Source organism: Paenibacillus typhae, assembly GCF_900099765.1.
Taxonomy (GTDB): Bacteria; Bacillota; Bacilli; order Paenibacillales; family Paenibacillaceae; genus Paenibacillus_AQ; species Paenibacillus_AQ typhae.
The window spans coordinates 230,686-346,028 of sequence record NZ_FNDX01000002.1 but is presented as its reverse complement, the minus strand read 5'-3'; the positions used below and the strand labels follow the sequence as shown (position 1 = coordinate 346,028).

General features: G+C 51.4%; 111 protein-coding genes and 2 riboswitches (1 of these 113 running past the window's edge). Of the genes, 86 read left to right on the top strand and 25 right to left on the bottom strand.

Annotated features, from left to right (window positions below):
- The 14 genes from metH to BLR64_RS03145 all read left to right on the top strand — a co-directional run.
- Positions 1-168, top strand: partial view of a methionine synthase gene (gene metH / locus BLR64_RS03210; RefSeq protein ID WP_415840982.1) — the end only. 3,210 nt of this gene lie to the left of the window's left edge; 168 of the gene's 3,378 nt are visible here — the last part of the coding sequence; its start codon lies off the left edge, out of view; it ends in the stop codon at positions 166-168.
- A 206-nt stretch (positions 169-374) separates the two neighbouring features.
- Positions 375-1,304 carry a ribonuclease Z gene (gene rnz, locus BLR64_RS03205; RefSeq protein ID WP_090712127.1) on the top strand — a complete coding sequence of 310 codons (930 nt, stop codon included), beginning with the start codon at positions 375-377 and terminating at the stop codon, positions 1,302-1,304.
- A gap of 331 nt (positions 1,305-1,635) precedes the next feature.
- Positions 1,636-2,424, top strand: coding sequence for an HAD-IIA family hydrolase (locus tag BLR64_RS03200; RefSeq protein WP_090712125.1), 789 nt, complete (start codon positions 1,636-1,638; stop codon positions 2,422-2,424).
- 46 nt (positions 2,425-2,470) lie between these two features.
- Positions 2,471-3,286 carry an Fpg/Nei family DNA glycosylase gene (locus BLR64_RS03195; RefSeq protein ID WP_090712123.1) on the top strand — a complete coding sequence of 272 codons (816 nt, stop codon included), beginning with the start codon at positions 2,471-2,473 and terminating at the stop codon, positions 3,284-3,286.
- Complete coding sequence (locus tag BLR64_RS03190; RefSeq protein WP_090712121.1) at positions 3,276-4,133, top strand: deoxyribonuclease IV; 858 nt, start codon at positions 3,276-3,278, stop codon at positions 4,131-4,133. The genes BLR64_RS03195 and BLR64_RS03190 overlap by 11 nt, the downstream gene beginning before the upstream one ends.
- 2 nt (positions 4,134-4,135) lie before the next feature.
- Entirely contained in the window at positions 4,136-4,480 is a 345-nt protein-coding gene (locus BLR64_RS03185) for a cyclic-phosphate processing receiver domain-containing protein (RefSeq protein ID WP_090712119.1), read from the top strand.
- Positions 4,477-4,809 (top strand): thioredoxin family protein, encoded by a 333-nt coding sequence (locus tag BLR64_RS03180; RefSeq protein WP_090712117.1) that lies wholly within the window; start codon positions 4,477-4,479, stop codon positions 4,807-4,809. Before BLR64_RS03185 ends, BLR64_RS03180 begins: the two co-directional genes overlap by 4 nt.
- On the top strand, positions 4,810-5,586 hold the full coding sequence (locus BLR64_RS03175) for an ABC transporter ATP-binding protein (RefSeq protein WP_090712115.1): 777 nt from the start codon (positions 4,810-4,812) through the stop codon (positions 5,584-5,586).
- Position 5,587: 1 nt separating this feature from the next.
- Complete coding sequence (locus BLR64_RS03170) at positions 5,588-6,655, top strand: SAM-dependent methyltransferase (RefSeq protein ID WP_090712113.1); 1,068 nt, start codon at positions 5,588-5,590, stop codon at positions 6,653-6,655.
- A gap of 124 nt (positions 6,656-6,779) precedes the next feature.
- Positions 6,780-8,306 (top strand): serine/threonine protein kinase, encoded by a 1,527-nt coding sequence (locus BLR64_RS03165; protein ID WP_090712111.1) that lies wholly within the window; start codon positions 6,780-6,782, stop codon positions 8,304-8,306.
- A gap of 102 nt (positions 8,307-8,408) precedes the next feature.
- Positions 8,409-9,962 (top strand): ABC-F family ATP-binding cassette domain-containing protein, encoded by a 1,554-nt coding sequence (locus BLR64_RS03160; RefSeq protein WP_090712109.1) that lies wholly within the window; start codon positions 8,409-8,411, stop codon positions 9,960-9,962.
- A 77-nt stretch (positions 9,963-10,039) separates the two neighbouring features.
- Complete coding sequence (locus BLR64_RS03155) at positions 10,040-11,095, top strand: ThiF family adenylyltransferase (RefSeq protein ID WP_090712107.1); 1,056 nt, start codon at positions 10,040-10,042, stop codon at positions 11,093-11,095.
- 17 nt (positions 11,096-11,112) lie between these two features.
- Positions 11,113-11,415 (top strand): Dabb family protein, encoded by a 303-nt coding sequence (locus BLR64_RS03150; RefSeq protein ID WP_090712105.1) that lies wholly within the window; start codon positions 11,113-11,115, stop codon positions 11,413-11,415.
- A 140-nt stretch (positions 11,416-11,555) separates the two neighbouring features.
- Entirely contained in the window at positions 11,556-12,263 is a 708-nt protein-coding gene (locus tag BLR64_RS03145) for a response regulator transcription factor (protein WP_090712103.1), read from the top strand.
- Positions 12,264-12,301: 38 nt separating this feature from the next.
- Here BLR64_RS03145 and BLR64_RS03140 read toward each other — a convergent pair whose 3' ends face one another.
- Complete coding sequence (locus BLR64_RS03140) at positions 12,302-12,808, bottom strand: C40 family peptidase (RefSeq protein ID WP_090712101.1); 507 nt, start codon at positions 12,806-12,808, stop codon at positions 12,302-12,304.
- 276 nt (positions 12,809-13,084) lie between these two features.
- The gene (locus tag BLR64_RS03135; RefSeq protein WP_090712099.1) at positions 13,085-13,726 is read right to left on the bottom strand and encodes a thiamine diphosphokinase; all 642 of its coding nucleotides are present in this window, start codon (positions 13,724-13,726) and stop codon (positions 13,085-13,087) included.
- A gap of 180 nt (positions 13,727-13,906) precedes the next feature.
- Here BLR64_RS03135 and BLR64_RS03130 point away from each other — a divergent pair, with 180 nt between their 5' ends.
- Positions 13,907-14,371, top strand: coding sequence for a low molecular weight protein-tyrosine-phosphatase (locus tag BLR64_RS03130; RefSeq protein WP_090712244.1), 465 nt, complete (start codon positions 13,907-13,909; stop codon positions 14,369-14,371).
- Positions 14,372-14,541: 170 nt separating this feature from the next.
- On the opposite strand, the gene BLR64_RS03125 is transcribed toward BLR64_RS03130, so the two are convergent.
- Entirely contained in the window at positions 14,542-15,273 is a 732-nt protein-coding gene (locus BLR64_RS03125; RefSeq protein WP_090712098.1) for an alpha/beta hydrolase, read from the bottom strand.
- Between the two features lie 265 nt (positions 15,274-15,538).
- Between BLR64_RS03125 and pdhA the strand changes: the two genes are divergently transcribed.
- The 8 genes from pdhA (at position 15,539) to BLR64_RS03085 (ending at position 25,283) form a co-directional block, all read left to right on the top strand.
- Positions 15,539-16,606, top strand: coding sequence for a pyruvate dehydrogenase (acetyl-transferring) E1 component subunit alpha (gene pdhA / locus BLR64_RS03120; RefSeq protein WP_090712096.1), 1,068 nt, complete (start codon positions 15,539-15,541; stop codon positions 16,604-16,606).
- A gap of 15 nt (positions 16,607-16,621) precedes the next feature.
- Positions 16,622-17,599 carry an alpha-ketoacid dehydrogenase subunit beta gene (locus BLR64_RS03115; protein ID WP_068725039.1) on the top strand — a complete coding sequence of 326 codons (978 nt, stop codon included), beginning with the start codon at positions 16,622-16,624 and terminating at the stop codon, positions 17,597-17,599.
- A gap of 229 nt (positions 17,600-17,828) precedes the next feature.
- Complete coding sequence (locus BLR64_RS03110; protein WP_090712093.1) at positions 17,829-19,484, top strand: 2-oxo acid dehydrogenase subunit E2; 1,656 nt, start codon at positions 17,829-17,831, stop codon at positions 19,482-19,484.
- 3 nt (positions 19,485-19,487) lie between these two features.
- On the top strand, positions 19,488-20,900 hold the full coding sequence (lpdA, locus tag BLR64_RS03105) for a dihydrolipoyl dehydrogenase (RefSeq protein ID WP_090712092.1): 1,413 nt from the start codon (positions 19,488-19,490) through the stop codon (positions 20,898-20,900).
- 155 nt (positions 20,901-21,055) lie between these two features.
- Complete coding sequence (locus BLR64_RS03100) at positions 21,056-22,030, top strand: S66 peptidase family protein (RefSeq protein ID WP_090712242.1); 975 nt, start codon at positions 21,056-21,058, stop codon at positions 22,028-22,030.
- Positions 22,031-22,232: 202 nt separating this feature from the next.
- The gene (gene thyA / locus BLR64_RS03095; RefSeq protein WP_090712090.1) at positions 22,233-23,027 is read left to right on the top strand and encodes a thymidylate synthase; all 795 of its coding nucleotides are present in this window, start codon (positions 22,233-22,235) and stop codon (positions 23,025-23,027) included.
- A 43-nt stretch (positions 23,028-23,070) separates the two neighbouring features.
- Positions 23,071-23,562: a dihydrofolate reductase gene (locus BLR64_RS03090; protein WP_090712088.1), complete on the top strand. Its 492-nt coding sequence runs from the start codon at positions 23,071-23,073 to the stop codon at positions 23,560-23,562.
- A 233-nt stretch (positions 23,563-23,795) separates the two neighbouring features.
- Positions 23,796-25,283 (top strand): glutamate synthase subunit beta, encoded by a 1,488-nt coding sequence (locus BLR64_RS03085; protein WP_090712086.1) that lies wholly within the window; start codon positions 23,796-23,798, stop codon positions 25,281-25,283.
- A gap of 115 nt (positions 25,284-25,398) precedes the next feature.
- Here the strand turns inward: BLR64_RS03085 and BLR64_RS03080 are convergent, their stop codons facing one another.
- Complete coding sequence (locus BLR64_RS03080; RefSeq protein ID WP_090712084.1) at positions 25,399-27,399, bottom strand: methyl-accepting chemotaxis protein; 2,001 nt, start codon at positions 27,397-27,399, stop codon at positions 25,399-25,401.
- 538 nt (positions 27,400-27,937) lie between these two features.
- Here BLR64_RS03080 and BLR64_RS03075 point away from each other — a divergent pair.
- The 3 genes from BLR64_RS03075 (at position 27,938) to BLR64_RS03065 (ending at position 32,836) form a co-directional block, all read left to right on the top strand.
- Positions 27,938-29,647, top strand: coding sequence for a proline--tRNA ligase (locus tag BLR64_RS03075; protein ID WP_090712082.1), 1,710 nt, complete (start codon positions 27,938-27,940; stop codon positions 29,645-29,647).
- A gap of 115 nt (positions 29,648-29,762) precedes the next feature.
- Positions 29,763-30,338, top strand: coding sequence for a GNAT family N-acetyltransferase (locus BLR64_RS03070; protein ID WP_090712080.1), 576 nt, complete (start codon positions 29,763-29,765; stop codon positions 30,336-30,338).
- 203 nt (positions 30,339-30,541) lie between these two features.
- Positions 30,542-32,836 carry a type IA DNA topoisomerase gene (locus BLR64_RS03065; RefSeq protein ID WP_090712077.1) on the top strand — a complete coding sequence of 765 codons (2,295 nt, stop codon included), beginning with the start codon at positions 30,542-30,544 and terminating at the stop codon, positions 32,834-32,836.
- A 94-nt stretch (positions 32,837-32,930) separates the two neighbouring features.
- On the opposite strand, the gene BLR64_RS03060 is transcribed toward BLR64_RS03065, so the two are convergent.
- The 3 genes from BLR64_RS03060 to BLR64_RS03050 form a co-directional block, all read right to left on the bottom strand.
- On the bottom strand, positions 32,931-33,692 hold the full coding sequence (locus BLR64_RS03060) for a DsbA family protein (RefSeq protein WP_090712075.1): 762 nt from the start codon (positions 33,690-33,692) through the stop codon (positions 32,931-32,933).
- Between the two features lie 100 nt (positions 33,693-33,792).
- Entirely contained in the window at positions 33,793-34,545 is a 753-nt protein-coding gene (locus BLR64_RS03055; RefSeq protein ID WP_090712073.1) for an HAD family hydrolase, read from the bottom strand.
- 55 nt (positions 34,546-34,600) lie between these two features.
- Positions 34,601-35,524 (bottom strand): ArsR/SmtB family transcription factor, encoded by a 924-nt coding sequence (locus BLR64_RS03050; protein WP_090712071.1) that lies wholly within the window; start codon positions 35,522-35,524, stop codon positions 34,601-34,603.
- Positions 35,525-35,667: 143 nt separating this feature from the next.
- On the opposite strand from BLR64_RS03050, the gene BLR64_RS03045 reads away from it, so the two are divergent.
- From BLR64_RS03045 to BLR64_RS03025, 5 genes are all read left to right on the top strand, one after another.
- Complete coding sequence (locus tag BLR64_RS03045; RefSeq protein WP_090712069.1) at positions 35,668-36,843, top strand: MFS transporter; 1,176 nt, start codon at positions 35,668-35,670, stop codon at positions 36,841-36,843.
- Positions 36,844-36,933: 90 nt separating this feature from the next.
- Entirely contained in the window at positions 36,934-37,659 is a 726-nt protein-coding gene (locus BLR64_RS03040; protein WP_090712067.1) for a phosphonate ABC transporter ATP-binding protein, read from the top strand.
- A 30-nt stretch (positions 37,660-37,689) separates the two neighbouring features.
- A complete protein-coding gene (locus BLR64_RS03035) occupies positions 37,690-38,979 on the top strand; it encodes a hypothetical protein (RefSeq protein WP_090712065.1) in 1,290 nt (429 codons plus the stop codon).
- Positions 38,972-39,670, top strand: a complete 699-nt coding sequence (locus tag BLR64_RS03030) for a response regulator transcription factor (RefSeq protein WP_068725065.1) — start codon at positions 38,972-38,974, stop codon at positions 39,668-39,670. The genes BLR64_RS03035 and BLR64_RS03030 overlap by 8 nt, the downstream gene beginning before the upstream one ends.
- Positions 39,667-41,112, top strand: coding sequence for a sensor histidine kinase (locus tag BLR64_RS03025; RefSeq protein WP_090712063.1), 1,446 nt, complete (start codon positions 39,667-39,669; stop codon positions 41,110-41,112). The genes BLR64_RS03030 and BLR64_RS03025 overlap by 4 nt, the downstream gene beginning before the upstream one ends.
- 87 nt (positions 41,113-41,199) lie before the next feature.
- Here the strand turns inward: BLR64_RS03025 and BLR64_RS03020 are convergent, their stop codons facing one another.
- On the bottom strand, positions 41,200-42,423 hold the full coding sequence (locus tag BLR64_RS03020) for a glucose-1-phosphate adenylyltransferase (RefSeq protein WP_090712061.1): 1,224 nt from the start codon (positions 42,421-42,423) through the stop codon (positions 41,200-41,202).
- A gap of 218 nt (positions 42,424-42,641) precedes the next feature.
- Here BLR64_RS03020 and glgB point away from each other — a divergent pair, with 218 nt between their 5' ends.
- Positions 42,642-44,570, top strand: coding sequence for a 1,4-alpha-glucan branching protein GlgB (gene glgB, locus BLR64_RS03015; RefSeq protein WP_090712059.1), 1,929 nt, complete (start codon positions 42,642-42,644; stop codon positions 44,568-44,570).
- Between the two features lie 30 nt (positions 44,571-44,600).
- Entirely contained in the window at positions 44,601-46,025 is a 1,425-nt protein-coding gene (gene glgA, locus BLR64_RS03010; protein ID WP_090712057.1) for a glycogen synthase GlgA, read from the top strand.
- A gap of 229 nt (positions 46,026-46,254) precedes the next feature.
- Here glgA and BLR64_RS03005 read toward each other — a convergent pair whose 3' ends face one another.
- Both BLR64_RS03005 and BLR64_RS03000 read right to left on the bottom strand, forming a co-directional pair.
- A complete protein-coding gene (locus BLR64_RS03005; RefSeq protein WP_244157596.1) occupies positions 46,255-46,806 on the bottom strand; it encodes a DUF4334 domain-containing protein in 552 nt (183 codons plus the stop codon).
- Positions 46,807-46,854: 48 nt separating this feature from the next.
- Positions 46,855-48,612, bottom strand: coding sequence for an alpha-glycosidase (locus BLR64_RS03000; protein ID WP_090712055.1), 1,758 nt, complete (start codon positions 48,610-48,612; stop codon positions 46,855-46,857).
- Between the two features lie 456 nt (positions 48,613-49,068).
- On the opposite strand from BLR64_RS03000, the gene BLR64_RS02995 reads away from it, so the two are divergent.
- The 4 genes from BLR64_RS02995 to BLR64_RS02980 all read left to right on the top strand — a co-directional run bounded on the left by BLR64_RS02995 (position 49,069) and on the right by BLR64_RS02980 (position 53,067).
- Positions 49,069-49,887: a transporter substrate-binding domain-containing protein gene (locus BLR64_RS02995; protein ID WP_090712054.1), complete on the top strand. Its 819-nt coding sequence runs from the start codon at positions 49,069-49,071 to the stop codon at positions 49,885-49,887.
- A gap of 152 nt (positions 49,888-50,039) precedes the next feature.
- A complete protein-coding gene (locus BLR64_RS02990) occupies positions 50,040-50,699 on the top strand; it encodes an amino acid ABC transporter permease (RefSeq protein WP_090712052.1) in 660 nt (219 codons plus the stop codon).
- On the top strand, positions 50,686-51,408 hold the full coding sequence (locus tag BLR64_RS02985) for an amino acid ABC transporter ATP-binding protein (protein ID WP_090712050.1): 723 nt from the start codon (positions 50,686-50,688) through the stop codon (positions 51,406-51,408). Before BLR64_RS02990 ends, BLR64_RS02985 begins: the two co-directional genes overlap by 14 nt.
- A gap of 129 nt (positions 51,409-51,537) precedes the next feature.
- A complete protein-coding gene (locus BLR64_RS02980; RefSeq protein WP_167360584.1) occupies positions 51,538-53,067 on the top strand; it encodes a Ppx/GppA phosphatase family protein in 1,530 nt (509 codons plus the stop codon).
- Here BLR64_RS02980 and ppk1 read toward each other — a convergent pair.
- Positions 53,015-55,129 carry a polyphosphate kinase 1 gene (gene ppk1, locus BLR64_RS02975; protein WP_090712046.1) on the bottom strand — a complete coding sequence of 705 codons (2,115 nt, stop codon included), beginning with the start codon at positions 55,127-55,129 and terminating at the stop codon, positions 53,015-53,017. The two genes, BLR64_RS02980 and ppk1, sit on opposite strands and share 53 nt — an antisense overlap.
- Before the next feature lie 337 nt (positions 55,130-55,466).
- On the opposite strand from ppk1, the gene BLR64_RS02970 reads away from it, so the two are divergent.
- On the top strand, positions 55,467-56,141 hold the full coding sequence (locus tag BLR64_RS02970; RefSeq protein WP_090712044.1) for a 3D domain-containing protein: 675 nt from the start codon (positions 55,467-55,469) through the stop codon (positions 56,139-56,141).
- Between the two features lie 66 nt (positions 56,142-56,207).
- Here BLR64_RS02970 and BLR64_RS02965 read toward each other — a convergent pair whose 3' ends face one another.
- On the bottom strand, positions 56,208-57,092 hold the full coding sequence (locus BLR64_RS02965) for a polysaccharide deacetylase family protein (RefSeq protein WP_090712042.1): 885 nt from the start codon (positions 57,090-57,092) through the stop codon (positions 56,208-56,210).
- 194 nt (positions 57,093-57,286) lie between these two features.
- Between BLR64_RS02965 and BLR64_RS02960 the strand changes: the two genes are divergently transcribed.
- The 11 genes from BLR64_RS02960 (at position 57,287) to BLR64_RS02910 (ending at position 65,164) form a co-directional block, all read left to right on the top strand.
- Positions 57,287-58,327, top strand: a complete 1,041-nt coding sequence (locus BLR64_RS02960) for an NADH:flavin oxidoreductase/NADH oxidase (protein ID WP_090712040.1) — start codon at positions 57,287-57,289, stop codon at positions 58,325-58,327.
- Positions 58,328-58,413: 86 nt separating this feature from the next.
- Entirely contained in the window at positions 58,414-59,118 is a 705-nt protein-coding gene (locus BLR64_RS02955; protein WP_090712038.1) for a dihydroorotate dehydrogenase electron transfer subunit, read from the top strand.
- A gap of 4 nt (positions 59,119-59,122) precedes the next feature.
- Positions 59,123-60,055, top strand: a complete 933-nt coding sequence (locus BLR64_RS02950) for a dihydroorotate dehydrogenase (protein WP_090712238.1) — start codon at positions 59,123-59,125, stop codon at positions 60,053-60,055.
- A 63-nt stretch (positions 60,056-60,118) separates the two neighbouring features.
- Positions 60,119-60,457, top strand: coding sequence for a prenylated flavin chaperone LpdD (gene lpdD, locus BLR64_RS02945; protein ID WP_090712036.1), 339 nt, complete (start codon positions 60,119-60,121; stop codon positions 60,455-60,457).
- A 70-nt stretch (positions 60,458-60,527) separates the two neighbouring features.
- On the top strand, positions 60,528-61,196 hold the full coding sequence (locus BLR64_RS02940) for a PspA/IM30 family protein (protein ID WP_090712035.1): 669 nt from the start codon (positions 60,528-60,530) through the stop codon (positions 61,194-61,196).
- A 126-nt stretch (positions 61,197-61,322) separates the two neighbouring features.
- Positions 61,323-61,733, top strand: a complete 411-nt coding sequence (locus BLR64_RS02935; protein ID WP_068725298.1) for a DUF350 domain-containing protein — start codon at positions 61,323-61,325, stop codon at positions 61,731-61,733.
- Between the two features lie 57 nt (positions 61,734-61,790).
- Positions 61,791-62,297: a DUF4178 domain-containing protein gene (locus BLR64_RS02930; protein ID WP_090712033.1), complete on the top strand. Its 507-nt coding sequence runs from the start codon at positions 61,791-61,793 to the stop codon at positions 62,295-62,297.
- A gap of 32 nt (positions 62,298-62,329) precedes the next feature.
- Positions 62,330-62,551 (top strand): hypothetical protein, encoded by a 222-nt coding sequence (locus tag BLR64_RS02925; protein WP_090712031.1) that lies wholly within the window; start codon positions 62,330-62,332, stop codon positions 62,549-62,551.
- Between the two features lie 142 nt (positions 62,552-62,693).
- A complete protein-coding gene (locus tag BLR64_RS02920) occupies positions 62,694-63,980 on the top strand; it encodes a molybdopterin molybdotransferase MoeA (RefSeq protein WP_090712029.1) in 1,287 nt (428 codons plus the stop codon).
- A gap of 14 nt (positions 63,981-63,994) precedes the next feature.
- The gene (gene mobB / locus BLR64_RS02915) at positions 63,995-64,660 is read left to right on the top strand and encodes a molybdopterin-guanine dinucleotide biosynthesis protein B (protein ID WP_244157595.1); all 666 of its coding nucleotides are present in this window, start codon (positions 63,995-63,997) and stop codon (positions 64,658-64,660) included.
- A 156-nt stretch (positions 64,661-64,816) separates the two neighbouring features.
- Positions 64,817-65,164, top strand: a complete 348-nt coding sequence (locus tag BLR64_RS02910; protein WP_090712025.1) for a cupin domain-containing protein — start codon at positions 64,817-64,819, stop codon at positions 65,162-65,164.
- Positions 65,165-65,198: 34 nt separating this feature from the next.
- Here BLR64_RS02910 and BLR64_RS02905 read toward each other — a convergent pair whose 3' ends face one another.
- Both BLR64_RS02905 and xerS read right to left on the bottom strand, forming a co-directional pair.
- Complete coding sequence (locus BLR64_RS02905; protein WP_090712023.1) at positions 65,199-66,071, bottom strand: pentapeptide repeat-containing protein; 873 nt, start codon at positions 66,069-66,071, stop codon at positions 65,199-65,201.
- A gap of 59 nt (positions 66,072-66,130) precedes the next feature.
- The gene (gene xerS / locus BLR64_RS02900) at positions 66,131-67,213 is read right to left on the bottom strand and encodes a tyrosine recombinase XerS (RefSeq protein ID WP_090712021.1); all 1,083 of its coding nucleotides are present in this window, start codon (positions 67,211-67,213) and stop codon (positions 66,131-66,133) included.
- A 124-nt stretch (positions 67,214-67,337) separates the two neighbouring features.
- Between xerS and BLR64_RS02895 the strand changes: the two genes are divergently transcribed.
- Complete coding sequence (locus BLR64_RS02895; RefSeq protein WP_068725105.1) at positions 67,338-67,847, top strand: GNAT family N-acetyltransferase; 510 nt, start codon at positions 67,338-67,340, stop codon at positions 67,845-67,847.
- Positions 67,848-67,869: 22 nt separating this feature from the next.
- Positions 67,870-68,973 (top strand): AbrB family transcriptional regulator, encoded by a 1,104-nt coding sequence (locus tag BLR64_RS02890; RefSeq protein ID WP_090712019.1) that lies wholly within the window; start codon positions 67,870-67,872, stop codon positions 68,971-68,973.
- Between the two features lie 386 nt (positions 68,974-69,359).
- Here BLR64_RS02890 and BLR64_RS02885 read toward each other — a convergent pair whose 3' ends face one another.
- Positions 69,360-70,307, bottom strand: a complete 948-nt coding sequence (locus BLR64_RS02885) for a Gfo/Idh/MocA family protein (protein WP_090712016.1) — start codon at positions 70,305-70,307, stop codon at positions 69,360-69,362.
- Positions 70,308-70,592: 285 nt separating this feature from the next.
- Between BLR64_RS02885 and BLR64_RS02880 the strand changes: the two genes are divergently transcribed.
- A complete protein-coding gene (locus tag BLR64_RS02880; protein WP_208607121.1) occupies positions 70,593-71,555 on the top strand; it encodes a helix-turn-helix transcriptional regulator in 963 nt (320 codons plus the stop codon).
- 748 nt (positions 71,556-72,303) lie between these two features.
- On the opposite strand, the gene BLR64_RS02870 is transcribed toward BLR64_RS02880, so the two are convergent.
- Positions 72,304-73,533 (bottom strand): MDR family MFS transporter, encoded by a 1,230-nt coding sequence (locus BLR64_RS02870; protein WP_090712012.1) that lies wholly within the window; start codon positions 73,531-73,533, stop codon positions 72,304-72,306.
- Between the two features lie 147 nt (positions 73,534-73,680).
- Here BLR64_RS02870 and BLR64_RS02865 point away from each other — a divergent pair, with 147 nt between their 5' ends.
- The 3 genes from BLR64_RS02865 (at position 73,681) to BLR64_RS02855 (ending at position 77,655) form a co-directional block, all read left to right on the top strand.
- Positions 73,681-75,477, top strand: coding sequence for an ABC transporter substrate-binding protein (locus tag BLR64_RS02865; RefSeq protein ID WP_090712009.1), 1,797 nt, complete (start codon positions 73,681-73,683; stop codon positions 75,475-75,477).
- A gap of 104 nt (positions 75,478-75,581) precedes the next feature.
- Positions 75,582-76,469: an aldo/keto reductase gene (locus tag BLR64_RS02860; protein WP_090712007.1), complete on the top strand. Its 888-nt coding sequence runs from the start codon at positions 75,582-75,584 to the stop codon at positions 76,467-76,469.
- A gap of 190 nt (positions 76,470-76,659) precedes the next feature.
- Positions 76,660-77,655 carry a cation diffusion facilitator family transporter gene (locus BLR64_RS02855; protein WP_090712005.1) on the top strand — a complete coding sequence of 332 codons (996 nt, stop codon included), beginning with the start codon at positions 76,660-76,662 and terminating at the stop codon, positions 77,653-77,655.
- Positions 77,656-77,747: 92 nt separating this feature from the next.
- Here the strand turns inward: BLR64_RS02855 and BLR64_RS30195 are convergent, their stop codons facing one another.
- Positions 77,748-77,915 (bottom strand): hypothetical protein, encoded by a 168-nt coding sequence (locus BLR64_RS30195; protein ID WP_167360583.1) that lies wholly within the window; start codon positions 77,913-77,915, stop codon positions 77,748-77,750.
- A gap of 150 nt (positions 77,916-78,065) precedes the next feature.
- On the opposite strand from BLR64_RS30195, the gene BLR64_RS02850 reads away from it, so the two are divergent.
- Positions 78,066-78,641 carry a histidine phosphatase family protein gene (locus BLR64_RS02850; protein WP_090712003.1) on the top strand — a complete coding sequence of 192 codons (576 nt, stop codon included), beginning with the start codon at positions 78,066-78,068 and terminating at the stop codon, positions 78,639-78,641.
- Here BLR64_RS02850 and BLR64_RS29950 read toward each other — a convergent pair.
- Both BLR64_RS29950 and BLR64_RS02845 read right to left on the bottom strand, forming a co-directional pair.
- Entirely contained in the window at positions 78,530-79,039 is a 510-nt protein-coding gene (locus BLR64_RS29950; protein ID WP_139171900.1) for a hypothetical protein, read from the bottom strand. The two genes, BLR64_RS02850 and BLR64_RS29950, sit on opposite strands and share 112 nt — an antisense overlap.
- Positions 79,036-79,206, bottom strand: a complete 171-nt coding sequence (locus tag BLR64_RS02845; RefSeq protein WP_415840980.1) for a helix-turn-helix transcriptional regulator — start codon at positions 79,204-79,206, stop codon at positions 79,036-79,038. Before BLR64_RS02845 ends, BLR64_RS29950 begins: the two co-directional genes overlap by 4 nt.
- A 225-nt stretch (positions 79,207-79,431) precedes the next feature.
- Between BLR64_RS02845 and BLR64_RS02840 the strand changes: the two genes are divergently transcribed.
- Positions 79,432-80,655 carry an aminotransferase class I/II-fold pyridoxal phosphate-dependent enzyme gene (locus BLR64_RS02840; RefSeq protein WP_090712002.1) on the top strand — a complete coding sequence of 408 codons (1,224 nt, stop codon included), beginning with the start codon at positions 79,432-79,434 and terminating at the stop codon, positions 80,653-80,655.
- A gap of 50 nt (positions 80,656-80,705) precedes the next feature.
- On the opposite strand, the gene BLR64_RS02835 is transcribed toward BLR64_RS02840, so the two are convergent.
- Entirely contained in the window at positions 80,706-81,455 is a 750-nt protein-coding gene (locus tag BLR64_RS02835; protein ID WP_090711999.1) for a DUF4184 family protein, read from the bottom strand.
- A gap of 27 nt (positions 81,456-81,482) precedes the next feature.
- Positions 81,483-82,838: an outer membrane protein assembly factor BamB family protein gene (locus tag BLR64_RS02830; RefSeq protein WP_090711997.1), complete on the bottom strand. Its 1,356-nt coding sequence runs from the start codon at positions 82,836-82,838 to the stop codon at positions 81,483-81,485.
- A gap of 250 nt (positions 82,839-83,088) precedes the next feature.
- On the opposite strand from BLR64_RS02830, the gene BLR64_RS02825 reads away from it, so the two are divergent.
- Positions 83,089-83,445 (top strand): hypothetical protein, encoded by a 357-nt coding sequence (locus BLR64_RS02825; RefSeq protein WP_090711995.1) that lies wholly within the window; start codon positions 83,089-83,091, stop codon positions 83,443-83,445.
- A gap of 173 nt (positions 83,446-83,618) precedes the next feature.
- On the opposite strand, the gene BLR64_RS02820 is transcribed toward BLR64_RS02825, so the two are convergent.
- Positions 83,619-84,569: an alpha/beta hydrolase gene (locus BLR64_RS02820; RefSeq protein ID WP_090711993.1), complete on the bottom strand. Its 951-nt coding sequence runs from the start codon at positions 84,567-84,569 to the stop codon at positions 83,619-83,621.
- Between the two features lie 175 nt (positions 84,570-84,744).
- Between BLR64_RS02820 and BLR64_RS02815 the strand changes: the two genes are divergently transcribed.
- On the top strand, positions 84,745-85,359 hold the full coding sequence (locus BLR64_RS02815) for a hypothetical protein (protein WP_090711991.1): 615 nt from the start codon (positions 84,745-84,747) through the stop codon (positions 85,357-85,359).
- 92 nt (positions 85,360-85,451) lie between these two features.
- Here the strand turns inward: BLR64_RS02815 and BLR64_RS02810 are convergent, their stop codons facing one another.
- The gene (locus BLR64_RS02810; RefSeq protein ID WP_090711989.1) at positions 85,452-86,765 is read right to left on the bottom strand and encodes an amino acid permease; all 1,314 of its coding nucleotides are present in this window, start codon (positions 86,763-86,765) and stop codon (positions 85,452-85,454) included.
- Between the two features lie 119 nt (positions 86,766-86,884).
- On the opposite strand from BLR64_RS02810, the gene BLR64_RS02805 reads away from it, so the two are divergent.
- The 3 genes from BLR64_RS02805 (at position 86,885) to BLR64_RS02795 (ending at position 89,952) form a co-directional block, all read left to right on the top strand.
- Positions 86,885-87,799: a LysR family transcriptional regulator gene (locus BLR64_RS02805; RefSeq protein WP_090711987.1), complete on the top strand. Its 915-nt coding sequence runs from the start codon at positions 86,885-86,887 to the stop codon at positions 87,797-87,799.
- A complete protein-coding gene (locus BLR64_RS02800) occupies positions 87,796-88,710 on the top strand; it encodes a tyrosine-type recombinase/integrase (RefSeq protein ID WP_090711985.1) in 915 nt (304 codons plus the stop codon). The genes BLR64_RS02805 and BLR64_RS02800 overlap by 4 nt, the downstream gene beginning before the upstream one ends.
- Positions 88,711-88,980: 270 nt before the next feature.
- Complete coding sequence (locus BLR64_RS02795) at positions 88,981-89,952, top strand: glycoside hydrolase family 113 (RefSeq protein ID WP_244157594.1); 972 nt, start codon at positions 88,981-88,983, stop codon at positions 89,950-89,952.
- Between the two features lie 228 nt (positions 89,953-90,180).
- On the opposite strand, the gene BLR64_RS02790 is transcribed toward BLR64_RS02795, so the two are convergent.
- On the bottom strand, positions 90,181-91,107 hold the full coding sequence (locus BLR64_RS02790) for an L-lactate dehydrogenase (protein WP_068725145.1): 927 nt from the start codon (positions 91,105-91,107) through the stop codon (positions 90,181-90,183).
- 231 nt (positions 91,108-91,338) lie between these two features.
- On the opposite strand from BLR64_RS02790, the gene bcaP reads away from it, so the two are divergent.
- The 16 genes from bcaP to murB all read left to right on the top strand — a co-directional run bounded on the left by bcaP (position 91,339) and on the right by murB (position 108,495).
- Positions 91,339-92,721: a branched-chain amino acid transporter BcaP gene (bcaP, locus tag BLR64_RS02785; RefSeq protein ID WP_090711983.1), complete on the top strand. Its 1,383-nt coding sequence runs from the start codon at positions 91,339-91,341 to the stop codon at positions 92,719-92,721.
- 23 nt (positions 92,722-92,744) lie between these two features.
- Positions 92,745-94,040 (top strand): VPS10 domain-containing protein, encoded by a 1,296-nt coding sequence (locus BLR64_RS02780; RefSeq protein WP_090711981.1) that lies wholly within the window; start codon positions 92,745-92,747, stop codon positions 94,038-94,040.
- 138 nt (positions 94,041-94,178) lie between these two features.
- Positions 94,179-94,805, top strand: coding sequence for a pyridoxamine 5'-phosphate oxidase family protein (locus BLR64_RS02775; protein WP_090711979.1), 627 nt, complete (start codon positions 94,179-94,181; stop codon positions 94,803-94,805).
- Between the two features lie 162 nt (positions 94,806-94,967).
- Positions 94,968-95,144, top strand: a complete 177-nt coding sequence (locus BLR64_RS30190; RefSeq protein WP_167360582.1) for a hypothetical protein — start codon at positions 94,968-94,970, stop codon at positions 95,142-95,144.
- A gap of 206 nt (positions 95,145-95,350) precedes the next feature.
- Positions 95,351-95,743 (top strand): DUF2500 domain-containing protein, encoded by a 393-nt coding sequence (locus BLR64_RS02770; protein ID WP_208607125.1) that lies wholly within the window; start codon positions 95,351-95,353, stop codon positions 95,741-95,743.
- Between the two features lie 155 nt (positions 95,744-95,898).
- Positions 95,899-96,654: an SDR family NAD(P)-dependent oxidoreductase gene (locus BLR64_RS02765; protein WP_090711975.1), complete on the top strand. Its 756-nt coding sequence runs from the start codon at positions 95,899-95,901 to the stop codon at positions 96,652-96,654.
- Positions 96,655-96,843: 189 nt separating this feature from the next.
- Positions 96,844-97,266 carry a cell wall hydrolase gene (locus BLR64_RS02760; RefSeq protein ID WP_090711973.1) on the top strand — a complete coding sequence of 141 codons (423 nt, stop codon included), beginning with the start codon at positions 96,844-96,846 and terminating at the stop codon, positions 97,264-97,266.
- Between the two features lie 94 nt (positions 97,267-97,360).
- On the top strand, positions 97,361-97,852 hold the full coding sequence (gerQ, locus tag BLR64_RS02755; RefSeq protein WP_090711971.1) for a spore coat protein GerQ: 492 nt from the start codon (positions 97,361-97,363) through the stop codon (positions 97,850-97,852).
- 684 nt (positions 97,853-98,536) lie between these two features.
- On the top strand, positions 98,537-99,853 hold the full coding sequence (locus tag BLR64_RS02750; protein ID WP_090711969.1) for a hemolysin family protein: 1,317 nt from the start codon (positions 98,537-98,539) through the stop codon (positions 99,851-99,853).
- Positions 99,854-100,020: 167 nt separating this feature from the next.
- Entirely contained in the window at positions 100,021-101,937 is a 1,917-nt protein-coding gene (locus tag BLR64_RS02745; protein ID WP_090711967.1) for an ATP-binding protein, read from the top strand.
- A gap of 92 nt (positions 101,938-102,029) precedes the next feature.
- Positions 102,030-102,785: a DsbA family protein gene (locus BLR64_RS02740; protein ID WP_244157593.1), complete on the top strand. Its 756-nt coding sequence runs from the start codon at positions 102,030-102,032 to the stop codon at positions 102,783-102,785.
- Positions 102,785-103,216: a disulfide oxidoreductase gene (locus BLR64_RS02735; RefSeq protein ID WP_090711964.1), complete on the top strand. Its 432-nt coding sequence runs from the start codon at positions 102,785-102,787 to the stop codon at positions 103,214-103,216. Before BLR64_RS02740 ends, BLR64_RS02735 begins: the two co-directional genes overlap by 1 nt.
- A gap of 227 nt (positions 103,217-103,443) precedes the next feature.
- A riboswitch (cyclic di-AMP (ydaO/yuaA leader) is annotated at positions 103,444-103,603 on the top strand.
- A gap of 135 nt (positions 103,604-103,738) precedes the next feature.
- A complete protein-coding gene (locus tag BLR64_RS02730; protein ID WP_090711962.1) occupies positions 103,739-105,556 on the top strand; it encodes an APC family permease in 1,818 nt (605 codons plus the stop codon).
- Between the two features lie 212 nt (positions 105,557-105,768).
- Positions 105,769-106,575, top strand: a complete 807-nt coding sequence (locus tag BLR64_RS02725; protein WP_090711960.1) for an ABC transporter ATP-binding protein — start codon at positions 105,769-105,771, stop codon at positions 106,573-106,575.
- A gap of 36 nt (positions 106,576-106,611) precedes the next feature.
- Positions 106,612-107,427, top strand: a complete 816-nt coding sequence (locus BLR64_RS02720) for a (2Fe-2S)-binding protein (RefSeq protein WP_090711958.1) — start codon at positions 106,612-106,614, stop codon at positions 107,425-107,427.
- 156 nt (positions 107,428-107,583) lie between these two features.
- Positions 107,584-108,495 (top strand): UDP-N-acetylmuramate dehydrogenase, encoded by a 912-nt coding sequence (gene murB / locus BLR64_RS02715; RefSeq protein ID WP_090711956.1) that lies wholly within the window; start codon positions 107,584-107,586, stop codon positions 108,493-108,495.
- Positions 108,496-108,582: 87 nt separating this feature from the next.
- Here the strand turns inward: murB and ymzB are convergent, their stop codons facing one another.
- Entirely contained in the window at positions 108,583-108,924 is a 342-nt protein-coding gene (ymzB, locus tag BLR64_RS02710; protein ID WP_090711954.1) for a protein YmzB, read from the bottom strand.
- Positions 108,925-109,105: 181 nt separating this feature from the next.
- Between ymzB and BLR64_RS02705 the strand changes: the two genes are divergently transcribed.
- From BLR64_RS02705 to BLR64_RS02670, 8 genes are all read left to right on the top strand, one after another.
- A complete protein-coding gene (locus BLR64_RS02705; protein ID WP_090711952.1) occupies positions 109,106-109,846 on the top strand; it encodes a ZIP family metal transporter in 741 nt (246 codons plus the stop codon).
- Positions 109,847-109,922: 76 nt separating this feature from the next.
- Positions 109,923-109,966: riboswitch (PreQ1 riboswitch) on the top strand.
- A 78-nt stretch (positions 109,967-110,044) separates the two neighbouring features.
- Positions 110,045-110,545, top strand: coding sequence for a preQ(1) synthase (queF, locus tag BLR64_RS02700; RefSeq protein WP_039873634.1), 501 nt, complete (start codon positions 110,045-110,047; stop codon positions 110,543-110,545).
- Between the two features lie 31 nt (positions 110,546-110,576).
- Complete coding sequence (gene queC / locus BLR64_RS02695; protein WP_068725175.1) at positions 110,577-111,239, top strand: 7-cyano-7-deazaguanine synthase QueC; 663 nt, start codon at positions 110,577-110,579, stop codon at positions 111,237-111,239.
- Complete coding sequence (locus BLR64_RS02690) at positions 111,239-111,721, top strand: 6-pyruvoyl trahydropterin synthase family protein (RefSeq protein ID WP_090711950.1); 483 nt, start codon at positions 111,239-111,241, stop codon at positions 111,719-111,721. Before queC ends, BLR64_RS02690 begins: the two co-directional genes overlap by 1 nt.
- Positions 111,714-112,436, top strand: a complete 723-nt coding sequence (gene queE, locus BLR64_RS02685; RefSeq protein ID WP_090711948.1) for a 7-carboxy-7-deazaguanine synthase QueE — start codon at positions 111,714-111,716, stop codon at positions 112,434-112,436. The genes BLR64_RS02690 and queE overlap by 8 nt, the downstream gene beginning before the upstream one ends.
- Positions 112,437-112,651: 215 nt before the next feature.
- Complete coding sequence (locus tag BLR64_RS02680; protein ID WP_090711946.1) at positions 112,652-113,170, top strand: cysteine hydrolase family protein; 519 nt, start codon at positions 112,652-112,654, stop codon at positions 113,168-113,170.
- A complete protein-coding gene (locus BLR64_RS02675; protein WP_415840981.1) occupies positions 113,170-114,012 on the top strand; it encodes a VanW family protein in 843 nt (280 codons plus the stop codon). The genes BLR64_RS02680 and BLR64_RS02675 overlap by 1 nt, the downstream gene beginning before the upstream one ends.
- Before the next feature lie 102 nt (positions 114,013-114,114).
- Positions 114,115-115,251 carry a zinc-dependent alcohol dehydrogenase gene (locus BLR64_RS02670; RefSeq protein ID WP_090711944.1) on the top strand — a complete coding sequence of 379 codons (1,137 nt, stop codon included), beginning with the start codon at positions 114,115-114,117 and terminating at the stop codon, positions 115,249-115,251.
- The last annotated feature ends 92 nt before the right edge of the window (positions 115,252-115,343 follow it).

The window sequence follows — 115,343 nt, the reverse complement described above, 5'->3', positions numbered from 1 at the left end:
CCGGCCTGCCCGGACCTGGAAGATCAGGGGCCGTTGTTCAAGCTGATGAAGCCGGAGGACATTGGCGTCCAGCTTACAGAAGGCTTCATGATGGAGCCGGAAGCCTCTGTTTCGGCGATGGTCTTTGCCCATCCGGAAGCACAGTATTTCAATGTGGAGAAGCAATAGTCTCCCTTACTGAACCTCAACTTAGCGAAGGAGAAGTAATCGTTCTTCTTCAGCGGACCTCCCGTAACCGGGAGGTTTTTTGCTGGTGAAAAAAAGCTTCAGAAAGAAAATGTGCTTTCAGCGCCTAAAAAGGGTAAAATTCAGTTCAGAGACTAAGCGGCTACGGCTGCTGTGCATATTAAAGAGTGAAGAAGGGAGGATCTGGAATGGAAATCTATTTTCTTGGCACCAATGCCGGAGTGCCTACAATACAGCGCAATGTAACCTCAGTGGCCCTCAGGCTGATGGAGGAACGGCGCAGCTTCTGGATGTTCGATTGCGGGGAAGGGACACAGCATCAGGTGCTGCGTTCGCCGCTGCGGCTCGGCAAGCTGGAGAAGCTGTTCATCACCCATCTGCATGGTGACCACCTGTTCGGCCTGCCCGGACTGCTGTCCAGCCGCGGCTATCAGGGAGGTACGGCCCCGCTGACGGTGTACGGGCCGCCGGGGCTGAAGGCTTTTCTGGATGTGTCCCTGTCAGTAAGCCAGTCCCGGGTTCCTTACAAGCTGGAGATTGTAGAGCATACGGGCGGACTGATCTTCGAGGATGACACCTTTAAGGTAGAGGCGGGTCTGCTGGAGCACCGGATTGACAGCTATGGATACCGGGTAACAGAGAAGGACAGTCCCGGCAGCCTGAATACAGAGCTGCTTCTGAGTTACGGGCTGAAGCCCGGCCCGTTGTACGGAAGACTGAAGAAGGGCGAGGATATCACGACTGAGGACGGAACAGTCGTCCGGGCGGCTGAGGTGATCTGTGAGCCGAAGAAGGGGCGTATTGTAACTGTGCTGGGTGATACACGTCCGTGCCCGGGCAGTCTGCCGCTGGCCCGGGGGGCGGATCTGATTATCCATGAGGCAACCTTCGCCCATGATCTGGCGGATATGGCTTACCAGTATCATCACAGCACGGCAGCCCAGGCTGCAGAGCTGGCTAGGCAGGCGGGCGGGCGTGAGCTGCTGCTGACCCACTTCAGCTCACGTTATGTAACCCAGGAGGAGCTTGCTCCGCTGCTGGCAGAGGCGCAGGCCATTTTCCCGCAGACTCTGCTGGCCGAAGAGTTCTGCACATTTCCGGTATACCGGAGAAAGTAAGCGGACCAAAGGTCCGGAAAATAACCGGGGAAATCAAAATTATTTTCCGGGAAAGCGCAGGAAATGACAGGGAGCTGTCAAAAAACCACCGTCACTGCAGCTGTTCGCTATCGTTCGACCGGGTGCGTTAAATTTTAAGTAAAGAGGTGCCGTTTACTCTACGAAGCAGTGTAGATTATGACGAAACCGGGACGGCGCTGAGGGGCGGGCGGTACATTGTGACTAGTGTTATCATCGGGCAAAAGCAGAGATTCTAAGCTGTATAGCCTAATTTAATTGTATTAATAGTTAATGATGTTAATAGAAAATCAAGGAAGAAGGAGGCTGCTGTATGAAGAATATCGGAGGCTTGCTGATAGATCTGGACGGAACGCTGTTTCACGGCGGGCGGATGATACCCGGAGCGGATAAGCTGATCGAAGGGCTGCGGACGGCAGGAATTCCTTTTTTATTCGTAACGAATAATTCGTCACGGACAGCGGCCGGTGTGGCTGCGCATTTGCAGGGAATGGGGATTGCAGCAAAGCCGGAGGAAGTGTGTACCTCGTCGCTTGCGGCTGCGCGTTATATCGCCGGGGAATTACCGGAGGCACGGGTGGCGATACTGGGGGAAGAGGGGCTGATTGATGCCTGTATGGCAGCAGGCCTGAAGATTGTTGAGGATGATCCGCAGTATGTCGTTCAGGGTATTTATAGAGCTTTTACATATGATTCACTTGCGAGGGCATCCCGCTGGATTATGGGCGGGGCAAAGTTCGTGCTGACCAATCCGGATTTAATGCTCCCGTCTGATGACGGAGTTATGCCCGGAGCAGGGACGATTGGCGCTGCAATTGAGGCCGCAAGCGGTGTTGCACCGGTGGTGATCGGCAAGCCGGAAGCGCACCTGATTACCTTTGCGGCGTCTATACTTGGTATCAAACCGGAAGAAGCGGTAGTAGTCGGAGATAATATGCGGACAGATATTACAGCAGGAGTGAATGCCGGCTGCAGGACGGTGCTTGTGCTGACAGGCCTGACTACAGCGGAGAATCTGGAGCATTATAAAACGGTCACAGGTGTGACCCCTGATGAAATTTGCCGTGATTTAGCTGAACTTATGGCGATGCTCGGTGTATAATGGCAAAGGTGCGATTTTTTTACCAACCTTGAAGGGACGATGAACAATGCCGGAATTGCCGGAAATGGAGAATTACAGAAGGCTGCTCAGCCAGCATCTTATAAATGTGCCGATTACGGGTGTGACCGTAAACCGCGAGAAGACGATTAACATAGAAGCCGATGCCTTCAAAAAAGCCCTGCTTGGTGCGCGTATTGTATTTGTGGAGCGCCGGGCGAAGCATATTCTGTTCCATCTGCATGACGGGCGCAGGCTGCTGCTGCATCTGATGCTGGGCGGGCTGCTGTATTACGGCACCGAGGAAGAGCGTCCGGACCGCACTACCCAGGTAGAGCTGGCTTTCGGTGACAAGATCCTGTATTTCATGGGCCTGCGCCTCGGCTATCTGCATCTGCTGTCGGTGAAGGAGAGCGAAGCGGCGATGGGCAAGCTGGGACCGGAGCTGCTGGACCGCCGGATGACGCCGGAGCGGTTCGCCGCACTGCTGAAGGGCCGCAGGGGAGCTCTAAAAAGCCTGCTTGTGAATCAGCAGGTAATGGCGGGTATCGGTAATTGCTACGCGGATGAAATTGCTTTTGAAGCTAGGCTGCTGCCGTCAGTCCTGGTGCAGAATCTGTCCCCGGAGGCCGTTACGCGCCTGTATGACAGTGTGCGTAAGGTACTGACGGAAGCGACCGAAATCGGCGGATATATGGAAATGCCGTTTATGGCCGGCGACAACGTAACCGGCTCGTATAATGACCAGTGCAAGGTGTATGACCGTGAAGGCGAACCGTGCCTGCGCGGCGGGGGAAACATTGTTAAAGTTGAGCTGTCCGGCCGCAAGGTGTTCTACTGCCCGGACTGCCAGCATGAAGTCTAGCCCCAAGATCGGGGCGCATGTCAGCATCCGCGGCGGATACGGCCGTGCGGCCCGGTTCGCCTGGGAGAGCGGTGCGGCATGCTTTCAGTATTTTCCAAAGAATCCGCGCAGCCTGAAGCTGAAGCCGCTCGATGTGCGGGATGCTGAGGATTGTGCGGACTTTTGCCGCAAGCATCAGATGGTGTCCATTGCCCATACCCCTTATCCAACCAATATGGCCGCCGGGGCTGCCGGAGCTTCCCCGAGAAAGGTTATGGTGGAGTCACTGTGCAACGATCTGGAGATCGCCGAAGCCTGCGGCTCGCTGGGCATTGTTGTGCATTTCGGAACCTTCGGCGCGCTTGAACCGTTACAAGGCTATCAAAATATTATACAATGTATGAATGAAACGCTCGATTCTTGGGAGGGCCGGGCCAAGCTGCTGATTGAGAACCAGGCCGGCAATCACGGGCGTGAAGGCATGACGCTGGAAGAGCTGGTCAAGGTCCGTGAGCTTAGCCGGTATCCCGGTAAGATCGGCTTCTGCTTCGATACCTGTCATGCCTTTGCCGCAGGGATCTGGAACCCTGAACAGACAGAAGATCTGCTGGGGCGGGGAACAGAGCTGGGGTACTGGCCGCATCTTGTGGCGGTTCACCTGAATGATTCCGTGTTTCCTTACGGGCTGCGCAGGGACAGGCATGCTGGTATCGGGCAGGGGCATATTGGTGAAAAAAAGCTGCGGGAGCTGATGCTCACGGAACCGTTCCGCCGGACCGCAGTTGCCATGGAGACCGCCAAAGGACCTGACGGCACCCACCGCGGGGAAATCGCAGCTGTACGCAAATGGTATGAAGCGGAGGATTAGCCGTGATTAATATTTTTATGGATGATTGCCGCAAGCGGCCTGAGGGCTTTACACTGGCAAGAACGACAGAGGAATGCTTGCTGCTCCTGCGGGAGTGTGAGGTCAATATCCTGTCGCTGGATTATGACATGGGACCGGAAGATTACAGCGGGGATGAGGTGGCAAGGCGGATTGTGCTCGAAGGGCTGTATCCGCGCGAAATCTATCTGCATACCTCAAGTTCCGCGGGCCGCAAAGCTATGTATGAACTGCTCTATTCCGCAGTGCCTGCAGGGACTGTGCTGCATAATGGCCCGCCGGGCAATGAGCTGTTGGCAGAGATTGCTGCAGGAGTGACCGCGATATGAAGGTATTTAAGCAAATGAATGAACAGGAGCTGGCGTTAGCGCTGGAGCAGCCGGGCGAACCGCTGGTCGTCTTTTTGCATACACCGCTGTGCGGAACCTGCAAAGCCGCCCGGCGGATGCTTGAGGTGGCAGCGCATCTGCTGCCTCCCGGCCTCGTAATTGCTGAAGCGAATGTTAACATGCTTCCGGGGATCGTCAGCCGCTACCGCATATCAAGTGTGCCGGCGCTGATGACCGCCGGGGCGGACCGGACGGGCGGGCCGGAAATTTTGTATTCGATGGGCTCTGTAGAGCAGATGCTGGATTACATAAGGAGAGTGTCCTCATAAATGATATCATTACAACATCTTACCCTGCGGAGAGAGCAAAGCCTGATTCTTGATGATGTATCCCTGGAGATGAAGCCGGGTGAAAACTGGGTGATCCTGGGACGGAACGGCTCCGGCAAAACAACAATTCTCGAAATGATGACGGGTTATCTGTTTCCGAGCAGCGGATCGGTGGAAGTGCTCGGATACAAGTTCGGACAATGCGATGTCCGTGAAGTGCGCAAGGAAATCGGTTATATCGGGCCATCCCTGATGGAAAAGCTGTCACTAAGTGATCCCGTCTGGGAAGTGGTGGCTACGGGTGCCTATGCTTACCTCCGCTTCTATCAGGCGATTCCGCAGCAGGTGAAGGAGCAGGCGATCAAATTGCTTGAAGATATGAATCTGGGCGGGCTGGCCTATCATCCGTTCGGCACGCTGTCCCAGGGTGAGCGCAAGAAGGCGATGCTGGCCAGATGCCTGATGGCTGAACCGAAGCTGCTCATTATGGACGAGCCCTGCGCCGGTCTTGACCTGTATGAACGGGAGAAAATGCTTGCGGAGGTTGACAAGCTGAAGCAGCGCAATGTTTCGGTCGTCTATGTTACCCATCATGTTGAAGAGATCGTACCGCTCTTTACCCATGTGGCGCTGATCCGTGACGGCAAGCTGGCCGGCTCCGGGCCCAAGGAAGAAGTATTAACGAAGGAAATGATCCTGGCTACATTTGATATTCCTGTGGATGTTGAATGGGATGGCGGTCGTCCCTGGATAAAAATCAGACCTGGAGGCAATTGATTTGAACGATTTAACACAAGAAACCGGAGCGCAGGCTGCTGCTCCTGAAGACAAAATCCTGTCCCGCTATATCTGCACCGCCAATCACGGCTTTGCCCCTTATGCCCAGGAGGAGCTTCGCCGCCTGTTCGGGGCGGTGAAGAGCACGCTGCTGCTGCCGGGCGAGATTTTTCTTGCTACGCTGGAGGGCGAACCTGCTGAGATAGCAGGGAAGCTCAGCAGTAATCCGCCGATCTTCCTGCGGCATATCCAGCCGGTCCAATTTCAGGACCAGGGGGATATGTCTGCTCTGGAGCGGCTGGCGGTTTATCTGAGCCGGCGCAGTGAGCTGGAAGGCGAAAAGGTGTCCCTGCATGTCCGTAAGGGAACCTCATCCTTCTGGCCGCACAGCCCTGGTGAGTTGCGCGAATGGCTGCAGGAACGGCTGGCGGATCTGGAAGCAGACTTTACTGTACAGGAGCCCGCCTGGATTATTTCCGTCTATGCGGACGGGGATGCGCTGTATGCCGGGGTTTCCCGGCCGGAGGATAACCTGTCCAGCTGGAACGGCGGAATGATCCGCTTCCGCAAGGAGGACGGGCAAATCTCGCGGGCCAAGTTCAAGCTGATGGAAGCCGAAAAGGAATTTGCCATTCCGTTCTCAAGCTTCAGTAATGCTGTGGATATCGGCGCTTCGCCCGGCGGCTGGACTTCGTTCCTGCTGGAGCGCGGCCTGAAGGTTACAGCAATTGATCCGGCGCTGATGCATGAATCGCTCCGCAATCAGCCGAACCTGAAGATTCTGCGCAAGAATGCCGGCGAAGTCAAATTCAGTGACAGTGAATTTGATCTGCTCGTATGTGACATGAGCTGGAGCCCCAAGCTGATGGCCAAGCTCGTTACCGGTCTTATGCACAGCCTCGCACCGGGCGGAACGGCCGTAGTTACCGTGAAGCTGATGCACAAGAAGCCTATGGCAGTGATCAAGGAGATCATCGCCATGTTTGAAGGGGAACGGATGCAGCTCCAGCGGGCAAAGCAGCTGTTCCATAACCGGGATGAAATAACACTTTATATGATTAAATATTAATCAGACCAAATATCTGGAAGAACCGGGAAAGCCTCCCGTTGTCTGCGCCTCCGGCCTTGAGCCGGTCCGGGCGCAGCACGGGAGGCTTTCTTTTTTTATAATCCAATTGAAGGGGAGACGACTAATGCTTTTTGAATCAAAACTTGCTGAAGGATTCTTTCTTGGCGGGCGGTACCGGATTATACGGAAGCTTGCCTCAGGGGGGATGAGTCATGTATATCTTGCTGAGGATATGCGCCTGCCGGGCCAGTGCTGGGCTGTTAAAGAGAGCATTACCCAGCGTGAGACATCGGGGAACGTAGCGGCTGAAGCAGAATTGTTAATCTCATTAAATCATAGGTTGCTTCCGCGTATTGTTGATTTCTTTCCGCCGGATGAGCAAAATTACTGCTATCTGGTAATGGATTATATAGGAGGGGTTACCCTGTCGGATTATATAAAAGAGCAGGCTGCCCCGCTTGATGGAGAGCAGATCGCCTCCTATGCGCGCCAGCTGCTTGGGGTCCTTCATTATCTCCATAGCCATCATCCCCCGATTATCTACCGCGACCTGAAGCCCTCCAATATTATGCTGACCGGAACCGGTGAACTTAGGCTGATTGATTTCGGTATTGCCCGCAGCTACAGGCAGGGAGCTGCGGAAGATACCGAAAAGTTCGGCACTGCCGGCTTTGCTGCGCCCGAGCAATACGGCAGCGGGCAGAGCAGTCCGGCCTCCGATCTATATGGTCTGGGAGCACTTATGCTGTACATGGCTTCCGGAGGGCTGTACAGCCGCTGGGAGCGGGGGATGGAGGCCAGGCTGGACCGCAGAAACATGTCATTGCTGATCCCGGTCATTCGCCGGCTGCTGCGTTACCATCCGGAGGAGCGATATCAGAGCGCGCAGCAAGTGCTGCTGGCGCTTGAGCCGGCAGGGGAGTCCGGAAGCAGGCCTGATAAACGGGATACCCGCAACAGACTGGAGACAACTTCGAACATCTCCGTGAGCTCCCAGGCCACGATCGTCGCCTTGCTGGGCATAGCTGCAGGTCTCGGTACAACACATACCTCCTTTGCAGCTGCCAGCTGTCTTGCCAGGAGAGGGAAAACAGCGTGGGTTGGCTTCAGTCCTGATTCTGCCGTGTACGGGCGGATATGCAGCCTGCTGGACTATCCTGCCGGTTCAGAAACAGCGGATTCTCAAGATAACCCGGTCAGCTGGAAAGGAATAGATTACTGGCCGCGTCCTGCCGCCGGTAATTTAAGCCGGCTCCTTGAAAAACATTACAGCTATATCGTCGTAGACCTTGGCACAGGCAGTTTTGACGGGGCTCAAGAGGTATTTGTTAACAGCGGTATTCCGCTGCTGCTGTCTTCCGGGGCTGACTGGCGGCTGGAGGATACCCTGCATTGGCTGCGGCGGAGCCGCCTCACACCCACTGCGGATTGGCGCATTTGCCTGCCGCTGGCCAGCCATTCAGCAGCCGGACTGCTGGCAGCTGCACTGCACGGACGGGTTAAAGTTTGCAGTCTGCCGCTGCAGCAGAATCCTTTTCAGCGTAAAGGCAAGCTGATCCATATGCTAGACCGCCTGCTGACGGAGACGGGGAAGCTCCATTTGCCTGTAAAACGCAGTGGAATATTTCAGAAAAAGGCGCAAAACCGCTAAATTCCTGTTTCAGCGGGGCAGGCTCCTGTGCTAAAATGGTCGTTATATGCAGAGACAGATAGGTCGTCATGTTATAAATAGATAGGAGCTTAACGAGAATTCATGAGTTTACTTACTGTAGAAGATGTTTCACATCATTTTGGTGACCGGCAGCTGTTCAAGAATGTGTCCTTCCGCCTGCTGGAAGGCGAGCATGTCGGATTTGTTGGGGCGAACGGTGCGGGCAAATCGACGCTGATGAATATTTTAACCGGAACCCTGCTTAAGGACAGCGGAAGAGTGGAATGGACGCCGCGGGTACGTTACGGCTATCTGGATCAGCATACCAATCTTGCACCGGGCAAAACTGTGCGGGATGTGCTTAAAGATGCCTTTCTGCCGCTGCTGGAGCTGGAGAAGGAAATGATGGCGATTACGGATAGAATGGGCAATGCTTCACCGGAGGAGCTTGAACTGCTGCTGGAGCAGATGGGTGAAATCCAGGAACAGCTCGATATCGGTGATTTCTATCTGATCGATGTTAAAGTGGAGGAAATGGGCAACGGCCTTGGACTCTCAGCGATCGGGCTGGACCGTGATGTAGCTTCACTGAGCGGGGGACAGCGGACTAAGGTGCTGCTGGCGAAGCTGCTTCTGGAGAAACCGAATGTACTGCTGCTCGATGAGCCTACCAACTATCTGGATGTTGAGCATATCGACTGGCTGACGAACTACCTGAAGCAATATCCGTATGCTTTTATGCTGATTTCCCATGATACCGAATTTATGAATAAGGTCGTTAATGTCGTGTATCATCTGGAATTCGGCAAGCTTACACGTTACACGGCTAACTATGAGAAGTTCCTGGATATGGCCGAAATGAACAAGAATCAGCATATTGAAGCCTATGAGAAGCAGCGTGAATTCATTAAGAAGCAAGAGGATTTTATCCAGAAAAATAAAGCGCGCGCCTCTACTTCGGGCCGGGCGAAGAGCAGAGAAAAGCAGCTCGACCGCATCGAGCGAATCGACCGTCCGGAGGAAGCGGCCAAGCCGAGCTTCTCGTTCAAGGAGAGCCGCTCCAGCGGTAAAACTGTGTTTGAAGGGATTGACTTTGAAATCGGCTATGACCGCCCGCTGCTGCCGAAGCTGAATATGATGATTGAGCGTGGTGACAAAATTGCGATCGTCGGCAGCAACGGAGTGGGGAAATCTACACTGCTGAAGACCATTCTGGGTGTGATTCCGCCAATCAGCGGAAAAACCTATCAGGGAGATTACCTGAATACTGCTTATTTCCAGCAGGAGGTGAAGGCTGCCAACGTAACACCGATTGATGATGTCTGGAATGAATTCTCGGGTCTTACCCAGAATGAGGTGCGCGGCCATCTGGCCCGCTGCGGGCTGAAAAACGAGCATATTACCCGCCCGCTTAGCATGCTCAGCGGGGGCGAACAGGCTAAAGTGCGCCTGTGCAAGCTGATGATGCGCGAGAGCAACTGGATTCTGTTTGATGAACCGACCAATCACCTGGATATTATTGCCAAGGCTGAGCTTAAGCGGGCATTACAGGAGTACAAAGGTACTGTGCTGCTCGTCTCCCATGAACCGGAGTTTTACGAGGATTGGATAACGAAGACCTGGAATGTTGAGCAGTGGTCTGCACAGAGGGTATAAAATAATTTCATAGATCCGGGTAAAAGCGGCATGAAAGCTGCTGGTTCCCGGATTTTAGTATAGGAGGTTGTTCAGGAATGAATGACAGCAATCAAACCCAAGTTACCGGGGAGAACGGCCGCTATTCCAGGCAGGTCCGTTTCACGCCGTTTGGCGCCGGAGGACAAGCAGGACTAGCTCGGGCTAATGTATTGATTGTAGGTACAGGTGCGCTGGGAACAGGCATTGCTGAAACTCTTGCCCGCTGCGGTGTCGGAAGGCTGATTCTGGCTGACCGGGATTATGTGGAGTGGAGCAATCTTCAGCGCCAGCAGCTCTATACGGAAGAGGATGCCCGTCTGCGCACCCCAAAAGCAGAGGCGGCCAAAGTGAGGCTGCAGCAGATTAATTCGGAGATTCAGATAGAAGCCCACGTGATGGATGTGCGTGCGGAAGAGCTGGAGAGCCTGTTGTCCCGGGTAGATCTGATCATGGATGGCACTGACAATTTCGACACCCGCCTGATCATCAACGATATGGCTCAAAAACACGGCATTCCCTGGATATACGGGGCCTGTGTCGGCAGCTACGGCGTTACATACACCATTCTTCCGGGAGAGACACCGTGCCTGAACTGCCTGCTGGGAACCGTTCCCCTGGGAGGAGATACCTGCGATACTGCGGGCATTCTGCCGCAGGCGGCGCAGCTTGTAACGGCCAATGCAACCGCGGAGGCGCTCAAGCTGCTGGGCGGCCGGCGCGAACAGCTGCGGGGAAGACTGCTGAGCTTTGACGTGTGGCGTAATGAACACCAGGAAATAGGAGTGACGGCTGCCAAAAAAGCAGACTGTCCGTCATGCGGCAGCCATGCGGTCTACCCTTATCTGACCGCAGCCAATACGGAGCGCAGCGATGTTCTCTGCGGCAGGGATACCGTACAGATCCGGCCGGCGCAACGCAGGGAGCTTAATCTGCAGGAGACGGCTGCCAGGCTGGCCAAGCTGGGAACCGGAAAGGTGGACAGCAATCCGTATTTAGTCTCGTTTACTGAGGAACCGTACCGTCTGGTTATCTTTGCCGACGGGCGGGCCTTGATTCATGGAACCAGTGATATTGCCGCAGCGCGCAGCGTATATCACCGGTATTTTGGCTGACGAAGGGAGAAGATAGGATGGGGACAGGAACGATCCGGCACATGGCGCTGTTTACGCTGAAGGTTCCGGCAGATTCCAGGGAGGCACAGGCCTTCCTCAAAGACGGCAAAGAGATTCTTAGCGGCATTCCGGTTGTACGCCAGTTTGAGGCTCTGCGCCAGGTAAGTGCCAAGTGTGAATTTGACTTCTGCTTTTCTATGGAGTTTGCAAATCAGGAGGACTACGACAGCTATAATAATCATCCGGACCATCAAGCCTTTGTAAGCGAGAGGTGGGAAACGGAGGTCGCAAAATTTCAGGAAATTGATCTTTTGAAATAAATTTTTGCGGCAGGCCGCAGGCATATACAGAGCAGCAAAGACCCTTCCTTCCGGAATGGTCTTTTTGCTTTGTGGGGATTCTAAGGTTTATCTGCGGCGGATTACCGCTCTGCAAGGCTGAGGGATGCGGGGTAAAAAAGATGAATGAAACAATCGTTTGGTTCAGGGCTGGCGAAGAAGATAGCGGGCTGACAGAATCGCTGCTGAGTGAACTGGGGCTTCAGACGGCAATAAGCGAAGATCCCGAGGATCTTCGCTTATTGTTAACCAGGATGCAACCTGTCCTGCTGCTTGCTGAAATTAGGGATGCCGGGGCATGGGCGGGGTGGAATATTATCTCGGAGCACCGGTCGCAGGGGGCTTTTATTCCGGTAATGGTAATAGCAAGCGGGGGGAGCAGCGAGGAGGCGGTTGCCGTATTTGAAGCAGGCGGAAATGAGTATATGAAAAGCCCGTTCCATGACGGAGAATTCAGGTGCCGGGTGATGAACCTGCTCTGGCTCACCGGACGCCGGCGCGGTCCCGAAGCATTAATCAAAATCGACGGCCTCATGCTGGATGCAAGCCGCAGGCTGGTCAGCCGGGACGGGATCAGGCTCAGCCTGACCCCCAAAGAATTTGACCTGCTGTATTATCTCGCTGTTAATCAGGGAGAAGTCTGCCCGCGGGACGAAATCCTTCGTCACGTATGGGGATACCACTTCCATGCAGATACCAATGTGGTCGATGTGTACATCAGGCATATCCGGATCAAAGTGGATAAAGGTCACCGGAACAAGCTGATTCATACGGTGCGCGGCACCGGATATGTGCTGAGGGCGCCTGGCGGCAGCCCTTCAGTTGTATAACAGTATTTTCAATACACGTAGCAGATATAAACAGCTTCCTATAGTACCCGGCGTGCTTTCAGATACGTTCTTTTCCAGTTGCCGGAATTCAGATCTGAAACGGTTACGCCAGGGGAACCGTAAGTATGCAGGATTTTGCCGTTGCCGGCGTATACCGCCACGTGTGTAACGTTCTTGCCATTAGCCCGGCTGCCGCTGGAGAAGAACACAAGGTCGCCGACACGGAGATTCGCTTTGGAGACCGCTTTTCCGGCCTTGGATTGGGCTACAGAGGTACGCGGCAGGTTTACACCGTATTTTGCAAAGATATATTTAGTAAAAGAGGAGCAGTCAAAATATTTAGTAGTGGACGTGGAAGCGCCGAATTGATAGCGGGTTCCCAAATATTTTTTACCGAAGGTTACGATGCTTTGTCCGGTAGAGGCTGTCACAGATGCGGCAGCAACGGGTGCTGTGCCGGCTCCTGTAGCCATCAGAGTACTCAGTCCGATTGTAGTGCACATTCCCACGACAACCGCTTGTTTGAACCATTGGTGCTTTTTCATGTTGTAAAACCTCCCAGGTTTATATCTTTCTTGTATGTTTCTTTCTCTGTTTCGTAGTATAGCAGTTTATAACCAGCCTATATTTTTCCATAAATGTCTCAAAATCAAGCCAGGCCTGAGTTGGAAACGTTTTATTAAAAAAACATTAAAAGTTACAAAAAATTAATATTTATAAGAAAATGCACAACAAAAAAACCGGAAAACCCTTATGTATCAAGGGGACTCCCGGTTTTACACTTTTGAAACAAAGGTTACAACGATGTCTCCGGATATGTATTAATCCTTGCTCTGGATAATAAGCAGCAGGCCGCTTTCGATGGTAACCGTTCCAGTCTCTTCCAGCAGGCGGTTGCTGACAGCGAGGGACTGGCCCAGCTTGAGCGTTGCATTGTCCAGCGGATACAGGAAGCCCTGCAGGGTAATCCCGGTAACTTCAGGGGTCAGCGGGAGCAGGGAGACATAGGTGAAGCCCTGTTCATGAACTTGTACCTGAGATCCGGTAAGCGTGATAAAATTATTGGCATCCATTACAGAACAGCTCACCTGGCGCTGCAGCGCCCTTGTCATCATCTGGATGCTGGCCAGCGTATGGTCCATTCTTGTGCCTGTTACGCCCATCATGAGAATGGATTCTGGCTGGGTATTCAGCGCAAGATCAAGCGCCAGCTCGCTGTCAGTAAGGTCCTTGTCAACAGGATCACAGGTAAGAGTCTCTTTACTGCCTGCTCTGATCTGCTCCAGCGCCTCAGGGCTTACCGAATCAAAATCCCCGACGGCGATGTCCGGCGTAATCCCGTGGCTGACAAGAAATAATGCGCCGCTGTCCGCCCCGATAATAAAATCCTCTTCATCTATATGGTGTAAGAAGTCCTCGGAAAGCACACCTCCGGCAAAAATAACAACGCGTTTGGATGGCAAATTAATTTCCCTCCCTCTATTGGTGTTATAGTTTGTCATCCTTCACAAAGTATAATGCAGGATCCAAAAGTTGTACAATTAGAGCTGATAACGCTAAAATAAAGATAGCGGATTTTTTCTACTATAGAATAAATCCTTCTATCTTCAGAATAGAATCAGGAGCTGCAGGAGGTGAGAGAAATCGTAAACGTATTATTCGTATGCCTGGGCAATATTTGCCGTTCGCCAATGGCGGAAGCGGTTCTCCGCAGCAAAATAGCCAAGCGCCGCCTGACGGAATCCATCAAGGTGGATTCAGCTGGAACAGGAGACTGGCATATTGGAAAAGTGCCGCATGAAGGAACCCGGCGCATTCTCGATCAAAAGGGGATCAGCTATGCCGATATGACTGCCCGGCTGGTGAGCAGCAGCGATTTTGACAGCTTTCAATACATAATCTGTATGGATAACTCCAACGCTGAGAATGTCCGCAAGCTGCCCGGAGGGGATAAGGCGGAGCTGCTGTTCTTCATGGATCTGCTTCCCGACGAGGAGCTGCGTGAGGTGCCTGATCCTTATTTCACCGGCAATTTCGAACAAGTGTATGACCTTATTGATGCGGGCTGTGATGTGCTGCTGGACAAGATCATTCAAGAAAAGCTATAGCAGCCTGGAGGAGTAATAGGTTGGAATTTGTGTTCAAAACTAGCCGGCCCGGTAACCGTCCTTAAAAAAGAGGACGGGCACCGTGTGCCCGTCTAAGAATGGAAGCGCAAACAAACTGCATCTATACATAAGTTGACAGATCGTTCACCGTTTCGTCATTTTAAGCTGTTTCATGGGGTTAAGAAATAGAGTAATGATTCTGGGAGCTCCTTTTGCCAAAATCCCCAAAGATGCTTGCCGTCCTTCTCCCGGTAGGAGACGGTGGCTCCGCGGGCTTCAAGCAGCGCCTTCGTATCGCGGTTCATCTGGACGAAATCGTATACGCCGGTATCTGTCTGATAATCGGTCTCCTGCAGGCCTACTACCATATTGATATTCAGCCAGGACAAGTCATCCTCCCGGGCGATCAGCTCACGGGATTCGGGATAATAAGCTCCGGACAGGCTTAACACACGGCTGAACAGGCCGGGATAGGCAAGGGCAAGATGCAGTGAGACGCTGCCGCCCAGCGAGTCTCCGGCGATGATCCGCTGATCAGGGGTGCGGCGGACCGGATAATTATGTTCTATGAAGGGAATAATCTCTTCGGCGAAGCAGGCAAGGTATTGCTTGAAGCGGCTGCCGAAGGGGGCATACTCCTGTGTCCGGACGGCCACGTTCACCTCGACGCCTACAATAATGAACGGCTCGATGTCTTCTTCTATAATGAGCTGTCCGGCAAGGGTGGCGATCCGCCCGAAATTGAAAAATTCTTCACCGTCCTGGCAATAAATTACGGGATAGCTGAGTACTTCGTTGTAGCCCGGGGGAAGATAAATGCGGAGCTTGCGTTCCTCCTGCAGCTGCTCACTCCAAAGGGTTTGCTTAACGATTGTACGTTTCAGAAAAACAGGTTCGCTCATGAATGAATCGTCGCCTTTCTTGTCGAATTTTGCATTACACATGCGGTTACGTTAAAATTACCCAAGCGGTAAATGTGTGAAAAATCATTTACTTGCTTGAAAAAAACAAATCTGTTATAGGATATTCTATTTCCTGTTATACATACAAAATTTATGAGAACATAAATTTTATGCGTATTTCTTTGACGAAACAGATAAAACAGGTGTATAATAATTCTATAACAGATACCACTGATGTTCAAATTTTTTTATTGAGGTGAAAATGATGACTAGAGTTCCTTATGAAGTTTATACAGAGGACGTGGAGGCCCTTTCGGTGCTTTCTCCGGATGGAGAGGTTATCAACAAAGAGAAGATGCCTGCACTTACCGATGATCAGCTGAAAGAAATTATGTACCGTATGGTCTTTACCCGCACTTGGGATGACCGTGCAGTTAATCTTGGCCGTCAGGGCCGCCTCGGCTTCTATGCTCCGGTATCCGGACAGGAAGCAACCATGATCGGCAGTGAGTTTGCACTGCAGAAAGAAGATTTCGTATGCCCGGGCTACCGCGATATTCCTCAGCTGGTATGGCACGGACTTCCATTATATCAGGCTTTCCTGTATTCCCGCGGTCACCAGCACGGCGGACAGATTCCGGACGGCGTTAATGTACTGATGCCGCAGATCATCATCGGCGCGCAGATTCTGCATGCTACCGGGATTGCAATGGGCTTCAAACTGAAGAAACAGCAGAATGTTGCAATCACCTATACAGGTGACGGCGGTTCTTCCGAAGGCGACTTCTATGAAGGCCTGAACTTTGCCGGACGCTTCAAGCTGCCGGTGATCTTCTTCGTACAGAACAACGGTTATGCGATTACGACTCCGTTCTCCAAGCAGACGGCTTCCAAATCCATTGCCCACAAAGCAGTAGCAGTTGGTATTCCGGGAATCAAAGTAGACGGCATGGATGTCTTTGCTGTAATCGCTGCGGTTCAGGAAGCTGCAGAACGTGCACGCAGAGGCGAAGGTGCTACGCTGATTGAAGCTGTTACTTACCGTTTCCGTCCGCACTCCCTCTCCGATGACGCCAGCAAATACCGTTCCAAGGATGAAGAAGGTCAGTGGAACGAGAAGGATCCTATCGCCCGTCTTGCCAAGTACTTGGAGAAGAAAGGCCTGTGGACCGAAGAAGATACGGCTCGCGTAAGAGAAGAAGCGAAAGCGACTGTAAACGAGCAGATCAAAAAAGCAGAGCAAACCGAAAAAATGACCGTTCCAGGCTTGATCGACAGCATGTTCGAGGTAACTCCGAAACATCTGGAAGAGCAAAAAGCCGATTTTGAATAAGGGGGATATCAGGCAATGGCACAAATGAATATGAAAGAAGCAATTCGTGACGCACTGCGCGTTGAACTGAATCGCGACCCTAATGTTATGATCTTTGGGGAAGACGTTGGTAATGTAGGCGGCGTTTTCCGTGTAACTGAAGGACTGCAGAAAGAATTTGGCGAAGACCGTGTGTTCGATACACCGCTTGCTGAATCTGCCATCGGCGGTCTGGCTTTTGGTCTCGGGGTACAAGGCTTCCGTCCAATCGCTGAAATCCAGTTTATCGGCTTCATCTATGAAGCCCTTGACCAGATCGTTATCCAGGCTGCACGCCTGCGCTACCGTTCCGGCGGTAAATATAATGCACCAATCGTATTCCGTACGCCATTCGGCGGCGGCGTTAAGGCAGCAGAGCTTCACACGGATTCCCTTGAGGGTCTGATCGCTCAAAGCCCGGGGATCAAGGTGGTTATTCCTTCTAACCCTTATGATGCCAAAGGTCTGATGATCGCATCGATCCGCGACAATGACCCTGTATTCTTCATGGAGCACCTTAACCTGTATCATGCATTCCGTGATGAAGTGCCTGAAGGTGAATACACTGTTGAACTGGGTAAGGCTAATGTTGTACGCGAAGGTTCGGATGTAACCATCATCGCTTACGGTCTGATGGTACATACTGCAACCAAGGCGGCTGACCAGCTGGAGAAGGAAGGCATCAAGGCTGAAATTATCGATCTGCGGACCGTTAGCCCAATTGATATCGATACCATTGTAGCTTCCGTTAAGAAGACTAACCGTGCAATTGTAGTTCAGGAAGCACAGAAGAGCTCCGGCGTTGCAGCAGAAGTTATTGCGCAAATCAACGAAAAAGCGATTCTGCACCTTGAAGCGCCTGTACTTCGTGTAGCGGGTCCGGATACTATCTATCCGTTCGCACAAATCGAAGATAGCTGGATTCCTACACCGGCACGCGTAGTGGCGGCTGTTAAGAAAGTTCTGGAATTCTAATAAAGATTTTATCTGCCGTCCTTGCACAGAGGGCGGCACCACTTTCTGCATTATATCTATATCTAAAATTTAAGCAGATGCTGACAAACTAAGCTGATGCTTTCGATGTGAGTTTGCGAAGTTAACTCAAGGAAGCGGATGCTAACAAACTAAGCTGATGCTTTCGATGCGAGTTTGCGAAGTTAACTCAAGGAAGCGGATGCTAACAAACTTTTAGGAGGTTATCAAGGTGGCAAAATTTGAGTACCGGTTCCCTGAGCTGGGCGAAGGTTTGCATGAAGGCGAAATTATCAAAATGCACATCAAAGCCGGCGATAAAGTAACCGATGACGATATCGTAATGGAAGTACAGAATGACAAGGCAGTAGTAGAGGTTCCTTGTCCGGTTAACGGCACAGTGCTTGAAGTATTCACCAAAGACGGCCAGGTATGCCGCGTTGGTGAAGTTGTAGCAATCATTGATGCAGAAGGCGATGTTCCTGAGCAGGAAGGCGGCCATCCGGCAGAAGTGGCTTCCCAGGAAGCAGATGCAGCTAAAGGCGGAGCAGACACTACTTCTTCCCCGGCAACCAGTGCTCCTTCAGCAGGCGGCGCTGTAAACTTCGAATACCGTTTCCCTGAGCTGGGCGAAGGCCTGCATGAAGGTGAAATCATCAAGATGCACATCAAAGTCGGCGACAAGGTAACCGACGATGATATCATCATGGAAGTACAGAACGACAAGGCAGTAGTAGAAGTACCTTGCCCGGTTAACGGAACTGTAACTGAAGTTCGTGTTAAAGACGGACAGGTATGCCGCGTTGGCGAAGTTGTGGCGATTATCGCTGCAGAAGGTGAAGTTCCACAGCAGGAAGGCGGCCACGCTGAAGCTCCTGCTGCACAGGAAGCGGCAGCACCGGCAGCTGCACAGGCTGCTGCTCCGGCGCCTAACCGTGACATTCTGGCTACTCCAAGCGTCCGCAAAGCGGCACGTGAGCAAGGTGTTGATCTTGCGAAGGTGAACGGCAGCGGCAAGAACGGCAAGATTACCCATGACGATATCGCAGCCTTCCTGAAGGGCGGCTCCGCAGCTCCTGCTTCAGCAGCGCCTGCAGCGGCGGCATCCGCACCTGCAGCAGCTCCGGCTGCTGAAGCCAAAGCACCTGCAGCGGCACCGGCTGCAGCAGCATCCGGTAATGTGAGCCTGGAAGAAGAGCGCGTGCCATTCAAGGGTATCCGCAAAGCGATCTCCAATGCTATGGTTAAATCTGCCTACACAGCGCCGCATGTTACCATCATGGACGAAGTGGATGTTACCGAGCTGGTTGCTTTCCGCACCCGTATGAAGCCTGTAGCCGAGAAGAAGGGCGTGAAGGTTACTTACCTGCCATTCATCGTTAAGGCTCTGGTTGCAGCATCCCGTCAGTTCCCTGCGCTTAACGCAATGATTGACGAAACCACTAACGAAATTGTGTACAAAAAGTACTACAACATCGGTATCGCTACAGATACAGACAACGGTCTGATCGTACCGGTAATTAAGGATGCTGACCGTAAGAGCATCTGGATGATCGCAAGTGCGATCACTGATCTGGCTGTGCGCGGACGCGACGGCAAGCTGACTGCTAACGAAATGAAGGGCAGCACGATCTCCATCTCCAACATCGGCTCCGCCGGCGGTATGTTCTTTACTCCAATCATCAACTTCCCTGAAGTTGCGATTCTGGGTACAGGCCGCATCACTGAGAAGCCTGTTGTGAAGAACGGTGAAATCGTAGCGGCTCCAGTAATGGCGCTGTCCCTGAGCTTTGACCACCGTATCATTGACGGTGCGACTGCACAGAACTTCATGAATTACATTAAGACCCTGCTTGCAAATCCTGATATGTTAGTTATGGAGGTGTAATAAATGGTAGTCGGAGACGCTTCAATCGAAATCGACACATTGGTTATTGGTGCAGGTCCCGGCGGGTATGTGGCGGCAATTCGTGCCGCCCAGCTCGGCCAAAAAGTCCTTATTGTAGATAAATCGGAACTCGGCGGTGTCTGCCTGAACCGCGGCTGTATTCCTTCCAAAGCACTGATCTCTGCAGCCCACAGCTATGAAGCTGCACAGCACGGCGATGTTTTCGGTGTCACTGCCGAGAACGTAAAGGTAGACTGGGCCAAAACCCAGGAATTCAAAAACGGCGTTGTCAAAAGAATGACAACCGGCGTGACCAGCCTGATGAAGGGCAACAAAATTGAAGTATTCAGCGGCGAAGCAATGTTCATCAGTACAAACGAAGCCCGTTTGTTCAATGACCATGAATCCCCGCGTTACAAATTCAATAACTGCATCATCGCCACTGGCTCCCGTCCGATTGAACTGAAGCCATTCCCGTTCGGCGGACGCATCCTGTCCTCTACAGAAGCTCTGGAGCTGCCAGAGATTCCTAAGAGCATGATCGTAATCGGCGGCGGCTACATCGGTGCTGAGCTTGGCCAGATGTACTCCAAATTCGGCACTAAAGTAACGATCATTGAAGGTCTGGATACTGTACTGCCAGGCTTCGATAAAGATATGACCCGTCTGGTTGCCAAGAACATGGCGAAGACAGGCATCGAGATCGTAACCAATGCCAAAGCGGAAAGTGCTGTTCAGAACGACAAGGAAGTAACCGTTAAGTACTCTGTCGGCGGCGAAACCAAAGAAATTACTGCAGATTACCTGCTGGTAACTGTAGGTCGCCGTCCAAATACTGACGGTGAGCTGGGTCTTGATCTGATCGGCGTTGAGCTTGACGAACGCGGCCTGATCAAGGTTGACCACCAGGGCCGCACCAACATCCCTAACATCTATGCTATCGGGGATATTGTTCCTGGTCTTGCACTGGCACACAAAGCATCCTATGAAGGCAAGATTGCTGCTGAAGCGATCTCCGGCCACAAATCCGTGGTTGACTACAAAGTCATTCCGGCCGTTGTGTTCACAGATCCTGAATGCTCCAGCGTAGGCTTGACCGAGAAGGAAGCAAAAGACAAGGGCTACAAGGTAAAAGCAGGCAAGTTCCCGTTCGCAGGCAACGGCCGTGCAGTTTCCCTGAATGCTCCGGAAGGCTTCATCAAGATTGTGGCTAACAGCGAGAACAACCTCGTACTGGGCGCACAAATCGTTGGTCTGGAAGCCTCCAACCTGATTGCCGAGCTGGGTCTGGCGATTGAAATGGGCGCAACGCTCGAGGATATCGCACTGACGATCCACGCGCATCCAACCCTTGGCGAAATCGTCATGGAAGCGGCTGAGCTGGTAGAAGGCCACCCAATTCACGTAGTGAAGTAATACATTACCGTCTGCGCAAGGCAGAATCATCATAGAAGAGACTCCCAATGTCATGGTAATGGCTGAGGGAGTCTTTTCTTTTATTAAGCAGCATAATTTGCGTTATAACACTTGGAGGCTAGAAAATGCAGGAAGCAATGAAAGGGAGTCATCCCATGAAAGCACCTAAACTGCAGGCCGGCGACGGAATCCGGATCATCTCGCCGTCAAACAGTCTCGGCATTATCGCACCTGAGCAGATAGAGGCTTCTACAAGGCTGCTGGAGAGCTACGGCTTCAAGGTTTCTTTTGCAGCACATGCTTATGAAATGGACCGGTTCTCCTCGTCTTCTGTCCGCTCCAGGGTGGAGGATATTCATGAGGCTTTCCGCGATCCTGATGTCAAAGGTATTCTGACTACACTGGGAGGCCATAACTGCAACCAACTGCTGCGTGAGCTCGATTACAGGCTGATTGCTGACAACCCCAAACGTCTTTGCGGGTACTCCGATATAACGGCGCTCAGCAGTGCAATTTACCGGAAGACTGGACTGATTACATACTCAGGCCCTCATTTCTCCACCTTGTCCATGCGGCTTGGCAATGAATATACGGTCCGGCATTTTATCCGGATGATGATGGAGGATGAACCGGTCCTGGTACAGCCCTCGGCGGAGTGGAGTGATGATGCGTGGTTTCTTGATCAGGAGAATCGAAGCTTTGAAGCTAATGAAGGGCCTTATACAATCGGTTCCGGATCAGCAGAAGGCACAATAATCGGCGGTAATCTGTGCACACTGAACCTGCTGCAGGGTACGGAGTACATGCCAAGCCTGAAGGATGCTATTCTGTTTCTGGAGGATGATTTTGAATCGGGGCCGGAAGTCTTTGACCGTGATCTCCAGTCACTGATTCATCAGCCGGATTTTGAGCAGGTGAAAGGTCTTGTAATCGGCAGATTTCAGCGGGCATCAAGGATAACAAGGGATATGCTGGAAACCATCATCCGCAGCAAGAAGGAACTGCTGCATCTTCCAGTCGTGGCTGACGTGAACTTCGGCCATACCTCGCCGCTGATTACTTTCCCGGTTGGAGGCCGGGCCAAGCTGATAGCAACTGCAAATACTGTGGAGCTGAGGATGTGGGAATAGCAGGAGAACCAGGTGCAATCAGGATCACGGAGTAAACCTTAGTACAGCCGGTCCTCCCACTATTTTCGTGCAAAGGAAATCACTGTGGGCAGCAGGGATGGTGAACGACAGGAAATTGCATTTTCTGCGCTTAATTAAGTTACAAGGGTGGTCAGGTCATGGTAAACTGGGATAAGAAAAAAAGGGGAGAGGAGTTTAAACTTTGCGCAACTACTTAGATTTACTTCAAGATGTACTGGATCACGGCACGCCCAAAAGCGACCGCACCGGAACAGGCACCATTTCCGTGTTCGGGCGTCAGCTCCGCTTCGATCTGTCCCAAGGCTTTCCGCTGGTTACGACCAAGCGCATTCATCTGAAATCGGTTGTTCATGAGCTCCTGTGGTTTTTGAAGGGAGATACCAATATCTCTTATCTTAAAGAAAACGGTGTGTCGATCTGGGATGAATGGGCTGATGAGAATGGTGAACTGGGCCCGGTATACGGCTCGCAGTGGCGTGCCTGGGAGAGCAGTGACGGCCGGCATATTGACCAGATCGCTGCGGTCATTGATTCCATCAGGAACAATCCGGATTCCCGCCGTCATATTGTAAGCGCGTGGAATGTAGGAGAGATTGAGCAGATGAAGCTACCTCCGTGCCACTTTGTGTTTCAGTTTTATGTAGCTGACGGCAAGCTGAGCTGTATGCTGACCATGCGTTCTGTGGATACGTTCCTCGGCCTGCCTTTTAACATTGCAAGCTATGCCCTGCTCACCCATATGGTCGCCCAGCAGACAGGTTACGAGGTGGGGGACTTCATTTGGTCCGGAGGCGATGTGCACATTTATACAAATCATCTGGAGCAGGTTGCCACCCAGCTGTCCAGAGAGCCGCATCCGCTGCCGAAGCTGAATATCCTCAGAAAGCCGGATAGCATTTTTGACTATAGATTTGAAGATTTCGAGTTTGAAGGGTATGTCTATCACCCGGGGATCAAAGCGCCGGTTGCCATTTAATCTTTCCGGGACATGATGATTCTTGGAGAAGGAGGGCATAGATATGAGTATCAGCATGATTTGGGCGATGGCGGAGAACGGTGTAATCGGTAAGGATAATGATATGCCGTGGCATTTGCCGCTGGATTTTGCCTATTTTAAAGAACAGACGCTGGGCAAAAGAATGCTTATGGGCCGCAAAACCTGGGAATCGCTAGGCGGGAAGCCGCTTAAGGGCAGAACAAGCATCGTTATTACGAGAGATACCGGATTTCAGGCGGAGGGCGCACAGGTCATCCATACGCTGGAGGAAGCGCTGGCTGAAGGACGTAAGGACGATGAGCTAATGATTATCGGCGGAGCTGAAATCTACGGGATGATGCTGCCGTACGCCGACAAGCTGCTTGTGACCCGGATTCATGAGGATTTTGAAGGCGAAACGAAGTTTCCGGATGTCCCTTGGGAAGAATGGAAAGAGGTCTCCAGTGTTCAGGGGATCCGCAATGAGCAGAACCCGTATGATTACCGTTTTTACGTTTATGAACGTACGGTTTAAGGAAAAAGCGTTTTCTCTGACACAACATGTGAAATAGTACAAATAATCAGCAGATTAATCCATTACAGTGCGAAAGTATAGAATGCTACTATAGTTAAAATTACAATTGCTAAACTTAAAAATAGTATAGAATGTGCAGGTACTTCATTGCGCTGAATCGACACGAATCTGCCGCAGTATGCTACAATGTACTATACATCAACACGAAGAGAACGGATGGGGGAAACGTAAATATGTCTACACCTACTGGATTTATGGAGTATAAGCGCCAGCTCCCAGGTGACCGGGATCCTGAGCAGCGCGTTAAAGACTGGGAAGAATTCCATCATCACCTTACCGAGGACGAGCTCCGCACGCAGGGCGCGCGCTGCATGGACTGCGGAACCCCCTATTGCCATACCGGCATTGATATGACCGGAGGCACATCTGGGTGCCCGGTTCACAACCTGATTCCTGAATGGAACAATCTGGTCTACCGCGGCCTGTGGAAGGAAGCGCTGGAGCGTCTGCACAAGACGAATAATTTCCCTGAATTTACAGGCAGCATCTGTCCTGCGCCTTGCGAAGGCTCCTGTACCGTCGGTCTGATCGGCCAGCCGGTTACGATCAAGACCATCGAGCTTGCCATCGTGGATAAAGGCTTTGAGGAAGGCTGGGTTGTTCCTAGTCCGCCCGAGAAGCGTACCGGCAAGAGAGTAGCTATCGTCGGCTCCGGACCGGCCGGACTTGCTGCAGCAGCCCAGCTGAACAAAGCAGGACATACTGTGACAGTATATGAACGCAGTGACCGCGTCGGCGGTTTGTTGACATATGGCATACCTACAATGAAGCTGGATAAACGCGTCGTTCAGCGCCGGGTGGATCTGCTGGCCGCTGAAGGCATCACTTTTGTTGTGAACACCGAGATCGGCAAGGATATTCCGACCCAGCAGCTCGTCGATGACTATGATGCGGTCGTACTGTGCGGGGGGGCAACCAAAGCACGCCAGTTCAATGTCGAAGGCAGTGAGCTGAACGGTGTCATGTATGCAATGGATTACCTGACCGGCACGATCAAGAGCTACCTGAACTCCAATCTGGAAGACGGCAACTTCGTATCGGCCGCCGGTAAAGATGTAGTCGTACTGGGCGGCGGGGATACCGGTTCCGACTGTGTAGCAACCTCTCTGCGTCATGGCTGCAAGAGCATTACCCAATTCGGCACGCATGATAAAGCACCGCTTGAACGTGATCCGATTGCCAATCCGTGGCCGCAGTTCCCGAACGTATATACACTCGACTATGCACAGCAGGAAGCCAAAGCCATCTTCGGCGACGATCCGCGTGAATTCTCCATCATGACCACCAAGTTTGTTGGTGATGATGAGGGCAACCTGAAAGAGGTGCACACCGTGCAAATCCGCCGTATGGTGGATGAGACAGGCCGCAAGATCTACCAGCCTGTACCGGGTACAGAAGCTGTCTATCCGGCTCAGCTAGCGCTGATTGCGATCGGCTTCGACGGACCGGAGCAGGATATCATTCAGGAGCTGAACCTGGAAACGGACCGCCGCAGCAATGTGAAGGCCCGTTATGGCAAGTTCAACACCAATGTGGATAAAGTTTTTGCTGCAGGTGACATGCGCCGCGGGCAAAGTCTGGTGGTATGGGCGATTAATGAAGGCCGCGCAGCCGCACGTGAAGTTGACAAATATCTGATGGGATCTACTGTTCTCGTCTAAGTTATAGCCTGTAAAAGTACAAAGAGCCGCCCCTCCAGCAATTGCCGGAAGGGCGGCTCTTGTTATATACAACAAGAGATGCCGTGTGTTAGTACGGCATCTCTTTAGGCGTTCTCTAATCCTCCAGCTTAAAGCGCTCGATCTTCACCTGCAGGTCCGAGGCCATCTTAGACAGCTCACCGGAGGAAGCGGTAATTTCGTCCATGGAGGCAAGCTGCTCCTGGGTCGCTGCTGTTACGCTCTGGAAGGCATCAGAGGTGGACCGTGCGATATTGGAAATTTCAACAACGGAGGCTGCGACCTGCTCTGCTCCGGCAGACATTTGCTCGGTAACGGCGGAAATATCATGGATCTGGCCGTTGATTCTGGCGGTGGACTGTTCAATATTGGCGAACGCCGCTTTGGCCTCATCTGTCACTTGAATCCCCAGCTCCACATCAGCCGATACCCGGTTATGGATCGTCTCATAGGTCTGGTCAATAAGGATGGTCATCTGCTCAATCGTCTCCTGGATATTACCGGCAGTCGTCTTGGACTGGTCTGCCAGCTTGCGTACTTCAGTGGCAACTACAGCGAAGCCACGGCCATGCTCACCGGCGCGGGCGGCCTCAATTCCGGCGTTCAGCGACAGCAGATTGGTCTGTACAGCAATATTGGAGATCGCACTGCTCATCGCTGACACCTGGGAGTTCAGGCCATTTAGTTGGCCGATCAGCTCAGAGGACAGGTGAGTTGACTCGCGGATTGCATCCATCTGCCGGCTAACCTGGCTGATTTTCTCGCTGCCGCTATGCACATCAGCTTCGGTGTCTGCCGATGAGCTGACAATGGAAGAAGCGGCTTCAGCAATTTTTGTAATGCCGGCGGACATTTCCTCCATTGCCCGGGACGTCTCGGCCATGGCGGCGGTCTGGGTCTCGGCTCCGGTTGACGAATCCTGGACCATCTCGGCCACATAGGCCGTAGCTTTGGCATTTTCTTCGGTAGTAGCGGTAAGCTGCTCGCTGGAGGCTGCCAGCAGGCCCGAGGTCTCGGAGATGTCAGTCACGATATTCCGCAGTGATTCCACCATGAGATTATAGTTTTTGGCCAGCTCACCGATCTCGTCGGCACGGTCAATTGTAATCTGTTCGTTCAGATGCCCTTCGCTTACACGGCGTGCAGACTGGTTAAGCCGGGTAATTGGCCGTGAGATAGCTCTTACGATGAAGTACATCAGAATGAGTGCGATCACCAGCGCACAGCCCAGCACGATTAGGCCGTTATACAATACAGGTAGTGAAGCGTCTGAAAATTCCTTGGTTTTGATTACACCCACGACAGTAAAGCCTGTTGCTGGATCTGTCGTATAATAGCCGCTCATGTCCAGTCCGGTATCAGGATTGGTGTAGGCCAGATTGCCTTTGTCTCCAACCAGCAGTTCAGCGACATAAGGGGCAATATCTTCTCCGGCCTTTTTCACCGGATGGGACACGAACTTGTTATTCCGGTCAACAACATAGTAGTAGCCTTCTTGACCGAGCTTATTCTTGTTGATCCTGTCACTCATTGCTTTAAGATTAAAAGTGGTGGCAATAGCGCCTTTGCCGTCCTTAAGGGTTTCAGATATGAACAGTGTGTAGTTGCCGGTGGTCATAGAAACTGCCGGATCTGTAAGGGTAACCTCACCGGGATTGCCCAGTGCGGCAGTATACCAGTCACGGGTACGCGGATCATAATCCTGCGGGCCGGGATCGGGGGCTTTCATCCAGGCACCATTCTGATTGCCGGCAACAAAAAGTTCAAGCTCGGGGTGCTCTTTTATAAACAGTTCAATCAGTGTACGTGTAGCCGCACTTTTGTTGTCGATATCGGCAGAGGTCAGCTGCTGGCTGAGCTGTGATACATTCTGTTTGGCTGCAGTAACCGATTCATTAATATTCGTTGCCAGCAGGTCTACGCTTGTGTGAATGGATTCCTGCATTGTGAGTTCCAGCTGTTTGCTGGAGCTGGTGTAGGAAAAGTAGCTTACCAGCACTACCGGAATTACCAGCATGACGGTAAAAATCAGAAGCATTTTCCTCTGCAGCGAACGGGATGTAAGATGATAAGCGGCACTTTTGATTTTTGTGAACATAGCGATGACTCCCCCTTGAATACATTTGCACAGAGGCATTGACAGGCGTTTCCTCTTGAAATGCTCTATCCATCTATTTCGGCTGATTTTCAAAAAAAATTCATATGTAAGCTCGTTAATCTGAAACATTTAATTTACAAACGGGCGGAAATAGTGTAAACGCATACATAAAGCAAAGCCATAACCGGCTCAAACATGGCAATTTCATGACAGGCTTGACGCATTCTGTAATTTCGGATACATTAAATAACAATTCAATAACGAAGCAGCGTTGACCAAGGATCTGCGTCCCAAATATCGTCAGAACAGAGAGAGGATTCACCGGCTGAAAGGTCCTCCGAGCCGCGAGAGGAGCGCACCCTGCCTTGAAAGCTGCAGCAATGGAGGTAAGCCTCTATTTGCTGCCGGCCCCGGCCGTTATCCGGTTAGAGGACTGCCAGGCATAGCCAGGCGGTTGAAATAGGGTGGTAACACGACGCATTCGTCCCTGACGGATGCGTCTTTTTTGCGTTTCAAACAACCTGAGGAGATGATTTAAATGCGCCAAAGCCAGCTTTTACTGACAACTCTACGCGATGCGCCTGCGGATGCGGAAACGGCAAGCCACCAGCTACTGTTACGTGCCGGCTATATCCGGATGCTCGCAGCAGGAATATACAGCTACCTGCCGCTGGGCCGCAGGGTACTGCGCAATATTGAGCATATTGTCCGGGAGGAAATGGATGCCGCCGGTGCCCAGGAGGTGCTGCTGCCATCTTTGCTGCCGGCTGAGCTGTGGAAGGAGTCGGGACGATTCGAGCCGTACGGCAAGGACCTGATGACTCTTATGGACCGCCACGAACGCCAGTTTGTGCTCGGCCCGACTCACGAAGAAGCAATTACAGCCCTGGTCCGGGGCGAGATCAGCTCCTACCGCAAGCTGCCGGTTACACTGTATCAGGTTCAGACCAAATTCCGCGATGAACGCCGCCCGCGCTCCGGTCTGCTGCGGGGCAGGGAGTTCCAGATGAAGGATGCCTATTCTTTTGACACGGACCGGGAAGGACTGGATATTGCATACAATCGAATGTTCAAGGCCTATGAACGGATATTTACCCGCTGCGGGCTGAATTTCAAAGCAGTTCAGGCAAATGCCGGTGCTATGGGCGGAGAGGGCGGAAACCATGAGTTTATGGCGCTCGCAGATATTGGTGAAGATACACTCGCTGTATGCACAAGCTGCGATTATGCTGCTAATCTGGAGGAGGCCGAAGCAGGCGGAACGTGGATCGCCACGAATGAGCAGGAAGCCGCTCAGCCGGAAGCAGAAAGGTTTCATACGCCAGGCCTGCGGACCATCGACCAACTGGAGGAGCAGCTGCAGCTTGCGACGCACAGCATCATCAAAACGCTGATCTACAGCGGTGACGGTACCCTTTTTGCCGTACTGGTCCGCGGGGACCATGAGGTAAATGAGCTCAAGCTTGCGGCTGCTGCGGGCGTTACCGCAGTATCTCTCGCAGATAATGAAGCCGTGAGGACGGCTGCCGGTGTAGAGAGCGGATATGTCGGACCGGTCGGCCTGAAGCTGCCGCTGATCATTGACAAAGCCGTGGCAGCGATGGAAACCGGGATTGCAGGTGCAGGAGAAAGAGATTACCATCTGCGGAATGTAGTGCCTGGACGTGACTTTTCACTTGAGCATGTGGCTGATATCAGAAACGCTGCCGAGGGGGAGACTTGCCCGAAATGCGAAAAGGGTGTGTACCATTTTCATAAAGGAATCGAGATCGGCCACATCTTTAAGCTGGGTACAAGGTACAGTGAGAAGCTCGGAGCAGTCTATCTGGATGCCTCAGGCAGAAACAAACCGATGATTATGGGCTGTTACGGCATCGGCCTTTCCAGGCTGCTGGCAGCGGTTGCCGAACAAAGCCATGATGATGAAGGCTTGCTCTGGCCGGAGGAGCTTGCGCCTTACCAGGTGCATATATTACAGCTGTCTGCCAAGGATCAGGAGCAGGCTGTAGTGGTTGAAGCGCTATACAATGAGCTTGCCAGGGCTGGTATTGGGACACTGCTCGATGACAGGGATGAACGGCCAGGGGTGAAGTTCAAGGACGCCGGACTGATCGGCATCCCGGTTGTGCTGGTAGTCGGCAAGTCAGCCGGCGAAGGCAAGGTTGAATACTGGGACCGGAAGAGCGGTACGAAGGAAATTATCTCAAACGCAGAGGTCGTCTCCAGAATTGCGGGGGGAATGAGATAAGCGTCCCGGTCAACATTTTGTATTCATCCTCCAAGTAGAAGATGATTATAAGAATTGTCTACATTCCGGCACCCTACCCTTAATGGTAGAATTCAGGTGAAGGGAGCGGATTTGTATGAACGTACCGGGGAATTATTTCTGGCAGGGCACGCTGGTCAGACTCAGAGCAACAAGGAGAAGTGACTGGGAAGTGTGGCGCAGAGAGCAGGAGGACAGTGAAGTTGTCCGGCTGATGGAGTGGAGTGTTGAGCTGCCCAAGAATGAGGCGAATGAACTGGCAATGTCGGAGGAATATGATAACTTCAAAAGCGAACTCCGCTGGATGTTTGCTGTTGAGACGTTTGATAATGTCTTGGTGGGCTTAGTAAATCTGAGTGCGCCGGATTATAAGAACGGTACGTTCGGTATGTCCTTCTGTATTAACAGGCAGTATCGGCAGAACGGTTACGGGCTGGACGCGGCGCGGATTGTTCTGCGGTATGCGTTTCATGAGCTGAGGCTGCAGAAATGCAACAGCGGCTGTGTATCCGTCAATGCTGCAAGCAGAGCGCTTCACCTGAAGCTGGGCTTCAAGGAGGAAGGCCTGCGCCGCAGAAGCATTTATATGAACGGCCAGTATTATGATGATCTTATGCTTGGAATGCTGCGTGAAGAATTTGATGAGGCGGAAGAAATGCGGAGCAGAGCTTGATATATTTCATCAGAAAATTTGGAGTGCTACCGGTGTAACGCTGGCGGCAACTCCATTTTTTTATCACTGCATACAGGTTAAAAAGAGATGATCATACTTTTTTGCTGAGTCACTTCTATTAATAGCAGGTAATTATTTTTGCAAAATGGTATAATAAAAAACTGGACGTGTTTTGGAACAACGATAGGTAAGGAGCGATATTTTTGAAAACACTCATTATTGCGGAGAAACCGGACATGGGGCGGAATATCGCCGCCGCAATAGAACCGAAAGCCAAAAACTACCGTTCCTATTTAGAAGGGGAGCAGTACATCATCACCTGGGCGATCGGACATCTGATTGGGCTTGCCGAGCCGGAAGCTTATGATGGCAAATATAAAAAGTGGAACATTAACGACCTGCCGATTATACCCGACCAGTTCAAGCTGGTGCCGAATGCGCGCACGATTGATCAGCTGAAGGTGATCGGTGAGCTGGCCAAACGCAGCAACCTGCTGGTCAACTCCTGTGACGCCGGGCGGGAGGGGCAGCATATTTTCTCGCTGATTCAGCGGCATTTAAAGCTCAGCCAGCCGGTAAAACGGCTGTGGATATCGGACCTTACGCCGGAGACCATCCGCAAAGGCTTCCAGGAGCTGAAGGACGGCTCGGAGTATGAGAATCTGACCAAAGCGGCCAGAGCGCGCAGTGAGGCTGATTGGCTGATCGGGATGAACGGCTCACGCGCTTTTACTACGAAGCATAATGTGCTGCTGTCCGTGGGCCGCGTGCAGACGCCCGTGCTGGCGCTGATCTACGACCGGCAAAAGACGATTGAGGCGTTTTCGTCGCTGAAATTTTTTGAGGTCGAGGGCCATTTTGCACAGAATGAGGTTGTCTATAAAGGCATGTGGCAAGGGGACCGCCTGACTGACAAGGAGAAGGCCGATGCGCTCGCAGCCAAGGTCAAAGGCAAACCCGGAAGGATTGCTTCCTATGAGGTCAAGGATACGAAAGAATATCCCAACAAGCTGTATGACCTGACGCTGCTGCAGCGTGAAGCGAATGGGAAATACGCATTTTCCGCCAAAAAAACGCTGGATATCGCCCAGGCGCTCTACGAAAAGCACAAGGTCATTTCGTACCCCCGGACGAATTCCAACTATGTTACCGAGCAGAACATTCCGGAGATGCACAAGACGCTGAATGCGCTGCAGGGCACCTCCTACGACGAACTGGTTAAAGGCGCCAACCGCAGCCTGGTCCATAAAGGCAATAAATTTGTCTGCAATCCGTCCAAGGTGGAAGACCACCATGCGATCCTTCCGACCAACCGCAAGGCTTCGGGGCTGAGCGCAGATGAGGCGAAATTATATGATCTGATTGTGCGCCGTTTCTTGTCGCAGTTCTATCCGGCCGCCGAGTATAAGGTACACACTGTCTTTACAGAGGTGGAGGGCGAGAGCTTCAAGACTACGGTCAAGGAGCTGCTGAGTCTGGGCTGGAAGGTGATCTATGCCGACCAGAAGAAGGATAAGGCGAAGCCGTCCAAAGGAAAAGGCAAGGATGAGGAGGAGGAAGAGGAGATCGAGGTGAATGAGCCGTTCTCTATCTCCCCTGCGGATGAAGTGCTGTGCAGCGATGCGGTGGTTAAAGAGAAGGATACGCAGCCGCCCAAGCACTACACCGAAGGCACCCTGCTCAAAGCGATGGAAAGCGCGGGCAAGCAGATTGAGGATGAGGAGCTGCGCGATGCCATGAAGGATTCCGGACTCGGAACTCCGGCAACCCGGGCGGCCACAATAGAGCGGCTGAAAAATGTCGGCTACGTCGAAATGCAGGGTAAAAAGATTGCCATCACCCAGAAGGGGCGGACGGCGATCGAACTGATCCGCGGAGCGGGCATCGAGCTGCTGACCTCACCGGAGATGACCGGACAATGGGAACGGCGGCTTAATGAAATCGCCAGAGGCACGGCGGCAGACGGGCAGTTCATGGAGAATGTGAAGCGCTTCGCAGCCATGATCGTCGACAAGGTGAAGGTCCAGTCCCGTGCGGCCAAAACCTCCTTTGAAGGCGAGACGCCTTCAATCCGGGCCGGCTCCAGAGGCCGGAGCAGCGGTGCCGCTTCAAAGGACGGCGCGGACAAGCCGCCCGCCGGTACCCGCAAACGCAGCGGTGCGGGAGACGGTGGGGCTGGCGCCAAGCCAGCCGGAGCAAGAACGGCGAAGCCGGCAGAGGACAGCGGGCCGAGGATTATCGGCAGCTGCCCCCGTCCGGGCTGCGGCGGCACCATCTTTATGGGCCGCAAGGGCTACGGCTGCTCCCATTACAAAGAGGGCTGCAAGTTTGTCATCTGGAAGGAAACCCACGGCCGGACGCTGACGGACACCCAGGTTAAGGCGCTGATTGAGAAGGGGAAGACCGGCAAGCTGAAGCTTGCAGCCGAAGACGGCTCGCCGCTGGAAGGCAAGCTGGTATTAGCGAATATGGATACAGGACAGCTTAGTGTAGAATAATGAAACGCTGCCCCGGGCAGCAAAAAATAAGAGGATGCAGCTTGGCAGCGGGATCTCCCGGCAGGCTGCATCCTCCTCTTTTGGATACACATGTTTATTTCGAAGAATCAGCCAGACTGCTCTCAATGGCGGCCGTAAGCCCCTCATACGAGGAATCCGGCAGCAGAACACCGTTCACCATAAATTTGGGAGTACCGTTAACACCATAGGCTCCGGCTATCTTGAAATCTTCCTTAACGTCATACATGTAGGTATGGTTCTTCACATCCTGCTCGAACCGGGCATAGTCCAGGCCTTCGATGTTGTCCTTGACAAACTGAAGGATGAACTTCTGGGTAGCCCAGATGGTGCTCTCATCGCCCTGATTGGCGTAAAGCTCATGTACATATTCCCAGAATTTCTCGTTGCTCTGCTTATAGATGGCTTCTCCGGCGCTGGCCGCCAGGTAAGAGTCGCGGTCAATGAATGCGAAGTTCATGAAATAGAGCTCAGCTTTTCCGGTGTCCACATAGTCTTTAATAAAGGTATCCAGATTGGCTTCGGTCCATTTCTTGCAGGCAGGACATTTGAAATCGGCGAACTCAATGACCTTGACCTTGGCGTCCGGATTGCCCAGATGCGGCTGCTTCTCAACCTTCAGGCCGTCAACGACAATTGTACCTTTGACATCCGTATAGTTTGGGAGACCCTCAAGCACATTCTCCTCTTTGGATTTGCTGTCTGTAAGGACATAGATAAGTACAATTGCCAGAATGACCGCGATGATACCAAGCAGCATAGGCAGCAGCCGGGAGCCGGCAGTGTTCCGGCCAGACTGCTTATTCGGTGTGCGGTTAGGACTTGCTTGCTTGTTCATTCCAAACCTCCTGAATGAGATGAAAAATCTACTCAAACAGTATAAACACTGCAGCTGCCGGATGCCTATGGCATTTGTAACAGGAGGCCTGCCACTAGGATCAGCCGTGGCTTTGCAGCTTGGATGCCGTCCGGATAACCGGCGGAACCTCGCTGATCGAGGAGATTGTCATGACCGACTGATGCATCTCACGCTGAAGCTCAATAAGGTTATATAGCCATTCATTCTGCTGCTTCAAGTAGATGCTGTTAATGCCGGCAGTCAAGGCCGGAAGCACGTCGGTGCGCAAGGAGTTGCCGATCATCCAGGTGCGCTTGCGTTCAAAAGGATAGGACACCAGGATATTTTCCAGTGATTCGATATTTTTATGCTGGCGGATAAAGATCCGGTCGTCAAAATAGACATCGAGCTTCATCTGTTCGATTTTGCGCTGCTGGATGGTATCGTCCCCGCCTGTGTACAGGTAGAGGTCATGCCCGTCATGCTTGAGCGCATCGAGGGTTTCCACCATGCCGGGATACGCCTCGACCTCCTGATCGTAGACGCTCATTCCGAGCTTCATCAGCTGCTGCTCATGATAAGGATCGGCGGCCCGGTTATATTTGGCACTGAAAAACCGGTAGGTGGCAATCAGTGATTTGGGGAAGTTATCGCTGGCCAGTCCGCTGGTGCTGACGGTTTCCACATCGATTTCCACCTGCTTGCTGCGGAATTCACCGGTTGTCGGTCCGTATTCGCCGAACCAGTCGGACATCAGCTCGAAATACTGCCCCAGAATGAGGTCAAAATATTTGTTGCAGTGTATCAGGGTGTCATCCAGATCAAAAATAACTTGTTGCGGCAAATACTTCATAACGCTCACTCCTAAGCCTGTAAGTTTGTCGGCAATCTCTGCTTGTGTATTGTTATTATAAACGAATATAGGACTCAAGGAACATCTGCAGATCGGATGCCCCATCCGGACGCACACTGTAGCGTTCATTCCCTTCACCTTCACTGCCCAAATGAACCCTCAGCAGGCCGGCGACACGCAGCATCAGCAGATGATGCATCATGATGTCACTCGTCTGGCCCAGCACAGACTGAAGCTCCCACAGCGTTTTGGGGTCATCGGCCGCATAGCGCAGCAGCCGGAGCCGGGTCGGATCGGACAATGCTTTGGTCAGGCGCAGCAGAACGGTGGGCGGTTCATCTTCATTGTCCGAAGGGACGTCAACAGGATACTGGATAATCATGAGTGTATTATAGAAGCAATACATATTGATCGGCCGGTTATGAATAGTCGGCAGCAGTACAACCGTCTGCAGATCGGGAATATCCTCGATGACTACACCGCCTGAAGCGTACTCAATCAGGGCTGCGGAACCCATTTTGCTCTCGAGCAGCTTTTTCTCGGAGGCGTCCTCAATCAGGAGCGGCAGCAGCTTCTGCTCGGCATGGCGGAAATACTGCTCATACCACAGCCGCAGAAGCGGGGGATAATCCCGCTTGATCCGTTCACATTCATGAATTGTAAAGTCAGGGAACAGCGGGGCAGTCTGCTCAAAGCACTCTTCCAGTGACTGCGTCTCCAGTTCATCCAGGAACTGGAGCACCTTCGATGCCGGCCGGCGGCGGTAAGCCCAGACGTACAGGACATCATAATCGGTAAAAGGCCATTCGGCTGCCTGCCGGAGCGCGGATACCTGCTGCGGAGGAATCCGCCCGTCTATATCGCGGATCCAGTCAGGGCCGATGTCCAGGTTGGAGATCCATTTCCTTGTTACATATAACATAAAACTGTCGATCAGTTCATAGACAGGCGAGACATCAATTTTGAGTTCATAAGTCATGAAGCTTGCACCCCCAGGAAATCGGTCACTTCTATATATTATCTCTTGTTTTGAAGAAGGTTGTCCACTATAATGTTCCATGTTTGCCTGCAGGGCAACTTTTATCCGCATTTGCCTGATCAACGCCCAAGGAGGATTCACCTGTGTCAGACCCGCTTGTACTTAAACGTTCCAACAGTAAACTGAATTATTTTATTCTCATTACCGTCATTATTGCCGCAGGCCTGAGCCAGGGGCTTCTGCTGCCGGTGCTCTCGATTCTGCTTGAACAAAAAGGGGTTTCCTCCTCACTCAACGGACTGAATGCCGCAGCTCTTTATGTCGGCTCGTTCGCAATGACTCTTGTAGCTGAACGTGTGCTCGGAGCGATAGGCTTTAAGAGACTGATAGCCGCCGGCATCAGCCTTGTCCTGGTAACGCTCCTGCTGTTCCCGCTGCTGCCGGGAATCAAGGTCTGGTTCATCCTGCGCCTGCTGGTCGGGATAGGCGACTCGGCGATTAATTATGCCGCCCAGCTCTGGGTGCTGCTGATGGCACCTGCAGAGCACAGGGGGCGCAATCTTTCGCTCTACGGAATGTCCTACGGGCTGGGCTTCAGCCTGGGCCCGGCCGGCATCAGCCTGCTGCGCTTTGGCGAGGCCGCTCCTTTTCTGATCCTGGCCGGATTGTTTATGCTCGCGCTCCTCTTGGTTCTGTTCAAGCTGCCGAACTCCCGGCCTGACAAGGTAGAGCACAGCGAGGGTCAGGCCCGCCGGTTCGGCCGCAGCTACAGCCTTGCCTGGTATGCTCTGATTCCGGCGCTGCTGTATGGTTATATGGAAGCGAGCCTGAACAGCAACTTCCCGGTCTACGGGCTGCGTTCCGGGTTCAATACAGACCAGATCGCCACACTGCTGCCGTTCGCGGGCATCGGCGGCCTGCTGCTCCAGCTGCCGCTGGGCCTGTGGAGTGACCGGTACGGGCGGAAAAAAATCCTGATTTTTGCCGGAACAACCGGCGGTCTGGCCTTTACGCTGCTCCCCCTTGGGGGCGGGCATTTTGTATTTACGCTGCTTCTGCTGCTGGCAGCCGGCGGCCTGGTCGGCTCCTTCTTCTCACTGGGGCTCAGCTATGCCGCAGACATCCTGCCGCGGAATCTGCTGCCTGCAGCCAATGTCGTATCTTCTTTTCATTTCAGTATAGGCAGCATTATCGGCCCCGGCATCGGCGGCCTGCTGCTTGAATTCGGCTGGGGCAGCGGTGTATTCGTGCTGCTGGGCGGTTTCTATATTTTGTTCGGCCTGACCGGGTTATTATTCTCGCCACGGCAGCTGAATTAAGTTAAAATAAGAACAGACGTACGCATGGAAATTGGTCCCGCTTTCAGAGTACACTATAGAGTAGAGACGAAAACAGGGAGAGGCTGAACTATGATTACAGTAGAACATCTGGCCAAAGCAGTCGGAGAAGACAAATTGCCGGTACTGCAGGATATCGGTTTTCAATTAGAACCCGGGGAGCTTGTGGTGCTGGTGGGAGCCAGCGGAAGCGGCAAGTCCACGCTGCTGCGCTGCCTGGCGCTGCGCGAGAAATGGGATAGAGGCAATTTCCGGGTTGACGGGATCGACATTATGAAAAGCCCGTTCGCCGGCAGACGTAAGATCCGCCGTGAATGGGCGTACCTGGAGCAGAATGCCGAGCTGAATCCGAACCGGACCGCACTGAAGAATGTACTGATCGGCCAATCCTCGCAGACACCGCTGTGGCGGATGGTGACAGGAATGGTGCGGCAGGATGATTATATGGGGGCAATGGACGAGCTTGATACGCTCGGCCTGCTGGACAAGGCCAAGCTGAAGACAAGCCAGCTCAGCGGGGGCGAGCGCCAGCGTGTAGCCATTGCCCGCGCGCTTGTGCACGGCGCCAAGGTTATTCTGGCCGATGAGCCGGTAACCGGTCTGGACCCGCGGACGGCCGAAGGCGTCCTGGAGACGCTTCGCAGACTCTGTAAAGAAACAGGGTTAACCGTAATTACCGTACTTCCGCTGGAACTGGCGGAACGTTATGCAACAAGGCTGTGGGTACTGGAGAACGGCAGAATCAAGCATGATGTCAGAGGACGCCGCCTGACTTCCCAGGAACGCCTGAACCTGTAGCAGATTAGAGCATGAAACAAGGAAAGAGTGATGAAGTTGAATCTTAGTGTTCCCAGACGTCTGGCGGCGGCTGTCCTGTCATTGTCCATACTGTCGGGCTGTACCTTCATCAGCGATCCTGTTTCGAAGATGAAGTCTCCGGAGCTGACAGCCGACAAGGCTTCACTGATGACGGCCATCAAGTCACAAATGCCGGCCAGCGCCTCGCTGATCCGCCCTTCCGGGGATGAGGACAGCTCCATATTCACAGAGGATTTCGATAAAGACGGCACAATGGAGACGCTGGTCTTTTACTTGACCGAGAATGAATCCGTCCTGATCCATGGCATGATTCTGGAGAAAACGGAGGACGGCTGGGTGAAGAAGCTTGTCTTCGACGGTGACGGCACGCAGCTGGAGTCGGTTGACCTGGAGGATGTAACGGGTGACGGCAAGCTGAATATTATTACCGGATATTCACGCGGAGAAGAGAAGGGGGTTGTCGTCTATTCCTATTCCGGCGGAGAACTGGAGGAGCTGCTGGCCCAGCCTTATACCAAATATATGATTGATGACCTGAATGAGGATGGGACTGCGGATCTCACCCTGATCTATTTCAAACGCAATGAACTTAACAAAATTACCACTTACCAATATAGTGACGGCTTTAAAGTACTCGATCAGCTGGACGACCTGGACCCGTATTTTAATAATTATTACAATATTGTCTCAGGAAAAGTGGCCGAGCATAAAGAAGGTATAGTTCTGGATTCGGCTGTGGATTCCCGCTCGGCCTATACCACCGTGGTTGTAATGGAGAACAACAAGCTGCGGGTAGTCATTCCTGGCGATGCCAATACCTTTAAAGACAAAAAAATTGTCAGTGAAGACATCGATGGTGACGGCATTATCGAGATTGGCATGCTGGAGCCGCCTGGAGGCTGGGAGTATTTTGACCCTGAAGCCATTCCTTACTTCACCTCATATTACAAATGGGACGGCAAGGACGGCCTGAGCTTTACCTCGCAGAAGTACCGTGATCCGGCGGACCGCTTTGTCATTGACTTTCTGCCGGAATGGCACGGTAAGATAACTGTAGATACCAAATCTGTACAGGATAAATCGCTGAAGTTCATTATGTCGGATACGGGGGAGACGGTTGTTGAGGTAACCTTCTTCACCCAGATGGAATGGGACCGTGTCAAGAGCAACGGCTGGAAGGTGCTTGGCAGGGATATGGACAAAATTATCGGCTACCGGGGTGAGCTGGTACAGAGCACGGGCGGGAGCGACAATGATAAAATAACCGCTCCAATTGAAAGGAAGGGAATCGATGAGTAAAGTATTGATACTCGAGGATGAAGAATCCATCCGCAGTTTTATAGTGATTAACCTGAAACGTAACGGATTCGAAGTGCTGGAGGCGGCTGACGGCAATGAAGCGCTGCATAAGCTGACCACCGTGCCGGATATTGATATTGCACTGCTGGATGTGATGGTGCCGGGAATTGACGGTTTTGAGGTATGCAGACGCATCCGTGAAACCAATGAGCGGCTGGGGATTATTTTCCTGACAGCCAAGGTGCAGGAGCAGGATAAGGTCTATGCGCTTTCCGTAGGTGCCGATGACCATGTCAGCAAGCCGTTCAGCCCGACCGAGCTGATTGCGCGTATTCAATCTCTGCTTCGCCGGGTTAACGTGCACCGTGAGCAGTCGGCCAAGGTCTCCTTTCACTCCGGCCCGTTTACGCTGGATCTGATCTCCAAGCAGTTCAAGCGCAGCGGGGAGGCAATCGAGCTGACGCCGACAGAATTTTCGCTGGTGCAATTTTTCCTGGAGAAGGAAAATACGCCGCTCAGCCGTGACTCCCTGCTGGATCATGTCTGGGGCAAGGAGTATATGGGCGATCCCAAGATCGTCGATGTAAACATCCGCCGGCTGCGCCAAAAAATCGAAAACAACCCGTCGGAGCCCGAATATCTGCAGACTGTATGGGGGCACGGCTATAAATGGAAAGGCCAGGGACAATGATCAAGAAGGGGATGCGCAGGCAGATTGTACTGCACTATATTTTAGTAGTCTTTGTGGCGCTTCTCCTCGTAGAGGTTATCTTCCTGCTGGCGATACGGACGTATTATTATGACAGTGTGTACAGCAAGATTACGACCCATATCAGCACGGCGGAGGAATTCCTGAAATATGAAATTTCGGGTGAGCGTTCGCCCAACCAGCTGCAGAAGGTGCTCGATTTCTTCAGCATGGATTACACGGAGCTTGAAGTGCTGTCCACCAGCGGGGATATTCTGACCAGCTCCACCGGCTTTCAGCCTGACCGGACCATTACGACCAGTGATGTTCCTGAGGCTGTAGGCGGAAGCATCGGCAAATGGGTAGGCAGGCAGGCGGGAACGAATGAGAGCGTAATGGCGGTCTCCAAGCTGATTCAGGTGAACAGCCGTGATAAATATGTGATCCGTTATCTCACCTCGATGGAGCGGATTGACAAGGATCTGCTTAACCTTACCCTGGTGTCGATCGGAATCGGTGCGGCTGTCATGGTGATCGTGGTCCTGTTCAGCTTCGGGCTGGCGAATTCCATTGTGAAGCCGCTGAATAATATAACGGCGGTCTCGGCGCAAATGGCCAAGGGAAGGTTCACCGCCCGCATCAAAGGGGATTACAAATACGAGATCGGCGATCTGGCGACTACGCTGAATTATATGGCCGATGAGATTATCCGCAGCAATCAGATCAAGGATGATTTCATCTCCTCCATCTCCCATGAGCTCAGGACTCCGCTGACCAGCATCAAAGGCTGGAGCGAGACGCTGATCTCGGGCGGGTATGATCCGGAGGAGACGAAGCTCGGCGTGGGGATTATCTCGAGGGAAAGTGACCGTCTGATCGGCCTGGTGGAGGAAATACTGGACTTCTCCAAGCTGCAGCAGAATGAAATGAAGCTGTCCATAGTCCTTACAGATATAAAGGTAGTGCTTCAGGAGACTCTTCTTAATATCTGGGCCAAGGCGGAGAAGAAACGGATACATCTGGTGCTGGAATGTGAGGATACCATTTATATTAAGGGTGATCCGAACCGGCTCAAGCAGGTTTTTCTTAACCTTGTGGACAATGCCGTCAAATTCTCCCCCGAGGATTCCAGCATAGTCCTGTCTGCACATCGTCTGTCAGGGACCGAAATGGCGGTAATCGTCAGAGACAGCGGAATCGGGATCAGTGAAGCACATCTGTCCAGGGTTAGAGACCGCTTCTTCCAGGTTGATGCGCTGAATGGCGGAACCGGCCTGGGGCTTGCTATCTCCCAGCAGATTGTCGAACTTCATCACGGCAAGCTGGAGCTGGACAGCGAGCTTGGCAAAGGAACACAGGTTACGGTTATTCTGCCGTTGACCGATGAGCGTCCGCCGGCGGCTGAGCAGCGGCTGACGGAAGAAGGGCACGATTACGAGTTATAAGGAGTCACCTAACCTCTGTACACAGCAAAAGGGCTGCAATACGGTCATACGACCAGTATTGCAGCCCTTTTTATCGTCAAATGTGGTTTAAGACGGGAGTCCTTCGGCCCGCAGTCTGCCTGTCTTCTCGTAGACCTCCTGCAGCAGTCTGGAAGGCTGTGTACGGATGACCGGTTTGGCTGCTACAATCTCATTAGGGCCGACCACGACAATGTTGTCAGGGCTGCCTTTGATCACAGCTCCATCCTTAATGACTGCACCCTCACCGATAATTGCATTTTCAATCAGTACACCGCGCCCGATATAAACGCCGGGCATTACGATGCTATGATGTACCCGGCTGAGCTTGCCGATTTCCACGCCGCCGAAGATTACAGAACGCTGCAGGCTGCCTTCCAGCAAGCAGGTCTCATTCACCAGGCAGTCATCAGCCTGAGCCGGTATACGGGACTTAACAGCGGCCGGCTTGGTGCGCCGTGCCCGGCTGTACATCGGCCACTGGGCGTTATCCAGCTTGAAGCCGTTGTCCGCCTGCAGCAGATCCATATGAGCTTCCCACAGGCTGTCAACCGTACCTACATCTCTCCAGTAGCCCTGGAAACGGTATGCGAACAGATCGTCGGTGCTGTCCAGCATTGCGGGGATCACGTCTTTGCCGAAATCATGGCTGGAGGAAGGATCAGCGGCATCACGCAGCAAATAATCCTTAAGATAGGCCCATTCAAAGAGATAAATACCCATAGATGCCAGGTTGCTTTGAGGCACCTTAGGCTTTTCGGCGAACTCGGAAATCTTAAGCTCGTCATTGACGTTCATGACGCCAAAGCGGCTTGCTTCATCCCAGGGAACCTCCATAACCGAAATCGTTGCTTTGGCGGATTTGCTAATATGATAATCCAGCATTTTGCGGTAATCCATGTGGTAGATATGATCGGCAGAAAGGATCAGCACATGCTCCGGATTTTGACTGTCGATAAAATCAATGTTCTTATAGATGGCATCTGCTGTACCGGTATAAGTACTTCGTCCGTCCACACCGGAAGGCAGCAGTCTGACACCCTGATCAGGTTTGGAATGCAGCCCCCATGGCTCGCCTGATCCGATATGTTGATGCAGGGAATTAGCTTCGTACTGAGTCAGTACGCCCACAGTATCAATGCTTGAATTCACACAGTTGCTGAGGGGAAAGTCAATGATTCTATACTGTCCTCCGAAAGGGACTGCAGGTTTTGCCATCGTGGTGGTTAAGGGGGCCAGTCTGCGGCCTTCCCCGCCAGCCAGCAGCATGGCGACACATTCTTTTTTACTCATTTGTTATCCCTCCCATTTTTTTGTCAATGCTTGTAATATAAACTCCCCACAAGCTCTTGAAACGGCATAAGTGAAATATATTGAGGTCCTGCTGCAAAAATTACAATTTTATTTTCTTCGTTCAGAAAAAACCTATTTTTTCCTTAAAACGCATTTTCAAAAGCCGGACATTCGGGTAATGTTATAGGTGCATCCTATACAATTAAGGTGGTGATGATTTGCCTGACATCCAAAAAACAGTAAACCTCCCGTCAACTGAAGATATTTATCTGTTCCATGAAGGCACGAATTATCGCAGCTATATGATGCTGGGCGCGCACATTGCCGCTGAAGAAGGGAAGAAGGGCGTACGCTTTACCGTGTGGGCTCCTCATGCGACATATGTAGGACTGGCTGGTGATCATAACGGCTGGGATGGAACACAAGAAGCGGACTCGTTAATTAAGATACCCGATTCAGGATTTTGGAGTCGTTTTTTTCCGGGAATAGAGCCGGGAACTTTTTACAAATACAGGATTATCTCAGCTGGCGGTGAAAGCTTCCTGAAGGCCGATCCTTATGCCTTTAAAGCAGAGGTGAGACCGGCGACAGCATCCGTTGTGGCGGATCTGGCCGGCTATCAGTGGGGGGACAATCTGTGGAGACGCAGAAACAAAGCCCCTTATAACGGGCCGATGAACATTTATGAAATGCATTTTGGCACCTGGAAGCAGAAGGAAGACGGTGAATTCTACACCTATAAAGAAATGGCTGATCTGCTGATCCCGTATCTGGTGGAGATGAGCTATACTCATGTTGAGTTTATGCCGCTTGCCGAACATCCTTATGATTTATCGTGGGGGTATCAGGGAACCGGATACTTTGCTGCCACCAGCCGTTACGGTGAGCCTCACGAGCTGATGTATCTGATCGACCAGCTGCATCAGGCCGGAATAGGTGTCATTCTGGACTGGGTGCCGGCACATTTTGCCAAGGACGCACATGGCTTGCGAATGTTCGACGGCTCTCCGCTGTATGAATATGCCGATCCGCTGCTGGCCGAGAAGCCGGGCTGGGGCACCTTGTCCTTTGATTTCAGCAAGCCGGAGATTACATCTTTTCTTATTTCCAACGCGCTTTTCTGGTACGATGTATATCATATAGACGGTATGCGGGTAGATGCAGTGACCAGCATGCTGCGTCTGGATTTCGAGAAGCAGAGCCATCAGTACCGACGTAACGTCAACGGCGGACTGGAGAATCTGGAAGCGATCCGGTTTATTCAGCAGCTGAATAAGACTATTTTTCACTATTATCCAAAAGCACTGATGATGGCTGAGGAATCCAGCGCCTGGCCTGGAGTGACTGCTCCGGCGCACGAGGGCGGGCTTGGGTTCAATTACAAATGGAATATGGGCTGGATGAATGACACGCTGGGTTACATAGAACATGATTTCGGGGCACGCCCCTATCATCATAATTTGTTGACCTTTCCGATTGCCTACGCCTATTCTGAGAACTATACGCTGCCGCTGTCCCATGATGAGGTTGTACACGGCAAAAAATCGCTGCTGGACAAAATGCCCGGCTCCTATGAGCAAAAATTTGCCGGCTTACGCCTGCTGCTCGGGTATCAAATTTCTCATCCCGGCAAAAAACTGCTGTTCATGGGCGGTGAATTCGGTCAATTCATCGAGTGGAAGGATCAGGACCAGCTGGACTGGCTGCTGATGGACTATGAGGCTCACCGCAGGATGCTGGCTTACACTGCAGCGCTTAACAAGCTCTATGTAACTGAGAAGGCGCTCTGGGAGCTGGACCACGATATGGAGGGCTACCAGTGGATCTACGCGGATGATTATGGCCAAAGTGTGCTTTCCTATATCCGCCGGGGCAAGAAGCCCGTTGATACGCTGGTTATTATTATTAATTTTCAGCCGGTGGAGCGGAAGAATTACCGGATCGGCGTTCCCCGCGCGGGCACTTATGAAGAGCTATTCAGCTCGGAGACCGTTGAGTTTGGCGGTTCTGGCTACCATAACGGTCCGATGAAGAGTTCCAAGAAGGAATGGCATAATCAGGTGAACAGCCTGGAGCTGACGATCCCGCCGCTGAGCTTTCTGGTTCTAAAGAAGGCAGGACGCAAGCCAAAAGCAGTTGTGGAATAGAGAATCCGTACTTTTAAGGGGGAAATCTGCATGAAAGTATTATTTGCTGCCGCTGAAGCCCATCCGTTCATCAAAACGGGAGGCCTGGCCGACGTCATTGGAGCTCTGCCCAAAGCGCTGAAGGGAGCCGGGGTAGATGTACGTGTAATTTTGCCAAAATATAAAGGAATTCCTGAAGCCTATACTGCCGGGCTGGAGCATGTGGCTGTATTGGATGTGCCGGTCGGCTGGCGCAACCAGTATTGCGGAGTTGAGCGGCTTGTATATGACGGTATCCCGGTCTATTTCATCGACAACGAATATTACTTCGGCCGGGACGGCATTTACGGGTATATGGATGACGGGGAGCGCTTCGCCTTCTATAACCGGGCTGTGCTGGAGTGCCTGCCGGAAATCGGCTTTCAGCCGGATGTGCTGCATTGCCACGACTGGCATGCTGCCGTTATTCCGCTGCTGCTGAAGGCACATTATCGTCATGATGAATTCTATAGCGGTATGCGTACCGTATTCACGATTCATAACCTGCTGTATCAGGGGGTATTCCCGTACTCGGTGCTGGGTGAGCTGCTGGGTCTGGATCACAGCTATTTTGACAGCGTGGAGTATTACGGCAACGTAAACTACATGAAGGCGGGGATTGTCCACAGCGATCATGTCACTACGGTCAGCCCGACCTATGCCGATGAGATCCGGACTCCGTATTACGGCTACGGCCTCGACGGCCTGCTCAATTACCGGGCTGACAGCCTGAGCGGAATCGTGAACGGCATTGATACCAAGAGCTACAATCCTAACACGGATAGCAAAATTTATACCAAATACCGCTCCAATCTGGCCAAAAAAACCGAAAACAAGCTAGGCCTGCAGCAGGAGCTGGGCCTGCCGGTTGCTCCCTATATTCCGCTGGTGGCAATGGTTACGCGGCTGGTTGATTCCAAGGGCCTTGATCTGCTGACCCGGGTACTCGACGAAATCCTGTATTACGACGATATCCAGTTCGTTCTGCTCGGCACCGGGGATGAGGTGTATGAGCGCTGGTTCCGTGAAGCGGCGTGGCGTTATCCGACCAAGCTGTCGTCACAGATTCTGTTCAATGATGCCTTATCCCGCAAAATATATGCGGCCAGCGACATTTTCCTGATGCCGTCCAAATTCGAGCCGTGCGGAATCAGCCAGCTGCTAGCCTTGCGCTATGGCAGTATTCCGGTTGTACGCGAGACAGGCGGGCTGAATGACACCGTGCAGTCCTATAATGAAGAGACGGGGGAGGGGAACGGCTTCACCTTTAAGGATTACAACGCCCATGATATGATGTTCACCCTCCGCCGGGCCGTCTCACTCTACCACAAGCCGGAGCACTGGAAAAAGGTAACCAAAAACGCCTTCGCCGGTGACTACAGCTGGAACGTTTCTGCAGAGCAGTATATGGATATATACAAAAAAATTGGTGAATAAAGAGTATAGGCTGTAATAAAAGAAAGTACACCAAAAAACTCCGCAAAGCTGAGCTTTGCGGAGTTTTTTGGTGTGGGTGTATATCGTCTGGTGCGCGGGGGACGGGAGGAGTGAAAGGGGGAACTACTTTTGATTGGAGCTGAAAGTGTGCTAAGAGAGCCAGCCAAAGGGAAAAATCCTTTTTATTTCAGCCACGTGCACCGCAGCGTCACAGTTTCTAGTCCAGCTCCTACTCCGTCACCCTCCGCAAAATAAAAAAGAAACCCAGCTCCTGCTGGTTTTTAAAATCCATCACGCCAAGCAGTGTATCCTCGTCGATCTGCCGGAAATGGTCGATAATCGCCTTCTGGTCATAGACCATGGAGGCACTGATCTTTCCCCGGTATGCGATCATCCGCAGCCGCGCTTTACCAGAGCCCGTCCTGATCAGCGGTAAAACCAGCCTGAAGAGGGGGCGGACGATCCGCCGGGGGACAAGCTGAAAAGGCAGCGTTAGCGGGAGCAGTCCGGGATTCACGCGGAAGAGCCGGCCATTACGCTTTTCGAACAGGAGTGGATGGACAGTCTCAGCATCCAAGAACTCTTTTCCGTACCAGCCGGTCAAGTGAAGCAGGCCATCCATAGGATGGCCGGAAGGAAGCTCGCTGCCGCGCCATCTGCCCCACATCTGTTCCATCTCCACAGTTTCGAGCAGATCGAACCAGGTGAAGGCTTCCTGCTGCGTCAGCTGCCCTTTTTGCAGGTATAGCTCCAGAAAATCGTTTGCACTAAACGGCGACACGACTGATCCCTCCGATTAAATAACCGTACCCACATGTGCATATGCGCTTCAGACCTGATATTGCTCCAGATTCCTGCATAAAATCCGGTAGCCGTACGGGTCCAGGGAGATATGCATTATTCCGTCCTCAGGGGCCACTCTGTCTCCGGTCAGCGCATCCTGCCAGTCATCCGTCTCCATCGGATGGCTGAGTGTGCGGGGAACGGGGGAGTTATTCATCCATACGGTAAAATGGATTTTCTCGTCAGCCCGCTCGTACACAATGCAGGGATCGTTCTCACAAGCCAGCAGAATGCGGAAACGGCCTTCCCGCAGTGCTTTGTGCTGCTTGCGCAGCGCAATCATCATCCGGTAGAAATCATATAGCTCCCGGTCCTGCCTGGCCTTATCCCATTCCATACATTTGCGGCAGTCAGGATCTTCATGGCCGGTTAAGCCGATCTCATCCCCGTAGTAAATGCAGGGCGTCCCCATAAAGGTAAAAAGAAACACAACCGCAAGCTTCAGCCGCCGTTTATCTTCACCAACCACGGTCAGCAGGCGGGGAGTGTCATGGCTGCCGAGCAGATTGAACACGACCTCGTTCGTCTGCTGGGGATATCGCATCAGCAGGCCGCCGATCCGGTGCCCGAAGGTGATGCCGTCCATACCGCCGTTGAAAAATTCCAGCACGGTCCCGGAGAACGGATAATTCATGACAGAGTCGAACTGGTCGCCGAGCAGCCACGTCAGGGAATCGCTCCATACCTCTCCTACAATATAAGCATCCGGGTTGGCTGCCTTAACGACCTTGCGGAAATCACGCCAGAAATGATGATCCACTTCATTGGCCACATCCAGCCGCCAGCCGTCGACCTTAATCTCCTTGATCCAGTATTCCGCTACCTCCAGCAGGTAGTTTTTGACCTCGCGGTTAGCTGTATTGAATTTGGGCATATTGCCAAAAAAGCCGAAAGTGTCATAGGTAGGAATACCGTCGACAACCTCAGCAGGAAAGGAATTTATATGGAACCAGTCTTTGTACACGGAATATTCACCCTTTTCCAGCACGTCCTGAAACGGCGGGAACTGGTCACTGCAATGGTTGAATACAGCGTCAAGCATCACTCGGATGCCGCGGCTATGGCATTCTTCGACGACACGCTTCAGCAGCTCATTATCCCCGAAATGCGGGTCGACCCTTTTATAATCGACAATGTCATATTTATGATTGGAAGGGGAGACGAAGAGGGGCGTAAAATAAATCGCGTTGATCCCCAGATCCTGCAGATCATCCAGATGATCCAGTACACCCTGCAGATCCCCGCCAAAAAAATTGCCAAACTCCGGCTTTCCGCCCCAGGCTTCAGTACCTTCAGGGTCGTTGTCCGGATCACCGTTGGCGAAACGCTCGGTCATAATCTGGTAGAAGACAGCATCCTTGGCCCATTTGGGAACCTGAAACAGGTCAATCTGATGTATATAAGGAAATTCATAAAAATGGGTAGGCGGCTGAGGACATTCCGGACGGATGCTGTTATCCAGCAGATACACATTTTCCGGACCTTTGCTGACACGGAAGGTGTAGCTGAGCCGTTTGTATTTTGGCCGGACGGCACATTCCCAGTAATCGAATTTGTCATCTGAGGCTGCCTTTTCCATCATAATTTCATAAAAGGTATGGTCCCAGTCATATTTGTCACCGGTGAGGGCTGTAACACAGTCCACATCGTCCCGTTTGGTGCGCACACGCAGATGTATAGTTTTTGTATCGTAAGCATAGGCCCACTTGTCACGGGGCACATGGTACATAGCTTCCAGCAGCATGATCGCACCTCCTATAAGTTTTGTGAGCATAACCTTCCTGAGACACATCGTGCAAAACTTGTTTCGAAAGCATTCGCCTAGTTTTGTGGGATAACTTGCCTGAACACCTTGTGCAAAACTGCACAAAAGCCGCTCCGCTAGCATACAGTTAGTTTTATAGGTATAAATGCCTATGACGCACCTGCCTGCTTCGCCAGCTTCAGGTAAATATTACCACACCGAATGGGACTGTGAATCAGTCTGGTTAGTTTGTGAACGGCTGGAGATAGTAGTAGTATACCCCTCTTTTCCTGGAATGTGCAAAAGAGCAGGGCATGTCAAGAAACTGATAGCGTTTTCCTGTCAAAATACCTTTTGATGATAAAAAATGTCTTTGCATATTCATACGCAGTGATTTATAATAAATCGGTCATGACAACCTAGATAACTTAATGAGAGAATAGGGGAGATATAAAGATGAAAAAATGGGGTAAACTTTCACTGGGAATGCTGCTTGCAGTTGGTCTTTTGGCAGGCTGCGGCAATAACAACGATAATGCTGCTTCAACAGATAACGCTGCAGGCAATACTGGCGCTGCTGCTGCCAAGACATTGACGCTGGGAACAAGTGCAGACTTCCCGCCGTACGAATTCCATAAAGTAATCGACGGTAAAGATACAATCGTAGGCTTTGATATTGACATTGCCAAGGATATTGCTGCCGATATGGGCGCAGAGCTTGTGATCAAGGATCTGCCGTTTGACTCCCTGCTGAACGAGCTGTCCAGCGGCAGAATCGATCTGGTTATTTCCGGACTTAGCCCGACTGAGGAACGCAAAAAGGCGGTTGATCTGTCCGACATCTACTACAAAGCCGAACAGGCAGTAGTTGTACGTGAAGCTGACAAAGATAAATTCGCGACAATGGATGCCCTGAAGGGTGCCAAGATCGGCGTTCAGACCGGCTCCATCCAGGAAGAAATCGCCAAGGGCATTGAAGGCGCACAGCTGACCTCCCTGGGCAAAATTTCCGAAATCGTCCTGCAGCTGAACTCCAACCGTGTTGACGCTTCTATTATGGAAGGTCCGGTTGCCAAGTCTTTTGTCAAAAATGTTGAAGGACTGGTTATTACCGACGCCAAGCCCGAGGTTGAAGATGACGGTTATGTAATCGGCGTGAAGAAGGGCAATACAGAGCTGCTTGACCAAGTGAATAAGACCTTGACCCGCCTGAACTCCGAAGGCAAGATTGAAGAGTACGTAGCGGCAGCAAGCGAGCTTGCTGAGAGCGAATAAGCTTTTGCCAAAAACTAACCTGCAGTGCAGACCAGCATGAGTCTGTGTATAGATAGTTGCAGGGCAATGAATGCTCTTTAAGTAGAAAATAGCGGTAATACGCTGTTTTCTATTTTTTTGAAAAGGATAAGAAGAGGAGGTTTTGCCGTCAAATGAATATTTTTGATATGGCCTATGAATACCGCAATTTTTTCTTTGCAGGTCTGAAGTATACATTGCTGCTGGCGGTGCTCGGCGTGTTCTTCGGCTTTGTGCTGGGGATTATCGTTGCGCTGCTGCGCATGTCCAAGTGGAGAGTCCTGCGTTTCATCTCAACCGCCTGGGTTGAATTTTTACGCGGTACGCCAATGCTGGTACAGCTGTTCCTGATCCACTACGGCCTAACGGAGCTGGGACTGGAATTTACACCGATTCAGTCGGGGGCGATTACCCTTACGATTAACAGCTCGGCTTACCTGGCGGAAATCTTCCGCGCCGGTATCCAGGGTGTGGACCGCGGCCAGGTTGAGGCAGCCCGCTCGCTCGGGATGAAGCAGGGCATGACCATGCGCTATATCGTGCTTCCGCAGGCGCTTAAGAATGTGCTGCCGGCAATCGGGAATGAGTTCATTACGATTATTAAAGAATCTTCAATTGTCTCCATGATCGGGGTAGCGGATTTGTTCTTCCAGGCCAAGACGATTACAACGATTACTTACGAGGGTCTGACCCCTTATGTCATCATTGCGTTAATGTATTTTGTATTGACCTTTACCTTGTCCAAGCTGCTGGGCATACTGGAACGGAGGCTGAGCACCGATGATCACCGTTAAGAATCTGCAGAAGCATTTCGGCAAGCTGGAAATCCTGAAGGGGATTGACCTGGAAATCAAGAAGGGTGAGGTTGTCGTCGTGATCGGCCCCAGCGGTTCGGGCAAAAGCACCTTCCTGCGCTGCCTGAACCTCCTGGAGGAGCCCACCGGCGGTGAGATTACCTTTGAAGGCCAGTCGATCACGGCCAAGAAGCATGATATTAATCAGACCCGTGAGAAAATGGGGATGGTGTTCCAGCAGTTCAACCTGTTTCCGCACATGTCTGTACTGCAGAATATTACCCTTGCCCCGCTGAAGGTGAAGAAGCAGCAGGCTGCGGAAGCGGAGAAGATTGCTGTCGATCTGCTGCGCACCGTAGGGCTTGAAGACAAACGCGATGCTTATCCGGCCCAATTGTCCGGAGGACAGAAGCAGCGTATTGCCATTGCGCGGGCGCTGGCGATGCAGCCGCATGTGATGCTGTTCGATGAGCCTACCTCGGCGCTTGACCCTGAGATGGTCGGAGAGGTGCTTGAGGTTATGAAGAAGCTGGCTGAGCAGGGGATGACAATGGTCATTGTGACACATGAGATGGGCTTTGCCCGCGAAGTGGGTGACCGCATCCTGTTCATGGACGGCGGTTACATCGTTGAGCAGGGGACTCCGGCTGAAGTATTCGGCAATCCGCAGCATGCCCGGACCCAGGATTTCTTAAGCAAAGTGCTGTAAACATCTAATAACGGCCTCCGGATATGCTCCGGAAGCCGTTTTTATTTATGTACATATTATTTTGGCGTCCGGGCAATTGGTGATATAGTATAACAAATGGCCAATCAACTTGAAAAGGAGTACATACAGATGAGAGATGAACTTTGCCGGATTGGCATCATTGATATTGGTTCCAACTCCATCCGGCTCGTAATCTACGATACGACCCCGGAAGGCGGCTTCAAAATTATTAAAGAGTGCAAATACTCTGCGCGCCTGAGTGAGAAAATTACAAAGGAAGGCAGACTGGAGCGCAAGGATATGGATACGGTAATTCCGGTTCTGCGCCAGTTCAGGGAAATCTGCAGCGCCTTCGGTGTCGAGAAGATCCGTGCCGGAGCAACCGCAGCAATCCGCAATGCAGCCAACTCTGCTGAGATCATAGAATATCTGTCTTCAGCCTCTTCCATTACGATTGAGATCATTACCGGCTATCAGGAGGCCTACTTCGGATTCCTGGGAGTGATTAATGCCTCCGATGTCCAGGACGGATTCGTGATTGATATAGGCGGTGGCAGCACGGAGGTTACCCTGTTCCGCGGACGCCGCTATCAGCATAGCATCTCCTTCCCGTTCGGTGCGGTCAACACGAATCTATTGTTCAGCCATAACGGGAACTGGAACGCGGAGCAGGTCAAGAAGCTTCAGGCTTATGTGACCGGCAGGCTTGTCGAGCATGACTGGCTGGGAACCGGCGAAGGGCTGCCGCTTTACGGCCTGGGTGGAACCCTCCGCTCCCTGGGCAAGCTTGACCAGAAAAACCGGGATTATTCCCTGCCGAATTCACACGGCTATACTTTATCCGGTGAGACGATCAACCGGTTCATGGAGGTTCTGCCGGCTACACCTTTTGACAAGCGCAAGGAGCTGGACGGGCTGTCCAAGAGCCGCGCAGACATTATCGTTTCCGGGCTGATTATTTTCCATACGGTATATCATTATATCAAGGCAAGCCAGGCTGTAATCAGCGGGGAAGGGCTGCGTGAGGGTATGCTGCATGATCTGCTGCGGCCGGAGCAGCCGGTATGTGACAGTGCACTCGAATTCAGCCTGGACAGGATCATCCGCTTTGACATTCACACCTCCAAGCAGCATCTCGATCATATCAACAAGCTGGCCCAGCGTTTATTCAGCGCCTTTGAGCTGGGCGGGGACAGGGCGGAGCAGGAGATGCTGATCTATGTCTCGGTCATGCTGCATCGCACAGGTTCCAACATTAACTACTACCAGTCCAAGCGGCATACCCGCTACTGGCTGATGAATTCGCCGATCCGCGGGCTGAGTCACCGCCAGCTGATACTCTGCGCCCTGATCGCCTCCTACAGCACAAAAAGCCGGAAGCAGAAACTGTCCCAGGCGCATAAGGACATTTTGCTGGCTTCCGACGAAGATCTCATTCATAAGCTGGGCACGCTTGTACAGCTGAGCATTGCGCTGGACAGCACCGAGATCGGCATCATCCGCGATCTCAGCGTCCGCCTGCACGGCGGAACGCTCGATCTGGAACTGCATGGCACTACAACCGTGCTTATCGGCCAGGAGGACATTGAGAACGCCCTGAAGGCGTTCAGGAATGCTTGGGCGGTGAAGATAAAGCTCGGCTACCTTTCCAACGGCTGACATCCATAGCGGCGAACTGGCTCCGGAACGGGGCCTTTTTGTCGTCCGGGCGTTCATAATAACCATTAGGCTGGAGGAAGCTTGCTTTTACGTTATCATTCAAAGACATGTCCAGAACCTTGACAATCTGCTTCTTGATGACACTGTCCTTCACAGGACACATCAGTTCAATCCGCCGGGTCAGATTCCGAGTCATCCAGTCTGCACTGGACAGGTACACCTCCGGCTTGCCGCCGTTCTCAAAATAGTAAATCCGGGAGTGCTCAAGGAACCGGTCGACGATGCTGCGTACTGTAATCCGCTCGCTGAGCCCTTCTATGCCAGGACGCAGACAGCAAACCCCGCGGACGATCAGATCGATGGATACCCCGCTTTGGGCTGCACTGTACAGGCTGTCGATGACCTCCTGGTTGGACAGGGAGTTCATCTTGGCAATAATCCGTGCAGGGCGTCCTGCGGCAGCATGCTCCGCTTCGCGCAGAATCAGCTTCTGCAGCGACAGGCTCATATTGGTCGGTGCCACGATAAAGGCATTCCAGTTATAGTTCGCCGAATATCCGGTCATCTGGTTGAACAGCTCGGAAGCATCCAGCCCGATTTCGTTATTCGCGGTGAACAGGCTGAGATCCGTATAAGCCTTGGCCGTACTGTCGTTATAGTTGCCGGTGCCGACATGAACATAGCGGCGGAGCTCATTGCCTTCCTGGCGGACAATCAGTGTAACTTTGGCATGGGTTTTGAGGCCGACAAGGCCATACACGACGTGACAGCCGGCTTGCTCCAGCTTCCGCGCCCAGGCGATGTTGCGCTCCTCGTCAAACCGGGCCTTCAGCTCAACAACTACAGTAACCTGTTTGCCGGACTCGGCAGCATGGGCGAGTGCAGTAATCAGCGGCGAGTTGCCGCTTACGCGGTACAGCGTCATTTTGATGGCCATAACGGATTCATCCTCTGATGCCTGGGTAATGAAATCGACCATGGCGTCAAAAGATTCATAAGGATGATATACGAGCACATCGCGTTCTCTGAGTACCTCAAAGAAATCCTCGTTCTCATCGAACTCCACCGGATAGTGCGGTTCAATCGGCGCGTCATACAGGTAGTTGAAGCCCTTCAGACTCCCTGCAAAGCCCCGCAGGAATCCCAGATCAAGCGGCCCTTCAATCTCAAATACGAAATCCTCCAGTTCAAATTCAGCCTGCAACTGCTCTAGTGCGTAAGGGTGAATCCCTTTTTGTACCTCCAGCCTGGCAGGTACACCGCGGCGGCGTTTGCGCAGCTCCTTCTCAATTTCCTCCAGCAGATCTTCCGCACCTTCCTCATCAATAGTCAGGTCAGAATTGCGCGTCAGGCGGAATTCGTTGACGGCGACAGGCTCATAGCCGCTGAACAAGGTCTGAATATGATGCCGGATCACGTCTTCAATGAACACAAACTGCCGTTTTTTGCTGTTGGAGCGGTGGGGGAGAGGAATACATCTTGGCAGGTTGGACGGAATTTGCAGAATAGCAAAATAAGGCTCTTCTTCCTGCGTGTTCTTGCGGGTCAGCACGACAGCAAGGTAGATAAACTGGCTGTGCACTAGCGGAAACGGTCGGCTCTGGTCAACGGCCATCGGCGTAAGCACCGGGAAGATAATATCCCGGTAATATTCCTCTACGGACTGCTCCTGCGCATGGGTGAGGTCTTCATAATTGACGAATACAATGCCTTCCTTGTGCAGATTTCGGGACAGGTCGCGGAAGGTGCGGTACTGGTCGGCGATCATTTTGGTGACACGTTTGATCAGACGTTTGTATAAGCCTGAAGGCGTATAGCCGGTAAAATCCTTTTTGGTGTAGCCTGCTCTGATCTGATCCTGGATTCCCGCAACACGGACACTGATGAATTCATCAAGGTTGCTGGACACGATCGCCAGAAATTTTGCCCGTTCCATCAACGGATTCTCGGGATCCTGCGCCTCCTGCAGTACCCGGCGGTTAAATTCAATCCAGCTGAGATCACGGTTAAGATATGCGGTAGCAGGGCTGTTGTGGATGTTTTTTTTGTCTTCTGTACTCACGTTGATTGACCCTCCAAGTATGCTTCAATGTCTAAATGGACTAACTTATTAACCCTATTCTATTATTCTACTATCTGCATAAGCCAGAAATGTTAACACTGTGTAAAATTTTTACCGGATTCTTGCCCGACCTTTGTATTTTTTGGCGCTATAAATGCAATTCTAACAGAATGGTAACATTTTCTTAGGCATTGGTTACAAAATTGTGATATATTCGATACTGTCATTTAACAAAATACTGCATCTTAGCTGCCAGGCAATAAGGTAACTGGGTCCAGAATGATTTCGGTGTGATAAAGGTAAATTCCTGCACACCCCCTTATTGAAGGAGGAACACATGAAGAACAAATCCAAAGCTTTTGCCATTTTTGCTGCCGCTCTCGGAATCAGCACCATGCTACATACAGCCCCCGTTAAGGCAGACAGCGTACATATTGCAGGCGCAACTACAACTTATTATACTCTATCTAATTATTATGGCATAAACATGAGTGAAATTATGAATGCCAATCCGGATGTAGCTGCGGGCAATATTTATCCCGGCCTGAGCCTCACCATCCCCGGTGTTACAGCACCCAAGGATACAGTTTCGATGAAAACATCCGCCGTTTCCGAGGCTTCCATTATCACAGCCAGCCTGAACGTTGAGTCTGCTACAAATACTGTAGAGGCATGGGGCAAGGCATTCAGCTATGAAAAAGTGATCCAGGTCAAAGCCTCCGCCTATTCGTCTGCGGCAAGCGAGAATGGCGTATGGGGCGCCGTCGATTATTTCGGTAATCCGCTCAAGCTCGGAACCATAGCTGTTGATCCGAGTGTCATCCCGCTCGGCACCAAGGTTCTGGTGACCGGCCACTCGCATCCGGGACTGCCCAAGATGGCCTTCCTGGCCACGGCAACGGATACAGGCAGCGCCATAAAGGGCAACCGGATCGATATCTTTATTCCGGGCAGCCAGAGCTCGGTAGCAGAATTCGGATACCAGTATGTAAACCTGTTTATCATTGACTAGACCATCAGTATATATTCTCTCAGAAACAAAACGGATACCTTCCTTTACAGGTCGGTATCCGTTTTTTTATTTGTTTTTAGATACCTGCAGCATATGAGGCACGGTAACGAAGATATAGCCTCTTTTACGCATGATGGTAATTACCTCTGGCAGTGCCTGGATCGTGCCCTGCAGATTGCTGCCTTTACCGCCGCCTCCGTGCTGCAGAATGATGGCCCCTTTGCCCGCGTGCGCCACAATATTGTTTCTGACCTGTGATTTAGGAAGACTGCGCCAGTCAAGTGAATCTACATTCCAGTTAACCAGCTTGTAGCCGCGGGACTTGGCCCATTTAAGCTGTGCCTCGCTGATATCCCCGTATGGTGGCCGGATCAGGCGCGGCTTGTAGCCGGCGAGTGCCGAGATGATATTCTCAGTACGGATGATCTGGGAGCGGAATTCATTTATGCCCAGCTTGCCGAATTCCGGATGATTGTAGGAGTGGTTACCGATAACATGGCCTTCACGGATAATCCGGCTAACAAGCTCCGGATGCTTCTCAGCCCTGCTGCCGACGACGAAGAACGTAGCCTTGACCTGATATTTGCGTAGAACATCCAGCAGCTGCGGAGTAAACCTCGGGTCAGGCACATCATCGAAGGTCAGCGCGATCATCCGGGTTCTCGGACCCTGTGTGAGGATTGTCTCCGGATATTTGCGGATCAGCTGGCTGAGTGTCAGGCTCTTGCTGCTCTTACTGCGCTTGTTGCGCCGGGCTGCGGCATTGAGCGCAGAGCCGGCGGGGACGGACTGCTCCGGTTTTTCTTTCAATTCCTGCTGCTGTTCCGGGCCGGGGGCCTGTGCAAATAAAGCTCCGGATGCTGCTGCAGGCGGGGGAGAGCTTTGAGGAACAGCCGCGATCAGCAGACAGAGCAGAATATATAATTTTCTGTACCTTAGCAGATGCTCCATGCCGCATTGCCTCCTTATAAAAGAGCCTTCAGCCAATGACTGGTTCTCTTGTTATCCCCCGCCCGCAGCGGATTTATGCCGGACTTCTGTCAGGCGGACAAAATTACAACACCGCCAAAAATCCGTGTATACTAAACGTATTCGGGAGATTAACCCGGCCAACAAACATAGCTCAGTGAAAGAAGGGGACGGAAATGTCTGAATTGTTTACGCCATATGAATTAAAAGCGCTGGTTTTGAAGAACCGGGTTGTCATGCCGCCAATGTGCCAATATGCAGTTGTACAGGAAGACGGCGTACCGGGTGACTGGCATTTCGTACATTATGTCAGCCGGGCGGTCGGCGGTACCGGCTTCATTATTGTAGAAATGAGCGGCGTACATCCGGATGGGCGGATCACCAATAAAGATACGGGAATCTGGGACGACGGACAGATCCAGGCGTATCGAAGAATAACAGATGCAGTACATGCCTATGGAGCCAAGATTGCGATTCAGCTGGGGCATGCGGGACGTAAAGCACTTGATGCCAATCCGCCTGTTGCCCCTTCGGCTATTCCGTTTGATGAACGCTCCAAAACGCCGCAGGCACTGAGTGCGGAAGGCATCGCTGAGATGATTAATGCTTACCGTGAGGGTGCAAGAAGGGCAGTGGAGGCCGGCTTTGATACGGTTGAGCTGCATGGTGCGCACGGTTATCTGATTCACCAGTTCCACTCGCCGCTTACAAATATCAGAGATGATGAGTATGGTGCTGACCCGATCCTGTTTGGTGAACAGGTGGTGCAGGCTGTCAAGGAAGTCCTTCCGCCGGAGATGCCGCTGATCATGCGGGTGTCGGCCAAGGAATATGTGGCAGGGGGTTATGATGAATCCTATGCGCTGGAATTTTGCCGCCGTTACAAGGCTGCAGGAGTGGACATGTTCCATGTCTCCTCGGGCGGTGAAGGGCCGATAGGTTCGGGCGGGGTCCCTAACGCCGGGCCCGGTTATCAGGTTGACCTGGCAGAGCATATCCGCAGCGGGCTTCAGATACCAGTAATAGCAGTCGGCCGGCTGGATGATTACAAGGAAGCACAGGCTGTAATTGAGGAGAAAAAGGCAGAGCTGGTAGCTATCGGAAGAGGAATGCTCAGTGATCCTTATTGGACGCTGCATGCGGAAGAAGCGCTCGGCGGTGTGGATAAAGCAAATATACCTGTGCCGTATGAACGCGGAGTATGGAAAAGAAAATAGATTGTTAATATTGTGAAGTATGTCACAGATTTTAAGCTCCTTCTAAGGCATGGTTAATAAGATAAAATTTGAAGGAGCTTGATAACGTGGCGACGGTAATAAGTAACGAGCGGCTGGCTAATGGAGTGTACCACCTTCGGGTGGAGGGAGATTACGGCGGTAAAATGGGTCAATTCTACATGTTGCGGGCATGGGGAGCCTATCCGCTGCTGTCAAGGCCCCTTAGCATACATCAAGTGAACGATGATGGTGTGGAATTTCTGTATCACGTTGTAGGTGAGGGAACCGAGATTTTTGCGGAGCTGAGCCCGGGAGATAAGGTTCAGCTGGAAGGACCCTTCGGCAACGGATTCCCTGAAGTGGAGGGAAAGATTGCCCTGATCGGCGGGGGAATCGGAATTGCACCGCTGTATTATTGTGCCCGGCAGCTTCCGGACAGTGATGTGTATCTGGGCTTCAGCAGAGAGGCCTTCCGGACAGAAGCCTTCCGGCCGCTCGCAGCTGAGCTTACCGTTGATGTCGGCGGGCTGATTCTGGACAGTGTGGACTTTAACAGCTATGACCATATTTTTGTCTGCGGCCCGCAGCCGATGCTGAAGGCGGCACAAAGGAAGGGAGCCGCTGCAGGGGCGGGCGGCAGACGGCCGAATGTGTATCTGTCACTGGAAAACCGGATGGCTTGCGGCATCGGCGCTTGTCTCGTCTGCAGTGTATCCTGTCTGGACGGCCAGCGCAAAGCCTGCGCAGACGGCCCTGTATTCCTTGCCGAGGAGGTTGTTTTTCATGATTAATACTATGGTTAATACTACAGCGACAATCGCTGGCGTGCATTTCAAAAACCCGGTCGTAATGGCTTCGGGTACGTTCGGCTTCGGTAAGGAATATGGCAAGCTGTATGATGTTTCCATGCTGGGCGGCATTTCCGGCAAAGGCCTTACTCTGCATGCCAAGGCAGGTAATCCGGGAATCCGCGTCTACGAGACCCCATCCGGGCTGCTGAACAGCGTCGGACTGGAGAATCCGGGTGTGGAGTCATTTTTGAGTAAGGAGCTGCCTTACTGGGAGACCCTGGATACGGCACGGATCGTGAACCTGGGCGGAAATACTCTGCCCGATTATGTGCTGGGTGCAGAGCTGATCCAGCGTGATGCCGATGAGCGTGCGCTGGCGGGCAGGCAGGCCGTTGATATGATTGAACTCAATATCTCCTGCCCTAACGTCAAGGAAGGCGGTATCGCCTTCGGGGTCAAGACACCGGCCGCAAGGGAGGTTGTGCGGGCTGTGAGGGCTGCCACCCGTCTGCCGCTGGCCGTGAAGCTATCCCCGAATGCCGAGGATATCGCCGAAATGGCGGAGATGTGCGAGGCTGAAGGAGCAGATGCCGTATCACTGATTAACACGATCTCCGGTATGAAGATCGACGTCCGCCGCCGCCGCAGCGTCTTCAATAACCTGTATGCCGGCCTGTCCGGACCGGCTATTAAGCCGGTTGCACTGCGCATGGTACACCAGGTCGCACACCGGGTGTCTATTCCTGTAATCGGTATGGGCGGCATTACCTCCGCCACGGATATCATTGAATTTATTATGGCCGGTGCAACGGTTGTCCAGGTAGGAACCTACAATTTCATGAACATGCGGGCCGGCAGTACGCTGGTTGAGGAGCTGCATCAGTTCATGCTGGAGGAGAGTATCACATCACTTGATGAGATACGCGGAATTGTCTAGAATTATTGCCTGCCTGAGATACTGGTATGTACCGGGGTTAATATAAGGTAGGGAGGGACCGGATTGTCTTTGGAAAATGCGGGATTTGAGGATATTGAGCTGTCAGCTACGGATGTCGGAAATGATCTGCTACTACTCATTACCGGCGGTGTCCGTCATATCGGTGCTTCAAGCACCGCTTATCTTGACGGCGGTACTGTCCGTGCATCAACAACAGCGGTTCCCCACCATAAAGAGCATACGATCAGCGAGAGTATCGCCCTCAGAGCCGCCGCTGCATTAAACCGGACGGTCACAGTGGTAATGGGTATTCATTATGACAATCTGAGTAAAGAAGGTATAATGCAGGTTGTCAGAATTGTTAATAATAAAGTGGATCAATATTTAGCAGCGCAAAAATGAAACGATATTGGCACTCCCTGCGTAAAAGATACCAAATGAGCAATTAACTTTTATTTTGGAGGAATGAACCATGTCTATTTTTAAAAGATTGCGTGATTTGACCATGTCCAACGTGAATGCGATTATTGACAAGGCTGAGGACCCGATTAAAATGACCGACCAATATATCCGTGACATGACCGAGGATCTGGAGGATGCCGAGAAGGCTGTGGCCGCCCAGATTGCCATCGAGAAGAAATTCAAGCAGCTGTATGAAGAGCAGGAGGCGCTTGTAGCCAAACGTAACCAGCAGGCCCACACTGCCGCTCAAGCCGGTAACGTGGATCTGGCCCGCAGAGCGCTGGAAGAGAAAAAATCTGCCGAAGCCAAGCTGGTTGAATACAAAGCAAGCTTTGACCAGAACAAGGCATCTGCTGACAATCTGCGTGCCAAGCTCGAAGAAATGCGCAAGCAGCTTACCCAGATGAAGAACAAGCGCGAGACGCTGGTTGCCCGTTACAATGCGGCTAAAGCGCAGACTGAGATCAACAAAGCAATGAGCGGATTCAGTTCCGACTCGGCGTCAGCCGGTCTGAAGCGCATGGAGGAGAAGATGCTCGCTGCCGAAGCACAGGCTGAAGCAAGCAACGAAATGAACTCCGGCAACAAATCGCTGGATGACGAATTCGAGAAGCTCGGCAAGGATCAGGCTGTTGAAGATGAGTTGGCAGCACTGATGAAGCAGTACGACAAGCAGTAATATAGCAGAGTTCACCGGTTTCTTGGCCGGTGCCTACAGGCGGAGGAGAGACAGAAGCGTTTCTCCTTCGCCTTATCTATGCTTGCTGTACCGGTCAGGAAAAATGAACAAGCGGGGGCTAAAGGAATGGATTTCCATACTCTGGTGTCCATGGTTGTGTGGACGGTGAGCGGCGCAGTGCTGCTGTTTGCGCTGATGTTCGTGGATTCGCTGTTTACCCGTTATAACGATCTGGAGGAGTTAAAGGCAGGCAACATGGCGGTGACAGCCCGTTTTCTGCTCAAGCTGCTGGCACAGGGCTATATCCTGTCCTGTTCCATTGCATCATCCAGCAGTCTTGGAGACGCACTTGTCGTATCCATCGTCTCCTTCTGGCTGCTGTTTATAGTGGAGAAGTCTGTGGAGCTGCTGCTTGGCAGATGGGGCAAAATCGATCTGGATCATGGAACCCGGCTTGGCAAAATCGGCTACGGTCTGCTGGCGGGCTCCCTGCATCTGAACGGGGCTCTGATTATCGCCGCATTTATCCGGGGATAAGGCAGACGGGTCAACTATGGATGGTAATAATATCTTTTTCAAAAGGAATGATGGATTGTGAGCATCTGGAAAAGAATCGGCAATATCTTCTCGAAGCCTCCGGCACCGCAAGCACCCAAAAGCATGCTGAATCTCGCGCCTGGGGATATCTGCGAGGTTTCACTGGTTACCTATGAGGTAACCGGACGGACGATGACCAGCGGACGGAATGCAGTCGTTCTGACGCTGCGCGACGGCAGCCGGATCGCTTATCTGCATGTGGAGGAGAGGGAACAGCTGCAATATGCGCTTTACGAGCCTATAGACGGGCGGCTGGACAATCCGGCTGAGGTGCCGGCAACACTGGAGCTGGATGACTATACCTTTTACCTAGAGGAAGAATACGAAGGCTATGCTGCAGTTACGGGCCAGACTCCTTATATGAACGGGGGAACCCAGCATGTCTGGCAGTACCAGTCTGATAATTACCGGCTGCTGCGGGTGGAGTGGCAGAACGGACGGTTTATGCTGTACGAAGGGGAAAAGATCATTCCGGGCGATGTACGGGTCATCCGGGCGTCTTAAGAATCACTCACTTACCTAAGGAGGCATTTGATATGGCTGAACGGCAGGGCAAGCTGGAAGGGCTCAAAATTTTCGCCAAAAATGTGTTCAAAGGGGCAACGGTTAATTCGATCTTCGATCCGGACATGACAGAAAAGAAAGTTCAGGAAACACCTGAGTTCACTGCTAAGCAGATTCTGAACCATTACAGGGGAAAAGAGAAGCTGACGCAGGAGCAGTTTGAACAGCTCAAACGGTCTGTAAAGTACATGTGAAATTTAAAGAATAGGATGCCTGTGCGGCTCAGCGCAGGCGTCTTTTTTTTGCGTTATATGTCCTTTATGACAGCAAATTTAACTTTACATCGCCCCATGTTACTATAGTGTTAGTAAATCATCATGGTTAACGGAGGTATACATGGACAGACATCGCGATAAGGCAGATCAGAAATTCCAGCGCAAAGCACTGCAGGTACAGGAAGCCCAGGCAAGGGTTATGCAATATGCCAAGCCGCTTGGTACAGAGGAGGTGCCGCTAAGCCAATGCTGCGGACGTGTTCTGGCGGAGCCGCTCCGTGCACCGCATCCGTTTCCGGCGTTTAACCGTTCAGGGATGGACGGTTATGCACTTAGGGCGGCTGACACTTTGTCCTGTCATGCCGGGGAGCCAGTATGGCTGGAGGTTATAGACAATATTCCATGCGGAGCAGTAGCATCCGCAGAGATAACAGAAGGAACGGCAGCTCGGATCATGACCGGGGCACAGGTACCCAAAGGTGCTGACACGGTAGTCATGATTGAAATCACGGAATCCCGAGAGTCTGACGGGAAATCCTATGTAGGCCTCCGTAAGCCGCAGCAGGCGGGCAGCAACATTACACCTGTTGGCTTTGAATTACAGGAAAGTGAGCTTGTCCTGCCGGCCGGACGAACCATTGCTGCAGGCGATATAGCTGTGCTCGCCGCATTCGGTTCTCCGGTGGTGAAGGTGCAGCGGCGGCCGAAGGTAGCCGTTTTTGCAACCGGGACAGAACTTCTGGAGGTAGATGAACCGCTGCAGCCGGGTAAAATCCGCAACAGCAATTCCCCGATGCTTGAAGCGCTGGTCAGGGAAGCGGGTGGAGAGGCAGTTATACTGGGCGCGATTGCCGATGATTTGGAGCTGGCGCGCAGCAGGGTGCAGATGGCTCTGGAAAACTACGATTTGGTGATTACGACCGGAGGAGTCTCAGTCGGTGATTATGATATTATGGGGGATCTGGTCCGGGAAAAAAGCGGGGAAATGCTGTTTAACAAGGTCACGATGCGTCCGGGAAGCGTCACTACGGCTGCTGTACGCGGTGGCAAACTGCTGCTTGCATTATCGGGTAATCCCGGAGCCAGCTTTGTAGGCTTCCACCTGTTTGCCCGGCCGGTTATTTCGCTGATGCTGGGAACAGAGCGGCCCTTGCTGCCGGAAATGAGCGCTTTTATCGGTACGGATTATAACAGAGTGAACAACTTTACCCGTTTTGTACGCGCCAGACTGGAAATCCGTGACGGGATGCTTCATGCTTATCCAGCGGTCATTGATGAATCTTCCGTCATGGTAACCATTAAGGACAGTGACTGTCTGATTGTAGTTCCGCCGGAAGCACGCGGATTAAAGGCCGGGGACAAGGTGAAGGTGCTGAAGCTCCCGGGCGAGCTGCGCAGGCAGGAATAATAGGGGGAAGTATAATGAGGTACTTAAGTAACAGCAACGGGGGAGGAAGAATGCGCCGGCAGAAGGCATCTAAGCAGCGCGTCCCGGGAGTGCTGAGAAGGAGAGTCAGCCCATCCGCAACTCCGGCAAGTGACAACGACCGGGCCGATAGCAATAAGCCGGCTATCTGTCAGATCGTCGGCTATAAGAACAGCGGCAAAACATCACTTGTCTGTGCGCTTATCCCTTTACTGAAGCAGAGAGGGAAGCGGGTAGCAGTTATTAAGCATGACGGTCATGAATACGAAATGGATCATCCCGGGACAGATACGTGGAAACAGCGTCAGGCAGGCGCTATGGCCGTTGCCATTACAAGTCCGGTACGAACGTCTGTAATTGAAGAACGGGGCAGCAGCTTATCCGAGCTGATTACGGGTTTTTCCGGTTACGATTATGTTCTCGTGGAAGGGTTCAAGCAGGAAGCTTACCCGAAAATTGTGCTGATCAGAAGGCCGGAGGATCTTGAATTACTGCAAAACACTCGGAATATTGCGGCAATCGCCTTGTGGGAACGAATGATCCCATATATCCATTCGACAGTTCCGCAGCTGCAGGCACAGATTTTTGAAATCAACGATACCGCAGGTATGGCCAACTTTTTACACCAACAACGGTCTAATTTTCAAAATTTCAACATATGAAAAATTCATAATAGAATGCTATTAAACCACAGTCATGCTAATCAGCGGCTTTTTTAATACATGGAGAAAGGAAGGGCGGCGTCACACCCTAAAGGGAGAAACGGCGCCGCCCGCACTGCGGTAAATGAGGCATGCATAGAAAGGAGAGAGCTAGAATTGAAAGTAAGCAAACATAATGCAGAGCACTATAAATGGGGAGATGATTGTGACGGTTGGCATTTAGTCCAGGATGATAATCTTAGTATCATCCATGAGCGGATGCCGGCGGATACAGCTGAAGTGAGGCATTATCATGAGAAGTCCCGGCAATTTTTCTTTGTGCTGACCGGTACGGCTACGCTGGAAGTGGATGGCGTTGAATATATCCTTAATTCACAGGAGGGAAAAGAGGTCCAGCCGCTTGTTCCGCATCAAATGTTGAATAAATCTGATAAAGACGTCGAGTTTCTGGTAACTTCACAGCCGCCCAGTAAGGGCGACCGTATATTAGTATTAAAACTATGAATAAGTAAAAACAGCAGACCAGTGGCTAGTGCGGTTACCGGCTGGACCAGTGATCAGGCCTTGCCAGCGTTGCGGGCAGCCTGGTGGCTGCATCTCCCTTGGCGGCATTCACCTGAAACTGGGTCAGGAACAGGCTCGTGGAAAGATCGGCGCCGCAAATATTTGTGTCCCGGAAATCGGCCCCGATGAGGTCGGCTGCGCGCAGGTCAGCCCCGCTGAGGTCGGCAGCGATCAGGTAGGCGCCGCGCAGGCTGACACAGCGCAGATCGGCTTTTTTCATCCGGGCGCCGATCAGATCGGCACCGCGGCCGTAATTTTTCTGGCGCGCCGGCGCAGGCTTCAGGCTGCTGCGGACGGCCTGCCTGGTCAGCTCGCTTGCCTGCAGCAGCAGCTCATTGATTTCATAGCGAAGACCCGGTATATCGAGCTTTAGCACGGCCTCGGGCTCCTGCAGCGTAAGCTGCTCAGTTGTGTCCCTTGCAGCTGTCATAGCAGCATGAACAGGAGCCGCTGCAGGCCAGCTGAGCGCCTCGGTCATATACCACAGCAATTCGTGCAGCTGGCGCATTACAGGGAAGACTTCAAACATCAGGGCCGCTGTAGAAGGGGCCTCACGCCAGTCAACACCGCTGTAGGTAATCATGGATACTTTTTGTCCTGCGCCAAAGCAATCATAGACGGTACAGCCGCGCATGCCGGAATCCCTCAGCCGGCTATGAATGCCGCAGCGAAAATCTTCCTTCAGGTTGTGACAGGGCTGACCGGCTGCTTTATCCATCGCAAAGTCCGAGGACTTGGCAAAGGGCAGTGCCGCACAGCAGAGACCGAAGCATTGCCCGCAGTCTGCACGCAGGCGCAGCAGCTCATTTTCAGCAGAAGAATTTATATATTCTTGGTTATCAGACAACTAGAATTACCTCCAGCATTAAATATGAAAAGTACTGAGTGCTTACAAGAAACCTTACCTTAGCTATCCTGACGGCGCTCGATTGCTTCAGACATCGTTTTGTCTGTCAGATGGGCATAGACCTCAGTCGTTTCTGTTGAGGCATGTCCAAGCTGCTCTTTTGTCTTGTAGATATCATTCTGCAGATAATAGTCTGTAGCGAAGGAATGGCGCAGCTTATGGACCGTCAGGTAAGGCTTGCCAAAGCGTTTGGCGTATTTGATAATCATCTCCTGAATGGCCCGCTTGGTCATGCGCTTGCCTTCCTGGGCGCCGTTAGGGAGGGCAATAAAGAGGGCCTTTTCACGTTTTGGTGTTTTATAACGGGTCTGACGCAGGCTTATATATTGGGCCAGATCATCTTTGGCTTGCTCCCGGAAGTAGACGGGCGTCTTAAAGGTTTCATCGTTGTTGCCTTTACGGTACACGTAGAGCAGCTTGTTGTTGATGTCCAGATCGTCGATGTTCAGATTGACTACCTCGGATACCCGCAGGCCGGAGTTCAGAATAAGACTGGCTATGCAGGCATCCCGCTCACGGTTCTGCTGGAACGAATAGTAAGCCTGTTTGTTGGATTCTACATCCCGCCCATAGCCTTCATAAATGTAGCCTACGAACTCCAGCAGCTCCTCTTCTTCGAGAATTTTGCCTTTTAGCTTGGCGGCCGTATCTTTAGGCTTGTGGATGCGCTTGATTTCAACCTTGGCCATAATATTGCGCTTCAGCAGCGGATAAAAGTTCTCATCTTCGGCTATCTGGCTCAAATAATGGAACAGGGAGCGCAGGGCAGACAGCTTGCGGGATACCGTAACCCGGGAGTTGGCACTTTCAGCACGGGTGGTCAGGTACAAGCGGTAGCCGACAATGCTGTCCATGTGCAGCGTCTCCAGCTCAAGCAGGGTTATGTTTGTATTATTGTCCGCAGCGGACAATCCCTCAGCCCGGAGCCAGCCGAAAAAGGATTCATAATCCCGGATATACTCCAGCAGGGTGGAGGGGGAAAGATCCGGGCGTTTATAGTCAATGAACTGCTGGACAAACCATGGCATGCGGACTACCCGCTGATCCAGATGCTTGCGGTCGCTGTTTTTTTGGATGCTCATGACGTTCACCTTCTTCTGAGTTTGCAAGATTAGTAAAAATAGGCTGTATGTATACCGGCGTTTGTCTATTTTATCATAAAGTTATATGATGTGTAGTAAAACGTGAAGCACAGAGGTGACCCTAATGGAACTTGGAATCGAGCTGGTTCCCAAGGAGCAGAAGCAGATTATCAGCAGGCTGATGCAGTTTTATCTTTATGATTTTACCCGCTATCTGGATATTCAGGTGGACCGTGAGGGCAATTTTCCGGCCTATCCCGGCCTTGAAGCTTACTGGAGCAGCGGTAACAATAAATTTGCTTATCTCTTTACTGCAGACGGGAACATCGCCGGCTTTGCGCTGGTGGACCGCCTGCTGCGGGACCCGGAAGGGCAGTTTTATATGACGGAATTTTTTGTAATGCAGAAATATCGCCGCAGCGGGGTAGGCACATGGGCAGCACACAGGCTGTTTGATATGTTCCCGGGAGACTGGAAGGTCTCGCAGATCCGCGCGAATACACCGGCCCGCAATTTCTGGCACAGGGTAATCGGGGCGTACACGAACAATGAGTTCAAGGAACGCTTCAATTCTCGGCAGGGCAATCCAAGCCAATACTTCAGTACCGTTAACGCTGCCCGGGTCAAAAAATAACAAACATGGCGTGAGGTTTAACATGAAAGAATCAACAACGGTTCCGGGTCCGCTTAAAATGGCGGTTACACTGGCCACTGCGCTGGCCGGCGGAGGCCTGTTTATGGTGCTGGGCCTGCCGGTTCCATGGCTGCTCGGACCGATGATCGCTACACTGATCGGTGCAAACCTGAATAAGCAGTACTACACCTGGCCCGGCGCGCTCCGAAACAGCGGGATGATCATTGTCGGCTATACCATCGGACTTTCGTTGACCGCACCTGCACTGAAGGAAATGGCAGGGCAGCTGCCGTCGATGCTGCTGCTGACAGGGCTGCTGCTGCTTTTTTGTGCAGGAATTGCGGTCATTGTCTCCAGAATATCTGGGATGAATTATAAAACGGTTCTGCTAGGCAGTATTCCCGGCGGCCTGACGCAAATGATCGTGCTGGCTGAGGAATCAGAGGATGTTAATCTCACGGTTGTGACCGTTATTCAGGTTGTACGCCTGATGATGATCATTATTTGTGTGCCTTTGCTGATATTTAGTCCGCTTTTTGGGCCCGGCACAGGTTCGGGAGAGGCTATGCCTCTGGTAACGGCAGTCTCACCCTCATTCCGGGAGTTATTCCCTAATTTCTTTATCTACGCCTTTGCCTGCACGTTTTGTGCCGTCGCCGGTCAGAAGCTGAAATTTCCGACAGCTTATCTGCTTGGCCCGGCGCTGGTTACTTCGGTACTCCAGCTCAGCGGACTTACCGGCCCTGTGTTGCCGGATCTGCTGCTGAATGCAGCCCAGCTGATGATAGGTGTTTTCGTAGGGCTGCTGCTCGATCCGCGTAGGCTGAATAATAAGCTGGTAACCTTGCTGCTGGCCGTTCTAAGCAGTGTGGTGCTGATAAGCGGTGCTTACATTATGAGCCTGCTGTTTGCTTATTTTGATAAGGTATCCGTTTCTACTGCGCTGTTAAGCCTGGCACCGGGCGGTATGGATCAGATGAGCCTGATTGCCCACGAAGTGGGGGCCGATCTGCCGACTGTAGCGGGTTATCAGCTGTTCCGGACGTTTTTTATCTTTTTTGCTGTTCCACCGCTGTTCAAGCTGGTTTTCCGGAGGAAGAAGAGAGAGGCTTCTGCAACAGGTTAACTTAGCCATTGTTATGTTAACCTTTCTTGCTTAAATGGAGCTAATTGGAAAATGGAGGTAAGGAATGAACAATTTCATCCCATTAAGTTAACATAACAATAAATATGTTAATGATGTCTGTCGACAAATAGAATACCATAATATTCCTATCTAAAGTGCATACCCTCAAACGATTATTCTCATTATTTACCTTAATTCAACATATGAAAAATTCACATTAGTAAAGCCCAAAAAAACATTACGCACTTTGACATACTACTCTTCATACACACTTCTCGTCTCCCTATCTACAATAAAACATGAAAAAGGAAGGGGGGCGACCCCTCCCGGAAATAACGAAACACAGACAATGAAATCTAAATATCCTCATAAAGTCTGCCTGGCCGCTAGTGGAGTAATTCTGTTAATCGTTTTTTTAGCTCAAATGCAGTGTTGATAGCAGACAGGGCATGATTCAGCGAAAGTACGGATTTTGTTCCGTCCCTGAAGCATTCCAGAGCATGCCGCAGGCTTTGCTCATAAGGGTTGATCTTGTCCAGCAGGATCTCCTGCCGGCCGGCTTGGCCATATACGTAAAGAGCTGTATCGATGCCGCCCTGCATATCATCTTTTTCATAAAATTCAAGCTTGGCATGCTCAAAATAAGCCTCATATCCTACAGTAAACGGATAGGCCGACGGCATTAAAGAGACTGCAGTAACCTGCGCATTAATCTGCGGTGTGTTAAAGGTGGCCTGTACCAGTGCCTGGCCTGCTTCTGCGTCCTGTGTACCCCATACACTCGTCACAGCTGCGCCATTCAACAGCCAATTAATATAATCCAGCTCATGAATCATCAGGTTGGTCGTAATGCTGTTCAGTCCCAGATTGCCCCACAAAGGAGGGGTTTCCCGGATCAGACTCACTTTTAACAACCGTCCGTATTTCTTTTGCTGAACGGCTTCATAGAGATATTGATAGGCCGGGTCGAATTTGATGAACTGGTTGACCAGCACTCTTTTTTCATAATGGGTTTCAGCGCGCTTCATGGCTAAAGCATCCTCGGCTGTCAGGCAGACCGGCGTTTCACAGAATACATGCTTCCCGGCTTCAAGCGCCATCAAAGTATACTGTTTATGTAAGGCTGAGGGCAGACATATGTCAATGATATCAAGGCCGGGATCATTAATGACTTCTTCAATTGAGGTGCTGGTTTCCACGCCTAACTCTTCCTTCAATTTCTTTAGCTTCTCTTCATTTCGTCCAAAGACGACTACACGTCCGGCAACTCCGGTTTGATGGTACAAGCTGGCATGGTAAGCCCCAAACCCAGTCCCGAGTATCCCAATATTCATAACTAACAGCTCCTTTTATGTTATACAACCATAATAAACAGCTATTGTTGACAACAGCGTGGCAAAAATGTGATTGAACTTTTACACATATTTTCCGATGAGGAGTAGTGGAAATGGATAGAAACGATAGAATGTGGCAGATGATCAGTGCGGTGAAATCTACGGTTACGGATCCGGCCGCAGCCTTTGCCTGATGTTTGTTTACAACCGTTCTTTTGGTCTGATACATTGAATATATAAGCTCTTATTGACAGAAGAACGGCAAGAACTAAGGTTGAGAGGCTGATGGCTGTGCGTGTACACCGGTTAATTGCTATTATGCTGCTGATTGAATCCCGGGGGAAAATCAAGGCAAATGAGCTGGCAGCTGCTCTGGAAACCTCCGTCCGGTCCATATACAGGGATATCGATGTGCTGGCGGAAGCCGGAATACCAATCGTGACTACAACCGGACCGAACGGAGGGATTTCCCTCATGGAGGGCTATACAGTCAATCTGCGCCAGTTGAACGGGGATGAGCTGATCCATCTTTATTTAACCGGTCTGGGGTTTCATCAGGGCCTGCAGAAGGAATCCACGCTGAAGCTTAAGAACGCACTATTGAAGCTGGAAAAGACAATGCCTCCGGCTTACCGGGAGGATATTACCAAGGCCAAAAATGTCTTTTACTTTGATGAAACGCCGTGGTGGAACGAGCGTCCTGCAATTCCTTTTCTGGAGAAGCTCCGTGCGGCTCTGTGGCACTCTCATAAGCTCAGAGTGGAATACCGTAAGGTTAACGGGGAACGTTCCAGCCGGACGCTGCGGCCTTACGGGCTTGTGGTAAAGCAGGGGGAATGGTATCTGGTCGGCTACTGTGAAGCGGCTCAAGGACTGCGTACGTTTAAGTGTGAACGGATGACAGCGGCAGAACAACTGGAAGAAGGGTATACGATTCCTGCGGATTTTTCACTGGAGGGATACTGGAGCGGTACGGAGAAAAATTTTAGACAAAACTGCAGAGCAGAGGAGTATTATCCTGTAACTCTCCGGTTGGCCAACCCTCATCCTGAGCTCGTTAACCGGCTGGAGGTATTGAATAACGTAACAGATCACAACACTTTTATTCTGACCGTTAACATGTACAGCTATGAACAGGCTTGCGACAAGGTGATGCAGCTGCCAGGTGACATTGAGGTTCTGGAGCCCTTAATACTGAGGGAATACATAATGGAGAAAATTAAGCTGTTACAGAAAATGTACTTTTAGGAGTGGGAATTCCCGGACAAGGAAATGGAATCCGGCTAATGTTAACATATATAATGTTATGTAAACTAAGATGTAGCATGCCAGTGTCTTGCCGAAGGCGAATCACGATTTCAAAACTTTTTTAATTGATTATCCATTCAAGCGGAGGTAAAATTATACATTGGTTGAAAAGCGCGGAAAATGGATAGGCTTCTATTCCATTCACGGTTTAATTAGCAAGTTTGAGACGAAAGGGGTGACTTCCGCTGAAAAGCATTAAGCCTGGCCGCGGCCCTTCCGGCATGAATGCAATAGGGAGTATTGCTGTAGGAGTTTTTGGAGTCTTCTGGACGATAGGAGCAGCGCAGATGGGTGCACCGGTATTTTTTGTAGCCTTCGGTGTCATTTTTGTAGGGTTAGCTGTAGTACAGGGGATATATCACTTTAAGAACGCGACCGGGAAAAACCGGATGTCCCTGATGGACATTACAGACAGAAATGAAGAGCCTGATCCTCTGGACACCTTTTTTCAACAATCAGCAAATTCGGATCACCATAACCATGAGTCCCGGGAAAGTGATAATGCCCTAAGTTATTGTCCTTATTGCGGCAGTAAAGTAACTAACGCGGCCTACCAGTTTTGCCCGAGATGCGGAAAAGCTTTGGAGTCATAAAGCCCATATGAACAGAATCTTTGTATTGCAAACAGCGGCAGCCCCGGACCATGAAGTCCTGAGCTGCCGCTGTTTGCATGCGGTAAATATTCCGGTTAAGCAGAGCTTTTGGCCTCGGCCAGTTCTCTGGCTTTCAGCCTCTTATGGGCGGCAATCAGAAATGGCAGACCGAGAGCGGTAGTCAGTGCCAGCGGGACAAATACAGCGGGGCCGCTGGAAGCGCCGAACTGATCCAGCAGCAGGCCGCCGAGAATCGGGGCCATAACACCGCCAAGCCCGTTGAAGCCGATTGTTCCGAAATAGGTGCCTTTCCATTCCGGCTTGGCAATCCTGTCAATCAGCATATCCATCATCGTGAACAGCAGCACTTCACCGATGGTGAACAGAATGACTCCGGTCATCATAAGCCCGACTCCACCGGCAGCGCCGAACAGCAGCATGCTAAGGGCGACGCATATATTGCCGAGAATCAAAGGAACAATTGGTGAAAACCTGCTTGCCGTGCGGACAATCGGGTATTGGACTACCAGTACGGTGACCGCATTGAGCGACAGCATATAGGAGAAGACCTTGCCGCCGTCTGTGAAATGAGTGTTCATCGCCAGGTACTGGGCCAGTGTGGAACTGAAATGCCCATAACCAAGGACACAGAAAATAGTACCGAGCAGCACAGGCAGGAAGACCCGGTCCCGGCCTGTGACGGCCAGTGCTGTGCTGAGTTTGGGTGCCGTTACTTCTGAACGTCCTGGCAATGTGTTATGGTGAATTCTGAACTGCAGAAACAGCACAAGACCGTAGGCAATATAGACGATTCCTGCGATCACGAAAGGAAAAGTAGATTCGGCGGAGCCAAGCTGGAGGCCGATAATCGGGCCGAATACCACGCCAAGATTAACCGCGGCATATCTCAGGTTGAACACAAGCAGCTTATGCTCAGGCGGCGTAATATCTGACAGCATGGCCCGGGATGTGGGTTCAAACACTGCACGGCAGATCCCGTTCAAGGTATTAACAAGGAAAAAGACCCATAAATGCTGAGCGGCGGCAAAGCCGAAGAAGACACAAGCCCATCCGAAGACAGAGACCAGCATAACGATTTTGCGGCCGATCACATCGGAGATGTAGCCGCCGTAGAAGCTGATCAACACTCCGGCCAGTGAGCTGACCGCTACGGTAAAACCGGTCTGAGTAGGTGAAGCCCCGAGTACCTGGGTAAGATAAATAGACAAGAACGGAATACTCATGGAGGTAACCAGCCGGCCGAACATCGTCCCGATAATAATGGTCCAGGCGAGCGGATGGATGTGCTGTAGATACTGTTTCATAGTGAGGGAATCTCCTAATCTGCTGGATAAATTTTGAGGACTGCCTATTTCAGGCGGTGTCATATATAATTAATTGTAATATGTAAAGGGGGAAAGAAAAGTGTAAGGTTTCCCCTAATCCTTTCACCTTTAACAGGAGCATACCCAATGGATAACCATATCGTACACTATCTCCGGATATCGGCGGGGTTCAACAGCCTCTCCAGGCTGCAGGAGCCGCTTCCGGCAAGCATTGAGGGACTGGGGGAGGTGCTGTGCTGCACCCCACGTAACGTCAAATTCATATTGCGCCGGCTTGAAGAGAAGGCGCTGATTCATTGGCGGCCGGGCAGAGGCAGAGGCCATTTCTCGGCTATTACTTTTCTGCGCAGTGAAGAAGATGTAATGGAAGAGCTGCTGCTTGAGCTGGTCAATAACGGAAAAATCAAGCAGGGGATCGAGCTGATCGGGCTTCCCGAGGTGAATAGTCCGCTGAAGGAACGCCTTCTGGCCGTTCTGAATAAGCAGATGGGCTACCACAGTGAAGCGGATTCAACAACCGGTCTGGACGTCCTGCGGATCACCAGCAACCGGCGGATGGAGGAGCTGGACTCCGCTTCTGTCTATACCGCATTTGAGGCCTTTTTGCTCGGACAAATATTCAGTACCCTGTTGACCTACGAGGCTTCCACAGGCAGCTTCACTCCGGGCCTAGCCCATATGTGGGAAACGAACAGGGACTATACCAGCTACATTTTTTATCTGCGCAAAGGGGTCCGTTTTCATCACGGCCGGGTTATGACATCCAGAAATGTGAAGGATACGCTGCTGCGGCTTAAGGATAAGAACAGCCCGGCGATCTGGCATTTCCGCGACGTAGCCGGTATAGAGCTGCTTGGAGATCACCGTATTCGGTTTGATCTGTCGCGTCCGAACCGTTTTTTTCTGCATGCACTTAGCTCCGTCTATATGTCGGTTCTGCCGTGCGACCAGGAGTTTAATGCTGCCCGCCCATCCGGAACCGGACCCTACCGGGTAATTAATCTGAGCGATGATGTGCTGGAGCTTGCAGCATTTGATGATTATTACGGAATCCGTCCGCTGCTTGACCGGGTAGAAATATGGTCATTGCCCGATAAGTGGGCCAGTGTACGTCAGTACCAGCTGCCCGAAGCGGGGGAGGTCCGCCCGTCGCCGGCGCTGTGTACGAATAACAGCATTGACTATCCGGCAACAGGGTGCAGATATCTCCTTACGAATTTCCGTAAAAATGGACTTCAGCATGAGCCGCATTTCCGCAAGTCCATGAGCATGCTGTATCACCCGGTAGCCTTGATTAAAGAGCTCGGCGGGAACCGGCTTACTCCGGCTGCCAGCTTTTTGCCCTGGTTAAGCCGCAGGACGGACTGGACCGAACCCGGGATGGCTCAAATCAGGGAACAGCTGCAGTTAAGCAGATACAACGGCGAAGTGATCACAATTGCCCATACTGCCAAGAAAGAGGAGCGTGAGGAGGCTGTATGGCTGCAGCAACGCGGAGCCGCCGCCGGTATAAGGCTTAGTCTGCTGGAATATAAGGATTTTCAGCTCGATGAAATTATCGGGAGGGCAGACTTTGTGTTTGCGGAGGAGGTGCTGGAGGATGACTGGCAGTGGGGGATGATTAATTATTTTGCCAACCGGTCGAATCATTTACACAGACTGCTGCTGGAGCATCAGCTTACGGAAATCCTGCAGGCCGTCGATTGCTTCGCAGAACTGGATGAGGATAGCAGAAGCGCTCTGCTGGAGCAGACAGAATCCATTCTCCGGGATCAGGCATGGGTGCTGTACGGCTGTCATCTGAACAAAAGAGCCCAGCTTAATCAGAGCCTCTTTGGCCTGCATACCGGCTCCTTCGGCTTCCTCGATATCTCCAAATTGTGGATTAAATCAAGCTTTCCGGAGTCTAGCGGCCGTCTGTAACGTTTCCTTTTTACACCCGGGGGTATAATGTATAAGATGTGCCAGCTTCATAGACAGTTCCCAGCTCTCGCAATTCATACCCACCGCTAAAGGAGGCAACTACTATGGAAAAACGCAAATACGGCAATACAGACATGGAAGTAAGTGTACTGGGCTTCGGCGGCTCTGAAATCGGCAGCTCGGACCAGAAAACGGTAGACAGGCTGCTGGGAAGCGCAGTGGACGCCGGGCTTAATCTGATTGATACAGCGGAATGCTACGGCAATAGTGAGGAGCTTATCGGCAAAGCGCTGGGCTCCCGGCGGAGCGATTATTATCTGTTCACCAAATGCGGCCATTCTGCCGGTATGGATTATCCGGACTGGGATCTGGTTCTGCTGGAAAAGAGTATTGACCGCAGCCTCCAGCGCCTTCAGACCGACTATGTGGATATGATCCACCTGCATAGCTGCCGGGAAGAGGTACTGCGCGACGGGGCAGTTATTGAAGTGCTGCAGCGGGCCAAGCAGGCCGGCAAGACCCGTTATATCGGCTACAGCGGCGACCGGAAGGATGCGCTGTATGCGGTGCAGACCGGCGTATTTGACAGTCTGGAAATCTCGGTCAATATCGCCGATCAGGAAGCGATTGACCTGACCTTGGGTGAGGCAGCCAAACGAAACATGGGCGTAACCGCAAAACGCCCGATTGCCAATGCAGCCTGGATGTTTGAGAGTATGGACGAGAGTGAATACCCCTTTATCTACTGGAACCGTCTGCGTGAGTTGTCTTACGGCTTCTTGGCCGACCCTCAGGAGAGTGTGGAGACGGCACTGCGCTTTACTCTCAGCACGCCCGGTGTGCATACCGCCATTGTCGGAACGACCAAGCCGGAGCGCTGGCAGCAGAATGCCGGATTACTTAGCAAAGGCGCACTGCCGGCTGACCAGTACGAGGAGATCCGCAGCATTTGGCGGAGCATCGCCGGAGCAGACTGGGTTGGACAAACCTGATCAGCGTATAATAGCCACCAGATGAGAGATTTTAATCTTTACCTTGCTGAAGCTCATGCCTGTTTTAAGGGTGTGGGCTTCTTAAATTCCAGATGAAGAACCGAACAAATGCCCGGCTAAGCCTGATAGAAATCTAAGCCTTTAGGTTAAGTAAATACATATGCAGACGTGTGAGGAGGCATCATGACCTATGGCAGAGAATTCGGAAAGTCTGGCAAGCTTAATCAAGAAAGGAAACAAGTCTTCAGGATCTGCAGCAATCGGCAATACATGTATCGCTGTTGTTAAAGGAGTCGCCTTTGCGCTGACCGGCAGCGGTTCGATGTTTGCCACGATGATGCATTCGATCGCCGATGCCGTGAATCAGCTGTTCGTTTTTACCGGCAGTGTACTCGCAGAGAAGCGGCCGACCCGCCGGTTCCCGGACGGCTTCGGACGGGTCATTAATCTTTTTTGTATGATAGCGGTAATAGTCGTTACCATCATGGCTTATGAAACGATGCTCGAAGGCTTCCATCTGCTGCAGCATCCGGCTGAAGAGGCAGGCGGCTACTGGATTAATGTGCTGGTTCTGGCGCTGTCGATCGGGGCGGACGCCTTTGTGTGGGTGAAAGCAATGAATGAAGTGCTGCACGATGCCCGTGTGGAAGCCAAGGGCTTCCGCAAGTTTACAGCCTCACTCAAAAACGTTAAACGGGCCGCACCGCCGACCCGGCTTGTTTTTTACGAAGACCTTGTTGCAACAACCGGGGGGTTCCTGGCGCTGATTGCTGTACTCGTGACTGCGCTAACCAGCTTCCATCTGCTGGACGGAATCACAAGCATCCTGATTGCGTTTATGATGATCGGGGTAGCCTTCCGTGTCGGTTATGACAATATGGTAGGATTGATCGGTGTAGCGGCTCCGCCGGATATTGAGGAGAAGGTAGCGAAGATTATTTTTGAAGAGCCCCAGGTTACCGACATTTACCAGATGCGCATTCTCCAGGAGGGCCGCTACTACCATGTTGAAGGCCTGATCGAGCTCAAGACCGGGCTGACGCTGGCTGATGCCGATGACATCAAATTTAAGGTGAGGGACAAGCTGCTGGCTGATCCGCATATTTCGGATGTGACCTTAGGGATTCTGGAGGATAACGGAGTCCGTAACTGGATGCCGCGGAATGAATTGCAGGACTTGAACTGACCGGATAAAGAAAAGGGGAGTGCCGTACGAGACGGTGCTCCCCTTTGTTATGAGTGCTTTTTTACAGCTGGCATCATATTCGCGAAAATGTGTTAGACCGCCTGCTTGCCGTCACACTTTTTGCAGACATCCAGCTTGCCGCCGTCGGCGCTTTTACCGATATAGAGCAGCTTGATCCGTGTGCTTCCACAGATTGGACAGGTTCCTCTACTGCGGGACGGCAGCCGCCAGAGTGCTTTGCCGCGTTTGTTCTTGGACATGAGTATTCCCACCTTCATTCGTAATACCCTATCCTATGCCTGTCCAGACGGGACTATTACTTCGTATATTTGACATTCCAGTTATTTCTAATATAGTGTGAGGGTTGTAATTCATTAATCATCCGGAAAACTGGAGTACAGGAGGAAGCTATGCACACTTCGATTTATATGGTAAGACATGGTGAATCACCAACGAAAGAGGGGGATTATAACGAAAGAACCAGAGGTTTAACGGAAAAAGGGAAGAGGGATGCGCTGCAAGTTACGGATATATTAAGAAAAGAAGATATAGAGGTTTTTGTCTCAAGTCCTTATCTAAGAGCCATTCTAACCATTGAGGATTTGGCTCGGGCCAGCGGCCAAGAGGTGATATTATACGAAGATCTTAAAGAAAGAATCTTCCTGAATGAAGACAAACGTCTGCCTGATGAGGAGCTAATCCCTTTATTGGAGCTGTCCTTTGTTGATCCTGATTTTGCTTTGCCGGGCGGGGAGTCTAATGCAGATTGTCAGGGCAGGGCTATAGCCGTCGTAAAGGAATTATTAAACTATTATAACGGACGCAAGATAGCTTTAGGGACACATGGAGCCGTAATGACTTTGATCATGAATCATTATGACAAAATATACGATTTGGATTTCCTGCTAAACATGTCCAAACCTGATGTGTACAGGCTGGATTTTGACGGGGAAGAGCTGGTGAATGTGATCCGGTTATGGAAGTAGTCATTTAATAATTGAAGTACGGCAGCGCCAGCCGCAGGACTATCGTTCATTTTGCGGGCTGGCGCTGCTTTGTTCACTGAAATAAGAATCGTTACATAGGCGATCGCCATGATCAGCCATTGAGTGATGTCTGCGGCCTTGGCTTTGGCGCGGTTGCGGATTACCGTATTCCGTTCATCGTGATAATCAATGATGGCCTGCTTTTCAAGCTCGGGATTTTTGCGTGCTGCACGAATCATTAACAGATTGGATATACTGACCCCCGAACTGCCGGCCCCGATGCCGATCAACGTACCCGAGACAGCCTTAAACTCCTCATTGTTAAAAAAGAAACTAGCCGCAATTGCGCAGATCCCGGCGAACAGCAGTATTACATAAAAAGCTGGTGATCTTCTCATTTTTCTTCCTCCTCGTAGATGAAAATCTCCTCAACGGACAGATTGAAAAAATGGGCGATTTTGAAAGCCAGAATGATGGAAGGGTTGTATCTTCCGTTTTCGAGTGAGCCAATCGTCTGTCTGGATACCTCCAGCGCTGCGGCAAGCTCTAAAATTGCTATGCTCAAAAAGTGCGTCATTTGGGTCAAAAAGCAGGCAATTCCAGCCTGAAAAAACAGCGTATAACATAAATTATACGCTGTTTTTATTTAAATTGATTTTACTAACCGTTCACGGACAAGATCCAGCTTAATTAAAGTGATTTTTTACCATTATCGACCAGTTACAATGCACTGCATCCGTATCTGCACCCCGCATGCTATAATGATTCAAAAACAGACAGGTGGAGAGATATGACAATCAACAATTCAGGCTCCGTCCAAAAGTGGAGATCGGACAAGCTTTCCCATTTAGGCTCATCCATTTTTGCAGAGGTGGCAGAATGGAAGGAGCAGGCACGAAAGTCCGGACTCGAGGTTATTGACCTTGGCATCGGCAGCCCCGACCAGGCACCGGCCCCGGAGATCCGTGAAGCATTGAGTGCTGCCGTGCTCCGTGACGACAGTTATTCTTACCCAGCATCGAAAGGAAGCGGAAAGTTCCGCGAACAGGCCGCAAAATGGATGAGCTGGCGGTTTGGCGTCGAAGTGGATCCGGAGGAGGAACTGGTGTCGCTAATGGGTTCCCAGGACGGGCTGGCGCATCTGGCCTTGGCCATATGCAATCCCGGGGATCTGGCGATTGTCCCTGACCCGGGGTATCCCATTTATTCAGGCTCACTCGCTATTGCCGGTGTGGAGGCCTGGCCGCTGCCGCTGCTTGCAGACAATGATTTCCTGCCTGATCTGGACAGCATTCCGGACGAGGTATGGCAAAAGGCTGTTTTTATCCTGCTTGCCTTCCCGGGGAATCCCATTTCGGTTACGGCGGACTATGCATACATGGAGAAGCTGGTAGGGCTGGCCCGGAAGTGGGAGGTGCTGATCATCCATGATCTGGCTTACTCAGAGATGGGCTTTGACGGTTACCGGCCTTTAAGTATTCTGCAGGTACCTGGAGCGATACATACAGCAGTGGAGTTTCACTCTTTTTCAAAAAGCTTTAATATGGCCGGCTGCCGCATCGGTTTCATGACAGGTAACCGTGAAGCGGTGGGCGCGCTCCGTGAACTCAAGAGCAATGTGGATTACGGTGTATTTAATCCGGTGCAGGAAGCGGCAGTTCTTGCCCTGAAGCTGGCGATGCAGGGGGATGGACGGCTGGAGGTTGCGCCGCTCTATGAACACAGACGGAATGTGTTCGTGCAGGCGCTGGCACAGGAAGGCTGGACTGTACCAAGCCCTAAGGCCACAATGTTTATCTGGGCGCCGCTTCCGGAGGATTATTGTGCCGGTCAGACGGGGCGGTCACGGCGGTTTGCACAGGAGCTGCTGCTTAAGACCGGGGTGGCGATTATCCCGGGGTATGCTTTTGGCGTACAGGGCGAAGGGTTTGTGCGGATTGCGCTGGTGGAGGATGAGACGAAGCTGGTGGAGGCGGCCCGGAGAATCGGCGGGTTTGTGCGGGCGTTAGATTAGAGGCAGCAGCAGAACAGGGCTTCCCTGGGGAAGTCCTGTTTGTGTTGGTTTTATGGGCTGCTGATCCGGTTCTCGCGGTATTTGGGAAACAAGCAGACACCGAGCAGACCCAGGCAGCAGGCATCAACGATCCTTACCACATGTACGCCATAGCTAGACAGGGACACTGGCGCAGTGAAATACCAGATACAAAGTATGAGGACAGCGGACAGGCAAACAGCGGACCAGAAAAGATATTTTTGCTTAACGGATTTACTGGAAGGCCCCTGCTTACCGGAACGGCTCCTGAGAACCAGATATCCGAGGATCAGACTAAGCCCGAATACTGTGCTGCCATGCTGAAGGAATTTGTATAAAGGGATATCATGACCGTACACGCTGAAGATGTGGTTAAACAATCCAGGAAATTTAGTCACCATAAGTCCCTGTTTGTGGGTGAAGGCATCCCAGGCCACATGCGTAAGCATGCCGAAGAGTGCTGAATAGATGAAAACGAATATCCGGGTTACAGGCCTTGCAGCTGTTCTATGTGTGTAAGTGTCTTGAAGAAAATGCGGCAGATGGCTCATTAAAGTCCGGTGTACAAAATAATGATAGATCAGACAGATGACAGCAACCAGCGGCAGATTGAACACAAGAAATCCGCTGAAGGTATGCCCAATCTCGGCGACAGGCCTGCCTCTGACAAAATACTCGAAATCCGGTGACATGCTTCCAAGCACCATGGCGGAAAAGTGTACATAAGTGCTTTTACGGGAAAAAGGTAAAATGATTGCCGGATGTGCAAAGGTTAAGGGCATAATCTTAGGCTCCTGGTTTCTTAAGTATTATAACAACGATTTGGGCATATCCAGTGCAAAGGTTTTGTTCTCAAAACGCACCAGCACGGTTGCTCCGGAGATGATGATATCGCCAAAATAAGTGTAGGTTAACCCGGTGTCTAATTTACCGGCTATGTCACCGGTACTGGCATCCATGATGATGAAGCTGCCGTTATTATAGCTGGCAAATACAGCATTTCCCCGCTTTTGAATCAGAGTCAGCTCCTTGGCTGGAGCTGCAAAGGTAACAGTGCGGTCATCCGCCAGATGAACACCGGTCAGGATATTATTTTGCTGGAAAAAGGCCATTCCGTCTGCAGGACCAGCTACCCATGCGCCGTAATCATCATAGGTTTTGACGTCTGAATCATTGGTTTGACCCAGGGTAAACCGGGTAAGATAGCTTTCTGCTTGATCCGGCTTGCCGTCAACCGTATATACATAGGGCTGCTCAATTAGAGCTAAGCTGCTTCCTATCATGCGTACATCCTCCAGCGGCTGAAGTTTTTCTTGCTCTTTCAGTTGTCCTGTTGCAGAATCCAACCTAACAAGGTTCAGGAGGTGACCGGATACCGTTGATTCCCCGGGGATGTATTGCTCAGCAGCCGTCTCGCGCAGTATCATGTTATCTTCATGTGCTGCAACAGGGCTTAAGATGCCTTCCGTGCGCCACAGCTGCTGTCCGGTCACCGGGTCCAGACCAAAGTATTGCGAGCGTATATTATCAATGGTGCTGGATACGATCAGAATCCCTTTATGCTCACCATGAATAGTGCCGGCATACATCGGAATCTCAGGATTGGACCACAGCTGCCTGCCTGTTTCAGGATCGTAGGCGGCTACACCGCCGCTTTCATTGGCAAACAGGATTGTATCACCGCTCAAGCGGGCGTGTCCGCCGATTTCTATAGGTTGCTTGGCAACTTGCGTGCTCCAGAGCTGCTTTCCTGTGTCCGCTGACAGCTTAACGAGGTGATCGCTGCCGCTTATAGTATAAATGGCGCTATCAGTGATGATTTCTGGCGTTCTGGCGTTCTCAAAGGTCCATGCGATTGTCCCGGAGGAAATGCTGACGGCGTTTAGAATATTATTGTGTGAATAGTAAAAAAAGCCGTTTGAGGCAGGCGGATCATCCGAGTACATGCCGCTGCCGTCAGTGTCAGCCTCCCATAAAACCTGAAGGGGTGTGACAGCTTCCGGAGACGGCTGTGGCGTTATTTTTACTGAAGTCGCTTCTTCTGTAACTTCATTCGGTTTCTGGGTGTTTTGGCTGGAATCTGTTTCATGCGCAGCGGTGACAAGACCATATGTAAGCAGGCCGGCGGCCAGCAGCAAAGCAAGCCCGAGAGTGGTTTTGGACACAGGGATCAACTCCTTGAAAGTATTATACTTTATTGACCCCCGGATCAGGCGATTAGTTGCTGATTGGTTATGAAAATAATATATTTATTGGAAAAGAAGTGCAAATGTTGATTTGAGAAAAACTGGAATTAGCCGTGAGATAGGATTTATTCAGTTAACAAGTTTACATAACAATATATATGTTACCTATATTCGGGTTTAGCCGATTTGGGTAATTAAAAAGCAACTACAACTTAGAGGAGGAACAATCATGGGATTTAATCTCGGAGGACTGGGCGATAAGGTTCAGGGTCTTATGAATACAGTCAAAGACGGTAACATTGGCGAGCTGCTGCAAAAGTTTCCGCTTGACCAGCTGCCGCTGGATCAGCTGTTACAAAAGCTGCCGGTCGACCAGCTGCTGTCCAGCTCGTTCCTGCAACAATTCACTCCGTTTCAGTCTCTGAAGGAGCTGCTGCAAAGCGGGGGTTTTTCAGGCTCCTCAGCGGAGGACCTGAAATCCCTGCCCCCGGATCAGCTGAATGAGCATGTGAATCAAACGACCTCGTTCGGTTCATTGAAGGATATGCTGGTGAAGGCAGCGGAGTTTTATGCCCAGAGAAAATAGCGGCAAAAAAAGTGGCAGGGGGGAGGTATTTCAATCCTCCTATATTCTCTATCAGGAAATAATAGCTAATAAATCACAAAAAGAGTATTAAAAATAATGCAACAAGCCCGCACGGATCATCTCCGGATGCGGGCTTGTTTCTGTTTCTGTATATGAATTCACAGTAAAAAGATTTAGTTCTTCAGCCAGGCAGTTGCCAGGAGCAAGGCACCCTTTTTCGCTTCGGTATCTGCCAGTGCATTCAGCATCACGAAGTCATGGATAATCCCCTGGAATCGTACAGCGGTAACGGGTACCCCGGCTTCGCGCAGCTTATTGGCATAAGCTTCGCCTTCATCGCGCAGGACGTCCGCTTCTCCGGTAATAATCAGCGCTTCCGGCAGACCGCTCAGCTGCTCCAGGCTGGCCCGGAGCGGAGAGGCGGTGATCTGCGCCCGTTCTTCGGGGTCAGTTGTATATTGATCCCAGAACCATTGCATGCCGGTCCGCTGCAGGAAATAGCCTTCTGCGAACAGATGATACGATTCCGTATCAAATGCTGCATCCGTTACCGGATAGAACAGCAGCTGCTTGGCAATCTTCGGTCCGCTGCGCTCCTTAGCCATCAGGGTAATGGCAGCTGTCATATTTCCGCCGACACTGTCACCGGCCACGGTCACATTCCCGCTGTCCAGCCCATTTTTACCGCCGTCCCTGGCAACCCATTCCAGAACGGCATAGATTTCTTCAATAGCGGTAGGGTATTTAGCTTCCGGGGACAGGCTGTATTCAGGAAAAACGATTGCAGCTTCAGCACCGACTGCAAGCTCGCGGATGAGCCGGTCATGGGTGTGGCTGTTGCCGAACACCCAGCCGGCGCCATGAATATAGAGGATGACCGGCAGATCGTCACCGACTCTGTTCAGCGGACGGATAATCCGCACCGGCACACTACCGCCGGGACCGCCAGGGACGGTAAGATCCTGAATGTCAACCGCGGGTTTATCTATTTCGCCGGACTGAACACTGTTTACTGTTTCCCGGCCCTTTTCCGGACCAAGGTCAGGCAGAAAAGGTGGCTCCGAATTATCGTTCGCAAATTGCAGGGCAGCTGGCTCTAGTACGATTTTGTTATAATCAGACATATGTTTATCTCTCCTTTGCGTGATGAATATTAGGTATTCTCTTCTCCATCCATAACCCGCTGCGAACAGTCTGAAACGATTCACACGTGCAGGAAACGTAAAAGGGATGTTAAGGAAATGATAAAAAGCAACTTTTTACCAAGTTATCCGTCTATACAGGTGTGAGGTGAATATTGTGAAAATAGATCTGAAATTAACTTATATTGTACTGCTCGTAATGATGCTCTCTGCTTGCAGCCGGCATAACACTGCAGATAATCCAATACATAGCACGCCGTCACCAGAGCCTAAGCAGACAGTAGTACCTAAGCAGACAGTAGAACCGAAACAGACAGCTGAACCCGCTGCGCCGGCTAAACCAGCGGGTACGTCTGCTGTTGAGACAGCGACCCAAGCAGATAGGCCCTACAGGGCAAAGCCGCCGTTACCTGTAATAACGGCTGGAGCTGCGGAAATTCCGGCTGTACAGGCCAGCTATTGCTGGGATTATCTGGGCTGTGCAGATACTGCCATTGGTGAGATGATGTATGACGGCCAGACACTGACCGTTGTTCAGCCGGGTGAAAGAATCGATACCGTCCTGAATTATGAGCCGCAGCCGTCAAGTGTTATAGTAACACCAGTCGTAGATGAACATGCATATGATCCGGTTCCTTTAACTGATGGAGGGTTTACAGCACCTGAAGAGAAAGGCGTTTACTACTTTATGTATTTTGCTAATTGGACCACCGAAGACGGTGTGCATACTTTGAATCAGACCTCGGCGGTGTTTGCTTTTGAAGTTAGATAGCTTGGAACGAATATTAAAAGGCCGCGATTCCTTATAGATTAAGGGATTTCGCGGCCTGTTTCGTGTGACAAATGCACACATACACATTTGGATTAAATCACATTCGACTTATTCTGTTGAGGTTCTTTCTCCTGAAGATCAGGCATAGAGCTCCGGCTGTTCCGAAGCCAGACAACAGCGGTAAAGCATGCGACTATCACAACCGGGTAGCCAATTGCCCAGCCGGTAAACGGAAATACGGCCACAGTCGCGGTAAAAGAAATCCAGCTGATTATTACGCCCATCCGGCTGCCTTTCAGCAGCCGGATGCCTGCGGCACAGCCTCCGATATAGGTCAGAATAAAGGTGGCGTTCGGAAACTGGATCAGGGTGGTGATGGACAGCAGGCCGCTTCCATAAAGGAATAGCACCAGTGCATAGCAGCCCATTAGGAACATTGTGGCACCCGATGGGGTCTGAAACCGTGCCGTCAGGCGGCTCATCCACCGGGGGGCATAGCCCTGACGGGCTAAAGCAAAAGCCACGCGCGAAGCGGCACTGGTGTAAGCGATGATGGTGGCAGTACAGATGAACATACCGGTAAGCCCCGCGATAAATCCGCCCCATGCTCCCAGCGGCTGGCTGATGATCCATACCAGTGAGGAGTCGGCGCCGCCGCGCAGATAGCTCTGTGTGCCGACTGTCGCCAGCGCAGACAGGAAATACAAAAACCCTACAATAACCGCGGCAATGGTGACCCCTTTAATTGCCGCCCGCTGCGGGTCTTTAAATTCTTCAGACAGATGGGACACCGCTTCCCAGCCGATAAAGCACCAGAACAGAATTGCCGCGGCCTGCCCGATGCTGGTCCAGCCGTGAGGCATAAACGGGGTGAAATGTGCACTCTCCATCCGGGGAAGCGCTGCGGCGAATGAGAAGACCAGCACGGAGACAATTGCGATCACAACGGCGATTTGCACTTTGCCGGCGACCTGCATCCCGATCCAGTTCGTGATCAGTCCAATTGCCAGCATAGCGGAGGCAAGGGCGATTCTTGCCCCGTCACCCCAGCCCATGGCGGCAGTCATATAGCCTGCTCCCGTCAAGGCAGCAACCGGTCCGCCGATCGGGACGGACATCAGGAAGAACCAGCCGACCATTGCCCCGGCCCGTGGCCCGAAAGCAAGAGTGACGAAATGAGAGACTCCGCCGGCGTTTGGATACTTGGCCGACAGCAGTCCCATCGACAACGCCAGCGGAAGAATGAGCAGGGTCATGAAGCCCCAGGCCAGCAGGGATGCCGGTCCGGCCATTTCAGCCGCCAGGCCGGGCACGATCAGTACCCCTGATCCGAGCACGGCTCCAATATAGAGGGCAATGGCCTGCGGCATGCCGATATTTCGTTGTAAGGAATGATTTTGCTTCATCTAAATGTCCCGCTTTCCTTGTATTTATGTATAGAGTATCAGATAATAGATCCATTGGAAAAACGGAATTATCGAATACCATCCATTCGAAATACCGATAGGAGGCCGGTAAGCGGATTATGGAATCCCGTCATTTATTTACTTTCCTGGTTGTCGTCGAAGCTGGCAGCTTTACAAGAGCCGCCCAGAAGCTGGACTATGCGCAATCAAGCATAACAGCGCAGATTCAGGCGCTGGAAACCGAGCTCGGCCAGCCTTTATTTGACCGGATCGGCAAAAAAATTATTCTGACCGATGCCGGGCGCCGCCTGCTGCCCTATGCCCAGGAAATCTCCCGGATGCATGCCCTGGCCCAGGATGCGCTGCGCTCCGAAACAGAGCTGTCAGGCGTACTGCGCATTGGTGCACCGGAATCGCTGGCAGCCTTTCGCCTGCCGGGGATCATCAAGGAATTCCGCGGCAGGCATCCGAAGGTGCAGATTACCCTCAAGCCGGGAGCCTGCTGGGAGTTAACTGAGTTCGTCCGGACCGGCGAGCTTGATCTTGCCTTTCTGCTCCAGCCCGAAACAGAATATAAGGACTTAATCTGCGAAACGCTGATTCATGAAGCTATGACCCTGGTTGCGCCGCTCGATCATCCGCTTGTACGTCTGAAGGAGGTTGTGCCGCTTGATCTCAAGGATCATACGATCCTGCATACAGAGACAGGCTGTACCTACCGTACATTATTTGAGCGTCATCTCAACAGCCATGGGGTTTTTCCTGATCCCAACCTGGAATTCTGGAGCATCGAAGCGATTAAGCAGTGTGTGATGTCCGGTCTGGGCATATCCTTCCTGCCGCTGATCACGGTCCGAAACGAGCTGGCAGAAGGCAAGCTGGCGCGGCTTAACTGGAATGATGAGTCCCAGCGGGTAGCTACACAAATCGTTTACCATAACAAAAAGTGGATGTCACCTGCACTGCAGCAGTTTTTGCAGATGGTTCAGAACCATGCAGCCAATTGGCGCAATAACGGAGGTGAGCAGCAGTGACTGAATACGAAAATGATTATGAAGAGGAGCTGGAGGCTTTCCTGATCTGGATGAAGGATGCCGGATTTACGGCATACACCCAGAAATCCTATCTGGCGGATGTTCGGGAGTTTCTGAACGGACTTAACGGCAAGCGGCTGGAGTCCGTCAAAAAGCTGCATGTGGTCTCTTATTTGACCTCCGTGCGTGAACGGGGGGTCAGTGATTCGACGCGTAACCGCAAGCATGCCTCTATTAACTGCCTGTTCCGGGCCCTGATGGAGCTCGAGCTGCTGACGGTTAATCCGGCTGCAGGCATCAAAAAATCCAAAACCGAAAAAAACCGTGAGCCGGTTTATCTGGATGAAGGTGATCTGCAGCAGTTTTTGTCAGCGGTCAGCGGTAAGTACCGCAGCCGAAATCTGGCTGTCTTCCTATTAATGTCGTATATGGGGCTGCGGGTAGGGGAAGTGCACACGCTCAATCTTAATGATTACAGCCCTGACCGCCGCTCGCTCCGTGTGTTTGGTAAAGGGCGCAAATGGCGGAATGTCCCTGTTCCGGATGCTGTCGCACCTTATCTGGAGGAGGCGATTGCCGGGCGTTTGTCACCGTGGCGAAGTAAGGAGGAAGCGATGTTTATCTCGCAAAAAGGCCGGAGGCTATCGATCCGCGGGATTCAGGGCATTGCAGCCGGTACCTTTGAACGTTTCCAGCAGAATGTGCCCGAGGCACACCGCCGGCCGTATTCCAGCCATAAGCTGCGTCATTCCTTCGCTACTATGCTGCTGCGCAAGGGAGCGGATTTGCGCACAGTACAGGAGCTGCTGGGTCATTCTTCGATTCAGACAACGACTGTCTATACGCATATTACGAGCCGGGAGAAGGAAGAGGCGATGGCTAAACTTGAGATCAGCATGCCGGAAAAGTAAGCCGCAGTTAGAGAGTGACTGAATTCCTAATCATACAAGGCAGAATACAGCTTTTTTTCGCTATAACCCTAATTTTTATCAGCCGGAGGACGTGTATGTCCACGGTTTTTTTGCGTTCCTACAGCATAAGTGTTTGTTAGTATAAAGTTTTCTTTAATTATAACTTGTTATTATTTTGTTTTTCAATTATCCTAACAAAAGATAGACAGTAATTATAAATGTTATACAGCGGAGAGAAGCTGATGACTTTATCAATGGGAGGATACAGCGGTGAACGAAACATTTTTTAAAGGAATGACTTATGGCTGGGAATCAACCAGAGGGGCGTACAGACAGCCCTATGCCGAGGATTCTCTTAGAAAGCTGGCGGAAACGGGAAGTGAATGGATTGCGCTTTCCTTTTGGACATGGCAGGATACGGTGCATTCTACAGAGATTTATTTTGACTACGGATATACGATGACCGACCGTGATATTGAGCATACCGTGAAGCTTGCCAAGCAGCTGGGGCTGAAGGTCTGCCTTAAACCTGTGGTTAATTCAAGAGACGGGATCTGGCGGGCACGGATCGGCTTTCCTGAGGATGGCGACATTTACTGGGCGGCCTGGTTCAAATCCTATACGAACTTTATTAAGCATTATGCTGAGCTGGCGGAGGAGCTGGAGTGCGAGCTGTTCTGCATCGGCTGTGAGATGGTGGCTACAGAGTCGCGGGAGACAGAATGGCGTAATCTGATCAGTGAGGTCAAAAGCCTATACACCGGACCGATCGTATACAATGCCAATCACGGAAAAGAGGAAGGGATCGAATGGCTTGATGAGGTGGATTATATCGGAACAAGCGCCTATTATCCGGTAGCCTCAGTTCCGGGGGATACCTTCGAGAACATGCGGGCCTCCTGGGAGCGGCAGAAGCCGCGGCTTAAGGCACTGTCTGACCGGTTCGGCAAGCCGCTGGTCTTTATTGAAATCGGCTGCCGCAGTGCGCTCGGCTGTGCAACCATGCCTTGGGATTTCTCGCATAAGGAGCTTCCCGTTTCCCAGCAGGAGCAGGCGAATTTCTACCGTTCGGCGCTGGAGACCTTCTGGGACGAAGCCTGGTTTGCCGGTTTCTTCTGGTGGGACTGGAGCACCAAGCTGTATCCTGCAGAAGAAGCTGCTGCCAACGTCGGATTTGACATTTACGGCAAAGAAGCGGAACAGGTATTAAGAGACTATTATATGCGTCCTGTACTCCGGTAAACTGGGAATCGCAACCATGATATTAATATCATTGTCACGCAAAAATGTTTCATGTTATATTAACAAAATGACATGGTAAGTAAACTCCGTCCTTTGGCCGCGGCGATTCGCGATGCCCGCTGAAGGACGGATTCTGTTGTGTGCGGGGCTGCATACAACAAGGGCTATCTTCCGGTCCGAGTAATGCGACCGGGAGATAGCCCTTTGTTAATAACCGGGGATATTAACTTACAGCTCAAGCTTGGAAATCTCTGATTTCAGCTTGTCCGCAGATTTCTGGAACAAGGCCTGTTCCTCCTCATTGAGCGGCAGGTCCAGAACTTCGCGTACGCCGGAGCGGTCGACGACACAAGGCGCACCGAGGAACACATCGGAAACTCCATTGTAATTGTTAAGCAGGGTCGAGACGTTGAGCACAGCGCCTTCGTTATCAAGAATGGAAACGACAATCCGGTCCAGCGCCAGCGCAATCGCGTAGGACGTGGAACCTTTGGCGTCTATAATTTCATAGGCGGCATTTTTGGTGTCTTCAAAAATATCCTGACGTTCAGCTTCATCGAAGCCCAGATCGGTTCCGGCAATATTGGCAAGACTCCAGACCGGCAGCTCGGAATCCCCGTGCTCGCCGATAATCTGTCCGTGAATGCTGCGCGGATCGATTTCCTTATGCTTCCCGATCAGGTAACGGAACCGTGCGCTGTCCAGTACTGTACCCGAACCGATGACGCGTCTGCGGTCAAAGCCGCTGATCTTCAGGGTGGCATAAGCCAGAATGTCCACCGGATTCGTGGCAATCAGCAGGATGGCATGATGATTGTATTTGGTGATTTTTTGGATGATGTCTTTGAAAATGGAGATGTTCTTGCGCAGCAGGTCGATCCGGGTTTCACCCGGCTTCTGCGATGCCCCGGCGGTTACGATAATGATATCCGCTTCCCGGCAATCTTCATAGGTTCCTGCCCATAACTTCACGCCGCCGACAAACGGCATGCCGTGATTCATGTCCAGCGCTTCACCAAGCGCTTTCTGATGATTGACATCTATTAGTACTAATTCTTGCATACGTCTGCGAAGCAGCAGGGTATAGGCAGTTGTTGTTCCTACTGCACCGGTGCCGATGACTACGACACGATTGGGCTTAAATGGGGGGGCCATTGATACATCTCCTCCGAAATTCGAATTTTTTGTGTCCAATCTTAACCATCATAATCGTTAAATGTAGTGTTTTCAAGCATCCTGTTTTTAATCCATTACCCCGGAAGCGGGCATGCTAACAACAACTTTTGGCAGAAATGAGTCTGCTGTCCGGCTGAGGCTTAAGTATTGGCCTGCTGACCGCTCGTCACTGAGCTTTCATCATTATTATTGACAGGAGAGAAAAGAAGTATGGATTTATTCCGCAAGAAACCGCTGGCGGCACCCCTGAGTGACGATGCCGGCAAGCTAAGCAAAACCCTGGGAGCCCTTGATCTAACTGCCCTTGGGGTCGGTGCGATTATCGGTACCGGTATTTTTGTTATGACAGGGGTTGCTGCCGCAGAGCATGCCGGTCCAGCACTGGTGCTTTCCTTTGTGCTCGCGGGAATCGCCTGCGTGCTGTCCGCACTTTGCTATTCAGAGTTCGCTTCTACACTTCCTGTATCAGGGAGTGCCTATGCTTACAGCTATGTTGCATTTGGAGAGCTTCTGGCCTGGATTCTCGGCTGGGATCTGGTGCTTGAGTACGGGGTCGCGGCGGCAGCGGTCAGCAGTGGCTGGTCCGGTTATTTTCAGGGGCTGCTTGACGGCTTCGGAATCCATTTGCCCACGGCGCTGTCCGGGGCTTATAATGCGGACAAAGGAACTTTTATCAACCTGCCCGCCGTTATTATTATCCTGCTGATTTCCTATTTGCTGACCCGCGGCGTCAAAGAAACGGCACGGTTCAATGCCATTATGGTTGTGGTGAAGCTGTCTGTAGTCCTGCTGTTCATTTTTACCGGCATATTCTATGTTAAACCGGAGAACTGGACGCCTTTTCTGCCATTTGGCTTCCACGGGGTAGTCAACGGGGCGGCAACCGTATTTTTTGCCTACATCGGCTTTGATGCCCTATCGACTGCTGCTGAGGAGGTTAAGCGCCCGCAGCGCGATTTGCCGATCGGGATTATTTCATCTCTGGCTATCTGTACAGTCCTTTATATTTCAGTATCGCTTGTGCTGACCGGTATTGTGCCTTATCAGAATCTCAATGTCAGCGATCCGGTATCCTTTGCTCTGCGTTTTGTCGATCAAAACATGATCGCCGGCCTTATCTCTGTCGGAGCCATAGCAGGGATGACTACCGTTCTGCTGGTTTTGCTGTTCGGACAGACCCGTCTGCTGTTCGCCATTTCACGGGACGGACTGCTTCCTGAAGGCCTGGCCAAAGTTAATTCCAAAACACAGACCCCGGTGCGGAGCACCTGGATGGTCGGCGGAATCATTGCCGTGTTCAGTGGCTTTGTCCCGCTGGACCGCCTGGCCGATTTGACAAGCATAGGTACACTGTTCGCATTCCTCGTCGTCTCATTGGGGGTTATTGTGATGCGCCGTACGCATCCTGATCTGAAGCGGGGGTTCAGAGTGCCTTGGGTACCGGTCATTCCGCTGTTAAGTGCGGCGGCCTGCGGGTATTTGATGTATAATCTTGGCAGGGAAACCTGGACCGGCTTCTTCATCTGGCTGATCCTCGGAATTATGATCTACTGGCTGTACGGATACAAAAACAGTAAACTGTATAAGAAATAAGCTTTACGAAAGGAGAGAGGGCGTTGTCATCCAAAACTGCAGGCTATAAGACGCTGAGAATGGCCGCTGCTTTTCTCTTCATCCTGCTGATTCTCTCGGCCTGCTCCTCATCCCCGGCGCCAGTGCCTACCCTGCCGCCCCAGCCGACCGAAGCACCGGAGGAGGGGCAGACGATTACGCTGATTACACCCGGCGATGCCAAAAATGTTACCAATGAGAGTACACCGAAATATCAGATCCAGACCCGTCTGACGGATTTCCGGCTGCTGAATGAATCGGTAGGGCTTGCCTGGGGAGTGACCAAAAAGGAACTGCGGATCTACATGACCATGGACAATGGCGGAACCTGGGTAAATATCTCGCCCTCGACCAATGTCCAGTTTATGGCTAATCCGGTTTACGGTGAAGAAATCTTTTTCACCGATCCGGATAACGGCTGGATTATCCGCAGCGCCTTCGGCATGACGGAAACGGTTGTCCTGCGGACAACAGACGGCGGCCAAAGCTGGAAGGTATCTTCTTTTCCTGATTCCAATACGGTGTCGTCCATCTATTTCAGCTCACCTCAGTCTGGCTGGCTGATGACCTCCTGGGACGCCAATACCACGAAATCCAGCAAAGCACTTTATGCTACCAAGGATGGCGGGGCAACCTGGACCATGGTTATGCAGAATGAACAGTATAACCCTAACCTGCCGAATAATACGATCCCGATGGCCGGGATTGTGACCGGAATGATCTTTAAGAATGCGACCCACGGACTGGTTACCCTGCAGACCGGTGCGCTGCCCAAAATCTATATGACCAGCGACAGCGGGGCAACATGGCATCCGGGCCAGGAGATTCTGGTGAATAAAGAGTGGGAGGGCTGTGACAAGGTGATTACAGGAGAACCGGAGTTTTTCGGCGGTGACAATACAACCGGCTTCCTGCCGGCAGCCTGTCAGACAGACAAACAAAACAGCGTCTCCTATAACGGTTACTTTACTGCAAACGGGGGAGATAACTGGAGATTTGTTGATTTTGCGCTGAACAGCCAGACCGGCATTAACCGCTATCTTCCGCCCGTGTTTATTAATACTTCAACCGGGTGGATGCTGAACGGGAACCTGATTTACAAGACCCTGAACCAGGGCCAGACCTGGATCCGGCTGCCCGCCAGCAGTGTTCTGCAATCCAAGCTTTTGGAATATCCAGAGATTGTAAAGCTCCAGTTCATTTCCGCTGATGTGGGCTGGCTGCTGATCCAGAAGGAGGAGGATCGCAGGTCGATTCTCCTGCAGACTACAAACGGCGGAATCAGCTGGCGGGTAATGTAACGCTTGTATTAACATTTAGTGAGAGGAAGACTGCTCCGTGCAGTCTTCTTTTTTTGCCAGGAGTCTCATTTGGAAGCAAGGCTGTGATACAATGTTAGGCAGATTTATTCGCGAAATATTTACATACGGAGGAAGCTTATGACTGACTATCAGAGCATTGAAACGGAAGCAGAGCTGCGCGAATTACTGGGTTTTCCGGGAGAGCTGGTGCAGCATAAAGTAATCGGGATCATTGATGAGCATTGCCGGCGTTTTATCGCCCAGTCACCGATTCTCATGCTGGCGACTTCGGACGAGGAAGGATGTGCAGATGTTTCGCCCAGAGGGGATGCGCCCGGATTTGTATTGGTTCTGGATGAGCACCGTCTGGTTATTCCTGAACGACCGGGTAACCGCAGAATGGATTCGCTGATCAATCTTTTGTCCAACCCGCGGGCCGGCCTGATATTTATGATACCAGGGCTTGAGGAAACCTTGCGGGTTAACGGGCGGGCAACGATCATCCGGGACGAGCATCTGCTTCAAAGGATGGAGGCTCATGGCCGTAGACCGCTGGTCGGAATTATGATAGAAGTAGAAGAATGCTACACCCACTGTGCAAAAGCGTTCAAGCGGTCCCGCCTGTGGAATCCGGAGTCCTGGCCAGCCAAGGATAGTCTGCCTGACATTCCGGAAATGATAGCGGATCATGTAAAGCTGCCTGGTATCGGTGCGGAACAGGTAAAGACCTCATTAAACGAGAGCTATACTAAACGGTTATATTAGAAGAGGCTTTGTCTAAAAAATGAACAAAATCACGTATTTTAAATTTTCCTTAAAAATGTGAAAAAAATCACATGACAAACAATAATGCTTGTGATATATTTAACACATAGAAAACAAGTTCATTTTTTCACAAACTTTCATCCACGAATAGGAGAGATTATAATGAAAACTTTTGAAACGGATTATGTGACTAGAAACCTTCTGCAATTGTGCTATAACTGCGATGACGCTCACCTGTGTGAAACAGAAGAACAATGCAGAGCCTGCTGGGCTGAAAACGGCATGATGCCGGCTGAAGAGAATGAAACCAAACAATTCCTTGATCTCGTACATGCATAATAGAATAGATAGGCAATATGCTGTCAAAGACCACATACGTTCTCTTAACGGAGGACAGAGTGGTCTTTTTTGCTGCTTGGCCCGGGACAATTGTGTTTTTTGTGATGCTGTAATAACAGGATGAGGCATATACATGTACAGAAGCATCCGGCAGGAACGCCGGAAGCGGCAAGTATTTGGGGAATAAGGGGGAATAAGTCATGGGAATGGGCTCGGATCCTTCTTGGATGTTCGATCTTACCGGGACGGTAATACCGATCTTCCTTGTGGTTATGATTGGAATAGTCGCGGTAACTGCAGGCAGAGGCTTGTTTCAGTGGAGCCGGAACAACAGCTCTCCCCTGCTCACTATCCCCGCCCGTATTGTCAGCAAACGCAGTGAAGTCCGCCAGCAACAGCTGCAGGATGACAGCCAGTCCAGCCGGACCAGCACGACTTATTATCTGACCTATGAGCTGCAGGACGGGGAACGGATGGAATTCAAGGTAGACGGCAGCGAATTCGGCATGAGCGCAGAAGGGGACAGAGGTCTGTTAACGTATCAAGGAACCAGGTACCACGGCTTTCAGCGCCATCCAAATTACTCGACTGCGGAGTAGGCATGGATCGGAATAATGAGTATAGGCAGATGTTAAACCTGCAGCTTGTTTACTATATAACAGGATTTGCTGTACAATCCCCTTGTTTCCATTTCCGGAAGCAAGGGGATATTTATATTATGCACAAATTACGAATACAAGGAGGAGAAGCATTAATGATATATGCAGATAAAACCGTTATTGTCACCGGCGCCGGCCGCGGGATCGGCAGGGCTGTTGCGGCGGCTTACGCAGCTGAAGGAGCAAAGGTAGTACTGGCTGAGCTGGATGCTGATCTAGGCCAGGAGGCCGCGGAAAAGATCATTGCAGCAGGCGGGCACGCCGAATTTGTGCCCTGTGACGTCAGCAGGGAAGAGGAGATCGTAGCGCTGGTTGCCCATACGGCGAACGAGTACGGCACCGTTGATATCCTAATTAATAATGCAGGTATTTCCAATCCGCATTCTGCCGGATTTTATGAGCTGTCTGCCGACGTATGGGACAAGGTACTGAATACAAATGCCCGCAGCGTCTTTCTTGCGACCCGGGAAGCGGCCAAATTTATGAGGAAGAATCCTGACGGCGGGGCTGTCGTCAATCTGTCCTCTACACGCTCGCTGATGTCTGAGCCGAATACAGAAGCATATGCGGCTTCCAAGGGAGCCATCTCGGCACTGACACATGCGATGGCCGTTACTTTAGGGAAGGACGGGATTACAGTGAACTGCATCAGTCCGGGCTGGATTGAGACCGGGGATTACAATGAGCTGCGTGAGATTGACCATAAACAGCATCCGGCAGGCCGGGTTGGCAAGCCTGAGGACATTGCCCGGGCCTGTCTCTATTTGACAGCACCTGAGAATAACTTCATCACCGGGGCACAGCTGGTGATTGACGGCGGCATGACCCGCAAGATGATCTATGAGCCTTAATATGCTCTAGCGGTACGGCGGGAAGAAATTAGGCTCTGACTGTCACCTCTTAGGCGAATGCACATACAATACAGCGAGCAGTACAGAAAAGTGGAGACTTGCGAAGCGGGTTATGACTGCACGCCGGTATCAAAACGGTGCTGGGCGCAGAGCCTGACCTGAGCTCGGCAAGTGCAAGGAGGAGAAAGCATGGCCGTCATCAAAACGAATTCGGAAGATGTGAGGGTGCTGGCACGGCTGATGAGGGCGGAAGCTGAGGAGGATGGGGATTCCGGCATGCTCATGGTCGGTAATGTAGGTGTGAACCGGATTCTCGGGAATTGTCTGGACTTCAAGAACATCCGGAATGTGAATGATATGGTGTATCAGAGTCCGGGCGGCTTCGAAGCCCCGCAGAAGAGTTACTTTTACCAGCGGGCCAGGGAGTCAGACATCAGGCTGGCTAAACGGGTTATAGCGGGTGAAAGAACCTGGCCGGCCTCTAATGCATTATGGTTCTTCCGTCCTGTCGGCGCCTGTCCGGCGCAGTGGTATAACCAGCAGAATACCGGACGCTACAAGGCCCATTGCTTCTTTACCCCGACCGCTGAGGATTGCCCGGCTGTATATTAGGCATCGCGGGCTGCAGGAGACAGCTTGGCTGAACGAATACGGATTGCCGGTACTGTCTCCTTGAGCCAACATTTACTTAGGAGGTTTTTTACAAATGATTAGTCAACCTTACCGTCCCGTTACTTATATGATCGGCAGCAATCCTTCCGGCAGTACGATGCCGATGGGGACAATGCCGATGGGCACAATGCCGATGGGCACAATGCCCCCTTCAACTACAATGAACCCGGTAACCACCATGCCGCCTCAGGTTACTAGCGGAAGCCCGATGACTCCAAGCGGAGCAGTAGTGCCTACGACCGCGCCAGTCTTTGAGCAATCCTATATCGAGAATATTTTCCGGCTGAACCTTGGCAAGGTCGGAACGTTCTACTACACATACGAAAACAATAAAGAATGGAATGCCAAGGTTTATAAAGGCGTACTGGAAGCCGCCGGACGAGATCATATCATCATCAGTGATCCGGTTACCGGACAGCGTACCGTGCTGCTTATGATCTACTTCGACTACGCCACCTTTGATGAGCCGCTCGCTTACCAGTATCCTGGTGTTATCGGCAATCCGCCTACGCGTAACTGCCGCTAATTTATGAATCTTATTATCCATACGGAAGGCAGATCCCCGGCTGCGGGGACTGTCTTTCTTTATGTTATCTAGCACAATTAGGTGGCGTTTAAAAATATATTATGATGCAGGTTTTACTTCTTCTTTTTTTTGAAGAAACCAAACACAAACAAGAGAATTAAGACAACGATTATAAATTTCAAAGCCATCACCTCTTTTTTTTTTTTAGATTATAGCATGATCTGCACGATAGAAATAGGGAATGAACTCTGCGGAAATCTTGCTGAATCGTTGATTATGGGGGTCCAGTGCAAATGTGGAGAATTTGAAGTTAGGATGGTGTTTGCTTAGCACAATACCCAAAGTAAAACCCACTAGATAGACCTAGTGGGTTTTACTACTTGATTTTCTTTAAAAATCACGTAAAAATCACACTTAAATTAACTTGGTTTATACTTTTAACCCTTATGTGTCCAAGACCGGCAAAAATAGATCATATTTTTACACCAGTTAAGACCTGTTTTTATTTAGTCGTTAATAATATAATACAGTATATCTTTAACATTCGTGATTGTAGTCGGGAGATGAAGACATTGGGAAATTGATGATGAAAGGAACAGTTGAAATGACACTGGCTGATACTCTGAATAAACGAAGGAGGTGGGCCTATCCGCCGAACAAGGACTCGGTGGGTAGGATGATAATTTGAGTGACCCTTTACCCGGTATTTTACATGTAGGTCTCATTATTTTGCTTGTGCTGTTTAACGGCTTTTTTGTTTCGGTTGAGTATGCAATGGTCAAGGTACGCAGCGGCCGCATTGAATCTCTGATTGAAGAAGGCAGCAAAAGAGCGCTCGCAGCTAAAAACATCGTGCACAATCTTGACGCTTACCTGTCTGCCTGTCAGCTTGGCATTACACTTGCCTCGCTTGCCTTGGGCTGGCTCGGAGAACCGGCTGTTGCTACGATTGTTGGGCCGCTTGTAACAGGCTTAGGCTTTGGCGATGCAGCCGTTTATGTCATTTCGCTTATTATTGCTTTTATGTTTATTACGGTTCTGCATATTGTCCTCGGTGAGCTGGCTCCGAAGACCATCGCGGTGAACAAGGCAGAGGCGGTACTTCTGCTAACGTCCGGGGCCATGAATGTCTTCTACCGGATCATGTATCCGTTTATCTGGATCGTGAACGGATTGGCCCGGGGACTGCTGCGTATCTTCCGCCTGTCACCGGCTTCGGAGCTGGCTACGGCGCACACCGAGGAAGAGATCCGCATCATCATGCAGGAGAGCAATAAGAGCGGGCTCATCGATAATACCGAAATGACCCTGGTAGACAATATTTTTGAATTTGCCGATACCATGGCACGGGAAATTATGATTCCCCGGACCGAAATGATCTGCCTGAACAGCCATCTTCCGGTTGAGGAGAACCTGGAAATAGCCTTTGACGGCATGAGAACACGTTATCCGGTCTGTGACGGCGATAAGGATCATATCCTTGGATTCATTCATATCAAGGATCTGATCCGGGAGAATACGCCTCAGTATTCCGACTTGATCCGTCCTATCCTGACGGTTCCGGAGTCCATCCAGATTAGCGCTCTTCTGAAGGTGATGCAGCGGGCAAAGACGCAGATTGCAATTCTGATTGATGAGTATGGCGGAACGTCCGGCATGGTAACCCTCGAAGATATCATGGAAGAGATCGTCGGGGAAATACAGGATGAATTTGACGAAGAGCGTCCCGGCATCGAGAAGCTGGGGGAGGATGAATACTCCATCGACGGCCTCATGCTGATTGAAGAAATCAATGATTTGCTGGGACTTCACATGGAGACCGATGATTATGATACGGTTGGAGGTTGGATGTATTCCAAGCTGGAGATCAATCCTCCGCAAAAAGGCCAAAGCATCGAATTCGGCAGCCATCTGTTTGTCGTGGAAGAAACGGAGAACAAACGCATTTCCCGGATCAAGCTGCTGAAGCTGCAGGTTCTGTCCGAGGAAGCTGGAGCTTAATTATAGTCTCAGGAGGCATGGTGCATAATTGCACTGTGTCTTTTTTTGTCTGAAAACTCCATACAGATGTTAGAATAACCCATTATTTAGCCGATTCGTGCTGTTTCTTGGAGGGTATAAGTAGTGTAAATACATTAGTTATACCAGTAAAGAAAGGAGAGGGGCGCATGCTGCAACACCCGGATCATTACCGTGACCTGCTGGTGCTCTTTTCTGTTGTTATAGCGCTGCTTTCCTGCTTTTCCGCTCTGGATCTGGCAGAACGTCTGATCAGGGAGAGAAGGGGCCATAAATTCATCTTTATGCTGTCTTGTTTTTTAGGCACAGGCATGTGGAGTATGCACTTTATCGGGATGAGGGCAATGCGGACGGAAATGACAATCGCTTATGGATTGCCGCTCCTGTTGTTGTCCCTGCTTGTACCGATTGCAGCTTCCTATGCGTTGTTTCTGCTGTTCAGCAGCCCTTTTACACGCAGCCGGTTTTTTTTGGCGTTCGGCGGGGTTCTGTTCAGCAGCGGCCTTGTGATCATGCACTATTGCGGCATTCTGTCGATGAATTATTACGGAGCCTATGAGCAGAGCCTGCTCTCCATCCTCACCTCCTTTGCCTTCGCGCTCGTTGTTCCGATGATTGCCTATTTCTACAATCCAGGCTGGATTGCAGGTCCTTATAATATGTTCACTCTCAAAAAAGTACTACTTGTACTTGTGCTTACCGCGTGCCTGAGCGGGTCACACTATGCCGCCATGGCCGGTGTATCGTTCTCGAATTCAAGCACTTTTAATTATACAGGAACGGTTCCGCTGCTGCCTGATTCACTGCTGGGTGTATTACTAGGAGGCTCGTTTTTACTGATTGTTACGCTGGTTCTGATTCTTCTGTACAGAGACCGGCAGCGTGTTCTGTTCTCAGCAAGCTTTAATGAGCAGCGCTACACAGCTTTGTTCGAATCCAGTCCCGACATGGTGCTGTGCATTGATCCGGTCCGCAAAAAGGTAATAAGCTCCAACCCTTCACTTCAGCATATGACCGGCTACCAAAAGGAAGAGCTGAGCGATTATAATAGCATTCTCTGCACTCCAAAGGATAAGGCCACACTGAAGGAAGCGGTGAAAAGAGCGGTCGACGGGTATTCCTCCAAGCTTGAGCTTGAAATCCTTCTAAAGGACGGCGGCACAATGATCTGCAGCACAACCGTTTTCCCGCTTGTTCATGACACCCAGAAGCTGGTTTATCTGGTTGCTGAGGACATTACCGCCTTTATTCAATTCCAGCAGCAGCTGATTGTCGCCAAGGAAGCGGCAGAAAGCGCTGACCGGATGAAAAGCGAGTTTCTGACGACCATGAGCCATGAGATTCGCACGCCGCTGAACGGTATTATCGGTATTAATCAGCTTCTAGCCGAGGATATAGACAATCAGGAGCTGCAGGAGCTGCTGCGGCTGCAATACAACAGCAGTCAGGCGCTGCTCAGTGTAATTAATGATGTGCTCGACTTTTCACGGCTTGACTCGGACGGGCTGAAGCTGCAAAACGAAATTTTTCCGCTGCAGACGCTGCTCGGGGAATGCTCCAATCTGTTCGAGGCTGCTGCCAAGGAGAAGGGGCTGGAGCTGAAGCTCGGGGTTGAAGCAAATGTTCCTGAAATGGTAAGCGGCGACAGTGTGAGAATACGCCAGATTCTGGTTAATCTGATCGGAAATGCAGTTAAATTCACTCCAGGTGGTGAGGTGTCGGTAGAAGTGGGATACAGCGGTACTCAAGCCGGTGAGGGTGAATATACGTTTAAAATTAAAGATACCGGTATCGGCATTTCGCCCGATAAGCTGCCGCTTTTATTTCAGCCTTTTACACAGCTTGATGCGTCAAATAACCGGCTTTATCCCGGTACAGGCCTCGGGCTTGCAATCTGCAGGAAACTGGTCGAACTGATGAATGGCCGGATTATGATCGAATCTGAACCCGGTAGAGGGACAGAGGTCATTTTCTGCCTTACACTCCAGTCCGGCGACAAAAATTACAGCGGGGGAAGGGAGGGCAGCGAAGCGGCAATTAAGCCGCTAAAAACAGAGGCGGTGTAAGCTCAGGTTTGCCAAAGTGAGAAGTTTAATTATATAATTTTGAATTATATGATTTAAATTTATTGTCCCGCAGGACAGAAAGGAACTCTCACTTGGGCAAAAACAAACGTAAAAGCGCTGCTCTTCCCCAGAAGAGTAAAAATGAGAAGCTTGTAGCGCAAATGGAACAGCAGAAGAAGAAAACATTGATAGTGATTGTTGCTACAATTGCTGTGGTTGTCATTATTTTTGTGGGACTTTTTATGCTGGCAGCAAGAGATAGTTCAACAGCAGGCACATCAGCCGCACCGGTTGAATTCAACTACAGTGAACTGTCAAGACTCGGCAGTGAAGACGCCCCTATCAAAATCGTCGAATTCGGCGACTACAAGTGTCCCGCTTGCGCACAGTTCGCAGGTGTCATTAAGCCGCAGATTGTACAGGAATATGTTAATCAGGATAAGGCCGCTTTATATTTTGCAAATCTGGCCTTTATCGGGGATGACTCCAAAACTGCTGCTCTTGCAGCCTTGTCTGTCTACCATCAGAACAGCGATGCATTCTGGACATACTATGATGCTATTTATGCTAACCAGGGTGACGAGAACAAGGAATGGGCGACAGAGGACTTCCTGGTTGAGCTGGCGCAGAAAGAGGAGCTGCCAATTGATTATGATCTGCTCCGCAAAGATATTGAAGACAAGACCTATAACAGCCAGCTGGAAAGTGAGATTCAGCTAGCCTCGGCTTCCGGCGTTTCTTCGACTCCAACCCTCTTTGTGAACGGGGTAATGGTTGATGAGCCATTTAACATGGAGGCTATTGATGCCCAGATTCAGGCCGCTTCCGAAGCGGTGGTTGCCGAGTGATGAAGTTCACCGCCTTCTGCCGGCGCCATTGTCTGTATCTGGCCTGGTTTGTGTCGATCGTTGCTGTTGCAGGCAGCCTCTATCTGAGCGAAGTGCTGAAATACGAGCCCTGCAAGCTGTGCTGGTTCCAGCGTATCTTCATGTATCCGCAGCTGTTTCTGCTGGGAATTGCCACGTACCGGGGGGATAAAAGGATTATTCCATACGTCCTGCCGTTAAGCATTATCGGCGGAAGCATCTCCATTTACCACTATGCTGAGCAGAAGATTCCTGCGCTGAGCAAGGTGCTTCCATGTACAGTAGGCGTTCCCTGCAATCAGGATTATATTAATCTTTTAGGCTTCATTACTATTCCGTTGATGGCCCTTACGGCTTTTACCCTGATTACAGTTTTATTGTGGACAGGACGCAAAGATACAGACGGGGAATAGGCAGCAGGCAGGCGAAATTCCAAGCATGAATAATTCCTGATTTTTTTGTCACAATTAACATCCAAAACACGCTAAAACCACGGTACAAAGGGATAATGCAAGAGAATGAAAGATCAACTTATCCCTTATCATGGAATTGCGTGTTTTGGATGTTTTTTCATTCCTTTTCATTTGTTTCACTGCTTTACTGGGAATGCTTTGTAGACTATCATTAAGCCTTGTGAGAAGTTGAATACGCGCTGAATTTTCCGCAGGGAAATCGGGGGAACCAAACTCGGCTGCAAGGCCGACGGGGTGAATCGGGAACAGGCCATAAAGGCTGTAACCGTAGGGCTTTCCACAGTCCGAATCCGCCAGCTAACCTCGTAAGCAAAGGTGGGATAATGACCATGCTCATGGCATGCGGATCATTTCCGTATGCTTATTTTTGTGCCTGCATTTATGAAAACCCACCTATGAAAACGATGAAAACAGCGCACGGTATAACCGGTTCAACTAACAAAGAGAGGAACTGTTACAACAATGGTAAGCAAGGTAAAACGACTATTGATCGGACGTCCGATGAAGTCGAACGAACTCGATCATGAAAAGTTATCCAAGGTGAAAGCACTGGCTGTCCTGTCTTCTGATGCGCTATCGTCTGTAGCCTACGGAACGGAACAAATTCTCCTGGTACTTGTGGCTGCAGGCTTCACTGCCATCTGGTACTCCCTGCCAATCGCGCTTGCCGTATTGGGCCTGCTGGCCATACTCATTTTGTCCTACCGGCAGACGATCTTTGCCTATCCGCAAGGCGGCGGGGCCTATATCGTGGCCAAAAGCAATCTGGGTGTTCCTACCGGCCTGTTAGCCGGCGGCTCTTTATTGGTTGACTACATTCTTACCGTTGCAGTTAGCGCCTCGGCCGGGACGGACGCGATTACATCGGCTTTTCCAAGTCTGCATGACCACACTGTGCTTATTGCAGTTTCCGTTATTATATTGCTTACAATTGTCAATCTGCGCGGGGTTACGGAGTCTGCTTCTTTTATCGCAATTCCGGTATATTTGTTCGTCGTCTCGATCTTTTTCCTGATTGTTGCCGGGGTGTTCAAATACTTGACGGGCGGCGCCCATGCCAATGTGCCTGAGATCGGCTCGGCAGTATCCAATGTCAGCCTGTTCCTGCTGCTGAAGGCGTTCAGCTCCGGCTGTTCGGCCTTAACCGGGGTAGAGGCGGTATCCAATGCCATTCCGAACTTCAAGGCTCCTGCGGAAAAAAATGCCGCCAAAACCCTGATGATGATGGGATTGATCCTTGGCATAATGTTTACAGGCATTACCCTGCTGGCTTACTGGTACGGTGTTACCCCGGATGAAAAAGCTACAGTGGTTTCCCAAATTGCCGAGTCGACCTTTGGCCGCGGCGGTTTGTACTTCTTCATTCAAGGGATTACGGCTGTCATCCTGTTCCTGGCGGCAAATACCGCCTACTCAGCGTTCCCGCTGCTCGCTTTTATGTTCGCCAAAGATAAATATTTGCCCCATGCCTTCATGGTCCGCGGAGACCGGCTGGGCTTTTCTAACGGTATTATTTTCCTCGGAGTCCTGTCGGCGCTACTGGTAGCTGCATTTCACGGGAATACGGAAGGACTGATCCCGCTGTATGCTGTCGGTGTGTTTATCCCGTTCACCTTATCCCAGCTTGGTATGATGGTGCACTGGTACAAAACGAAGCCAAAAGGCTGGCAGGGCAAGTTTGCAGTGAATACGGTTGGGATGCTGACCACGCTCACCATTACGCTGATCTTTATTATTACGAAGTTCTCCAGCGTGTGGATGGCCTTCATCTTCCTGCCGGTTGTAATGCTGGTATTCCACCGGATTCACCGCCATTATCTTAATACTGCAGACCAGCTGCGGATCTGCCCGTCAACCGACAAGCCTTGTATTAAAGGCAGTACGGTGGTAGTCCCTGTAGCCGGTGTAACACGTGCTGTATTGCATTCCATCAGCTATGCCAAATCGCTTACGAACAATGTCGTAGCTGTATATGTAGGCTTTGATGAAGAAGAGATTCACAAAATGGAACAGAAGTGGGAGGAATGGAATCCAGGCGTCCGCCTGATCGTCCTCCGTTCCCGGTACCGGAGCATCATCCGCCCGCTGGTTAAGTTTATTGATACAGTGGAGTGGAAGACCGCTTCAACCGACCATATCACGGTACTGATTCCGCAATTTATTACGAAGCACTGGTGGCAGGCCATCCTGCATAATCAGACCAGCCTGTTCATCCGTTCTTATCTGATGAACCAAAAGGATATCGTAGTAGCAACAGTACCATATCATTTGCACAAATAGTTCAGGTAACTTGAAGAAGCGGCTGCTTCCGTTAATAACGGTGGCAGCCTTTTTATGTGAATGCTTGTACAACTTTCATATATTTGCGATAATAATAATTGAGAACTAATATCAGTTGAGTGATAAACAATATCAGTGACCTAAATCCCGGACCCATGTGCTTAACGCCGCTGAAGTCATACATACATTAAAAATATTAAGGAGTGGAGATTATGTCAGAACGTTTAAATACGGAACAGCTATGTATCGGGTATGCGGAAGCAACGATCGTCAAAGGTCTGAACCTGTCACTGCCGACAGGAAAAATTACTGCGCTCGTTGGAGCTAACGGCTCCGGCAAGTCTACAATTCTCAAAACAATGGCACGGATTATGAAGCCGAAGAGCGGAAGTGTGATGCTGGACGGCAAATCAATCCATACCCTGTCCACCAAAGAAGTGGCCCGCCAGCTGGCGATCCTGCCGCAGAATCCGACGGCTCCGGACGGACTGACAGTGTCTGAGCTGGTTGGTTACGGCCGGTATCCCCATCAGAAGGGCTTCGGCACCATGACGCCTGAAGACCGCGAGATTATCGCTAATGCAATCACGGTGACCGGCATGGAGGAATTTCATGACCGTCCGATTGACCGCCTGTCAGGAGGTCAGCGGCAGCGCGCCTGGATCGCTATGGCTCTGGCCCAGCAGACTGATATCCTGTTCCTTGACGAGCCGACCACGTTCCTCGATATGGCCCACCAGCTTGAAGTGCTGCAGCTGCTGCAGAAGCTGAACCAGGAAGAAGGCCGCACGATCATTATGGTGGTGCACGATCTGAATCATGCTTCCCGTTACGCACAGCATATGGTGGCTATCAAAGCCGGTACAGTGGTCAGCGAAGGGACTCCGTCCGAGGTTATGACGCCAGATGTACTGCGCAAGGTCTTCGGCATTGAATGCGACATCGTTGCCGATCCGCGTACGGGTGTCCCGCTGTGCCTGCCGTATGAGCTGGCAGCTTATAAGGCCGCCGGATTGTAATCAACCAGGGGTACGCATAAAGAGGAGGAAAAGGTAATGAACGATGCACAGCAACAGATACAGGATTTCGGCAGCAAATTTGATCTGCATCCCGGCATTCCGGAAGGAACAGTGCATTCCTTTAATGCCGCCGAGATGGCAGATGAAGCGGGAATGAGGGCTTTTGTCGAGTGCTACAGGCCGCTCATCAAAGGGCTGGATAACAAGGTGGCCGCCTCTTATTTTGCCGGAGCCTTCGGTAATGTGGCCCTCGCAGTCCATTATGCTCTTTCTGTCTATTCTGCCAGTCCAGATGTCAGTCTGCCCGGCTTGTCTGTGCATCTCATCCCGGCCAATGGATATTGGCGTGTAGCCTTCTCCCTGAACAAATGGTCATTCATTCCGGCTCCTGCGGATGCCAAGGAGCGGACGGACTGGCGCAACAAACAGCTGTTGCAGTTCTACCGGAATACCGCTGCACCGCTGTTGACTATGTTATCCAGCGTTACCGGGCTTGCCGGGAGCGAAATTTGGGGCCAGCTGCCCACCAAGTTCAACTATTATCTGGAGGTTTTCACCTCCGGAGAGGTTCCCGCAGACCTGCTGGAGACTTTGAAGGAAGATTACCGGTATCTGCGCGAAGAAATGCCGGCGGCAATATTCGGCTTGAAGCGAAATCCGTTTCACGTTCAGGTGCGCAAGATCGAATCGCTGGCTGATCCGGATATGACCGTAAATATGCGCAACCGCTGCTGCCTATATTACCGGACTGAAGGCGGAAGCTACTGCTACACCTGCCCCCGGCTGAAGGAAGATGAGCGGGCGGCCCGCCGGACCGAATTCCGCAGTGCTGCCTCTGCAGGCCAGGCTTAGAACTAATTCGCCGGATTGCCGCATAAACTGGATACATGCAGCATCAGCAGCAGGCTCCCGTCATTGACAAGGGAGCCTGTTCGTTGTTACAGTTGGGGATGCCATTAATTCAGGCTGATAGCCGGCTCATGTATTGATCGTAAAGGAGCATGAAACATGAATATAAGTCAAGTTGAACAGGATTTGCAGCAGCTTCTTCCGGACGGAACGGTAAGAAGCCGGGAAATGCTGAAAACTTATGTATTTACGCAAATCGGCGGGATCGCCGATATTCTGGCTGTACCAGCAAGCTATGAGGAAATACAAAAGGTGGTTACATACGCCCGTGAGCGTAATATCCCGTTAACCGTGCTTGGGAACGGGTCTAATGTTATTATACGCGACGGCGGCATACGCGGAATCGTGCTGTATACTTCGGTTTTGGATAAGATGGCCATTGAGAACGGGCTGCTGGTTGCCCAGTGCGGCGCCAAAATTATTGATGCCTCGGCCTATGCGCTGGAGCAGGAGCTGACAGGTCTGGAATTTGCCTGCGGCATACCCGGAACAGTAGGCGGCGCGCTTTATATGAACGCCGGCGCTTACGGAGGCGAGGTTAAGGATGTGCTGCACAGCGCGCTGGCCGTTAACAAAGACGGACAGCTCGTAACGCTGCAGGGGGAGGAGCTGCAGTTTGGTTACCGGCACAGCATTTTTGCCGGAGGAGACTATATCGTGCTTGAGGCGCGCTTTGCCCTGCAGCCGGGAGACCAGGCGGCTATCAAAGCGAAGATGGATGAGCTGACCTATCTAAGGGAATCCAAGCAGCCGCTCGAATATCCTTCCTGCGGCAGCGTGTTCAAACGGCCGCCCGGACGGTTCGCCGGACAGCTGATTCAGGAAAGCGGGCTGCAGGGCGTAAGGATCGGCGGGGCGGAGGTATCACGCAAGCATGCCGGATTTATTGTAAATGCGGATAATGCAACGGCTAATGACTATATTGGCCTAATCCACCATGTCCGGGCTGCGGTCAAGGATAAGTTCGGGGTAGAGCTGGAGACAGAAGTACGAATTATCGGGGAAGACTGAACAGGAGGCCGCAGACTAGTGCTGCGGCCTCCTGTTTTTAATATGGAACCTGATGTGTAAAGCTTAATGCAATTAACTATCACGGATTTAAGCTTCACCGATAGTAATGGTGTACCGGGCCCGCTCAGTCTGCAGCTCTGCCTTTTCTGCTTCCGCTGAATGCACCTGCAGTCCGCTGACCGCCAGTTCATAGCTTGGCTGCGGCAGGGGTACAAGTTCTCCGTCTCCGTTCAAAGTGCTGCCGGTGCCCCGTAGTATAAGGGCATCGCCCAGATAATCATCAATCACATCCCCGGAGCTCCGGTAATCCACGCTTTCCAGGCTGAAATGAACCGTGTCCACATCCTCAAGCTCCTGCTTTTCAATGACAATTGTTTTACCTGCCTCTGAGGCTAGCCATTCCTGAAGCTGCTGTACCGCTTGTTCCATAAGCTGATCCCATCCTTGTATAGGAGATTATATTTTAAGTTACCCCTTTATGTGCAATTGAATCCATCCCTTATAATCTGGGAGCGGGCAAATAGCCGGAATGTTTGCAGTAAGCACTAAAAGTGTACAATAAGATTATGCGTGCAGAGCGCAATTCTTCTGACAAAAGAAGGTGAAGCAGGTGTGGAATGCTCTGTTATGGGGAGCGGTATCCGGTTCGGCGGTGCTGATTGGTGCGCTGGCAGCCCTGTTTTTGCGTATTCAGACCAAGTGGATCGGCTTCATTATGGCGTTCGGGACAGGCGTGCTGATCGGCGCTGCGGCCTATGAGCTGCTGGATGATTCCGCAAATGACGGCGGACTGGTTCCGACGATCCTCGGTTTCATTGCCGGTGCGCTGGTATTTACAGGGTTTGACTGGTACATTTCACGTAAGGGAGGATCGGGGCGGAAGCGTTCGGTCCGGTCTGAGAAAAGCACAAAGCCGCAAAGCGGAAGCGGACTGGCGATATTTGCCGGAACTGTGCTGGATGCCATTCCTGAGTCCATTATGATCGGGGCAAGCCTGATCTCGGGTGAAGGGGTAAGCCTCCTGCTGGTGATAGCCATTTTTATCAGCAATATTCCTGAAGGGCTCTCCAGTACAGCCGGACTCAAGCAGGACGGATACAGCAAAAGTAAAGTAATCCTGCTGTGGCTCAGTGTGCTGGTTATTTCTACTGCAGCTTCTGGGGCAGGGTATGCATTTATGGATCACGCGGACGGATATACGACTGCTCTGATTGCCTCTTTTGCCGGAGGAGGAATTATTGCCATGGTGTCTTCCAGTATGATGCCCGAAGCCTATGAAAACAGTGGACCGCTGACCGGTCTGGCTGCTGCGCTTGGAATGCTCTGTTCACTTATTCTGGATCATCTGTAAAGCTTGCCAGAAGACTGTGAAACATGGTATAGTTCAAGGCGCTAATACAAGCATAAGAAGAATTCTGTGCGTCTGTACAGGAGAGGTTCGCAAACTCCCTCTATAAAAAACTATTTAGTAGAGCCAAGTTTTCGAAATCTCGTTCTTCTTTCCTGTTTCCGGCAGACAGCCGGAGGGAAAAGAGAGGGGTTTTTTGTCATGTCAGAAGGCAGACTGAAAGAGGAAATGCCGGAGGTTACCCTATTGGGCAACCAGGGGACCAAGTATAATTTCGGATACGATCCGGAAGTGCTGGAAGCGTTCGATAACAAGCATCCCGGCCGCGATTATTTTGTCAAATTCAATTGTCCGGAGTTCACCAGCCTCTGTCCTGTAACCGGGCAGCCCGATTTCGGCGTGATGTACATCTCGTACATTCCCGATATCAAGATGGTGGAATCCAAGTCGCTTAAGCTGTATCTGTTCAGCTTCCGCAATCATGGTGATTTTCATGAGGACTGTGTCAACATTATAATGAATGACCTGATCTCCTTGATGAATCCGCGCTATATCGAAGTGTGGGGTAAATTCACACCGCGCGGCGGCATCTCCATTGATCCTTACTGCAACTGGGGGCGTCCGGGAACCAAGTATGAGGCCATGGCCGAGCACCGGCTGATGAATCATGATCTGTATCCTGAAAAAGTGGACAACCGGTAGGCGAAAGGCAATGGGAGGAGAGAGCAAACGTATGAATAAAAAAGCACTCGTTGTGTTCAGCGGCGGCCAGGACAGCACTACCTGCCTCGTATGGGCGCTCAAGCATTTTGAAGAGGTACAGGTAGTCACTTTTAACTATAACCAGCGCCATGCAGCCGAGATTGAAGTTGCCAAAGAAATTGCCGCTAATTTCGGCGTGAAGCAGCACATCCTTGATCTGGGACTGCTAAACCAGCTGGCACCCAACGCGCTTACCCGTGATGATATAGCCATTGAAGCCGGGGAAGACGGGGAGCTGCCGAGCACATTCGTGGACGGGCGCAATTTGCTGTTCCTGTCGTTTGCAGCCATTATGGCAAAGCAGCTGGGCTATGCGAATATCATAACCGGTGTGTGCCAGACTGACTTCAGCGGTTATCCTGACTGCCGGGATGTGTTTGTAAAATCATTGAATGTGACGCTTAACCTGTCAATGGATTATGAGTTTGTCATTCACACCCCGCTGATGTGGCTCGATAAAAAAGAAACTTGGAAGCTCGCCGATGAGCTAGGCCAGTTCGATTATGTCCGTGAGCATACGTTAACCTGCTATAACGGCATTATCGGCAGCGGCTGCGGCACCTGTCCGGCCTGTCTGCTGCGCCAGCGCGGGCTTGAGCAGTACGTGGCGGAACGAAAGCAGGGTGATCTGTAATGCTGGGCGAAGTAACAGTCTGCAAAATTTTCACCTTTGACTCTGCACATCAGCTGGTCGGCCACAAAGGCAAGTGCAGCAATCTGCATGGGCATACGTACAAGCTGGAGGTCATGCTCAAAGGCAAGCCGCTGACAGAACCCGGCCACTCGGATGAAGGCTTTGTCATTGATTTCAGCGATATAAAAGCGACCGTACAGCAGCAGCTGGTGGACCGGCTGGATCACGCTTTTCTGGCCATGGGCAATGAGCCTGTACTGGAGACGTTGAACCAGACCGGCTCCAAGGTGGCGCTACTCGGCTTCCGTACAACAGTAGAAAACATGTCGGCATACATTGCCCACCGGCTGAAGCTGGCAGACCTGCCGTTGTATTCTGTTAAACTGTGGGAAACACCGACCTCCTGGGCGGAAGTGCTGGCTTCAGACATTCCGGAAGACGGGCCTGCCTACCGGATTCACGGAGGCTGTGACTGTGAGTAAAATTCCGGTAATTGAAATTTTCGGCCCGACGATTCAGGGTGAAGGCGCCGTTATCGGCGTAAAGACGATGTTCGTGCGCACTTACGGCTGTGATTACCGCTGCAGCTGGTGCGACTCGGCCTTCACCTGGGACGGCTCTGCCAAGGATATCGTGCGGATGCTGGAGCCGGAGGAGATCATGGATGAGCTGCTTGCCCTGGCCGGCAGCAATTTTGACTCCGTGACCATCTCAGGAGGCAATCCGGCACTGCTCGGTGACAGCATGGGGCAATTTGTTGATCTATTGCATGAACGCGGCATCCAGGCAGCAATCGAAACCCAGGGGAGCCGCTGGCAGGACTGGTTCTATGAGATTGACGCGCTGACGATAAGTCCCAAACCGCCAAGCTCAGGCATGAAGACGGACTGGGCGATGCTGGACAGTATTCTCGAGAAGCTGAAAGTGCCTGGAAAAGGAACACACAGCCTGAAGGTAGTGGTATTCAATGAGGAAGACTATGTCTATGCCAAAACGGTACATCAGCGTTACCCGGAAGTACAGCTGTACCTTCAGCCCGGTAATGATGATGTGACGGAGCCGGGAGATATATCGGCCCGCCTGCTTGGACGCCTGGAATGGCTGTTCAATCTGGTTATTGCCGATCCGGCCATGAACCGGGTAAGGGTGCTGCCGCAGCTGCACGCGCTAATTTGGCACAATAAACGGGGGAAATAGCCGTCCCTGAGTTAAGAGGCAACTGTGATTATCTGAGGATGATTGCAGCTGCCTCTTTTTGCTGAACTTTTACACTGAAATAAATGATAAGATAATAATAGGTTTAATAGCAGAACTTGTTATAGAATAGATTTGAATATGGGAGAGCCGGGATGGAGTTCGAAGGGCGCCATTGACCGGAATCAGAATTATTTTATACAGGGAGGATTTTGGAGATGACAAAGGCACTGCTGATTATTGATGTACAGGAAGCCATGTTTTCTTATCCGGGAATGAGTCTGTTTGACGGGGAGAAGGTAATGGACCGGATTGTTTCCCTGCTGGACAAAGCCCGTTCGGCTGGTGCTCCTGTAGTGTATATCCAGCATACAGAGGACGAGGAATATACAAGGGGGCTGCCAACCTGGGAGATCAGCAGCCGGATTACGCCGCGTGAAGGGGAAGCGGTCGTGGAGAAGCCGACCTGGGACGCATTTCACCGCACCGTACTGAATGAGGAGCTTCAGCGTCAGGGCATTACAGAGCTGGTTATCTGCGGAATGCAGACGGAATTCTGTCTCGATACCACCTGCCGTCGTGCTTACAGCATGGGCTACCGGAATATTCTGGTACAGGATGCGCACAGTACCTTCGATAACGGAAATCTCAGCGGAGAGGAAATTGTGCGGCACCATAACGGGGTGCTCGGCGGAAGATTTGCCAGACTGCAGCGCGCGGACGAGATCGGGTTTTGATGAGCCAGGCCAAGTCGGCAATGAAGCCAATCCGCCGTTCAAGGCTGCGGTTGTATGCCGGTAAGCGGTACTTCGTCTGTAAAAGATACTGGCGTTGGCTGATCCGTCCCGGCAAAAGGGCAAAGACCTTCAGCAAGGATACACTTTCATATAAGGCAGCAGCGCATTCAACCCCTCTGCTGCGGAAGCTGCGCAATGTAGACATGCAGCTGCAATACAATAAAATTACTAACCTGACGATCGCTGCCCGCAGACTGGACGGGCTGCTGATCCGTCCGGGTGAGACCTTTTCCTATTGGCGGAGTATCGGGAAGCCGACCCGCCGCAAAGGTTATGTGGACGGGATGGTGTTATTCTATGGCGGCTTCCGCTCCGGAACAGGCGGCGGATTATGCCAGCTGTCAAATCTGATCTACTGGATGGCGCTGCATACCCCTTTGACAGTAACGGAGCGTCACCGGCACAGCTACGACGTGTTTCCGGATGAGCGGCGTACCCAGCCGTTTGGCAGCGGGGCCACTTGCGCCTACAATTATCTTGATCTGCAGCTAACGAATCATACAGATCAACCTTATCAGCTGAAGCTGCATCTGGATGATACGTTTTTGCACGGGGAATGGCGATGTGACCACGAGCCTTTGTACACCTATGAGGTGTATGAGGCAGATCATGTCATCAGTCTGGAGCCATGGGGCGGATACATCCGCAGCAACCGTATCCGCCGTAGAAGGCTGACCCGCAGCGGAGAAGCTGCCGGTGATGAGGCTGTAGCCGAGAATCATGCCCTGATGATGTATTCACCGCTGCTGTATCCGCCTGCCGGAACAGAAAGCGGATCGTGATAACATTGACTAACTTTTTGGTGAGGGGATAATCCGGGGGATTTTGGGGTTATAACATAATAGGTTTTGTTATACTCTACTTTCGAAGGAGTGGTCCTCATCATGAGAGCTGTAACGTACCAAGGGAAGAAGAAAGTGGAAGTCAAGGATGTCGCCGACGCCAAGCTGGAGAAGAAGGATGATATTGTTGTCCGGATCACCTCGACTGCCATCTGCGGTTCCGATCTGCATATCTATAATGGGGCAATTCCGGGAATGCACGATGATTATGTGATCGGACATGAGCCAATGGGTATCGTAGAGGAAGTGGGACCCGAGGTGACCAGGGTTAAGAAAGGCGACCGCGTCATTATTCCGTTTAACGTAGCCTGCGGACAATGTTTTTTTTGCCAGCATGAGATGGAAAGCCAGTGTGATCACGCGAATGAGGCGAAGGATACCGGCGGTATGCTCGGTTATTCCGATTCGTACGGCGGTTTTGCCGGGGGGCAGGCAGAGCTGCTTCGAGTGCCGTATGGCAATTTTGGACCGTTTGTGGTTCCTGAGGACGCGGAGATGGAGGATGAAAAGCTGCTTTTCCTGTCTGACATTGTACCGACTGCCTGGTGGGGCGTTGAGCATGCAGGGGTCAAACCGGGTGATACGGTAATTGTACTGGGCTGCGGTCCGGTCGGGCTGCTGACCCAGAAGTTTGCCTGGATGAAGGGCGCTGCCCGGGTCATTGCCGTCGATCATGTACAGTACCGGCTGAATCACGCGAAACTGACCAATAATGTGGAAATTTTCAATTTGGAAGAGGTTAAAGACTTTGAAGTGCATATGAAAGAAATCACTCGCGGGGGAGCGGATGTTGTGATCGACTGTGTCGGCCTTGACGCCAAGAAGACTGTGGTGGAAAAGGTGGAGACAGCGCTGATGCTCCAGGGCGGTTCGCTTGGCGCTTTCCGGATTGCCTCTGAGGTAGTGCGCAAGTTCGGCACCATCCAGCTCGTCGGTGTATATGGCCTGAACTATAACATGTTCCCGCTGGGTCATCTGTTTGAGCGCAACATTACCCTCAAGATGGGTCAGGCTCCGGTTATTCATTACATGCCGCTTCTCTACCAGATGATCAAAGATGGCAAGTTTGATCCTACAGATATTATTACCCACTGGCTTCCGATCAGCAGAGCGGAGCATGCCTATCAGGTGTTTGGCGAGAAGGAAGAGGATTGTATCAAGGTGATACTGAAGCCATAGCAGCCAGTGTAAACATGGATGGCCTGCCGGATTCTCCGGCAGGTTTTTTGAAAATATAAGCATTTATATGTTTCACGTCATAAATAATCCTT

Excerpts from the sequence above, each read along its gene's own strand:
- rnz (WP_090712127.1), top strand. The coding sequence starts at position 375 with ATGGAAATCTATTTTCTTGGCACCAATGCCGGAGTGCCTACAATACAG.
- BLR64_RS03200 (WP_090712125.1), top strand. The coding sequence starts at position 1,636 with ATGAAGAATATCGGAGGCTTGCTGATAGATCTGGACGGAACGCTGTTT.
- BLR64_RS03195 (WP_090712123.1), top strand. The coding sequence starts at position 2,471 with ATGCCGGAATTGCCGGAAATGGAGAATTACAGAAGGCTGCTCAGCCAG.
- BLR64_RS03190 (WP_090712121.1), top strand. The coding sequence starts at position 3,276 with ATGAAGTCTAGCCCCAAGATCGGGGCGCATGTCAGCATCCGCGGCGGA.
- BLR64_RS03180 (WP_090712117.1), top strand. The coding sequence starts at position 4,477 with ATGAAGGTATTTAAGCAAATGAATGAACAGGAGCTGGCGTTAGCGCTG.
- BLR64_RS03175 (WP_090712115.1), top strand. The coding sequence starts at position 4,810 with ATGATATCATTACAACATCTTACCCTGCGGAGAGAGCAAAGCCTGATT.
- BLR64_RS03165 (WP_090712111.1), top strand. The coding sequence starts at position 6,780 with ATGCTTTTTGAATCAAAACTTGCTGAAGGATTCTTTCTTGGCGGGCGG.
- BLR64_RS03160 (WP_090712109.1), top strand. The coding sequence starts at position 8,409 with ATGAGTTTACTTACTGTAGAAGATGTTTCACATCATTTTGGTGACCGG.
- BLR64_RS03155 (WP_090712107.1), top strand. The coding sequence starts at position 10,040 with ATGAATGACAGCAATCAAACCCAAGTTACCGGGGAGAACGGCCGCTAT.
- BLR64_RS03150 (WP_090712105.1), top strand. The coding sequence starts at position 11,113 with ATGGGGACAGGAACGATCCGGCACATGGCGCTGTTTACGCTGAAGGTT.
- BLR64_RS03145 (WP_090712103.1), top strand. The coding sequence starts at position 11,556 with ATGAATGAAACAATCGTTTGGTTCAGGGCTGGCGAAGAAGATAGCGGG.
- BLR64_RS03140 (WP_090712101.1), bottom strand. The coding sequence starts at position 12,808 with ATGAAAAAGCACCAATGGTTCAAACAAGCGGTTGTCGTGGGAATGTGC.
- BLR64_RS03125 (WP_090712098.1), bottom strand. The coding sequence starts at position 15,273 with ATGAGCGAACCTGTTTTTCTGAAACGTACAATCGTTAAGCAAACCCTT.
- pdhA (WP_090712096.1), top strand. The coding sequence starts at position 15,539 with ATGACTAGAGTTCCTTATGAAGTTTATACAGAGGACGTGGAGGCCCTT.
- BLR64_RS03115 (WP_068725039.1), top strand. The coding sequence starts at position 16,622 with ATGGCACAAATGAATATGAAAGAAGCAATTCGTGACGCACTGCGCGTT.
- lpdA (WP_090712092.1), top strand. The coding sequence starts at position 19,488 with ATGGTAGTCGGAGACGCTTCAATCGAAATCGACACATTGGTTATTGGT.
- BLR64_RS03100 (WP_090712242.1), top strand. The coding sequence starts at position 21,056 with ATGAAAGCACCTAAACTGCAGGCCGGCGACGGAATCCGGATCATCTCG.
- BLR64_RS03090 (WP_090712088.1), top strand. The coding sequence starts at position 23,071 with ATGAGTATCAGCATGATTTGGGCGATGGCGGAGAACGGTGTAATCGGT.
- BLR64_RS03085 (WP_090712086.1), top strand. The coding sequence starts at position 23,796 with ATGTCTACACCTACTGGATTTATGGAGTATAAGCGCCAGCTCCCAGGT.
- BLR64_RS03080 (WP_090712084.1), bottom strand. The coding sequence starts at position 27,399 with ATGTTCACAAAAATCAAAAGTGCCGCTTATCATCTTACATCCCGTTCG.
- BLR64_RS03075 (WP_090712082.1), top strand. The coding sequence starts at position 27,938 with ATGCGCCAAAGCCAGCTTTTACTGACAACTCTACGCGATGCGCCTGCG.
- BLR64_RS03070 (WP_090712080.1), top strand. The coding sequence starts at position 29,763 with ATGAACGTACCGGGGAATTATTTCTGGCAGGGCACGCTGGTCAGACTC.
- BLR64_RS03060 (WP_090712075.1), bottom strand. The coding sequence starts at position 33,692 with ATGAACAAGCAAGCAAGTCCTAACCGCACACCGAATAAGCAGTCTGGC.
- BLR64_RS03055 (WP_090712073.1), bottom strand. The coding sequence starts at position 34,545 with ATGAAGTATTTGCCGCAACAAGTTATTTTTGATCTGGATGACACCCTG.
- BLR64_RS03050 (WP_090712071.1), bottom strand. The coding sequence starts at position 35,524 with ATGACTTATGAACTCAAAATTGATGTCTCGCCTGTCTATGAACTGATC.
- BLR64_RS03040 (WP_090712067.1), top strand. The coding sequence starts at position 36,934 with ATGATTACAGTAGAACATCTGGCCAAAGCAGTCGGAGAAGACAAATTG.
- BLR64_RS03035 (WP_090712065.1), top strand. The coding sequence starts at position 37,690 with ATGAAGTTGAATCTTAGTGTTCCCAGACGTCTGGCGGCGGCTGTCCTG.
- BLR64_RS03030 (WP_068725065.1), top strand. The coding sequence starts at position 38,972 with ATGAGTAAAGTATTGATACTCGAGGATGAAGAATCCATCCGCAGTTTT.
- BLR64_RS03025 (WP_090712063.1), top strand. The coding sequence starts at position 39,667 with ATGATCAAGAAGGGGATGCGCAGGCAGATTGTACTGCACTATATTTTA.
- BLR64_RS03020 (WP_090712061.1), bottom strand. The coding sequence starts at position 42,423 with ATGAGTAAAAAAGAATGTGTCGCCATGCTGCTGGCTGGCGGGGAAGGC.
- glgA (WP_090712057.1), top strand. The coding sequence starts at position 44,601 with ATGAAAGTATTATTTGCTGCCGCTGAAGCCCATCCGTTCATCAAAACG.
- BLR64_RS03000 (WP_090712055.1), bottom strand. The coding sequence starts at position 48,612 with ATGCTGCTGGAAGCTATGTACCATGTGCCCCGTGACAAGTGGGCCTAT.
- BLR64_RS02995 (WP_090712054.1), top strand. The coding sequence starts at position 49,069 with ATGAAAAAATGGGGTAAACTTTCACTGGGAATGCTGCTTGCAGTTGGT.
- BLR64_RS02990 (WP_090712052.1), top strand. The coding sequence starts at position 50,040 with ATGAATATTTTTGATATGGCCTATGAATACCGCAATTTTTTCTTTGCA.
- BLR64_RS02985 (WP_090712050.1), top strand. The coding sequence starts at position 50,686 with ATGATCACCGTTAAGAATCTGCAGAAGCATTTCGGCAAGCTGGAAATC.
- BLR64_RS02980 (WP_167360584.1), top strand. The coding sequence starts at position 51,538 with ATGAGAGATGAACTTTGCCGGATTGGCATCATTGATATTGGTTCCAAC.
- BLR64_RS02970 (WP_090712044.1), top strand. The coding sequence starts at position 55,467 with ATGAAGAACAAATCCAAAGCTTTTGCCATTTTTGCTGCCGCTCTCGGA.
- BLR64_RS02965 (WP_090712042.1), bottom strand. The coding sequence starts at position 57,092 with ATGGAGCATCTGCTAAGGTACAGAAAATTATATATTCTGCTCTGTCTG.
- BLR64_RS02960 (WP_090712040.1), top strand. The coding sequence starts at position 57,287 with ATGTCTGAATTGTTTACGCCATATGAATTAAAAGCGCTGGTTTTGAAG.
- BLR64_RS02950 (WP_090712238.1), top strand. The coding sequence starts at position 59,123 with ATGGTTAATACTACAGCGACAATCGCTGGCGTGCATTTCAAAAACCCG.
- BLR64_RS02940 (WP_090712035.1), top strand. The coding sequence starts at position 60,528 with ATGTCTATTTTTAAAAGATTGCGTGATTTGACCATGTCCAACGTGAAT.
- BLR64_RS02935 (WP_068725298.1), top strand. The coding sequence starts at position 61,323 with ATGGATTTCCATACTCTGGTGTCCATGGTTGTGTGGACGGTGAGCGGC.
- BLR64_RS02925 (WP_090712031.1), top strand. The coding sequence starts at position 62,330 with ATGGCTGAACGGCAGGGCAAGCTGGAAGGGCTCAAAATTTTCGCCAAA.
- BLR64_RS02920 (WP_090712029.1), top strand. The coding sequence starts at position 62,694 with ATGGACAGACATCGCGATAAGGCAGATCAGAAATTCCAGCGCAAAGCA.
- mobB (WP_244157595.1), top strand. The coding sequence starts at position 63,995 with ATGAGGTACTTAAGTAACAGCAACGGGGGAGGAAGAATGCGCCGGCAG.
- xerS (WP_090712021.1), bottom strand. The coding sequence starts at position 67,213 with ATGAGCATCCAAAAAAACAGCGACCGCAAGCATCTGGATCAGCGGGTA.
- BLR64_RS02895 (WP_068725105.1), top strand. The coding sequence starts at position 67,338 with ATGGAACTTGGAATCGAGCTGGTTCCCAAGGAGCAGAAGCAGATTATC.
- BLR64_RS02890 (WP_090712019.1), top strand. The coding sequence starts at position 67,870 with ATGAAAGAATCAACAACGGTTCCGGGTCCGCTTAAAATGGCGGTTACA.
- BLR64_RS02885 (WP_090712016.1), bottom strand. The coding sequence starts at position 70,307 with ATGAATATTGGGATACTCGGGACTGGGTTTGGGGCTTACCATGCCAGC.
- BLR64_RS02880 (WP_208607121.1), top strand. The coding sequence starts at position 70,593 with ATGGCTGTGCGTGTACACCGGTTAATTGCTATTATGCTGCTGATTGAA.
- BLR64_RS02870 (WP_090712012.1), bottom strand. The coding sequence starts at position 73,533 with ATGAAACAGTATCTACAGCACATCCATCCGCTCGCCTGGACCATTATT.
- BLR64_RS02865 (WP_090712009.1), top strand. The coding sequence starts at position 73,681 with ATGGATAACCATATCGTACACTATCTCCGGATATCGGCGGGGTTCAAC.
- BLR64_RS02860 (WP_090712007.1), top strand. The coding sequence starts at position 75,582 with ATGGAAAAACGCAAATACGGCAATACAGACATGGAAGTAAGTGTACTG.
- BLR64_RS02855 (WP_090712005.1), top strand. The coding sequence starts at position 76,660 with ATGGCAGAGAATTCGGAAAGTCTGGCAAGCTTAATCAAGAAAGGAAAC.
- BLR64_RS30195 (WP_167360583.1), bottom strand. The coding sequence starts at position 77,915 with ATGTCCAAGAACAAACGCGGCAAAGCACTCTGGCGGCTGCCGTCCCGC.
- BLR64_RS02850 (WP_090712003.1), top strand. The coding sequence starts at position 78,066 with ATGCACACTTCGATTTATATGGTAAGACATGGTGAATCACCAACGAAA.
- BLR64_RS29950 (WP_139171900.1), bottom strand. The coding sequence starts at position 79,039 with ATGAGAAGATCACCAGCTTTTTATGTAATACTGCTGTTCGCCGGGATC.
- BLR64_RS02840 (WP_090712002.1), top strand. The coding sequence starts at position 79,432 with ATGACAATCAACAATTCAGGCTCCGTCCAAAAGTGGAGATCGGACAAG.
- BLR64_RS02835 (WP_090711999.1), bottom strand. The coding sequence starts at position 81,455 with ATGCCCTTAACCTTTGCACATCCGGCAATCATTTTACCTTTTTCCCGT.
- BLR64_RS02825 (WP_090711995.1), top strand. The coding sequence starts at position 83,089 with ATGGGATTTAATCTCGGAGGACTGGGCGATAAGGTTCAGGGTCTTATG.
- BLR64_RS02820 (WP_090711993.1), bottom strand. The coding sequence starts at position 84,569 with ATGTCTGATTATAACAAAATCGTACTAGAGCCAGCTGCCCTGCAATTT.
- BLR64_RS02810 (WP_090711989.1), bottom strand. The coding sequence starts at position 86,765 with ATGAAGCAAAATCATTCCTTACAACGAAATATCGGCATGCCGCAGGCC.
- BLR64_RS02805 (WP_090711987.1), top strand. The coding sequence starts at position 86,885 with ATGGAATCCCGTCATTTATTTACTTTCCTGGTTGTCGTCGAAGCTGGC.
- BLR64_RS02790 (WP_068725145.1), bottom strand. The coding sequence starts at position 91,107 with ATGGCCCCCCCATTTAAGCCCAATCGTGTCGTAGTCATCGGCACCGGT.
- bcaP (WP_090711983.1), top strand. The coding sequence starts at position 91,339 with ATGGATTTATTCCGCAAGAAACCGCTGGCGGCACCCCTGAGTGACGAT.
- BLR64_RS02775 (WP_090711979.1), top strand. The coding sequence starts at position 94,179 with ATGACTGACTATCAGAGCATTGAAACGGAAGCAGAGCTGCGCGAATTA.
- BLR64_RS30190 (WP_167360582.1), top strand. The coding sequence starts at position 94,968 with ATGAAAACTTTTGAAACGGATTATGTGACTAGAAACCTTCTGCAATTG.
- BLR64_RS02770 (WP_208607125.1), top strand. The coding sequence starts at position 95,351 with ATGGGCTCGGATCCTTCTTGGATGTTCGATCTTACCGGGACGGTAATA.
- BLR64_RS02765 (WP_090711975.1), top strand. The coding sequence starts at position 95,899 with ATGATATATGCAGATAAAACCGTTATTGTCACCGGCGCCGGCCGCGGG.
- BLR64_RS02760 (WP_090711973.1), top strand. The coding sequence starts at position 96,844 with ATGGCCGTCATCAAAACGAATTCGGAAGATGTGAGGGTGCTGGCACGG.
- gerQ (WP_090711971.1), top strand. The coding sequence starts at position 97,361 with ATGATTAGTCAACCTTACCGTCCCGTTACTTATATGATCGGCAGCAAT.
- BLR64_RS02745 (WP_090711967.1), top strand. The coding sequence starts at position 100,021 with ATGCTGCAACACCCGGATCATTACCGTGACCTGCTGGTGCTCTTTTCT.
- BLR64_RS02735 (WP_090711964.1), top strand. The coding sequence starts at position 102,785 with ATGAAGTTCACCGCCTTCTGCCGGCGCCATTGTCTGTATCTGGCCTGG.
- BLR64_RS02730 (WP_090711962.1), top strand. The coding sequence starts at position 103,739 with ATGGTAAGCAAGGTAAAACGACTATTGATCGGACGTCCGATGAAGTCG.
- BLR64_RS02725 (WP_090711960.1), top strand. The coding sequence starts at position 105,769 with ATGTCAGAACGTTTAAATACGGAACAGCTATGTATCGGGTATGCGGAA.
- BLR64_RS02720 (WP_090711958.1), top strand. The coding sequence starts at position 106,612 with ATGAACGATGCACAGCAACAGATACAGGATTTCGGCAGCAAATTTGAT.
- murB (WP_090711956.1), top strand. The coding sequence starts at position 107,584 with ATGAATATAAGTCAAGTTGAACAGGATTTGCAGCAGCTTCTTCCGGAC.
- ymzB (WP_090711954.1), bottom strand. The coding sequence starts at position 108,924 with ATGGAACAAGCGGTACAGCAGCTTCAGGAATGGCTAGCCTCAGAGGCA.
- queF (WP_039873634.1), top strand. The coding sequence starts at position 110,045 with ATGTCAGAAGGCAGACTGAAAGAGGAAATGCCGGAGGTTACCCTATTG.
- queC (WP_068725175.1), top strand. The coding sequence starts at position 110,577 with ATGAATAAAAAAGCACTCGTTGTGTTCAGCGGCGGCCAGGACAGCACT.
- BLR64_RS02690 (WP_090711950.1), top strand. The coding sequence starts at position 111,239 with ATGCTGGGCGAAGTAACAGTCTGCAAAATTTTCACCTTTGACTCTGCA.
- BLR64_RS02680 (WP_090711946.1), top strand. The coding sequence starts at position 112,652 with ATGACAAAGGCACTGCTGATTATTGATGTACAGGAAGCCATGTTTTCT.
- BLR64_RS02675 (WP_415840981.1), top strand. The coding sequence starts at position 113,170 with ATGAGCCAGGCCAAGTCGGCAATGAAGCCAATCCGCCGTTCAAGGCTG.
- BLR64_RS02670 (WP_090711944.1), top strand. The coding sequence starts at position 114,115 with ATGAGAGCTGTAACGTACCAAGGGAAGAAGAAAGTGGAAGTCAAGGAT.